104 protein-coding genes and 3 tRNA genes (2 of these 107 only partly in view) are annotated in these 115,343 nt (G+C 66.4%); 64 read left to right on the forward strand and 43 right to left on the reverse strand.

The features are described 5' to 3' along the window. From JW805_05910 to JW805_05925, 4 genes are all read left to right on the forward strand, one after another. A protein-coding gene (locus JW805_05910) for an ATP-binding cassette domain-containing protein (GenBank protein ID MBN2971550.1) crosses the window boundary here: on the forward strand, positions 1 to 290 show its 3' portion. The gene continues 1,846 nt to the left of window position 1, outside the view; 290 of the gene's 2,136 nt are visible here — the last part of the coding sequence; the start codon falls outside the window, past its left edge; it ends in the stop codon at positions 288 to 290. Positions 291 to 293: 3 nt separating this feature from the next. Further along, positions 294 to 1,457: an HlyD family type I secretion periplasmic adaptor subunit gene (locus JW805_05915; GenBank protein MBN2971551.1), complete on the forward strand. Its 1,164-nt coding sequence runs from the start codon at positions 294 to 296 to the stop codon at positions 1,455 to 1,457. 458 nt (positions 1,458 to 1,915) lie between these two features. Then, positions 1,916 to 4,186: a cadherin repeat domain-containing protein gene (locus tag JW805_05920; GenBank protein ID MBN2971552.1), complete on the forward strand. Its 2,271-nt coding sequence runs from the start codon at positions 1,916 to 1,918 to the stop codon at positions 4,184 to 4,186. A 51-nt stretch (positions 4,187 to 4,237) separates the two neighbouring features. After that, positions 4,238 to 9,604 (forward strand): hypothetical protein, encoded by a 5,367-nt coding sequence (locus JW805_05925; GenBank protein ID MBN2971553.1) that lies wholly within the window; start codon positions 4,238 to 4,240, stop codon positions 9,602 to 9,604. A gap of 1,388 nt (positions 9,605 to 10,992) precedes the next feature. Here the strand turns inward: JW805_05925 and JW805_05930 are convergent. The 3 genes from JW805_05930 to JW805_05940 form a co-directional block, all read right to left on the reverse strand. Next, the gene (locus JW805_05930; GenBank protein ID MBN2971554.1) at positions 10,993 to 11,265 is read right to left on the reverse strand and encodes a hypothetical protein; all 273 of its coding nucleotides are present in this window, start codon (positions 11,263 to 11,265) and stop codon (positions 10,993 to 10,995) included. A gap of 44 nt (positions 11,266 to 11,309) precedes the next feature. Continuing rightward, positions 11,310 to 11,516, reverse strand: a complete 207-nt coding sequence (locus tag JW805_05935) for a DUF2945 domain-containing protein (protein ID MBN2971555.1) — start codon at positions 11,514 to 11,516, stop codon at positions 11,310 to 11,312. 132 nt (positions 11,517 to 11,648) lie between these two features. Then, on the reverse strand, positions 11,649 to 14,240 hold the full coding sequence (locus tag JW805_05940; protein ID MBN2971556.1) for a TonB-dependent receptor: 2,592 nt from the start codon (positions 14,238 to 14,240) through the stop codon (positions 11,649 to 11,651). 218 nt (positions 14,241 to 14,458) lie between these two features. On the opposite strand from JW805_05940, the gene folE reads away from it, so the two are divergent. Both folE and JW805_05950 read left to right on the forward strand, forming a co-directional pair. Beyond that, positions 14,459 to 15,085, forward strand: a complete 627-nt coding sequence (gene folE, locus JW805_05945) for a GTP cyclohydrolase I FolE (protein ID MBN2971557.1) — start codon at positions 14,459 to 14,461, stop codon at positions 15,083 to 15,085. Then, on the forward strand, positions 15,082 to 15,948 hold the full coding sequence (locus tag JW805_05950) for an aminoglycoside phosphotransferase family protein (protein ID MBN2971558.1): 867 nt from the start codon (positions 15,082 to 15,084) through the stop codon (positions 15,946 to 15,948). Before folE ends, JW805_05950 begins: the two co-directional genes overlap by 4 nt. 37 nt (positions 15,949 to 15,985) lie before the next feature. Here JW805_05950 and leuA read toward each other — a convergent pair whose 3' ends face one another. Continuing rightward, positions 15,986 to 17,647 carry a 2-isopropylmalate synthase gene (leuA, locus tag JW805_05955; GenBank protein MBN2971559.1) on the reverse strand — a complete coding sequence of 554 codons (1,662 nt, stop codon included), beginning with the start codon at positions 17,645 to 17,647 and terminating at the stop codon, positions 15,986 to 15,988. 320 nt (positions 17,648 to 17,967) lie between these two features. Here leuA and JW805_05960 point away from each other — a divergent pair, with 320 nt between their 5' ends. Next, the gene (locus JW805_05960) at positions 17,968 to 18,366 is read left to right on the forward strand and encodes a BLUF domain-containing protein (protein ID MBN2971560.1); all 399 of its coding nucleotides are present in this window, start codon (positions 17,968 to 17,970) and stop codon (positions 18,364 to 18,366) included. Positions 18,367 to 18,390: 24 nt separating this feature from the next. Here JW805_05960 and JW805_05965 read toward each other — a convergent pair whose 3' ends face one another. From JW805_05965 to miaA, 6 genes are all read right to left on the reverse strand, one after another. Further along, positions 18,391 to 19,026 carry a YceI family protein gene (locus JW805_05965; protein MBN2971561.1) on the reverse strand — a complete coding sequence of 212 codons (636 nt, stop codon included), beginning with the start codon at positions 19,024 to 19,026 and terminating at the stop codon, positions 18,391 to 18,393. Between the two features lie 210 nt (positions 19,027 to 19,236). Then, positions 19,237 to 20,004: a hypothetical protein gene (locus JW805_05970; GenBank protein MBN2971562.1), complete on the reverse strand. Its 768-nt coding sequence runs from the start codon at positions 20,002 to 20,004 to the stop codon at positions 19,237 to 19,239. A gap of 198 nt (positions 20,005 to 20,202) precedes the next feature. Further along, positions 20,203 to 21,222 (reverse strand): ketol-acid reductoisomerase, encoded by a 1,020-nt coding sequence (gene ilvC / locus JW805_05975; GenBank protein ID MBN2971563.1) that lies wholly within the window; start codon positions 21,220 to 21,222, stop codon positions 20,203 to 20,205. Positions 21,223 to 21,395: 173 nt separating this feature from the next. Then, the gene (gene ilvN / locus JW805_05980; protein MBN2971564.1) at positions 21,396 to 21,911 is read right to left on the reverse strand and encodes an acetolactate synthase small subunit; all 516 of its coding nucleotides are present in this window, start codon (positions 21,909 to 21,911) and stop codon (positions 21,396 to 21,398) included. A gap of 137 nt (positions 21,912 to 22,048) precedes the next feature. After that, the gene (locus JW805_05985) at positions 22,049 to 23,803 is read right to left on the reverse strand and encodes an acetolactate synthase 3 large subunit (protein ID MBN2971565.1); all 1,755 of its coding nucleotides are present in this window, start codon (positions 23,801 to 23,803) and stop codon (positions 22,049 to 22,051) included. A gap of 79 nt (positions 23,804 to 23,882) precedes the next feature. Further along, positions 23,883 to 24,809, reverse strand: a complete 927-nt coding sequence (gene miaA, locus JW805_05990; GenBank protein ID MBN2971566.1) for a tRNA (adenosine(37)-N6)-dimethylallyltransferase MiaA — start codon at positions 24,807 to 24,809, stop codon at positions 23,883 to 23,885. A 123-nt stretch (positions 24,810 to 24,932) separates the two neighbouring features. Here miaA and serB point away from each other — a divergent pair, with 123 nt between their 5' ends. Continuing rightward, entirely contained in the window at positions 24,933 to 25,814 is an 882-nt protein-coding gene (gene serB, locus JW805_05995; protein ID MBN2971567.1) for a phosphoserine phosphatase SerB, read from the forward strand. Further along, complete coding sequence (locus tag JW805_06000) at positions 25,807 to 26,031, forward strand: hypothetical protein (GenBank protein ID MBN2971568.1); 225 nt, start codon at positions 25,807 to 25,809, stop codon at positions 26,029 to 26,031. The genes serB and JW805_06000 overlap by 8 nt, the downstream gene beginning before the upstream one ends. Here JW805_06000 and JW805_06005 read toward each other — a convergent pair. Then, positions 26,028 to 26,333 carry a hypothetical protein gene (locus JW805_06005; GenBank protein MBN2971569.1) on the reverse strand — a complete coding sequence of 102 codons (306 nt, stop codon included), beginning with the start codon at positions 26,331 to 26,333 and terminating at the stop codon, positions 26,028 to 26,030. The genes JW805_06000 and JW805_06005 overlap by 4 nt on opposite strands. Before the next feature lie 8 nt (positions 26,334 to 26,341). Then, positions 26,342 to 27,355 (reverse strand): SPOR domain-containing protein, encoded by a 1,014-nt coding sequence (locus JW805_06010; GenBank protein MBN2971570.1) that lies wholly within the window; start codon positions 27,353 to 27,355, stop codon positions 26,342 to 26,344. Positions 27,356 to 27,603: 248 nt separating this feature from the next. Between JW805_06010 and JW805_06015 the strand changes: the two genes are divergently transcribed. The 3 genes from JW805_06015 to JW805_06025 are packed head-to-tail and all read left to right on the forward strand — an operon-like array spanning position 27,604 to position 30,160. Continuing rightward, positions 27,604 to 28,314, forward strand: coding sequence for a ParA family protein (locus JW805_06015; protein MBN2971571.1), 711 nt, complete (start codon positions 27,604 to 27,606; stop codon positions 28,312 to 28,314). A gap of 11 nt (positions 28,315 to 28,325) precedes the next feature. After that, entirely contained in the window at positions 28,326 to 28,832 is a 507-nt protein-coding gene (locus JW805_06020; protein ID MBN2971572.1) for a hypothetical protein, read from the forward strand. Continuing rightward, positions 28,829 to 30,160, forward strand: a complete 1,332-nt coding sequence (locus tag JW805_06025; protein MBN2971573.1) for a tetratricopeptide repeat protein — start codon at positions 28,829 to 28,831, stop codon at positions 30,158 to 30,160. Before JW805_06020 ends, JW805_06025 begins: the two co-directional genes overlap by 4 nt. Before the next feature lie 128 nt (positions 30,161 to 30,288). Here the strand turns inward: JW805_06025 and JW805_06030 are convergent, their stop codons facing one another. Continuing rightward, a complete protein-coding gene (locus tag JW805_06030; protein ID MBN2971574.1) occupies positions 30,289 to 31,479 on the reverse strand; it encodes an amidohydrolase family protein in 1,191 nt (396 codons plus the stop codon). Then, a complete protein-coding gene (locus JW805_06035; GenBank protein ID MBN2971575.1) occupies positions 31,476 to 32,465 on the reverse strand; it encodes an aspartate carbamoyltransferase catalytic subunit in 990 nt (329 codons plus the stop codon). Before JW805_06035 ends, JW805_06030 begins: the two co-directional genes overlap by 4 nt. 147 nt (positions 32,466 to 32,612) lie before the next feature. On the opposite strand from JW805_06035, the gene JW805_06040 reads away from it, so the two are divergent. Continuing rightward, positions 32,613 to 32,912 carry a PilZ domain-containing protein gene (locus JW805_06040; GenBank protein ID MBN2971576.1) on the forward strand — a complete coding sequence of 100 codons (300 nt, stop codon included), beginning with the start codon at positions 32,613 to 32,615 and terminating at the stop codon, positions 32,910 to 32,912. Between the two features lie 48 nt (positions 32,913 to 32,960). Here JW805_06040 and ruvX read toward each other — a convergent pair whose 3' ends face one another. Together ruvX and JW805_06050 are read right to left on the reverse strand one after the other, a co-directional pair. Then, positions 32,961 to 33,422 (reverse strand): Holliday junction resolvase RuvX, encoded by a 462-nt coding sequence (gene ruvX, locus JW805_06045; GenBank protein ID MBN2971577.1) that lies wholly within the window; start codon positions 33,420 to 33,422, stop codon positions 32,961 to 32,963. Between the two features lie 3 nt (positions 33,423 to 33,425). Beyond that, a complete protein-coding gene (locus tag JW805_06050; protein MBN2971578.1) occupies positions 33,426 to 34,526 on the reverse strand; it encodes a DUF3089 domain-containing protein in 1,101 nt (366 codons plus the stop codon). A gap of 135 nt (positions 34,527 to 34,661) precedes the next feature. Here JW805_06050 and gatC point away from each other — a divergent pair, with 135 nt between their 5' ends. The 6 genes from gatC to JW805_06080 all read left to right on the forward strand — a co-directional run bounded on the left by gatC (position 34,662) and on the right by JW805_06080 (position 40,002). Further along, a complete protein-coding gene (gene gatC / locus JW805_06055) occupies positions 34,662 to 34,949 on the forward strand; it encodes an Asp-tRNA(Asn)/Glu-tRNA(Gln) amidotransferase subunit GatC (protein ID MBN2971579.1) in 288 nt (95 codons plus the stop codon). Next, on the forward strand, positions 34,949 to 36,433 hold the full coding sequence (gatA, locus tag JW805_06060) for an Asp-tRNA(Asn)/Glu-tRNA(Gln) amidotransferase subunit GatA (protein ID MBN2971580.1): 1,485 nt from the start codon (positions 34,949 to 34,951) through the stop codon (positions 36,431 to 36,433). The genes gatC and gatA overlap by 1 nt, the downstream gene beginning before the upstream one ends. Before the next feature lie 155 nt (positions 36,434 to 36,588). Next, complete coding sequence (gene gatB / locus JW805_06065; GenBank protein ID MBN2971581.1) at positions 36,589 to 38,049, forward strand: Asp-tRNA(Asn)/Glu-tRNA(Gln) amidotransferase subunit GatB; 1,461 nt, start codon at positions 36,589 to 36,591, stop codon at positions 38,047 to 38,049. Then, positions 38,039 to 38,443 carry a GFA family protein gene (locus JW805_06070; protein MBN2971582.1) on the forward strand — a complete coding sequence of 135 codons (405 nt, stop codon included), beginning with the start codon at positions 38,039 to 38,041 and terminating at the stop codon, positions 38,441 to 38,443. The genes gatB and JW805_06070 overlap by 11 nt, the downstream gene beginning before the upstream one ends. A gap of 87 nt (positions 38,444 to 38,530) precedes the next feature. Next, positions 38,531 to 39,157, forward strand: a complete 627-nt coding sequence (locus JW805_06075; protein MBN2971583.1) for a hypothetical protein — start codon at positions 38,531 to 38,533, stop codon at positions 39,155 to 39,157. Next, positions 39,154 to 40,002 (forward strand): hypothetical protein, encoded by an 849-nt coding sequence (locus tag JW805_06080; protein MBN2971584.1) that lies wholly within the window; start codon positions 39,154 to 39,156, stop codon positions 40,000 to 40,002. The genes JW805_06075 and JW805_06080 overlap by 4 nt, the downstream gene beginning before the upstream one ends. A gap of 49 nt (positions 40,003 to 40,051) precedes the next feature. Here the strand turns inward: JW805_06080 and JW805_06085 are convergent, their stop codons facing one another. Beyond that, a complete protein-coding gene (locus JW805_06085) occupies positions 40,052 to 40,225 on the reverse strand; it encodes a hypothetical protein (protein MBN2971585.1) in 174 nt (57 codons plus the stop codon). Between the two features lie 54 nt (positions 40,226 to 40,279). After that, positions 40,280 to 41,359: an ionic transporter y4hA gene (locus JW805_06090; GenBank protein MBN2971586.1), complete on the reverse strand. Its 1,080-nt coding sequence runs from the start codon at positions 41,357 to 41,359 to the stop codon at positions 40,280 to 40,282. Between the two features lie 206 nt (positions 41,360 to 41,565). Here JW805_06090 and JW805_06095 point away from each other — a divergent pair, with 206 nt between their 5' ends. Genes JW805_06095 through JW805_06105 form a run of 3 tightly spaced genes read left to right on the forward strand, consistent with a single transcriptional unit; the run spans position 41,566 to position 45,694 of the window. After that, positions 41,566 to 43,689, forward strand: a complete 2,124-nt coding sequence (locus JW805_06095; protein MBN2971587.1) for a TonB-dependent siderophore receptor — start codon at positions 41,566 to 41,568, stop codon at positions 43,687 to 43,689. After that, a complete protein-coding gene (locus JW805_06100; GenBank protein MBN2971588.1) occupies positions 43,689 to 44,234 on the forward strand; it encodes a hypothetical protein in 546 nt (181 codons plus the stop codon). The genes JW805_06095 and JW805_06100 overlap by 1 nt, the downstream gene beginning before the upstream one ends. Continuing rightward, on the forward strand, positions 44,231 to 45,694 hold the full coding sequence (locus JW805_06105) for a PepSY domain-containing protein (protein MBN2971589.1): 1,464 nt from the start codon (positions 44,231 to 44,233) through the stop codon (positions 45,692 to 45,694). The genes JW805_06100 and JW805_06105 overlap by 4 nt, the downstream gene beginning before the upstream one ends. A 271-nt stretch (positions 45,695 to 45,965) precedes the next feature. Here the strand turns inward: JW805_06105 and clpX are convergent, their stop codons facing one another. From clpX to JW805_06130, 5 genes are all read right to left on the reverse strand, one after another. Beyond that, a complete protein-coding gene (clpX, locus tag JW805_06110) occupies positions 45,966 to 47,237 on the reverse strand; it encodes an ATP-dependent Clp protease ATP-binding subunit ClpX (GenBank protein ID MBN2971590.1) in 1,272 nt (423 codons plus the stop codon). 109 nt (positions 47,238 to 47,346) lie between these two features. Then, on the reverse strand, positions 47,347 to 47,991 hold the full coding sequence (gene clpP, locus JW805_06115) for an ATP-dependent Clp endopeptidase proteolytic subunit ClpP (GenBank protein MBN2971591.1): 645 nt from the start codon (positions 47,989 to 47,991) through the stop codon (positions 47,347 to 47,349). A gap of 62 nt (positions 47,992 to 48,053) precedes the next feature. Continuing rightward, positions 48,054 to 48,974 (reverse strand): glycosyltransferase, encoded by a 921-nt coding sequence (locus JW805_06120; GenBank protein ID MBN2971592.1) that lies wholly within the window; start codon positions 48,972 to 48,974, stop codon positions 48,054 to 48,056. Positions 48,975 to 49,158: 184 nt separating this feature from the next. After that, positions 49,159 to 50,802, reverse strand: coding sequence for a trigger factor (locus JW805_06125; protein MBN2971593.1), 1,644 nt, complete (start codon positions 50,800 to 50,802; stop codon positions 49,159 to 49,161). An 85-nt stretch (positions 50,803 to 50,887) separates the two neighbouring features. Next, positions 50,888 to 50,972 (reverse strand) — tRNA-Leu (locus JW805_06130). A 106-nt stretch (positions 50,973 to 51,078) separates the two neighbouring features. Here JW805_06130 and JW805_06135 point away from each other — a divergent pair. Both JW805_06135 and JW805_06140 read left to right on the forward strand, forming a co-directional pair. Continuing rightward, positions 51,079 to 51,288, forward strand: coding sequence for a hypothetical protein (locus JW805_06135; GenBank protein MBN2971594.1), 210 nt, complete (start codon positions 51,079 to 51,081; stop codon positions 51,286 to 51,288). Between the two features lie 7 nt (positions 51,289 to 51,295). After that, positions 51,296 to 51,487, forward strand: coding sequence for a hypothetical protein (locus JW805_06140; protein MBN2971595.1), 192 nt, complete (start codon positions 51,296 to 51,298; stop codon positions 51,485 to 51,487). Between the two features lie 187 nt (positions 51,488 to 51,674). Here JW805_06140 and JW805_06145 read toward each other — a convergent pair whose 3' ends face one another. Beyond that, the gene (locus tag JW805_06145) at positions 51,675 to 53,378 is read right to left on the reverse strand and encodes a M1 family metallopeptidase (protein ID MBN2971596.1); all 1,704 of its coding nucleotides are present in this window, start codon (positions 53,376 to 53,378) and stop codon (positions 51,675 to 51,677) included. 136 nt (positions 53,379 to 53,514) lie between these two features. Between JW805_06145 and lon the strand changes: the two genes are divergently transcribed. From lon to JW805_06185, 8 genes are all read left to right on the forward strand, one after another. Next, positions 53,515 to 55,971, forward strand: a complete 2,457-nt coding sequence (gene lon, locus JW805_06150) for an endopeptidase La (GenBank protein ID MBN2971597.1) — start codon at positions 53,515 to 53,517, stop codon at positions 55,969 to 55,971. A 157-nt stretch (positions 55,972 to 56,128) separates the two neighbouring features. Next, the gene (locus JW805_06155; GenBank protein MBN2971598.1) at positions 56,129 to 56,401 is read left to right on the forward strand and encodes an HU family DNA-binding protein; all 273 of its coding nucleotides are present in this window, start codon (positions 56,129 to 56,131) and stop codon (positions 56,399 to 56,401) included. A gap of 63 nt (positions 56,402 to 56,464) precedes the next feature. Further along, positions 56,465 to 56,539: transfer RNA gene (locus tag JW805_06160), tRNA-Val, on the forward strand. A 197-nt stretch (positions 56,540 to 56,736) separates the two neighbouring features. Further along, positions 56,737 to 57,732 carry a serine acetyltransferase gene (locus JW805_06165; GenBank protein MBN2971599.1) on the forward strand — a complete coding sequence of 332 codons (996 nt, stop codon included), beginning with the start codon at positions 56,737 to 56,739 and terminating at the stop codon, positions 57,730 to 57,732. Next, complete coding sequence (locus tag JW805_06170) at positions 57,729 to 58,475, forward strand: gamma-glutamyl-gamma-aminobutyrate hydrolase family protein (GenBank protein ID MBN2971600.1); 747 nt, start codon at positions 57,729 to 57,731, stop codon at positions 58,473 to 58,475. The genes JW805_06165 and JW805_06170 overlap by 4 nt, the downstream gene beginning before the upstream one ends. Positions 58,476 to 58,659: 184 nt before the next feature. After that, entirely contained in the window at positions 58,660 to 60,249 is a 1,590-nt protein-coding gene (locus tag JW805_06175; protein MBN2971601.1) for a hypothetical protein, read from the forward strand. Between the two features lie 81 nt (positions 60,250 to 60,330). Next, positions 60,331 to 63,009 carry a TonB-dependent receptor gene (locus tag JW805_06180; GenBank protein ID MBN2971602.1) on the forward strand — a complete coding sequence of 893 codons (2,679 nt, stop codon included), beginning with the start codon at positions 60,331 to 60,333 and terminating at the stop codon, positions 63,007 to 63,009. A 63-nt stretch (positions 63,010 to 63,072) separates the two neighbouring features. Next, on the forward strand, positions 63,073 to 63,648 hold the full coding sequence (locus JW805_06185) for a hypothetical protein (GenBank protein ID MBN2971603.1): 576 nt from the start codon (positions 63,073 to 63,075) through the stop codon (positions 63,646 to 63,648). Positions 63,649 to 63,764: 116 nt separating this feature from the next. Here JW805_06185 and JW805_06190 read toward each other — a convergent pair whose 3' ends face one another. After that, positions 63,765 to 64,445 (reverse strand): 2OG-Fe(II) oxygenase, encoded by a 681-nt coding sequence (locus tag JW805_06190; GenBank protein ID MBN2971604.1) that lies wholly within the window; start codon positions 64,443 to 64,445, stop codon positions 63,765 to 63,767. Between the two features lie 84 nt (positions 64,446 to 64,529). Here JW805_06190 and JW805_06195 point away from each other — a divergent pair. Both JW805_06195 and JW805_06200 read left to right on the forward strand, forming a co-directional pair. Then, positions 64,530 to 64,606: transfer RNA gene (locus JW805_06195), tRNA-His, on the forward strand. 106 nt (positions 64,607 to 64,712) lie between these two features. Continuing rightward, complete coding sequence (locus JW805_06200) at positions 64,713 to 65,765, forward strand: amino acid dehydrogenase (GenBank protein ID MBN2971605.1); 1,053 nt, start codon at positions 64,713 to 64,715, stop codon at positions 65,763 to 65,765. 43 nt (positions 65,766 to 65,808) lie between these two features. Here JW805_06200 and JW805_06205 read toward each other — a convergent pair whose 3' ends face one another. Together JW805_06205 and JW805_06210 are read right to left on the reverse strand one after the other, a co-directional pair. Beyond that, positions 65,809 to 66,135 (reverse strand): hypothetical protein, encoded by a 327-nt coding sequence (locus tag JW805_06205; protein MBN2971606.1) that lies wholly within the window; start codon positions 66,133 to 66,135, stop codon positions 65,809 to 65,811. A 2-nt stretch (positions 66,136 to 66,137) separates the two neighbouring features. Further along, positions 66,138 to 66,788, reverse strand: coding sequence for an acyloxyacyl hydrolase (locus JW805_06210; protein ID MBN2971607.1), 651 nt, complete (start codon positions 66,786 to 66,788; stop codon positions 66,138 to 66,140). A gap of 80 nt (positions 66,789 to 66,868) precedes the next feature. On the opposite strand from JW805_06210, the gene JW805_06215 reads away from it, so the two are divergent. The 9 genes from JW805_06215 to JW805_06255 all read left to right on the forward strand — a co-directional run bounded on the left by JW805_06215 (position 66,869) and on the right by JW805_06255 (position 72,736). Continuing rightward, positions 66,869 to 67,495 carry a hypothetical protein gene (locus tag JW805_06215; protein ID MBN2971608.1) on the forward strand — a complete coding sequence of 209 codons (627 nt, stop codon included), beginning with the start codon at positions 66,869 to 66,871 and terminating at the stop codon, positions 67,493 to 67,495. Then, positions 67,495 to 67,725, forward strand: a complete 231-nt coding sequence (locus JW805_06220) for a helix-turn-helix transcriptional regulator (GenBank protein MBN2971609.1) — start codon at positions 67,495 to 67,497, stop codon at positions 67,723 to 67,725. The genes JW805_06215 and JW805_06220 overlap by 1 nt, the downstream gene beginning before the upstream one ends. A 122-nt stretch (positions 67,726 to 67,847) precedes the next feature. Further along, positions 67,848 to 68,576 carry a cytochrome c biogenesis protein CcsA gene (gene ccsA, locus JW805_06225; GenBank protein ID MBN2971610.1) on the forward strand — a complete coding sequence of 243 codons (729 nt, stop codon included), beginning with the start codon at positions 67,848 to 67,850 and terminating at the stop codon, positions 68,574 to 68,576. After that, on the forward strand, positions 68,573 to 68,701 hold the full coding sequence (ccmD, locus tag JW805_06230) for a heme exporter protein CcmD (GenBank protein ID MBN2971611.1): 129 nt from the start codon (positions 68,573 to 68,575) through the stop codon (positions 68,699 to 68,701). Before ccsA ends, ccmD begins: the two co-directional genes overlap by 4 nt. After that, positions 68,698 to 69,132, forward strand: coding sequence for a cytochrome c maturation protein CcmE (gene ccmE, locus JW805_06235; protein ID MBN2971612.1), 435 nt, complete (start codon positions 68,698 to 68,700; stop codon positions 69,130 to 69,132). The genes ccmD and ccmE overlap by 4 nt, the downstream gene beginning before the upstream one ends. 127 nt (positions 69,133 to 69,259) lie before the next feature. Further along, the gene (locus tag JW805_06240; GenBank protein ID MBN2971613.1) at positions 69,260 to 71,182 is read left to right on the forward strand and encodes a heme lyase CcmF/NrfE family subunit; all 1,923 of its coding nucleotides are present in this window, start codon (positions 69,260 to 69,262) and stop codon (positions 71,180 to 71,182) included. Then, positions 71,179 to 71,706, forward strand: coding sequence for a DsbE family thiol:disulfide interchange protein (locus JW805_06245; GenBank protein ID MBN2971614.1), 528 nt, complete (start codon positions 71,179 to 71,181; stop codon positions 71,704 to 71,706). Before JW805_06240 ends, JW805_06245 begins: the two co-directional genes overlap by 4 nt. Then, positions 71,703 to 72,098, forward strand: a complete 396-nt coding sequence (locus JW805_06250; GenBank protein ID MBN2971615.1) for a cytochrome c-type biogenesis protein CcmH — start codon at positions 71,703 to 71,705, stop codon at positions 72,096 to 72,098. The genes JW805_06245 and JW805_06250 overlap by 4 nt, the downstream gene beginning before the upstream one ends. After that, entirely contained in the window at positions 72,098 to 72,736 is a 639-nt protein-coding gene (locus tag JW805_06255) for a hypothetical protein (protein ID MBN2971616.1), read from the forward strand. The genes JW805_06250 and JW805_06255 overlap by 1 nt, the downstream gene beginning before the upstream one ends. A gap of 63 nt (positions 72,737 to 72,799) precedes the next feature. On the opposite strand, the gene trpE is transcribed toward JW805_06255, so the two are convergent. Next, a complete protein-coding gene (gene trpE, locus JW805_06260; protein MBN2971617.1) occupies positions 72,800 to 74,290 on the reverse strand; it encodes an anthranilate synthase component I in 1,491 nt (496 codons plus the stop codon). Further along, a complete protein-coding gene (locus tag JW805_06265) occupies positions 74,290 to 76,236 on the reverse strand; it encodes a SurA N-terminal domain-containing protein (GenBank protein ID MBN2971618.1) in 1,947 nt (648 codons plus the stop codon). The genes trpE and JW805_06265 overlap by 1 nt, the downstream gene beginning before the upstream one ends. Positions 76,237 to 76,355: 119 nt before the next feature. Between JW805_06265 and JW805_06270 the strand changes: the two genes are divergently transcribed. After that, complete coding sequence (locus tag JW805_06270; GenBank protein MBN2971619.1) at positions 76,356 to 77,093, forward strand: triose-phosphate isomerase; 738 nt, start codon at positions 76,356 to 76,358, stop codon at positions 77,091 to 77,093. A gap of 200 nt (positions 77,094 to 77,293) precedes the next feature. On the opposite strand, the gene JW805_06275 is transcribed toward JW805_06270, so the two are convergent. Continuing rightward, entirely contained in the window at positions 77,294 to 77,506 is a 213-nt protein-coding gene (locus JW805_06275) for a DUF3072 domain-containing protein (GenBank protein MBN2971620.1), read from the reverse strand. 40 nt (positions 77,507 to 77,546) lie between these two features. After that, positions 77,547 to 78,653, reverse strand: a complete 1,107-nt coding sequence (gene ald / locus JW805_06280; GenBank protein MBN2971621.1) for an alanine dehydrogenase — start codon at positions 78,651 to 78,653, stop codon at positions 77,547 to 77,549. A gap of 131 nt (positions 78,654 to 78,784) precedes the next feature. Here ald and JW805_06285 point away from each other — a divergent pair, with 131 nt between their 5' ends. The 4 genes from JW805_06285 to JW805_06300 all read left to right on the forward strand — a co-directional run bounded on the left by JW805_06285 (position 78,785) and on the right by JW805_06300 (position 84,186). After that, positions 78,785 to 79,255 carry an Lrp/AsnC family transcriptional regulator gene (locus JW805_06285; protein MBN2971622.1) on the forward strand — a complete coding sequence of 157 codons (471 nt, stop codon included), beginning with the start codon at positions 78,785 to 78,787 and terminating at the stop codon, positions 79,253 to 79,255. Between the two features lie 384 nt (positions 79,256 to 79,639). Continuing rightward, positions 79,640 to 81,490 carry a potassium transporter Kup gene (locus tag JW805_06290; GenBank protein ID MBN2971623.1) on the forward strand — a complete coding sequence of 617 codons (1,851 nt, stop codon included), beginning with the start codon at positions 79,640 to 79,642 and terminating at the stop codon, positions 81,488 to 81,490. A 94-nt stretch (positions 81,491 to 81,584) separates the two neighbouring features. Beyond that, on the forward strand, positions 81,585 to 82,721 hold the full coding sequence (locus JW805_06295; protein MBN2971624.1) for a glycosyltransferase family 4 protein: 1,137 nt from the start codon (positions 81,585 to 81,587) through the stop codon (positions 82,719 to 82,721). 61 nt (positions 82,722 to 82,782) lie between these two features. Beyond that, positions 82,783 to 84,186 carry a nitronate monooxygenase gene (locus JW805_06300; protein ID MBN2971625.1) on the forward strand — a complete coding sequence of 468 codons (1,404 nt, stop codon included), beginning with the start codon at positions 82,783 to 82,785 and terminating at the stop codon, positions 84,184 to 84,186. 24 nt (positions 84,187 to 84,210) lie between these two features. On the opposite strand, the gene JW805_06305 is transcribed toward JW805_06300, so the two are convergent. Further along, on the reverse strand, positions 84,211 to 84,702 hold the full coding sequence (locus tag JW805_06305) for a hypothetical protein (GenBank protein MBN2971626.1): 492 nt from the start codon (positions 84,700 to 84,702) through the stop codon (positions 84,211 to 84,213). Between the two features lie 121 nt (positions 84,703 to 84,823). Continuing rightward, a complete protein-coding gene (locus JW805_06310) occupies positions 84,824 to 85,819 on the reverse strand; it encodes a D-glycerate dehydrogenase (protein MBN2971627.1) in 996 nt (331 codons plus the stop codon). Positions 85,820 to 85,905: 86 nt separating this feature from the next. Between JW805_06310 and JW805_06315 the strand changes: the two genes are divergently transcribed. From JW805_06315 to JW805_06330, 4 genes are read left to right on the forward strand one after another with little or no spacing between them, the layout of a single operon-like run. Then, positions 85,906 to 86,391, forward strand: coding sequence for a hypothetical protein (locus JW805_06315; protein ID MBN2971628.1), 486 nt, complete (start codon positions 85,906 to 85,908; stop codon positions 86,389 to 86,391). After that, positions 86,388 to 86,843 (forward strand): GNAT family N-acetyltransferase, encoded by a 456-nt coding sequence (locus JW805_06320; protein ID MBN2971629.1) that lies wholly within the window; start codon positions 86,388 to 86,390, stop codon positions 86,841 to 86,843. Before JW805_06315 ends, JW805_06320 begins: the two co-directional genes overlap by 4 nt. Positions 86,844 to 86,896: 53 nt before the next feature. Next, positions 86,897 to 87,457, forward strand: a complete 561-nt coding sequence (locus JW805_06325) for a pseudouridine synthase (protein ID MBN2971630.1) — start codon at positions 86,897 to 86,899, stop codon at positions 87,455 to 87,457. 6 nt (positions 87,458 to 87,463) lie between these two features. Next, positions 87,464 to 88,294: a 23S rRNA (adenine(2030)-N(6))-methyltransferase RlmJ gene (locus JW805_06330; protein MBN2971631.1), complete on the forward strand. Its 831-nt coding sequence runs from the start codon at positions 87,464 to 87,466 to the stop codon at positions 88,292 to 88,294. Positions 88,295 to 88,443: 149 nt separating this feature from the next. On the opposite strand, the gene JW805_06335 is transcribed toward JW805_06330, so the two are convergent. The 4 genes from JW805_06335 to JW805_06350 form a co-directional block, all read right to left on the reverse strand. Next, entirely contained in the window at positions 88,444 to 89,631 is a 1,188-nt protein-coding gene (locus tag JW805_06335; GenBank protein ID MBN2971632.1) for an acetyl-CoA C-acyltransferase, read from the reverse strand. A 160-nt stretch (positions 89,632 to 89,791) separates the two neighbouring features. Then, complete coding sequence (locus tag JW805_06340) at positions 89,792 to 91,378, reverse strand: DHA2 family efflux MFS transporter permease subunit (protein MBN2971633.1); 1,587 nt, start codon at positions 91,376 to 91,378, stop codon at positions 89,792 to 89,794. 50 nt (positions 91,379 to 91,428) lie between these two features. Continuing rightward, the gene (locus JW805_06345) at positions 91,429 to 92,478 is read right to left on the reverse strand and encodes an HlyD family secretion protein (GenBank protein ID MBN2971634.1); all 1,050 of its coding nucleotides are present in this window, start codon (positions 92,476 to 92,478) and stop codon (positions 91,429 to 91,431) included. Then, positions 92,471 to 92,920: a MarR family transcriptional regulator gene (locus JW805_06350; protein MBN2971635.1), complete on the reverse strand. Its 450-nt coding sequence runs from the start codon at positions 92,918 to 92,920 to the stop codon at positions 92,471 to 92,473. Before JW805_06350 ends, JW805_06345 begins: the two co-directional genes overlap by 8 nt. A 73-nt stretch (positions 92,921 to 92,993) precedes the next feature. On the opposite strand from JW805_06350, the gene JW805_06355 reads away from it, so the two are divergent. Both JW805_06355 and JW805_06360 read left to right on the forward strand, forming a co-directional pair. Continuing rightward, positions 92,994 to 93,437 (forward strand): GFA family protein, encoded by a 444-nt coding sequence (locus tag JW805_06355; GenBank protein ID MBN2971636.1) that lies wholly within the window; start codon positions 92,994 to 92,996, stop codon positions 93,435 to 93,437. A 49-nt stretch (positions 93,438 to 93,486) separates the two neighbouring features. Beyond that, positions 93,487 to 94,179 (forward strand): alpha/beta fold hydrolase, encoded by a 693-nt coding sequence (locus JW805_06360; protein MBN2971637.1) that lies wholly within the window; start codon positions 93,487 to 93,489, stop codon positions 94,177 to 94,179. Between the two features lie 127 nt (positions 94,180 to 94,306). Here the strand turns inward: JW805_06360 and JW805_06365 are convergent, their stop codons facing one another. The 4 genes from JW805_06365 to JW805_06380 all read right to left on the reverse strand — a co-directional run bounded on the left by JW805_06365 (position 94,307) and on the right by JW805_06380 (position 97,330). Beyond that, complete coding sequence (locus tag JW805_06365) at positions 94,307 to 94,822, reverse strand: hypothetical protein (GenBank protein MBN2971638.1); 516 nt, start codon at positions 94,820 to 94,822, stop codon at positions 94,307 to 94,309. Between the two features lie 74 nt (positions 94,823 to 94,896). Beyond that, complete coding sequence (locus JW805_06370; GenBank protein ID MBN2971639.1) at positions 94,897 to 96,336, reverse strand: AMP nucleosidase; 1,440 nt, start codon at positions 96,334 to 96,336, stop codon at positions 94,897 to 94,899. Between the two features lie 97 nt (positions 96,337 to 96,433). Then, positions 96,434 to 96,733, reverse strand: coding sequence for a hypothetical protein (locus JW805_06375; GenBank protein MBN2971640.1), 300 nt, complete (start codon positions 96,731 to 96,733; stop codon positions 96,434 to 96,436). 114 nt (positions 96,734 to 96,847) lie between these two features. Continuing rightward, positions 96,848 to 97,330 carry a peroxiredoxin gene (locus tag JW805_06380; protein ID MBN2971641.1) on the reverse strand — a complete coding sequence of 161 codons (483 nt, stop codon included), beginning with the start codon at positions 97,328 to 97,330 and terminating at the stop codon, positions 96,848 to 96,850. 474 nt (positions 97,331 to 97,804) lie between these two features. On the opposite strand from JW805_06380, the gene JW805_06385 reads away from it, so the two are divergent. From JW805_06385 to JW805_06400, 4 genes are all read left to right on the forward strand, one after another. Beyond that, positions 97,805 to 98,365, forward strand: a complete 561-nt coding sequence (locus tag JW805_06385; GenBank protein ID MBN2971642.1) for a YqgE/AlgH family protein — start codon at positions 97,805 to 97,807, stop codon at positions 98,363 to 98,365. Between the two features lie 67 nt (positions 98,366 to 98,432). Then, complete coding sequence (locus JW805_06390) at positions 98,433 to 99,851, forward strand: DUF4139 domain-containing protein (protein MBN2971643.1); 1,419 nt, start codon at positions 98,433 to 98,435, stop codon at positions 99,849 to 99,851. Then, positions 99,851 to 101,386, forward strand: a complete 1,536-nt coding sequence (locus JW805_06395; protein ID MBN2971644.1) for a hypothetical protein — start codon at positions 99,851 to 99,853, stop codon at positions 101,384 to 101,386. The genes JW805_06390 and JW805_06395 overlap by 1 nt, the downstream gene beginning before the upstream one ends. Before the next feature lie 183 nt (positions 101,387 to 101,569). Further along, positions 101,570 to 102,991 carry an adenosylhomocysteinase gene (locus JW805_06400; protein ID MBN2971645.1) on the forward strand — a complete coding sequence of 474 codons (1,422 nt, stop codon included), beginning with the start codon at positions 101,570 to 101,572 and terminating at the stop codon, positions 102,989 to 102,991. 226 nt (positions 102,992 to 103,217) lie between these two features. On the opposite strand, the gene JW805_06405 is transcribed toward JW805_06400, so the two are convergent. Both JW805_06405 and JW805_06410 read right to left on the reverse strand, forming a co-directional pair. Continuing rightward, positions 103,218 to 103,694, reverse strand: a complete 477-nt coding sequence (locus tag JW805_06405) for a hypothetical protein (GenBank protein ID MBN2971646.1) — start codon at positions 103,692 to 103,694, stop codon at positions 103,218 to 103,220. Position 103,695: 1 nt separating this feature from the next. Then, a complete protein-coding gene (locus JW805_06410; protein MBN2971647.1) occupies positions 103,696 to 106,089 on the reverse strand; it encodes a M1 family metallopeptidase in 2,394 nt (797 codons plus the stop codon). A 103-nt stretch (positions 106,090 to 106,192) separates the two neighbouring features. Between JW805_06410 and JW805_06415 the strand changes: the two genes are divergently transcribed. The 6 genes from JW805_06415 to addA all read left to right on the forward strand — a co-directional run. Then, positions 106,193 to 108,535 (forward strand): PAS-domain containing protein, encoded by a 2,343-nt coding sequence (locus JW805_06415; protein MBN2971648.1) that lies wholly within the window; start codon positions 106,193 to 106,195, stop codon positions 108,533 to 108,535. A 146-nt stretch (positions 108,536 to 108,681) separates the two neighbouring features. Further along, positions 108,682 to 109,125, forward strand: a complete 444-nt coding sequence (tsaE, locus tag JW805_06420; GenBank protein MBN2971649.1) for a tRNA (adenosine(37)-N6)-threonylcarbamoyltransferase complex ATPase subunit type 1 TsaE — start codon at positions 108,682 to 108,684, stop codon at positions 109,123 to 109,125. After that, positions 109,110 to 110,087: a phosphotransferase gene (locus tag JW805_06425; protein ID MBN2971650.1), complete on the forward strand. Its 978-nt coding sequence runs from the start codon at positions 109,110 to 109,112 to the stop codon at positions 110,085 to 110,087. The genes tsaE and JW805_06425 overlap by 16 nt, the downstream gene beginning before the upstream one ends. After that, a complete protein-coding gene (locus JW805_06430; GenBank protein ID MBN2971651.1) occupies positions 110,084 to 110,839 on the forward strand; it encodes a nucleotidyltransferase family protein in 756 nt (251 codons plus the stop codon). The genes JW805_06425 and JW805_06430 overlap by 4 nt, the downstream gene beginning before the upstream one ends. Then, a complete protein-coding gene (locus tag JW805_06435; protein MBN2971652.1) occupies positions 110,832 to 113,756 on the forward strand; it encodes a PD-(D/E)XK nuclease family protein in 2,925 nt (974 codons plus the stop codon). The genes JW805_06430 and JW805_06435 overlap by 8 nt, the downstream gene beginning before the upstream one ends. 123 nt (positions 113,757 to 113,879) lie before the next feature. Next, positions 113,880 to 115,343, forward strand: partial view of a double-strand break repair helicase AddA gene (gene addA / locus JW805_06440; GenBank protein ID MBN2971653.1) — the start only. Its footprint extends 1,941 nt past the window's final position; only the first 1,464 of its 3,405 coding nucleotides appear in the window; it begins with the start codon at positions 113,880 to 113,882; its stop codon lies beyond the right edge, outside the window.

Genomic DNA, 115,343 nt, shown 5'->3' on the forward strand with positions numbered 1-115,343 from the left:
CGTCGAACCTCGACATGGGGACCGAGGCCGCGGTGATGAACGCGCTCACCCGACGCCTCGATGCCGAAAGCACGATGGTGCTCGTCACGCATAAGGTCGCGCTGCTGCAGATGTGCACGCGGACGATCGTGATGGCCAACGGGCGGATCACGCACGACGGACCGACCCAGGCGGTGCTCAACGACCTGCAGCGCCAGGGCGTGGCGCAGATGAAGACGGCGGCCCAGGCGGCGGCGGAAGAGGCTGCTGCGGCCAACGCGGCGGCGGCGAATATGAGCGGAGCGGCGTAAGCGATGTCCCTGTCCAAGCCCCGTCCCGCGGCGATCATCGTCGTTCTGACCAGTCTGTTCGTCTTCGGCTTCATCGCCTGGTCACTTTGGGCCAAATTGGACCAGATTACCCGAGCGCCGGGTGTCGTCATTCCCTCGGGGCGCGTGCAGCTGATCCAGTCGACCAACGGCGGCGAGATCGCCAAGATTCTCGTGCGCGAAGGTGACAAGGTTCGCCGTGGGCAGCTGTTGATGACGCTGAACCCGACTCAGGTGACCGCCGGAGTCGATGAAACCCGCGCCCGCGTTGCCGCGCTGAAGAGCACGCGTGCGCGGGTCGAGGCCGAGCTCTTCGGACGCGCGCTCAATTTTCCGTCCGATACCGCTGCTTTTCCTGCCTTTGTCGCAAATGAACGAGCGCTCTACGCCAAGCGTCGCAATGCTCTTGCCCAGCAGATGGCGGCGCTCGACCGGATGGAAGGTTTGTCGAAGCAGGAATTAGCGCTCAACTACCCGCTCGTGAAATCAGGCGACGTCAGCCGGTCCGAGGTCTTGCGCATGGAACGTGCGGTCAGCGACATCGGCGGCCAGCGGGTCAACATCCAGAATAAGTATATCCAGGACTTACAAGCCGAATATGCCAAGGTGAACGAGGAATTGGTCACCGCGGAACAGCAGCTGATCCAACGCGGCGAGGTCCTCAATGCGACCGAATTGCGCTCGCCGGTCGATGGGATCGTCAAGAACGTTCGGCTGACGACCGTGGGCGGCGTCCTGCGTCCTGGGGACGAGGCGATGCAGATCGTTCCGACCGGTGACGCCTTGCTCGTAGAAGCAAAGATTCCGCCGCAAGATATTGCTTTCATTCGGAACGGCCAGTCTGCGTCGGTACGGTTCGACGCCTATGACAGCTCGATCTACGGGGTCGGGGCGGGGCGCGTGACCTATATCAGCCCCGACACTCTCAGCGAGCCGGCATCGACGCCCGGCGGCCCGAGCCAGGTCTATTATCGCGTGCACCTGTCGGTCGATACGCGCGGTATGCGGGTCCCCAACCCCGGTGACCGCATCGAGCTGCAGCCTGGCATGACCGCCACCGCCGAAATCAAGACCGGCGAGCATACCGTCTTCCGCTATCTGACGAAGCCGCTGCTGAAGACTGTCTCGGAATCGATGGGGGAGCGGTAACGCGCCGTTCGGCTGACACACCGTGCGAGGGGGGCGAATCAGTCCGGGCGACGCCTCCCCCGACATTTGACTGCCTCTTTTCGGTCCGCGACCGCACCGGCCATGCCTAAGCGTTGAATCTCGGGCGCTTTTCCGTTGCGCAATGCAACGCGTCGCCCCGATCTCGGAAAGCTATTGGTAAGCAACTCTCCCTACCGGTGCCTCGTGCGGCGCAACCGGAAGTCGACGCGAATCCTCAAACCGATAATCGGCGCGCCGCGTAAGTTTCGACGATACCGTCATCGTGTGATTGCAATTGCGACGAATGGCCGATCGTAACCACAAGAATCCGCTGTTTTCCTGCCGATTTAGGGAACATTCGCCGCTTGCAATCACTTTGCATTTCGGCCAATCATGCGAGCCACATAGGGTTAGGGCGCGCTGCGCGTCCGTTTCTTTGCGTCCATAAGGGGGTGTCAATGACGAAGCGTATCTCTCAGGCGAACACCGTTGTGGTGCCCGCCGCAGCTCAGGCTGCCGGCGGCGTCGCTGCTGCGAACCCGGCGGTCGTGCCTGCTGAGGCCGAAGTCGCTGCGGTAAAGGTTGAAGTCGCCGACAAGGAAGCTGCCCCCGCCGTGGTGGCGGAGCCGGTCGCGGCGATGGTCGCTCCGGCGCCGATCGCGATGGTTGCCGAGCCCGTTGCGGCGGCTGAGCCTGCCGCGCAGTCGACGGCAGACAGCACGTCGTCGAGCGACAACGATACCGACTATACGCCGTATATCGTCGGTGGCGTCCTGCTCGCTGGTGGCATCCTGGCGGTTGCTCTCTCGTCGGGTGACAATGGCGGCTCGACCGCATCGCCGACTCCGACGCCGACCAACTCGGTGACGATCTCGTCGGCTGCCACGGCGACTATCGCTGAGAACTCGGCAATCACCACGACCGTCATCGACGTCAACGCGGCGGCATCGGCCACCACGTCGGGTGCGATCACCTACACGCTCGGCGGCACGGACGCAGCGTCGTTCAACATCGATGCGACGACCGGTATCGTGACCTTCAAGGCGCAGCCGGACTTCGAGACGAAGTCTTCGTACAGCATCACGGTCACGGCCAATGCGGCTGCCAACGGCACCACGCCGGCGGCGACCGCTTCGCAGACGATTGCAATCACCGTCACCAACGTGAACGAAGCGCCGCGCATCACCTCGGCGACGTCGGCGTCGGTTGCGGAAAATGCCGCGATCACCACCCCGGTCTACACCACGGTGGCGACCGATCCGGATGCGAACACGACCCTGACCTACACGCTTGGTGGTACGGACGCTGGGGCGTTCACCATCAACGCGACGACGGGTGCAGTATCGCTGCGTGCGCCGGCCGATTTCGAAACCAAGCCGAGCTACAGCTTCACCGTCACCGCGTCGGACGGCTCGCTCACCACGACCCAGACGGTCACGCTGAACGTCACCAACGTCAACGAAGCGCCGGCGTTCGCGGCGACGACCCGGACGACCACGGTTGCCGAGAATGTCGCGGCTGGCACGGCGCTGTTCACGGCCGGCGGTGCGGTTGACCCGGACGCCGGTGCGACTGTTACGTATTCGTTGACGGGTACGGATGCCTCCGCGTTCAGTGTCAACGCCACGACCGGCGCTGTTTCCTTCGTCGCGTCGCCGAATTTCGAGGCGAAGTCGACGTATACGTTCAACCTGGTTGCAACCGATCAGGCCGGACTCAGCACGTCGCAGGCGAATGCCGTAACGATCACCAACGTCAATGAAGCGCCGAGCTTCGCGGCGGCGACTCGGACGGCTGCGATTGATGAGAATGTTGCGGCCGGTACCGTTGTTCTGGCGTCTTCGACGGCGACGGATCCGGATGCTGGTGCGGTCTTGACCTATTCGCTGTCGGGTGCTGACGCTGCGCGCTTCACGATCAACTCGACCACGGGCGCCGTCTCGATCGTCGCATCGCCGGACTTTGAAACGAAGGCGGTCTACAACTTCAACGTCGTCGCAACCGATCAGGGTGGTCTGACCGCTTCGCAGGCGGTGACGCTGAACGTCAACGATCTGCCGGAAGGTGTCCGTATCGACGGCGGCAATATTCCGGCCGGTACGAATGCGAACTACGACGCCGCCAACGGCAACGTGACGTTCCTGGAAAGCGGTGCGGTCGGAAACATTTCGACGATCAACAACTTCACCAGCGGTGACATCATCCAGACCGACGTTGCGACGAGCAACTACTCGTTCAGCAGTGTTGGTACGACGCTAGTCATCAGCTTCAACAATAACGGTATCAGCTCGCAGATTTCGTTGCCCGGGGCGGCCGGCAACAACTTCATCTTCAATGAAGCGTCGGCTGAACAGGCTCTCGGTTTCGACTTCTTCCGCAGCACGGCTGCTGCGCCGCCCGCGGCGAGCAACACGCTCACGGGTACGGCCAGCTACAATGCCGCGAATGCTGCGGTCACCTATACCGACGACGCTGCCACCCCGAACGTATCGACGATCACCAACTTCACTTCGGACGATCGTATTGTCGCTACGGGCGTGAATGGCGCTACCGACGGGACGCGTTACAGCTTCAGCTCGGTTGGCTCGGATCTGGTGATCTCGTTCAACAACGGCAATGGGACGTCGTCGCAGATCACGCTGGTCGGCGCCGCGAACCCGAATGTGTTCGTCTTCAACGAGGCGACGGCGGAGCAGGCGGTCGGTTTCGACTTCTTCCGTTACGGCTGATCTTTCAAAACTATCTGATCAAAAAGCTTCTCTTTTAGGGGTAGAGATACAATGGCGCAAATTACTTTGACGTCGGGTGAGTCGTTCACCGTTTCCGGTGGTACGAACACCATTTCGGGTACAACGGGCGGTGCCGAGACGATCACCATCAACGGTGGCGTGAACACGTTCACGGCCGACTTCAACGCGGGTGGCGACCGCATCATCCTGGCGGGTTCTGCCAGCCAGTACACTGTCGAGCGTTCGGGCTCGTCGGTCATCCTGCGCGGTCCGAACGGCACCGTGGTGACGTTCCCGGCGCCGAACCCGAACCTGGCGGATGCGCTCAACCCGGTGATCTCGTTCGCGGGGTCGAACCAGAGTCTCGTCCTCGACAGCACGACGGCGGGTGTCTTCACCCTTGGCTCGCAGACCATCACGACGTCCGCGACTGCGGTCGGCGGCGGCGGTTCGACGCCGACTGGCACGACGCTGAACGTTGCCGCCACGAATGTGGTCGAAGGCGGCACGATCACCTACACGTTCACGCTGTCGCAGGCGTCGACCTCGCCGGTGACGATCAATGTCGCGACCGTTGGTGGTACGGCGACGCCGGGTTCGGACTTTACGCCGGTTTCGACCGCGGTAACGTTCGCGGCAGGCCAGACCACCCAGTTCCTGACTGTCGCGACGACGGACGACACACAGATCGAGTCGGCAGAAACCGTTTCGCTGCAGATCAGCCTGCCCTCGGGCCTGACGCTGGCCGGCGCGGCGAACCTGACCGCGATCATTTCGGACAACGACGGTGAGCGTCCGCAGCAGTTCCTGCTGACCACCGGCAACGACACGTTCGCTGGCGGCAGCGCGGACGATCGTTTCGTCGGCGCTCAGATCACGACTGAGCCGGGCAAGCTGCTTTCGGCCAACGACGTTCTGAACGGCGGCGCAGGCGTCGACTCGCTCGAGCTGACCAATGCTCCGGGCGGTGTTGCCAACGTTCTCGCTGACATCGACTTCACCAACGTCACGAACATCGAGGCTCTGGTCACCAACTACGCGACGGTTCAGCTTGGCGCGCAGGCGGACAAGGCCGGCATCGTCACTGTCGACACGGCGACGCGGACTGACGCCCAGAATGTCGGCAACGCATTCGTCGCGGTCGGCACGACTCTCGACCTGACGTCGGACGCCAATGCCGACGGTGTCGCGGACTTCAACAACGTATTGAATGTCACGATGGCAAATAGCGCGACGGACACCATCCGTTTGACGCTTGCTACCGCGGCGGGCTCGTCGATCAATACCGGCGGGACGTTCACGCCGACTGCCACCACGGCCAATCCGAACCCGGTGGCATTGGGCGGCATCGATAACGTAATCATCACGAACCAGGTTAACCCGGTTCGCCTGACGTTCACCAGCACTGCAGTTGGCAACGGTTCGGCGTTCAACGCTGACGGCACCACTCTTGCGGTCGCCGCGCAGTCTGAAGATGCGAGCGACAATCTGGTCGGTGGTGTTGTCGGTTTCGACGATGAAGGCATTCGCTTCGCTGGCGGTCAGTTCGACGTCCGGGACGTCTCCGGTGTCGCACGCGGTACCTTCAACGAAGCGGTGCTTGGCACCTCGCTCGCTGAAACCATCACTGCAAACCTTCCTGCAGGCTCGACTCTCGGCAGCTACATCAATGCCGGCGGCGGCAACGACATCGTCAATGGTAGCGCGAACGCAGATTTCCTGGTTGGCGGCGCAGGCGATGACACGCTGAACGGCGGCGCCGGTGCGGACAGCCTCCTCGGTGGCGCCGGCAACGACGTCATCAACGGCGGTGCCGGCGTTGACGTTCTGCTCGACGGTGGCGAAGGCAGCGACACCTATGTGTTCGCTGATGGCGAATTCGTAGCCAACGAAGCGATCACCGATAGCGGTGTGACGGCGGGCAACATCGATTATCTGGCGATCACGAGCTCGACCCCGCTGGTCGACGCTCAGTTCGCCGGTCGCACCGGTATCGAAGGTCTTGCGACCAACGTCGCCAACAGCGGTGCCGTCGAAGTTACCATCGGCGCTAACGCGCAGACCATCGGCGTTCGTACCGTCTACGCGGGCGATGACGATCTGACGGCAAGCGCATACACGGCAGATCTGACCGTCTTCGGTACCGGAGCGACGGTCGCCGGCTCGGGCAACGACACGATCGTGCTGCAGAACCAGACCGCGCAGCAGGCCACGCTGGTGAACTTCGGTCACACCACGTCGTCGGCGGCGAACTTCGGTTTCGCCGGCTCGGTCGATGGTGGCTCGGGCAACGACACGGTCGTTGCGGGTTTTGCGCTGCAGAACAACAACACCACGCTGACCGGCGGTGCCGGGACGGACACGCTGGTCCTGGGCGGTGCCGTGAACCAGCAGGGCGGGGTGCTGCCTGCGAATTCAAACTTCACCTACGGTTTGAATTTCGGCAGCGGTTTCACCGGCTTCGAGACGATCCAGATCAATGCTACGCCGTCCGACTCGATCGTCGCATACAACCTTTCGTTCGTTGATGCGAACGTCGCTACGGGCACCACGCTGACGGTCAATGGCAGCGCCCTTCGCGGCGCGACGACGCTGGCAGGCGGTGTCACGGGCATCGAAAATCTGACTGTCAATGCTTCGGCTCTGACGGGCACTCGCGCTGTCGCGGTGACGGGTGGCGCGGGTAACGATACGCTGACGGGCGGCGCAGGGGCCGATACGCTGAACGGCGGTGCGGGCAATGATACGCTTACCGGCGGTGCAGGGGCCGATACGCTGAACGGCGGTGAAGGCAACGATACCTACGTGTACAACGATGCCGAACTCGTCGCGGCAGAGGTCATTGCGGACACTGGCGCAGCCGGTACCGATACGATCACGGTGACGAGCTCGACGGTGCTGACGGACGCTCTCTTCGCCAACAAGTCGGGCGTCGAGGTTCTGCGCACGAACGTGACGGTCGGCGCCGCCGGCGATTTGGACGCCGCTGGTGCCAACGCAGAAGTCACCCTGGGTGCCGCCGCGCAGGCTGCCGGCATCTCCACCGTGTTCAACGGCGATGACGACCTTAACGCGGCGGGTTACACGGCCGGTCTGACGGTCAACACGGCCACCGGTTCGGTCACGACCGGATCGGGCAACGACACGGTCAACCTAACCACCAACACCACGTCGGCGTTCCGCCTGGGTGCCGGTGACGATACCCTGAATGCGCGTTACTACGTCAACGGTGGCAACATTGCCGACGGCGGCGCGGGCACTGACACTGTAACGCTCGGCGGTTCGGCGGCCGGTATCTTCGCTCCGGGCGTTTATTTCCTGCCGATCACGCTGACCGCGGCGTTCGTGAACTTCGAGCGTGCTGTCATCCTCAATCCGGAAAACGCTTCGGCGGTTGCCGGTGCGAACAATGACGTTCCCGGCACGTCGATCGATTTCCGCATCACCACGAACGATGCGAATGTCGCAGCTGGCGTGAACTTCCTGGTCGATGCCTCGGCACTGACGTCGACGACGACCGGGCTGGGTGCTGATGGTGAAATCGGTGGAACCGGCGCGAATGCCGACACGGCGACGTTCAGCACGCTCACGTTTGATGGTTCCGCGGAGACCAATGGCTCGTTCACGGTCCTCGGCGGTGGTGGTGACGACATCATCACCGGTGGCGCGCTGGGCGATACGCTGACCGGCAACGGCGGTGCCGATACGCTCAACGGCGGTGCTGGAGCTGACACGCTGAACGGCGGCGACGGCAACGACACGCTGAATGGTGGTGATGGCGCCGACGTTCTCGATGGCGGTGCAGGCAACGACCTTCTCCGTGGTGGCGCGGGCTTCGACACCATTCGTGGCGGCGAAGGCAACGACATCGTTGAACTGTCGGTTACCGAGTTCAACTCGGACGCTGACACGGTCGATGGTGGCGCAGGGACCGACACGCTGCGTATCGTCGGAACGGCTGCGGCACAGGAAATTGCCGACGTTGGCTTCAACGGTCGCTTCACCAGCATCGAGCAGATCGAACTGCAGGGCCAGGCTGGCGGGACGGCATTCACCTATACGGCCGGGTTCTACTCGCAGTCGGCGGGCGTGAACACGATCAGCCTCGGGGCAAACGCTTCGGGTTCGCGGGTGTCGATCGAGAATTACACGACGGGTGGGGCAGGCAACTTCCCGACTCCGACGGTGACGCTCAACGACATCATTGCCGTGAACAACGCGACGTTCATCGGTTCGTCGTTCAACGACACGTTCAACCTTGGTGTCACGAACTCGACGGCCGGTGGCGGCGATGACCGTGTGTTCGCCGGTGCTGGCGACGACACGATCACCTTCGGTAACCAGCTAACCGCGACCGACGTCGTCTTTGGCGGCACGGGCACGGACACGCTGAACATCTCTGGCGGTGGTACGGTCACGATGACCGCAACCAATGTCGGTGATCAGGCAACGGCAACCGGCATCTACGGTGTCGAGCGTGTGGTTCTTGCCACCGCAGCCAACACCACTGCCGGTTCGAACTACACGATCACTGTCGACAACTCGACGTTCCAGGGGACGGCGCTGGAGATCGACGGCTCGGCTCTGCGTGCTGCAGGTGTCACGAATGGTGTTGGTGTGACCTCGGCGGAATCGCTGACGGTCAACGTCAACGGCAACGTGACGGCCAACACCCTGACTGTCCGTGGTGGTGCTGCCAACGATACCCTGAATGGTGGTGGCGGTGCCGACACGCTGTTCGGCAACGGTGGCGATGACACGATCAATGGCGGTGCTGGTAACGACATCATCGATGGTGGTGCAGGCGTTGACACGCTCAATGGTGGTGCGGGCAATGACCGTATCATTGGTGGCGCCGGCGGTGACGTGATCACTGCGGGTGTGGGCGTCGACACGATCTTCCTTGGCGTGAGCGATACCAACAACGCTTCGGACGGTGCTCGTGACCGTGTGGTCCTCGCGCTCAACGATGCGGGCCGCGCTCCTGCCGACGGCTCGATCGAGACGATCTTCGGTTTCGCCGCTGATACCGACGCGACTGCCGGCTTCTCGGCCACTGCAGACGTGATCAACTTCGGCGGTGCGGGGATCAACAACACGACCTCGGCCTCGATCCGTAACGGCTTCGTTACGCAGGGTTCGGTGCTTGGCGTTGCTGTCGAGAACGCGACGAGCCTGCTCGCCGCAATTCAGCTCATCGAGCAGGAGTTCAACGGCGAGACGGGTGACCAGCTCGGCGTGGTGGCGTTCCAGTACAAGGGCAACACCTACATCGGTAACGTCATTGACCAAACGCCGGCAGTTGCGAACTCGGGCGAAGCATTCAGCGACGTCGTGCAGCTGAGCGGCACCTTCTCGGGCGTGAACGGTCTGTTCAACGTCGGTGGCGGTGACATCGGCCTGGCGATCCAGCCGTAACAGCTTTCGAGCTTTAGCCTTCAAGCGCCCCGTGACGTGTTCACGGGGCGCTTTTTTTATGGGATCGTGACTGGTGAATGAAGTTGAAGGGAGAGATCTCGCTCCGTCGGTCTGACGATCGCGCCCAACTTGGTTTGTGGCGCGCGAACATTTTCGCCGGATCCCAGTGTCTTTTAGTGACCCTTACGACCCACGAGCGGCCGATGCGCACAGGTATCCCGCAGTCTCGAAGTGTAACGCGTCGAGAGTCAGGACGATCGGACGGCTCGCACCTTCCGACGAGCGGCGTGTCAGCCGCGTGTCAGCGACGTGGAGAACGTGTTTCGATTGGCGCAGGCTGCCTGATGGGTTTGTGACCGTGGGGTCAGGAAGATGCGCGGTCCCGTCGGTACAGACGCTATTTGCCACGGCCGCGTCTGCCTGTCTTCGTTGGCAACCCGAGGATCATGTCGCCGCTCAAGAGCGTAGAGTTAGAAATTGCCTAGCAGGAACCGCGAGGATTTCGGTTTTATCAGGTGTTTGGCAGATTGGCGCGACCACGCCTGATACCGAAACGAGGTCAGAGCGGTTGAAGGACGCGATTGGGTGCGAAGCGCAGTAGTGCCGGTGCCACGAGCGTGCTTGGCTCGCGGTCGTTTTCTTTTAGGTGTGGTCCGGCTTCGCCGATGGGGATGAGGCGCGAGGGCTGGGTCGAACTATAACATTTTCGCCATGCGGCCCAACGTCTGGCAAGTGCAGACCGATAGGCCCCCAGGTGGCCGGCAGCTATGTGGCTCCAGATTCATGCTGCGCGCTCAACCCGCATAGTGACGCTTCGCGTGTTGTTAGGCTACATTCATTGCCTCCGCGATCAGCGTTTTGGGCTACGTGCCGGTCGCCGACCAAGGGTTTCGTCGGCCTCTACAATTGACGGTCGGCGATCTAGTTTTCGTCCGCTCACGCGATCTGTCACGACCCCGCCCGATTTTCGGCTTGGCTGCGGGATAGCTGATCTGCCCAGGACCCCAAAGCTTTCGGACGCGCGTACCGCGGGTATCAAAGGGTCGCCATCGCTGCGGGGGGCGGGAGGTGGTGCTATGATGTGCCCGGAACCAAACTTGACGGCAAAGGTCTCGAACCAGGAAGGCGTCGTTGGAGCGATCATACTCCGCAGCCGTCTCGGTATCACGTGCTTCGCAGCTATGTCCTGATAGCGAACTGGCGCGGGGTTATCGCAGATCTTCAAGCCTGTCAGCGGCCAGCTTCGAGGATATCGGACGCGTGCCTGATCACATTTTGTGCGGCGTCGATACTTTCCATTGACAGATCGACACATACAATAAACGCCGGCAGGGCAGGAGCCCGGCCGGCGTTTGCAATTTGACGGTATCGAACGTCGAGAGGCTGGATCAGCCCTTCACGTGACCGCTGATGTGCTTGTTCATTTCGAACATCGTGACCTTGTCCTTGCCGAAGACCTTCTTCAGCTTGTCGTCGGCCAGGATCTCGCGCTTGTTTTCCGGGTTCTGCAGATTGTTCTTCTTGATGTGTTCCCACATCTTGCTGACGATCTCGCTGCGCGGCAGCGGGCCGTTGCCGACGACTGCGGCGAGCTCGGGCGAGGGGGTCACCGGCTTCGAGATGCCGCCGCGCGCCGCACCTGCCTTCTTCGCTTCTGCCATTGTCTTCTCCTGTCGTTGCAGCCGCCCCGCGGGGCGCTGACTGGTTATTCCTTGGTAAGCGCCGACGGCTTGTGCGCCGCTTTGCCCCCGTTGTCGCTCTTGACGATGTATTGCGGATTATCCGGCGTGGCGTTCACCTTGTGGCCCTTGATCGAGGTGCTCGACGTCACCTTCTTCTCGACCTTACCGTGCGCCGTTCCGCCGGGCGAACTCCACTTTACCTCGTCGCCCTTCTTCAACTGCTTCGCCACCAGACCATCTCCTCATCGGGAATCGATAGGAGGATAATCTCGTCACGTGCTGATGGTTGCATGGCCGAAAGGACCGGCGCTGTCGAGAGGGGGAGGGGGCGCCCCGCCGAAACGGGCCCCTCCCGCCCGTCGTCAGAAGCCGAACCGGCCGGTGATGCCGTAGAAGCGCGGCTGGCTGGGATAGCCGGCAAACGTGCCGGTCTGTTCCGGCACGGCAAAGCCGGTCACGTTGTAATATTGGTTCGTCAAATTCTCGACCCACAGTTCCAGCCGCTTGGTGCGGTCCTCGCTCTGCACGCCGATCCGAGCGTTGATGATCGGATAGCCTGGATTGAAGATCGGCGTACGCCCGGTGATCGGGTTCGGTGAGGCCGACGGGATATTCACCTCCGAATTGTAGCGCATGTCGGCATGGACGAGGGCGCGCCAGTCGCCCGTTAGACGCGGCGTCCACGTCGTGGCGATGGTGACGACGTTTTCCGGCTGATTGTTGATCCGCTGGCCTTCGGAGCCAGCGAACAGCGTACCGGCGAAGTTGTTCGACGCGTCATATCGGGCGTCGAGCCAGGTGTAGCCCAGACGGACGTTGAAATCGCGGATCGGCTGAATGACGGCTTCGGCTTCGACGCCCTTGCTGGTGGTGCGCGGGATGTTGAAGACGACGAAGCTGTTGCCGCTGAACAGCAGGTTCTGCAGGTTCTGGAACTTCTGGTAGAAGACCGCCGCGTTGAACGTGAAGGCGCGCGACGGGCTCATCTTGACGCCGAGTTCATAGGCATCGACCGTCTCCGCGCCGAAGCGCAGGTCGCTCGCCTGTGGGCCATTGCCGCCCAGGACGACCGAGTCGAAGCTCGCCTGGTCCATGTTGTAGCCGCCAGATTTATACCCGCGATCGTAGCTGACATAGCTCAGGACATCGTCGGACAGCTTGTACGACAGCTTGGCCGTGCCGGTCAGCTTGTCCTCGGTCCGCTTGTCGGCGTAGCTGCCGTTGAATTCGGTCGACACCGCCGGGTTGCACGACAGCAGGAACAGGTTGTTGAACAACGCCTGGTTCGCCGCACGGATCGCGGTGCGATAGGTCACGGCGCGCGGGTCGGTGCTCGAGAAGAAGCCGCACGCCGCCGTGTCGTTGCGGATCGTGGCGGTGAAATCCTTCGTCTCGTGATTCCAGCGCGCGCCCAACGTCAGCGACAGACGGTCGGTAATGTTGATGATGTTGTGCGTGAAGGCGGCGAATGCGTTGGTCTTCGTCCGGTAGTTGTTCGTATTGCCCTGTCCCGGCGCGTTGCCGGTGAGCGGCGTGTTCAGATACGCGAACAGCGCCGGACTGGCGGCGGCGGCTGCCTGCAACTGCGGGCTTTGGGCGAGCAGGACCTGGCTGAAGAGGGGCACGCCACCTGCCTGACCGGCAGCCGGGAACGACCCGAAGAACTGCGCACCGGTCGGCAGCGCAGCGCTGGCCGTGGCGCCGCGCAGCAGGAAATCGACGTAACGGTTGGCATCGTTGCCCAGCCGCACCGTGTCGAACAGACGGTTGTCTTCATTCAGATAGAAGCCGCCGACGAGGAAATCGAGCTTGCCGTCGAACAGCGAGCCCTGCAGGCGGAGCTCCTGCGTGAAATCCTTGATGCCGACGGTGTAATTGTCGCGGTAGGCGCGATCGATGCCCGAGAAATCGATGTCCTGGTCGCGCAGCACGCTCCAGTCGCGGTAGGCCGTGATCGACGTCAGCTTCAGGTCGCCAATGTCGGCATTCAGCTCGCCTGAAACACCCCAGTCGCGGACCTTCTCGGCGTAGTTGCGGTTGGGCGAGATCGCCATCGTGCGGTCGCGTGCCAGGCCGTCATAGATTCCGTCACGACCCTGCAGGCCTGCGACCGCGTCGATCGCGGTCGCGGTCGGGCCGCGTACGACGGTGACCGCGCCGCAGCACTGCTCGTCTGTCTTGTAGTAATCGCCGATCAGGCGGAAGCTGAAGGTCGAGGTGTCGTACAGCGCCTGGCCGCGGACGTACCAGCGGTCGAGATCATTGATGGCACGGCCCGGCGTATTTGCATCCTTGATGTAGCCATCGCGCTGGCGCCAACCGCCATCGACGCGCAGGGCCAACTGCTCGGTCACAGGGCCGGTGATGCCGCCCTTGACCGAATAGGCGTCGTAATTGCCGTAGGTCCCTTCGATATAGCCGCCGAAATTGAACTTCGGCTGCGCGGTGAAGATGCTGAGCGCACCGGCCGAAGTGTTGCGGCCGAACAACGTGCCCTGCGGTCCGCGCAGGATTTCGACGCGGTCGACCTCGGGCAGTTCGGCGACCGCGATGCCCGCGCGGCTGCGGAACACGCCGTCGATGAAGATGCCGACGGCCGGCTCGAAGCCGGGATTGTCGCCGGAGGTGCCGATGCCGCGGATCGAGATGTTGGTGTTGTTCGCGTTCGACTGACCGGTCACCGTCTGTAGCGAAGGTGCCAGCTGTTCCAGCCCGCGCACGTCGGTGACGTTGGCGTTCTGGAGGAGGTCACCGGCGACCGCGGTGATCGCGATCGGCACGTCCTGCACCGTTTCGTCGCGGCGCGTCGCGGTGACGACGATGTCATTGGCCGATTGGTAATCCTGCTCGCTGGCAGGCGCGCCACCTGTGCCGCTGGTCGGCGCGGTCTGCGCATAGGTCGGTGTCGCGGCGATCATCGCCAGGACGGAGGCGGTGAACAGACTGGTCTTCATGGCAGGCATCCCCTCTTCGGCACCGGCCGCGCTTGGCGTACCGGCTGCGAAAACTAATACGCTCAAGTAACGAAACGGGTTTCGACGCGTCAACAAAAGCAGGGGTTGGAATCGGCAGATTCGCCCCGATGTTGCTTTGATGGAACGATCGACCGTAGGTGACGGGCGTTCGACGGGCATGCCGTGGCGAACGGCGGATCGCAAGGCGAAGGGATAGAATGACCGATCATCACGCAATCGACGCCGCCGACGGCGACCTGGTCGCCCCGGCGCCCAAGATCCCCGTGCCGGATGAGGTCGCGGCTGCGGTCGCTACCCTGATCCGCTGGGCGGGCGACGACCCCGGCCGTGAAGGTCTGCTCGACACGCCGAAACGTGTCGCGCGCGCATGGAAGGAATATTGCCAGGGCTATGCCGAGGACCCGAAGGTCCATCTGTCGCGCGTGTTCGAGGAGGTCGGCGGATATGACGAGATCGTCCTGCTGAAGGATATTCCGTTCCAGTCGCATTGCGAACATCACATGGCGCCGATTATCGGCCGGGCGCACATTGCCTATCTGCCGAAGGATCATGTCGTTGGCATTTCGAAGCTGGCACGCGTGCTTCATGGCTATGCGCGGCGGTTGCAGGTTCAGGAGCGGCTGACCGCGGAGGTCGCCGATTGCATCTGGGAGGGGCTGCGTCCGCGCGGTGTCGCGGTGGTGATCGAGGCGACCCACGCCTGCATGACCGCGCGCGGTGTTCGCACGCCTGGCGTCGGCATGGTCACCAGCCGGATGATGGGGACGTTTCGGGAGGACGAGCGCAGTCGCAAGGAAGTGTTGGCGCTGATGGGAATGCGATGATCCTGACCGATGCCGCCGCGATGCATCGGGCGGTGGTTGCGGCATTTCCGGATCTCGAAGGATTGCCGGTGACGGTGCATGATGGCGGCTGGGACAGCGTCGCCATCGAAATCGGGCCGTGGATCTGCAAATTTCCCCGGGAAGAGGATGGCGTCGACGCGCTGCGTCGAGAAGCGGCCGTCCTCGACATCCTTCGACCTCGACTGACGATGCCGGTGCCCGAAATGATCGTGGTCGATGGCCCGCCGCTGTTCACCCGCCATCGAATGCTGCCGGGCGGGGCGCTGACCGCCGATGACTATAGCGCGTTGTCGACCCATGGCCGCGCCACGCTCGCGGACGATGTCGCGCGCTTTCTCGCCGAACTGCACGCGATCGACGCCGACTGGCCCGCGATGGGTGTCGAGGCGGACGAAGAGGAGGACGAGGTCGAACTCGACGACGGCCTCGCGTTGCTGCCGCGCGACCTGTGCGGCGTCGCCGAGCGGACGATCATCGATCACGCGGCGCTCGGCGCCGATCCTCTGGGCGCGGGCCTGTGCTATCTCGACGCGCACGGCCGCAACTTCGCGTTCGATACGCAGGCCGGGCGACTGACCGGGGTCTACGACTTCGGCGACGTGGCGATTGCCGGGCGGCACGAGGAGTTCGTCGAGCCGGCCTATGTTTCGCGCGACTTCGCACGCGCTGTTATCGGCGCCTATGAGGCACACACCGCGCGAGCGCTCGACCGCGGGCGTGTCGAAACGCTGATCGGAATGCAGCGGCTGACCGAGCTGGCGACGGATGCGGATCATCCGGTGCATGGCGCGACGGTCCGAGCCTATGCGACAGATTGGTTTGCCCGCCCCACACTGGCCTGACCCGCGGTGCCCCCGACTGCACAGGGGCTTTCAAGCATCACCCCGTCCGGTTCGCCGCGCTGAGCACTGCGCGCACGCTCGCAGTCGCGACGTCGGCGTCGATCCCGACGCCCCACACCACGCCGCCGTCCGCCGTCCGGCATTCGACATAGGCCGCGGCCTGTGCATCGGCGCCGTGGCCGATCGCATGTTCCGAATAGTCCACGACGTCGAGGCTGGGGCCGGTCGTGTCCGCCAGAGCCGCGACGACGCCGGAGATCAGGCCGTTTCCCCGACCGGAGATGGAGCGTTCCTCACCGTCGACCGCGACCCGTCCGACAAAGATACGATCGCCGACCGCGCCGCTTTCCTCGTAATTCACCAGCGCGAAACGGTCGCTGGCTTTGGCGAGATACGTCGCCTCGAAGCAGGACCAGATATCGGCCGCCCCCAATTCGCGGCTGGTCGCGTCGGCCATCGCCTGGACGTGCCGGCTGAAATCGGCCTGCAGGCGCTTGGGAAGCTTCAGGCCCTTGTCCTGCTCCAATACCCAGGCGACGCCGCCCTTGCCCGACTGCGAATTGACGCGGATGACGGCTTCGTAATCCCGACCGACGTCCTTCGGGTCGATCGGCAGATAGGGGACTTCCCAATAATCGTCGTTGCGCGCGTCCTGAGCGGCGAACCCCTTCTTGATCGCATCCTGATGGCTGCCGGAAAAGGCGGTGAAGACCAGATCGCCGCCATAGGGATGACGCGGGTGGACCGGCAGCCGGGTGCAATATTCGACTGTTTTGATGACCCGGTCGATATCCGAGAAATCGAGGCCCGGATCGATCCCTTGCGTGTACATATTGAGCGCGACGGTCACCAGACAGACGTTGCCGGTGCGCTCGCCGTTGCCGAACAAACAGCCCTCGACCCGGTCGGCGCCGGCCATCAGCCCCAGTTCGGTCGCCGCGACTCCGGTGCCGCGGTCGTTGTGCGTGTGGAGCGATATCACGACCGAATCGCGGTTGCGGATATTGCGCCCGAACCATTCGACCTGATCGGCATAGACGTTGGGCGTCGCGCATTCGACCGTGGCGGGCAGGTTGAAGATGATCGGCTTGTCCGGCGTCGGCTGCAGCACGTCCATTACCGCTTCGCACACGTCGAGGCTGACCTCCAGCTCGGCAGTGGAGAAGGTCTCGGGCGAATATTCGAAGCGCCAGTCGGTGCCGGGATATCTGGCAGCCTGGTCGCGCAGCACCTTCGCCCCTTCGACCGCGACGTCCCGGACCTGCGCGGGCGTCATGCCAAACACGATGCGCCGCCACGCCGGGCTGACCGCATTGTACAGGTGGACGATCGCGGTCTTCGCGCCTTCCAGGCTGGCGAAGCTGGTTTCTATCAGGTCGCGGCGCGACTGGGTCAGCACCTGGACGGTGACGTCGTCGGGAATCCGGTCGTTGCGGACGAGGCCGGAGATGAAATCGAATTCGGTTGCGCCGGCGCTTGGAAAGCCGACCTCGATCTCCTTCAGCCCGACCGCGACGAGCAGGTCGAAGAAGCGGGCCTTCTTCTCCGCGTCCATCGGATCGATCAGCGCCTGGTTGCCGTCGCGCATGTCGGTCGACAGCCAGCGCGGGGCCTGGGTTATCGTCTGCGACGGCCATTGGCGATCGGGCAGGGCGATCGTCGGGAACGGGCGGTATTTGGTCGAAGGATTGCGCAACATAAGACTGTTCTCGCTCGCATCAGCGGTTCGTCGGTCAGGTCGGTGCTTGCCCTTAGGCGGACCGCCGCGCGTCGATCACGCGCAGCCGTCGGTCGCGCCTAAGGGCGCGTAAGTCGAAGCAGCGAGAGGCGAAGCATCGTCGTCATTGCCGGCCCCGCCTATCGCGCAATCGGATACGAAGTCCAGCGTAACAATTGCAACCAGTTTGGACCGGTAAAAGTCAGCGCGTGTTGTCCTTAGCCAGCTCGGCATTTTCAGAGATTTAAGGATTTCGCCGCATAGCTGGGTCGCGGGCGGGGGCTCGAACGGATTCGATGCACATGCGCCAGATACTTTACATCAGCACCGCTGCAGGAACGGCCGGTACGATCGATGCCAACGAGATCCTGGCGGTATCGCGGCGGAACAACACGTCGGACGGCGTGACCGGGCTGCTATACTTCGATGGAAAGCGCTTTCTTCAGGCGCTGGAGGGGGAGCCGGCAGCCGTGGCCCGCGCGCTGTCCCGAATCGAGGGCGATCGCCGCCATCGCGCGATCGTCATTCTGTCGGATCGTACTGTCGAGGAACGCGAATTCGGTAGCTGGTCGATGGCGTATCGTGCGGCCGACACGAATTCCGACGGCTTCATCGCGCGGGTGACCGACCTGGTGTCCGGCGCGTCCCCCAACGTGCGCGCCACCTTCACCAGCTTCGCCGAGGCGCGCCGCGCAGCTTGAGCGCGGGCGCCCCGGCGCGACCCGTTATTTTTCGAATGCTGCGGTGATGTCGAGCTTCACAGCGTCCGACACCATCGGGATGCCATAGGCGACGCCGAACTCGCTGCGCTTGATCGTCGTCGTGGCGTGGAAGCCGACGGTTTCCTTGCCGCCCATCTGCGCCGGCATCTTGCCCGCACCCGAGAAGGTCGCGTCCAGCGTGACCGGCTTCGTCACACCGTTCAACGTCAGGTTACCGGTGATCTTCGCACGCTGGCCCGTCGCCACGACATTGGTGGACACAAAGCGCGCGTCAGCCGGGCTGGCGCCGAAGAAATCGGGCTTGCCGCCGTCCTTGCCGGCACGCAGCAGATGCGCGGTCAGCCCGGCGCTGGCGGTGGTCACCTTGGACACCGGGATCGTCACGTCGACCTTGGCGGCATTAGGACGCTTCGGATCGAGCGTCAGCGTGCCCGTGACGCTGCCGAAGATGCCGAAATAGTCGTTGAAGCCGAGATGGTCGACCCGCCACCCGACCAACGTGTGGCCAGGGTCGACCGTGTAGGTGCCCCCGGTGATAGCGGCCGGGTTCTTCGACCCCGGTGCCTGCATCGCTTGCTGAGCGACGATCGGCGTGGCGATCGCGGCGGTCGCGGCGACGAGGATGAGCGGCAAACGCATGGAATTCTCCCTGTTGGCTGCGCGCGAGAGTGACGGAGTGCGGGTGGGTCCGTCAAACCCCGATTGCGAAACGCAGCGTTTGCGAAACGGTTCTGGCCGTGGGTTCCGACGCATCGTGATCCGGCTCAGTCGCGGGGGCGCGCCCGGCGGAGGGTGATCGGTCTCCATCGCGCCGACCTGTGCCGCAGCTGCGACCACGGTCCCGCTGACTTATTTCACCACGCCGCGGATGATGTCGTAGCGGATGCGCACCCACGCCCCGATCTGCGGCTTGCCGTCGATCGACGGCGGGATGACCAGGAACTGCCACGCCGCCTGTCGCATGCCGCGGGCGATGCCCGATCCGGGCGATTGACCGAGTTCGCGGCAGTTTTCGACGCGGTAGCGCTCCGCCGTCTGGCAGGCGATGATGCCCCAGCCTTCGGTCGCGGTCGCCGGCATGTAGGGCGCCATCTCCGCCCGGGTCGGCTCGCGATACCAGTCGGCAGCGTACATCGTCCGACCGCCCGGCGCCTCGCTCGGGCCGTAGACGGGCTTGCCGCCGCCCGCGCTGGCCGACGCCTGGCCCTCGCTGGCGGGCGCGGCTTTCGATTTGAGGCGACCGATATCGGATGCGGCGAAATCGTCGCGACTCAGCACGATCATGTCCGGCGGACGCGGAACGGGGACGGGCAGCGGCGGGGTCGGCGGCTGCGGCGTGCTCTTGGCGGGCGGGGGCGGGGTGGTTTCCGCCTTTGGCTGCTGCGGTCGCGGCTGCGCCTGTGCCTTGGTCGGGCTTTTGGGCGCGTCGGGGGCGTTCACATCGAACGTCGTCAGCGGATTGCCGCGGTCGCCCAAGTCGACGAACTGTGCAGTGGTCGCCCAAAGCAGCGCGAGGACCAGCGCAGCGATGATGCCGAGTGACAGGCCCGAAGCGGCGAGCCGTTCCCGGAGCGGCGGACGGGCGTCGTAGGCGGAGATACGGTACGACGCGGGCATTGTGGCGGCGGTTAGCGTAAGGGGCGGGGGACGGCAATTGGTTGCCTATGTCATCCGTTCGCCCTGAGCCTGCTGGGCACCCATCGAAGTGCTACCTCGATGGGACCCTGGCCGAAGGACCGTACTCCGATAGGCCCGCGATGCGCTCGCGGTACGACGTACGGTGCTTCGACAAGCTCAGCATGAACGGGATGAACGTCAGTTCTTCGCCTTGTCCACCAGCTGGTTGGCCGAGATCCACGGCATCATCGCGCGGAGTTCGGCGCCGGTCTTCTCGATCGGATGCGCCTCGGCCAGCTTGCGCGCAGCCTTGAGTTCCGGCTGGCCCGCGCGGTTGTCGAGCACGAAGTTTTTCACGAAGCGGCCCGACTGGATATCGGCCAGCACGCGCTTCATTTCCTTCTTCGTCTCATCGGTGATGATCCGCGGACCGGTGACGATGTCGCCATATTCGGCGGTGTTGCTGATCGAATAGCGCATGTTGGCGATGCCGCCCTCATACAGAAGGTCAACGATCAGCTTGGTTTCGTGAAGGCACTCGAAATAGGCCATTTCGGGCGCGTAGCCGGCCTCGACCAGCGTCTCGAACCCGGCCTGGATCAGGTGCGTGATGCCGCCGCAGAGAACCGCCTGCTCGCCGAACAGGTCGGTTTCGCATTCCTCGCGGAAGTTCGTCTCGATGATGCCCGATCGGCCGCCGCCGACGCCGCTGGCATAGGCGAGCGCGATGTCGTGGGCGTTGCCCGACTTGTCCTGATGGATCGCGACTAGGCAGGGCACGCCGCCGCCACGGACATATTCGCTGCGCACCGTGTGGCCCGGGCCCTTCGGCGCGATCATGATGACGTCGATGTCGTCGCGCGGCTCGATCAGGCCGAAATGGACGTTCAGGCCGTGGGCGAAGGCGATCGTGCTGCCCGGCTTCAGATTGGCGTGCAGATCCTCGGCGTAGATCGCGGCCTGATGTTCGTCGGGCGCCAGGATCATCAGAATGTCGGCCCAGGCGGCGGCGTCCTTGTTGTTCATGACCGTGAAGCCGGCGCCTTCGGCCTTCTTCGCGGTGGCCGAGCCGTCGCGCAGCGCGATCGCGACCTCCTTCACGCCCGAATCGCGCAGGTTCTGCGCGTGGGCATGGCCCTGGCTGCCGTAGCCCAGGATGGCGATCTTCTTGTTCGAGATCAGGTTCAGATCGGCGTCGCGATCATAATAGACACGCATTGGTTGGTCCCTTTTGCTCCCTCTCCCAGCGGGAGAGGATACGAAGGCTTGGCGGCTGTGCCGTCTAGCCGGAGTTGGTGAGGGTGGTGTGGGGCATGGCGGGCGGCTGCCCTCACCCTCCCACCGGCTATGCCGGCGGGCCCCTCCCTCTCCCACAGGGAGAGGGTTGAATTCTACGCCCCCTCGCGGCCCCGCGCGATGGCGACGATACCGGTGCGGGCGACTTCGACCAGGCCGACTTCGGCCATCAGCTCGACGAACTTGTCGATCTTCTCGCGTCCGCCGGTGACCTCGAAGACGAAGCTAGAGGTCGTCGCATCGACCACCCGCGCGCGGTACACGTCGGCCAGGCGCAGCGCCTCGATGCGGTGATCGCCCGAGCCTGCGACCTTCACCAGCGCCAGTTCGCGTTCGACATGCTGCCCCTCCGCGGTCAGATCGCGGACCTTGTGGACGGGGACGAGTCGGTCGAGCTGCGCCACGATCTGTTCGAGCACATGCGCGCTCGCCGAGGTCACGATGGTGATCCGGCTGACGGCCTTGTCCTCGGTCACTTCGGACACCGTCAGGCTCTCGATATTATAGCCGCGTGCGGTGAACAGCCCGGCGATCCGCGCGAGGATACCGGGTTCGTTGTCGACGATGACCGCCAGCGTGTGGCGTTCGGTGGTTTCGGATTTGATGTGCAACCTAATTCCTCCCCGGGACGGGGAGGGGGACCGCCAAGGCGGTGGCGGGGGAGCGCCACAAAGGGCTCCGCCTGCCGCACTCCCCCTCCACCATGCTCCGCATGGTTCCCCTCCCCGTGCCGGGGAGGAGCGTACATTCAAACCAAGGCCTTCGCCTCGTCGTCCATCTCGCCCGAGACCTCCGCTGCCTGAAGCATCATCTCGGTATGCGCCGCCCCCGACGGGATCATCGGGAAGCAGTTGGCGAGTTTCGCGACACGGCAGTCGACCATCACCGGGCCGTCATGGTCGAGCATCGCGGCAATGCCGTCGTCCAGCTCGTCGAGTTTTTCGATCCGGATGCCTTTCCAGCCGTACGCCTCGGCCAGCTTCACGAAATCGGGCAGCGCGTCCGAATAGCTTTCGGCATAGCGCGACTGGTACGTCAGCTCCTGCCATTGGCGGACCATGCCCATATATTCGTTGTTCAGGATGAAGATCTTGACCGGCAAGCGATACTGGGTCGCGGTCGCCAGCTCCTGGATGTTCATCTGGATCGACGCCTCACCGGCGATATCGATGCACAGCGCATCCGGATGCCCCAGCTGCGCGCCGATCGCGGCAGGCAGGCCGTAGCCCATCGTACCGAGACCGCCGCTGGTCAGCCACTTGTTCGGCCCTTCGAAGCCGAAATGCTGGGCGGCCCACATCTGGTGCTGGCCGACCTCGGTCGACACGATCGGAGCGCGATGCTTGGTCGCCTCGTACAGCGCCCGGATCGCCCGCTGCGGCATGATCTCCGTGCCGTCGCCTTCGGGGAAGTCGAGGCAGCGGGTCTGGCGCCAGCCCTCGATCCGGCTCCACCATTCGGTGAGGTCGGGCTTGGGATGCTCGCGCTTGACCCACACCTCCAGCATCGCGGCGAGCGCGGCGCGGGCGTCGGCGATGATTGGCAGGTCGATGCGCACCGTCTTGTTCACGCTCGACCGGTCGATATCGATGTGCACCTTCCGGCTGTTCGGGCTGAAAGCATCGAGCCGCCCCGTCACACGGTCGTCGAACCGCGCACCGACCGCGATGATCAGGTCGGCCTTGTTCATCGCATAATTGGCTTCGTAGGTGCCGTGCATGCCGAGCATGCCCAGCCACCTCGGGTCCGACGCCGGGAACGCGCCCAGGCCCATCAGCGTGGAGGTGACCGGCGCGCCGGTGATTGCAACCAGTTCGCGCAGCAGCCGCGACGCCTCTGGGCCCGCATTGATGACGCCGCCGCCGGTGTAGAACACCGGACGTTCGGCGGCGGCGAGCATATCGACCGCCTGCTCGATCGCGGCCATGTCGGGGGCGATCTGCGGGCGATACGTCTTGTGCTGGATCGGACCCGGCGCGTCGTATCGTGCGGTTGCGACCTGAACGTCCTTCGGAATGTCGATGACGACCGGCCCCGGACGCCCGGAGGTCGCGATATGGAACGCCTCATGGACGACCCCGCCCAGCTTTGCAGGGTCCTTCACCAGATAATTATGCTTGGTGCAGTGACGCGTAATGCCAACGGTGTCGGCCTCCTGGAACGCGTCGGTGCCGATCAGGCCGGTCGGGACCTGCCCGGTGATGACGACCATCGGAATCGAATCGAGCAGCGCGTCGGTGATACCGGTGACGGCATTGGTCGCGCCGGGGCCGGAGGTGACAAGCACGACGCCCGGCTTGCCGGTCGCGCGGGCATAGCCCTCCGCGGCGTGCGTCGCCGCCTGTTCGTGCCGGACCAGAATATGCCGGATCTTCGATTGCTGGAACAGCGCGTCGTAGATCGGAAGCACCGCGCCGCCGGGATAGCCGAACACGACCTCGACGCCGAGGTCGGTCAGCGCCTGGACGAGGATGGTCGCTCCACTCAGTTCGGTCACGGTCAAATTCCTGATTGCACGTTCGCAGTCGCAATATCATGCGGACGTCGCGGCTGCTACCGACACGAAAATGATGCGTCAAGCATTAACGGCGTAATCTTATTTCAAAACCACGGAAAAGATCGGCCGTTTCTGTCGCTTCGGTGCGTTGCCAGTCATCCGGCGGTTGGTTTCGAAACCAGGTGTATTGACGCTTCGCGTACTGACGGGTCGCTGCAGATGCCCGGGCAAGTGCCTCGTCGCGGGTCAGGTTTCCGCACAGCCAATCGGCGATGTCCGGTACGCCGATCGCCCGGCGGACGGGCGAGCCTGGCGCCACGTCGTCCCGCTCCAGCAGCGCGGCGACTTCCGCCACACCGCCGGTATCGAACATCGTCGCCAGTCGCGCATCGCACCGTGCCATCAACCAATCGCGCGGGGGGAGCAGGATGGTGGCCGTCAGGTCGATGCGTTCGCCGATCCCTCTGGAGCGCTGCGCCTGCCACCCAGCCAGTGGGCGGCCGGTCGACAGCACGACCTCCAGCGCGCGGGCGACGCGGGTCGTGTCGGCGGGGTTGAGGCGGGCGGCGGCTGCGGGGTCGTGCTCGACCAGGCGCGCATGATTGCTCGCCACCGATGCGTCACGCACCTCGGCGCGGACCAGGGGATCGATGTCCGGTACCGGCGCGATGCCGTCGATCAGCGTGCGCAGATAGAGCCCCGTTCCACCGACCAGGATCGGCAGGCCGCCGGTTGCATGCACGGCATCGATCGCCGCCGTCGCCTCGACTGCCCAGCGCGCGGCGGAATAGCCGGTATCGGCGCCGTCAACATGGCCGAACAGCCGGTGCGGGGCGCGGGCTTCCTCCGCGACGCTGGGGCGGGCTGAGAGGATGCGCAGGTCGGCATAGACCTGGCTGGCATCGGCGTTGATCACCGTGCCGCCGTGCGCTTCGGCGAGCGCGAGCGCCAGTGCGGACTTGCCGCTGGCCGTCGGCCCTGCGATGAGCGCGACCTTGGGTTTCACCGACATCCCAGCCGCCGTTCGTGCTGAGCCTGTCGAAGCACCGTTCTTCTTTTCATCTGCCTCGTAAAGAAGAAGAGCGGCCCTTCGACAAGATCAGGGCGAACGGGTTGGGCACTATTTGGAGTCGCGATGTTCACGGCCACGCTGATCGCTCCCGGCATTCTCGCCGCCGGCGACATTTCCGCCGCGCAGGATCGCCTCGATGCCGCCGGGTGCGCACCGGCCGCCTGGAGCTGGCTGGACGAAGGGGATGCGGCGGACATTGCCTTCGCCTTGGCGCCCGACGCGGCCCGTGCGGCGCTTGAAGGCGCCTTCCCTGGCACCGACGTCGCGGTCCAGCCGGGCGAGGGCCGTCGCAAGGCGCTGATCGTCGCCGATATGGATTCGACGATGATCACGGTCGAGTGCATCGATGAGCTCGCCGACTATGCCGGCATCAAGGCCGAGATCGCCGAGATCACCGAGCGCGCGATGCGGGGGGAACTCGACTTCGCCGGCGCGCTCGACGCACGCGTCGCGCTGCTCAAGGGTTTGGACGAAGGCGCGATCGACCGCTGTCTGGCGGAGCGGGTCACGCTGATGCCGGGCGCGAAGACGCTGGTACGCACGATGAAGGCGCTGGGCGCGTACAGCGTCCTCGTCTCGGGCGGCTTCACCCGCTTTGCCGAGCCTGTGGGCAAGGAGATCGGTTTCGACCGCGTGGTTGCCAATCAGCTGGTGGTCGCCGATGGGGCGCTCGACGGCACGGTGACCAAGCCGATCGTCGATTCCGGCACCAAACAGGCCGAACTCGAACGCGCGTTGGCCGACCGCGGCCTCACCGCGGCGCAGGCGTTGGCGGTGGGCGATGGCGCCAACGACCTGGCGATGATTCGCGTGGCCGGGCTGGGCATCGCCTTTCACGCCAAGCCGATCGTTGCGGCGGCGGCCGGCGTGCGGATCGACCACAACGACCTGACGGCGCTGCTGTGGGCGCAGGGCATCGCGCGGTCCGAGTGGGTCGGTGGGTGACGGCATGGCGCGGCGACCGACCGTCCGGCTGATCTACGCCATCCTGTTCGTCTCGTTCTGTGTGATGGTTGGGAAAGCCTGTCAGTACGCGGCGGTCGACGCGCTGGGTGACCGCCTTGGCTTCGAAGTCGCGTCCATCGCCGGACTCGCGCCGTTTTTCGGCGTGCTGGCTGTGCTGAAAGCACGCTACCCACGCTATTTCGCGTTTCGCGGCTAGCCCATCCGATACGGCGTCGGATCGCCGCGCTCAGCGATCAGTTGCTCGTGCGCTCGACGCAGACACTCCGAATAGGCGGTGACCATATCCGCTACCGGTCGCCCGGCCATCTCGGCGAGCAAGGCGGGGATCCTATTTTCGTCATGCATCGCGGCGATGCCGGAAACCGTGCTTTCGTCCAGGCCGAGGTCCCGCGCCAACATTCGCGCCGCCCGCGCCCGGCGGCGGAATTCGAAGTCGAGCAGTCGCGCGGATTCGAACTCCTCCTTCTTCCGCATCGCCTTGCCGAGGTCGAAGACCACCGGCGACGTTACCGGCTCGGCACGCAGGGCTTGACCGAGCCGCAGCCGCGCGTAGCCTCTGCCTGGCTGGCATAGGGGCCGACGAGCAAGCGGGTCAGGTCGCCCGCCCTGACGTAATAGGGCTGGCGGCCGGGGAAGCGGCTGGCAACCTGGCTCCACAAACGGCGCGCGCCATCTGGGTCGCGGAAGGCGCCGAGCTGGACGCGCCATGCGCCGCTCGCGACCGGCTTGGGTTCGGCGGAGGGGCGGGGGGCGACCGGGCGCGGGGCAGGTGGGGGCGGCGTGCGGGCCGGGCGCGTATCGATCACGTCGGGCGTCACCGGCTGCGACGGCGGGACATCCGTTGTCTCGATCTGGCGGCGTGCCGGCGGCGTGCGGGTGGGGCGCGGGGTATTGGCGGCGAGGCGCGTGGTCGTCGTCGGCAACGGATTGGTCGCTTCCGCCTCGTACCGGCGGGCAAGTTCGGTGCCCTTCTGGCGATCACTGGCCGAGATATAGCGGTCCATCTGTGCCAGCGTCGTCGCCGCCTGCGGCAGGCCGGCAGCATTGGCGCGGGTCATCAGCGCATAGGCCTTCACCCAGTCGCGCTGCACCACATCGGCGTTGAAGAACATCGTGCCGAGGACATATTGCGCGCGCGGCTCGCCCCGGGCGGCGGACTTTTCCAGCCACGGCAGCGCCTGGTCGCGGCGATTGTTCTGGAACAGCGCCAGACCATAATTGTCGGACGCCTGCGGATGCCCCTGCACCGCGGCCTTGCGATACCATTCCTCCGCCATGGCAAGATCGATCGGCACCCCGCGGCCGAGCTTATAGGCCTGGCCCAGGTTGAATTGCGCATCGGCATCGCCCGCGATCGCCAGCGGGCGCCATTCGTCGATGGCTTTCTTGTAATCGCCGCGTGCCCAGGCATCGACTCCGGCCTTCACATCGGCGGACGCGGGGCTGGGCAGCAGCACGACCGTTGCCAGCGCTGCCGCAACGCCCAGAACCATCGCCGTGCCAAACCGCTTCTTCGCCATCGCTACGCTCCACTTTGTCGCCATGTAACGCGCATTACGCGTGGAATCGCAAAGAAAAGGTGAGCGCGCTGTAAACCTTGTGCCGGAATTGGTGCCACGCCCGTCGGACGGAGCCGCTGCGCGGCACCGCCGCCCGACGTGGCCTCTCGCCGCCTTGCTCACGCAAGCCGGCGTGGTCCCGCGTCTTAACCCAATCTTGACGCCACCCGTGCCATCTCCGGCAGCGTAACAACACGCAAAGGGTGGCAATGCGCGTATTGGCGATGGCATCGCAGAAGGGCGGATCCGGCAAGACGACCTTGTCCGGGCACCTGGCCGTGCAGGCACAACTGGCGGGGGCCGGGCCGGTCGTGCTGATCGATATCGATCCGCAAGGCTCGCTGAGCGACTGGTGGAACGAGCGCGAGACGGAGTTTCCCGCTTTCGCCCAGACGACCGTCGCGCGGCTGGCAGCCGACCTTGAGGTACTGCGCCAGCAGGGCTTCAAGCTGGCCGTCATCGATACGCCGCCGGCGATCACCATGGCGATCCAGAGCGTGATCGCGGTGGCCGAGCTGATCGTCATCCCGACGCGCCCGAGCCCGCACGATCTGCGTGCGGTCGGCGCCACCGTCGACCTGTGCGACCGTGCCGGCAAGCCGTTGATCTTCGTGGTCAACGCCGCGACGCCCAAGGCACGCATCACCAGCGAGGCCGCGGTCGCGCTGTCGCAACACGGCACCGTGGCACCGGTGACGATCCATCACCGCACCGATTTCGCGGGATCGATGATCGATGGCCGCACCGTCATGGAGATCGACCCCCGCGGTAAATCGGCGGCCGAGGTCGCGGCGCTGTGGGGCTATATTTCCGACCGACTGGAAAAGAATTTCCGCCGCACGGTCTTCGCCGCGCCGAACACCGTGGGCTTCGCCGCCACACGCCCCGCTGCCGGCTTCGGCCGCCGCGTGGTCAGCTGATGGGGAGCGCGATGTTCGGATCGATCAAACCTGCTGCGTCGCTGTCCTCGGGCCTGCTGGCACGAAAGGGTCAGGCACGACCGGCGATGCGTCCCCAGGGCTTTCACGGCCCTGCAGCGACGCTCGACGACCTCGGCTGGAACGACATGGGCGGAGAGGCGGTCGAGCCGGCGCCCGTCGTGGTGATCACGCCGGCCGCAGCGCCTGTCGCGCCGCCGGTGACGACGGTGCCGCCGGTGCTCGTCGAACGTGAAAGCCTGCGCGAGGAAATCGAGACGCCGGCCGTCACTGTGCCGGCGCCGAAGGCCGCGGCAGTGCCGGCCAAGGGCAAAGCGGCGTTCACGCTGCGCCTCGATCCCGATCGCCACCTGCGCCTGCGTCTGGCCTCGGCCAGCCGCAACCGTTCGGCCCAGGCGCTCGTCGTCGAGGCGCTCGACGCCTTTCTCGCTACCCTGCCCGAGGTCGATGGCCTCGCGCAGCACCTGACCGTCGATACGGCTTCAAGGGGGAAGTCATGACCAAGCGTAACCTGATCGCTGCGGCGCTGCTGACGAGCGTGACGCTCGCCGGCGGCATCGCCGCCACTGCCTCGATCGACACGGGCAATCCTGCTCGCGCCGCATCCGAAGCGAAGACCGCCCGCAAGGCGCTCGACAAGCGCCATACCGACAAGGCGATCGCCAAGGCCGAGGCCGCAGTGGCGCTCGATCCGCGCAATGCCGGCTATCGCACCCTGCTGGGCCAAGCCTATCTGGCTGCTGGGCGGTTCCCGTCCGCAGTTTCGGCACTGACCGATGCGCTGGCGCTCAGCCCCGGCGATGGCACAGCCGCGCTGCATCTGGCACTGGCGCAGATCGCGACCGGCCAGTGGGATGCCGCGCGCGAGACGTTGACCACGCATGACGGCATTCCGGCCAAGGACCGCGGGCTCGCCTTCGCCCTGGCCGGCGATCCGGGCACGGCGGTCAGCGTTCTGACCCAGGCCGCGCGCGCGCCCGACGCCGATGCCAAGACGCGCCAGAACCTCGCCCTCAGCCTCGCGCTGGCGGGCCGCTGGAACGAGGCGAAGGCGGTGGCGTCCTTCGACATGTCGCCGGCGGACGTCGACCAGCGCATGGCCCAGTGGGCGGCCTTCGCAACGCCCAGCGGGGCGGCCGATCAGGTCGCTGCGCTGCTGGGCGTGGTGCCGGTCGAGGATGCCGGCCAGCCGACGCGCCTCGCGCTGACCACCACCTCGCCGAATATGGTCGCTGTCGCCCAGGCGGTGCCGGCAGCCGAAAGCCTGCCGCATTCGCAGGCTATGGAGGCCGCTCCGCAGGTCGCCGAGGTCGCACCGGTAGCGGCGCCCGCCGTGGGCAAGGCCGACGTCGCCAACATCGGCGCTGCACCGGTCACGTTCGCGCCGCGACGGGAAATCGTGCAGGCCCTGCCCGTCAAGGCGCCCTTGAAGGTGCCGACCACGCGAGTCGCTGTCGCTGCGATCACGGCGCCGCTTGCGCCGGCCGTGGCAACCAAGCCACTGGTCGCCTGGACTCCGGCGAAGGGCAATTTCTACGTCCAGCTCGGCGCCTTCGAGAATGCCGGCGTGGCCAAGGATGCGTGGGGTCGCCTGTCGCATCGCATTGCGGCACTGGGGGCGCACACGCCAACCGGCGCGAAGATCGCGAGCGGCGGGCAGACTTTCTACCGGCTCGCGGTGGGCGGCTTCGCTCGCGGCGATGCGGATGCGCTGTGCCGCAAGGTTCGTGCCGGTGGCGGTCGCTGCTTCGTACGCGCGGGCGCCGGGGACGCGGTTGCCGCGTGGGTGAAGCCGACGAAGGCGGGCGTCCAGCTGGCGATGCGCTGAGGGCTATTTCGCCCTTGTCTTCCGTCATTCCCGCGAAGGCGGGAATTGATTCTGGCTGGCCTTCATGAATCTCACGTCGGTCAGCCAGAATTGATCCCCGTCTTCGCGGGGTGACGTTTCTTGAAGGGTCAGGCGAGGATTTCCTTGCCACCCTTGAACAGCCGCAGCACCTTGCCCTGAACCGGCAGGCCGTCGAAGGGCGTATTGCCGTCCCGCGCTTCCGTAATCTGCCACGGCGCGTCGGGATCGATGAGGATCAGGTCGGCTGGCTTGCCCGGCTCCAGCGTCCCGCCGTCGAGCCCGAGTACCGTCGCTGGGTTCGCCGCGAGCAGGGCGAACAGCCGATCGTGCGGCACCTCCATCCTCAGCGCGAGCGCGAGCAGCGTTGTCGCACCCGCCGCACCCGACGCCGAATCGGCGAAGGGCAGCCGCTTTTCCTCGGGCCCGCGCGGGTCGTGGCCCGATCCGATCACGTCGATCGTGCCGTCGCGCACCGCCGCGACGCAGGCCTGCCGGTCGGTCTCGCACCGGAGCGGCGGGGAAAGGTGGGCGAAGGTACGGAAATCGTTCGCCGCGATATCGCTCAGCAACAGATGCGCCGGCGTGATGCCGCACGTCACGGCCACGCCCCGGCGCTTGGCCGCGCGGATCAGGTCGATCGCCGCTGCGGTCGTGACCTGGCGGATATGCAGTCGTGCCCCGGTGTCCTCCGCCAGCATCAGGTCGCGCGCGACGGCCAAAGCCTCGGCAACCGCCGGGGCGGAGGGCAGGCCCAGCAGCGTCGCGGTCAACCCGTCGGTCGCCACCGCATCGCCGGTCAGTCCGGCATCCTCGGCATGGGAAATGACCGTCAGCCCGCAGTCCCGTGCATAGGCCAGCAGCTTACGCATCAACCCCGAGTCGGCGATCCACCGCCGCCCCGTCGCGACCGCGCGCGCGCCGGCGCCGGCCATGATCGCCATTTCGGCGAGGTCCTTGCCCGCAAGCCCTTGGGTCGCAGCGGCGAGGGGGTGGATCCACAGCTCCGGCTTGCCCATCGTCGCGGCGCGACGGACGATGCCGGGGTCGTCGAGCACCGGCGACTGGTCGGGCATCAACGCGACCCGCGCGATGCCCCCGCGGCGACATGCGGTCTTGTCGGCCTTGAACGCGGCGACGTCGATGATCGCCGGCGCGAGCGTCTTGCCGCGGCAGTCGATCGTCTCCGCCTCGCCTGACAGCACGTCGACGATCTGCTCGCCATCGACCAGCAGCTCGCCCTCGCGAATGCCGCCGACCGGGCACACGATCCGCGCATTGATGAAGCGAAGCGCGCTCATGCCCAGCCCTCCACGCCGCGCGAGTGGCGGGTCAGCACGTCCAGGCACGCCATTCGGACGGCGACTCCCATTTCGACCTGTTCGGTGATCGCGGAGCGGGTGGGGTGGTCGGCCACGTCCGACGTGATCTCGACCCCGCGGTTCATCGGCCCCGGGTGCATGACCAGCGCATCGTCCTTCGCCCGCGCCAGCCGCTCGGCGGACAGGCCGTAGCGGAGGTGATATTCGCGGGTCGACGGGATGAAGCCGCCCGACATGCGTTCGTTCTGGACGCGCAACATCATGACGACGTCCGCACCCTCGATCGCGGCATCGAAATCGGTGAAGGCGGTCACGCCGAACTCCTCGATGGCCGGGGGCATCAACGTGGAGGGGGCGCACACGCGAACCTCCGCTGCGAGCGCGGTCAGCGCCAGGATGTTCGATCGCGCGACGCGGCTATGCAGCACGTCGCCGCAGATCACGACCCGCTGTCCCTCGACCGACCCGCGGCGGCGGCGAATGGTCAGCGCATCGAGCAGGGCCTGGGTCGGATGTTCGTGGCGGCCGTCACCGGCGTTCAGCACCGGACAATCGACCTTTTCCGCGATCAGCCGCACGGCGCCGCTCGACATATGCCGGATGACGATCACGTCGGCGCGCATCGCATTCAGCGTGACGGCTGTGTCGATCAGCGTCTCGCCCTTCTTCACGCTCGATTGTGCGGCATGCATGTTGACGACGTCGGCGCCCAGGCGCTTCCCCGCGATCTCGAAGCTCAGCAGCGTGCGCGTCGAATTCTCGAAGAAGGCGTTGATCTGGGTGATCCCCGCAAGCCTTCCGTCGCCCTTCGCGCGCGTCCGGTTCGCCTCGATCCAACCTTCGGCCTCATCGAGCAGGAACAGGATCTCGTGCGGCTGCAATCCGGCGATTCCGGTCAGGTCGCGGTGCGGAAAGGCGGCCCGCCCGTCGGGGTAGGCGTGGCGATGATGCAGCGGCTTCGACATTAAAGTGGCTGCCTAATGCGACCGCCGCCGGGGAGCAATCGCCAAAGAACACCGACTCGTCGCACGGGCGTTGTCTGGTCACTGCCGTCATGGAAACGCGAAAGGACAGGGGAAGGGCGAGTCGTGCGTTTTTAAGCGAGGGCGGGAATGGCAACGGCATATCGGCCGGTGACGGCTGAACGGGCAGTGGTACGACGGCGCACGGCGCAGGTCAGCACGGCCGACGCGGCATCGGTCGCGGGTGAATTGATGGAAATCTCCGCCTATGGCTGCCGCGTCGTGATGCCGGTCGATCCGTCGATCGGCGGTGCGATCGAGCTCAGCCTGGACGGCGCGGCGCCGGTCGGCGCGCAAGTCGTCTGGAACCGCGCGGGCGTGCTCGCCTGTCGCTTCGACGCGCCGATGTCGCGCGCTCAACTTCGCGCGCTGACCATCCAGGACAATTGATCTGGAGTCTTTGCTCGATCACGACCCCGTCCTGATCGCGTACAGACCCTAGGCGTTTACGAGAGCATCGATCGCCGCCTGCAAGATGTGGGCGGCGGCGAGCGAATCCACGCGTTCGGCGCGTTTGGCGCGGCTCAGGTCCTGTTCGATCATCACGCGTTCGACCGCAACGGTCGACCAGCGTTCGTCCCATAGCAGGATCGGCAGGTCCCAGTCGGCCAGGTTGCGCGCGAAGGCGCGGGTCGACTGGGTGCGCGGCGAATCGGTGCCGTCAAGGTTGAGCGGCAGCCCGACGACCACACCCTTGACCGACTGCGGCTTGAGCATCGCGGCGAGGACCACCTTGTCGGCGGTGAACTTCGTGCGGCGGACGAGCGGGGCGGGGGAGGCGAAGCTCCAGCCCGCGTCGCACAGCGCGGTGCCGATCGTCTTGGTGCCGACGTCGAGCCCCAGCAGGCGGCCGCCCGAGGGCAGGGCGGCACGAAAGTCGGCGGTGACGGTAGTGATCACGGCTCAGCGCTTTCGAAACGCCGCCAGGCGTCGGGCTGCGTCGGCGCGAACGTTCGCCCAGAACAGGCTGTAGTCGTACACGTGGTAATTGTTGCCCGGCAGGACATAGGGGCCGACGTCTGGCCCTTCGCCGATCATCAGCAGCCCGCGGCCTTCGCAGGCTGCCGGGGCCCGGCCAGGCTCCAGCGTCGCCGAACTCAGGTCGGCGTTGGGGAACAGACTGCCGAGGTTCGCACTCGCCGGCGCGGTGCCGTTGGACGTGCCGGTCAGCGGGTTGGTGCACACCATCGGCGTGCCGCGCCGCGACTGGCCGTTGAAGCCGGTCGTGGCATCGAAGGTATCAAAGATCAGCGAGGCATCGGCGGGTGCGGCAAAGGTCTGCCACGACAACAGGCACCCGGCCTGGTCGGCCTGCGCGCATTCGGGCAGGCCGAGCGCGGTAAGGTCTGTAGTGCGCGAGACGGGCCAGCCCACGACATAGGCCGCGACGACGCGCCGGACGAGCGACGTGCCCGCGACTCGCTCGCGCAACAGCCGCGTCAGATGAAGCCCACCCTGACTATGTCCCGCCAGAATGATCGGCCGGTCGGGATTGGCTGACAGGAACGCGTCGAACGCCTGGGCGACATCGCGATAGGCCAGGTCGAGCGCGCGTTCGGCATCGACCCGCGTCGTCAGAAACGCGCCGAACGCCGCCTGGCGATAGCGCGGCGCCCACACCTGCCCGCTCGCATTGAAGGCGCTCGCCTGGCCGCGCAGGAACAGGGCTGCGCGATCGTTCGCCTCGCCATTGTCGAGCGGCGCGTTCCAGTGATCGGTCGCGAGATAGCTGGTCGGGTGAATGAAGAAGACCGCCGCCCCACCATCGGCGACCTGCTGGCCGGCCGGCACCCAGAGCGCCGGGTTGCCCGCGATGTCTGGCCGCGCGAGCCACATGCCCTGCGCTGCATAGGCATCGGTCGACAGCCCCGGTTGACTCTCGAAAGCGACGCTCGGCGTCATATAGCGTCGGATCAGGTCGACGCCCCATACCCGGTAGATAAAGGCGGCGGCTATCGCGAGCACGACGAGGGCAGCGACGACATAGAGAAACTTCCGAACCACGCGAACGACCTTTGTGCAGTGCAGCATTGCCGCGAGCCGGGCAATCGCAAGGTCCGTGCATCAGGAATGCACACTGTGCAATCATGTGTGCCAGTGCCTTGCGCTGCGACAAGTCGCGGTGCTAGCCGCACGTTCATGTCCGTAGACGCCGCAACCGTAAAGAAGGTCGCCAGCCTGGCCCGTATCGCCATTACCGATGACGATGCGGAGCGGATGGTACCGGAGCTCAACAACATCCTCGGCTGGATCGAGCAGCTGGGCGAGGTCGATACCTCGTCCGCTGCGCCGATGACGGCCGTCATCCCCAACCATCTGCGCCTGCGCGACGACGTCGTCACCGACGGCGGCGTTCGTGACAAGGTGCTGGCGAATGCACCCGCGGCCGAACACGGCTTCTTCGGCGTGCCGAAGGTGATCGAATAATGGCCGACCTAACCGACCTTGGCGTCCGCGAGATCCGCGACGGCGTCCGCGATGGCAGCTTCTCGGCGGTAGACGTCGCCGAAGCCTTCACTGCGCGCGTCGCTGCGGCGAAGGAACTGAACGCCTTCATCGTCGAAACCCCCGAGCACGCTTTGGCCGCGGCCCGCGAGGCGGATCGCGCGAAGGCGGCGGGCGAGGAGCTTAAAGCCCTGGCCGGCGTGCCGATCGGCATGAAGGACTTGTTCTGCACGAAGGGCGTGCAGACGACCGCGGCCAGCCACATGCTCGAAGGCTTCGTGCCCGAGTATGAATCGACCGTCTCGCAGAAGCTGTGGGATGCGGGCGCGGGCATGCTCGGCAAGCTGAACCTCGACCAGTTCGCGATGGGATCGTCGAACGAGACGTCCTATTTCGGCAACGTGCTCTCGCCGTGGCGGCGCAACGACGGCGGCAACGCCCCGCTGGCACCGGGCGGATCGTCGGGCGGATCGTCGTCGGCGATCGCCGCGCGGCTGTGCCCGGCGGCGACCGGCACCGACACTGGCGGTTCGATCCGTCAGCCGGCCGCCTTCACCGGAATTTCGGGCATCAAGCCCACCTATGGCCGCTGCTCGCGCTGGGGCGTCGTCGCCTTTGCTTCGTCGCTGGATCAGGCCGGGCCGATGGCGCGAGACGTCACCGATTGCGCGATCATGCTGGAGGCGATGGCGGGCTTCGATGCGAAGGACGCGACCTCGCTGAAGCTCGACGTGCCGCAGTGGGAAAAGGGGCTGAACCCGAGCCTCGCCGGCAAGCGTATCGGTATTCCCAGGGAGTACCGCGTCGACGGCATGCCCGAGGAGATCGAGGCGCTGTGGGCGCAGGGCATCGAATGGGCCAAGGACGCCGGCGCCGAGGTTGTCGAAGTCTCGCTGCCGCACACCAAATATGCGCTGCCCGCCTATTACATCATCGCGCCGGCGGAAGCGTCATCCAACCTCGCGCGCTATGACGGCGTGCGCTACGGCCTGCGTGACCTGCCGGAAGGCGCGAACCTCCAGGCGATGTATGCGGCGACCCGCGCAGCGGGCTTCGGCGACGAAGTGAAGCGTCGTATCCTGATCGGCACCTATGTGCTGTCGGCGGGCTTCTACGACGCCTATTTCACGCAGGCCTCGAAGGTCCGCACCCTCATCGCGCGCGACTTCGAGAATGCGTGGGAGACGTGCGACCTGCTGCTCACGCCGACCGCGCCGTCGTCGGCGTTCGCGCTGGGCGAAAAGTCGGCCGATCCGCTGGCGATGTACCTCAACGACGTGTTCACCGTGCCGTCGAGCCTCGCGGGGCTTCCGGCGATGAGCGTGCCGGGTGGGCTCGACAAGGGCGGGCTGCCGCTCGGTCTGCAGATCATCGGCAAGCCGCTCGACGAGCAGGGCGTGCTCAACGCCGGTCTGGCGCTCGAACAGCGCGCGGGCTTCGTCGCCCGGGCGGAGCAATGGTGGTAGATGGGTGAATTTCTGGGGCGCTTGATCTTCGAAGTGATCGGAGAGGGCGTCGTGGAAATGATCCGCTCGATCTTCAAGCGGCGTGCCAAGGGGTTTGTTCCGACGAAACCTAAGCGCAAGCCACGACTAAAACGGCACAAGCGAGGCCGAACGAAATGACTGAGTCCACCTATCGCATCCAGGGCCAGACCGGCGAGTGGGAGGTCGTGATCGGCCTAGAGGTCCACGCCCAGGTCACGTCCAACGCCAAGCTGTTCTCGGGTGCGCCGACCGCGTTCGGGGCGGAGCCGAATACGCAGGTCAGCCTGGTCGATGCGGCGATGCCGGGGATGCTGCCGGTGCCGAACCGCGAGTGCATCCGCCAGGCGGTGCGCACCGGCATGGCGATCGATGCGCAGATTAATAAATGGTCGCGGTTCGACCGGAAGAACTACTTCTACGCCGATCTGCCGCAGGGCTACCAGATCAGCCAGCTGTACCACCCGCTGGTGGGCGAGGGGCATCTGGAGGTCGAGGTCGACGGCGCGACCAAGACGATCGGCGTCGAGCGCATCCACGTCGAGCAGGACGCGGGCAAGCTGATGCATGATCAGCATCCGACCATGTCCTATGTCGACCTCAACCGATCGGGCGTCGCGCTGATGGAGATCGTCAGCCGCCCGGACATGCGCTCGCCGGCCGAAGCAGGGGCGTATTTGTCCAAGCTGCGCTCGATCCTGCGCTATGTCGGCTCGTGCGACGGCAACATGGACCAGGGGTCGATGCGCGCCGACGTCAACGTCTCGGTCCGCAGGCCCGGCGACGAGTTCGGCACGCGGACGGAAACGAAGAACGTCAATTCGGTCCGTTTCGTCATGGCGGTCGTCGAGCAGGAAGCGTTGCGTCAGGTCGAGGTGCTGGAGAGCGGCGGAACGATCGTTCAGGAAACGCGCCTGTACGATCCCGACAAGAATACGACGCGGTCGATGCGGTCGAAGGAAGACGCGCATGATTACCGCTACTTCCCCGATCCCGATCTGCTGCCGCTCGAACTCGACGACGCGTTCCTCGAGGAATGCCGCGCAAGCCTGCCCGAGCTGCCCGACGCCAAGCGGGCGCGCTACGAAGCGCTGGGCGTCACGTCGTACAACGCGGGCGTGCTGACTGCCGAGGTCGAGACCGCCCGCTGGTTCGACGCGCTGCTGGAAGCCGGTGCCGATGGCAAGCAGGCCTCCAACTGGGTGGCGTCCGAGCTCTTCGGTGCGCTCAATCGGCTGGGCAAGGACATCACCCAGTCGCCGGTATCGCCGAAGCAGGCAGCCGAATTGCTCGCGCTGGTCGCGGACGGTACGCTGTCGGGCAGCCTCGCCAAGCAGGTTTTCGAGGTGATGCTGGAAACCGGCGACGACCCTGCAAAGATCGTCGAGGACCGCGGGCTGAAGCAGACCAGCGACACCGGCGCGATCGAGACGGTCATCGCCGAAGTGCTGGCCAAGAACCCCAATCAGCTCGAACAATATCGCGGCGGCAAGGAAGCCTTGTTCGGCTTCTTCGTCGGCCAGACGATGAAGGCGATGGGCGGCAAGGCCAATCCGGGCGTCGTCAACGAACTGCTGAGGAAGGCGCTTGCCGGCTGACGCGATCCGCATCGCCCGGTGTCGTTGCGGGCAACTGACCGCAACGTGCCGCGGCGATCCGGTACGCGTTTCCGTGTGCCATTGTCGCGACTGTCAGCGCCGTACCGGCGGACCGTTTTCGGCGCAGGCCCGGTTCCCGGCTTTTCTGGTGACGATCGACGGCGACTCACGCGTCTGGGAACGAATCGCCGATAGCGGTCGACGCGCCTGGTATCACTGGTGCCCCGACTGCGGCGCGACGGTCTATTATCGCAACGAGGGCAGGGGCGATGTCGTCGCCGTGCCGATCGGTGCCTTCGACGGCGACCTGCCGCGTCCGAACGCGTCGATCTTCGAACGGCACCGCCAGGATTGGGTGGCGATCGTGGGCGACGGGATCGAGCATGTCGACTGACGCCGCCCGAGTGTGAGCAGACCCGGCTTTGCTTGACGCAGGGGCCATGATACGCCCGGCCCGGGCAAAAGAATAAGAGTGCGGGTTATGCGTTCGAAAGCGGGTCGAGCCGCGCTGGCGGTCGTGCTGGCGTCGGTGGTTTCCGCGCCGGTGGTGGCGCAGCAGACGGCAGGCGGGGCAGGCGCGGCAGGCGCGGTGTCGCTCAGCGCATCGCCATTCGGGACGACAGAGGCGGGGGATCCCACACAGGTGCCCATGCCGGAGCTGGCGTTTACGTCGGACGGGACCGAAGCGGCGGACTTCGACAAATATTACGCCTTCCACCGCGCCGGCACCGATTACGCGACGGCGTTCGCCGATATCGTCGAATGCGATGGCTATGCGCGCGGGCTGCAGAGCGGGATGAGCTATATGCAGACGCCCTATCCCTATGCGGGAACGATGGCCGGGGCGCTGGGTGGTGCGGTCGGCAATGTGATGGCCGCCGCGATCTTCGGATCGGGCGAGAAGCGTCGCCTGCGCCGGGTCAACATGCGGACCTGCATGAACTTCAAGGGGTATGATCGCTACGGTCTGCCCAAGGGGGTGTGGGAAAAGTTCAATTTCGAGGAAGGACTGTCGGGCGTGAGCGAGGAAAAGCGGCTGGGGTATCTGCGCCATCAGGCCCTGGTCGCTTCGTCGGGCGCCCTCCCTGGCAAGGTGCTGGGCCTGTGAGGACGATCGCCCTCTGCGCCGCGCTGACGGCGGTCGCTCTGCCTGCGGCGGCGAAGGACAAGGACCCGGTCTTCGTCGAAAGTGCTGCGGTCAAGGACAAGCCGGCCGTCACGCTCGACCCGGTCAAGGCCTATGTCCTGATGCGCAGCGAAGCGCAGACGCCGCTGTACCTGATGAAGGTGCCGACCGCAGAGGACCAGGCGGCCTATGACAGAATGCGCGCCGACGCGCTGGCCAAGGCGCAGGAGAAATATCGCAAGAAGCTCGCCAGTTACGAGCGCGATCTGGCGGCGGCCAAGGCGGCGCGGACGTCGACCGCCTCGCTCGGCGACCGGCCGGTCGAGCCGACCGAGGCGAATTTTCTGTTTACGCCGTTCAATCAGCTGGCGGCAGTCGCCATCGGCCCGGTCAACCGCTTCGCCAAGGTCGGCGGATCGACGTACCTCCACGAACTGACCCCCGGCACCTACCGCGTCTATGGCTTTCTGGGTCTGATGGGCAATGCGATGGCCGGGTCGTGTTTCTGCATGGGCAGCGTCCAGTTTGATGTCGCGCCGGGCGTCATCACCGATCTGGGGCTGGTCGACACGACGACCTCGACCAAGCCGCCGAGCGGCGACAGCGCCTATCCCGCGACCTTGGCCGGACATCGCTATTTCGTCGCGCCGGACGCGGACATGCCGCTCGACCCGCGCCTCGCCGCGCAAAAGATCGTACGGGCGCGCTTCCGTCCGGCAGGCAAGCTGCCGAATTATTTCGGCGTGACCATCACGCGGATTCCGGAAATGCCGGGCGTCCTGCGCTATGACCGCGATCGGATCATCGATCTGACGCAGGGACCATAAAAGCGGAAAGACGGGCAGGGCGGGCGGAGGTGCCCGCCCTGCGGTAATCCTATTGGCCCAGGTCGCGGTCCTGGTTCTTGACTACGCCGTCGGCGCCGCCTTCGCCCATCTGCGCATCGGCCTCGGAGCCGCCTTCGCCGCGGGCCAACGCATCACGGCGGGCGTCGACCGCCTGCTCGATGTCGCTGCGGTCGTCGGTGTCGGTTCGATCGGTGTCGGTCATCATTCCATCTCCTTGGCCGCAAACAACGCGCCGCGTCGGCGATCGGGTTCCGCGTCAGGGAACGATGGTCGTGAAGAGATAGACCGCGAAGATCATCAGATGGACCACGCCGCCCGCGATCGTCGTGCGGCCGGTGCCGAGCGACAGGGTGATGGTGAAGAGCGAAAGGATCAGCAACGTGATCCCTTTCGATCCCAGGCCGAGCGCGAGCGGCAGGTCGAGCAGCAGCGAGACGATCGCGACCGACGGGATCGTCAGGCCGATCGTCGCCAATGCGGAGCCGAGCGCGAGGTTCAGGCTCGTCTGCAGCCGGTTGCGCCGTGCCGCACGGTAGGCAGCGAGGCTTTCGGGCGCGAGGACGAGAGCGGCGATGATGACACCGACGACCGCCAGCGGCAGGCCGGCGTCGAGCACGGCGCGCTCGACCGTCGCCGACAGGCCCTTCGCCAGCAGCACCACGCCGACGAGCGACACCAGCAACGCGGCGAATGCGGTCCATGCGGTCGCCCTCGATGGCGGTTCGGCGTGCGCGTCCTTCGGCATGTCCTGACCGGGCAGGAAATAGTCGCGGTGGCGGACGGTCTGGACGAGAACGAAGGTGAGGTACAGGACCAGCGACACGCCGGCGACGAACAGCAGTTGCGACGGGGCATAGGCGGGCCCCGGCGCGCTGGACGTGTAATTGGGCAGAACGAGCGTGAGCACCACCATGGCCGTCAACACGCACAGCGCCGTGCTGACGCCCCGCAGGGTGAACCGCTGTTCGCCGTGCCGCAGCCCACCGGCCAGCAGACAGACGCCGACGATGAAATTGAGGATGATCATGATCGCCGCGAAGACCGTGTCGCGCGCCAAGGCGGACGCGTCGCCGGCGTCGGACAGCATCAGGCTGACGATCAGCGAAACCTCGATCACGGTCACGGCGATGGCGAGCACCAGCGTGCCGAACGGCTCGCCCACGCGGTGTGCGACGACTTCGGCATGATGCACCGCTGCCAGCACCGCTCCGATCAGGATGAGTGCGGCAGCGATGGTGCCGACGGTTCCGAACGTCACCAGCCCGATCGCGATGGCGACGAGGCCCAACACGGGGAAGGCCAGCGTCCACAGCGGCAACAGGCCGCGCAGTAACAGGGCTCGCTTCGTCGACGGCGGTGGGATGGCGTCGATCTGGTCGGCGTCGTTCACGCGAATGTCTCCCTGTTTGACCAATGTCCCATCGACCGAACGGTTGCGAGATAGCAACGTTTCCGACCAATCACCACGCTATTGAGAATCCGTTGCATTAGCAGGCGAGCTCGGCTAGTCGGCCGTCGATACGGACGACACATGAGAATCACATGACCCCTGGTTTGCTTCTGCTCCTCGCACTGACGGGTGCCAACGACCCGGCGCCCGCCTCGGATACGGATCCGCAGCAGGGCCGCGGCGAGGTGGTCGTCACGGGATCACGTGATGAAGCAAGCGAGGGCACCGGCAGCTACGGCACCGCCGTCAGCCGAACAGCAACCCGACTGGGTCTGAGCCAGAAGGACACGCCGCAATCGGTCAGCGTCGTCACGCGCACCCAGATCGACGATTTTCGCCTGACCGACGTCAACACGCTGTTGCAGACGACGACGGGCGTGAACGTCCAGTCGGTCGAGAGCGACCGGACATATTATTCGGCCCGCGGATTCGAGATTACCAACTTCCAGCTCGATGGAATCGGTCTGCCATTCGCCTTCAACGTGCAGAACGGCGCGCTCGACACGGCAACCTATGACCGGGTGGAGGTGCTGCGCGGCGCCAACGGCCTGCTGTCGTCGACCGGCAACCCGTCGGCGACGATCAACTTCGTTCGCAAGCGCCCGGGTACCGAGTTCGCGGGCAGCCTGACGGCGCTTTACGGATCGTTCGACCAGAAGCGGATCGACGGCGACCTCACCGTTCCGCTGACCGCCAGCGGCAGTGTTCGTGCGCGGGTTGTCGGGGCGTATCTGGATACCGACAGCTATCTGGACCGCTATCAGGGTAAGCGTTCGATCCTGTACGGTATCACCGAAGCCGATATCGGACCCAACACGGTGATCGCGGTCGGCTACCAGCGGCAGGATCATCGTACTCGCGGCGGCCTCTGGGGCGCACTGCCACTATTCTATACCGATGGCTCGCCGACCAACTACGATCGATCGACCAGCACTTCGGCCGAATGGACGCGGTGGAACGTGCTTGACCAGCAGATCTTCGGCGATCTGACGCATAATCTTGGTGGCGGCTGGACTGCGAAGCTGAGCGTCATGCGGCGCGCGGTCGACGAGGACGATGAACTGTTCTACGTCTACGGCACGCCCGATCGCGCGACGGGGCTGGGCCTGTTCTCCTACGTCGGCGCCTTCAACGGCCCGACGCGCGAGCTGACGATCGACGCCTATGCCTCCGGCCCGGTCATGTTGTTCGGGCGCCAGCATGATGTGGTGTTCGGCGTGAACCGCGGTGTGTCGGCGCAGAAGCAGTTTTCCAGCTATCCGGCTGGCACCGGTATCTCGCTGCCCGGAAACACGGCCTTCGAAGGCCGTTTTCCCAAGCCGTCGTTCGGTCCGTTCGACCTGAGCGCGGACACCAATAACAAGCGGGAGAGCGTGTACGGGCTCGTCCGGCTGAACCCGGCCGACGCGCTGAAGATCATGCTGGGCGGCAACGTCACCCGCGCAACGGCGCAAGGGGACAGCTATGGCGTGCCCAACGTCTTCGCCCGCACGCGCGTCCTGCCCTATGCGGGCGTCACTTATGCGCTGAGCCCTAACGTCAACGCCTATGCCAGCTATGCGACGATCTTCAATCCGCAGCGCGAGATCGACGTGGCCGGCCGTACGCTCGACCCGATCGAGGGCGAGAATATCGAGGCGGGCGTCAAGGGCGAATGGTTCGGCGGTCGCCTGAACGCCAGCGGCGCGATCTTCAAGGCACGGCAGAACAACACGGCGGAAGCAACGGATTTCATTGCCGGACGTCAGCGCTATCGTGGCATCGATGCGACTGCAGAGGGTATCGAATTCGATGTCGGCGGGCAGCTCGCTCCGGGGCTCCAGCTGACCGCGGGCTACACCGCGTTGCGGGTCCGCAATCCGGCGGGCGATCCGGTGCGTACCTATGTGCCGCGCAACACCGGCCGGCTCAATGCCGTGTACAGTCCGGTCGCTTTGCCCGCGCTGAAGCTGGGTGCCGCGCTTCAGTACCAGAGCCGGATCGTGCGGGACCAGGAAGGAACGACGCTGGCGGGTACGCCGGTGGTCACGAAGACGACGCAGGGCGCCTACGCCCTGGTCGATGCGATGGCGCGCTATGACCTGACCGACACTGTCGCAGTGACGGCGAACGTGCGGAACATCACAAACGCCAAATATCTGACCAGCCTGTTCTGGGCGCAGGGCTTCTATGGCGCGCCGCGCACCGCGACCGTGACAGTGGGCCTGAAGTTCTGATGGTCCTGCTCGCCGCGCTAACGCTGGCGATCGCCGGCATCCTGCTGGTCCGTCACGGTTGGGGCGGGAAGCGGGTGGTCGCGCTGGCAGGCTGGGCGGCGGTCGTCGCGGCCATGCTGATCCTGGCGGTCGGCGACGGCGCCTGGGGCATCGCAGTCGGCATGACCGCCGCGATGCTTGCCGCGTTCGGTTTGTTGGCGCGCGAGGCATTGCGCACGTCCCCGACCCGCACGCCGCCACAGCGACAGCCGGCCAGCGTAACCCTGCCGCATCGCGCGCTGGGCGTGGGGCGGCGCTTGCTTGTGTTCCTCCTTGTGGTGCCGGTCGGTGTCGCGGCTGCCTATGTTTTCGCGATGGGGGCGGAAGGTGCCGCGGCGCGGCTCGGCTGGCATGCCGCGGATCGCACCGCCGTCGCCTTCGTCGCCGCGCCCGTTGCCTGGACGATCCTCGCGAGCGTGCAGTTGATCCAGCCTGGCCCGGCCCGGATGATCCTCCCGCCCGTGGCCTGTGCCGCGATCGGGTTGCTGCTATGGTGGCCGCTATGAAGCATGATCCGATCGTCGTGCCCGAACAGACGCTGGTCCAGCGCGCGCTGGGCGGGCACGCCGCGCTGGGCTTGCTGGCCGGCGGGCTGCTGTATCTGATCGCGCTGTCGGGCATGCTGGTCGTCATCCACGAACGCTGGCAGCGTTGGGAGCAGCCGACCGTCGTCGAAACGCCGGGGATCGCCCCCGCCGCTGTCCAGGCTGCGGTGGCGACCAAGGCGGGGATGGATGCCAGGGCGGGGAAGCCTGCGAGCACCCACCTCTATGTGAAGATGCCGACGGCAGGACTGCCGCGGACGGTCGTCACGAGCGATCACGGTGCGATCTACGTCGATTCGGACGGACGGGCGGCAGGGCCAGAGGCGCACGCCTGGACCGAGTTCCTGGTCAATCTACACACCTATCTCCACCTGCCGATGACGATCGGGATCATTCTGGTCGGCGCGCTGGGTGTCATGCTGGCAGCGCTGGCAATTACCGGCGTCGTCGCGCATCCGCGTATCCTCCGCGACGCCTTTCGCCTGCGCCCGCGCGGCAACCGCCAGCTTGCCCACGCCGACTGGCACAATCGGCTGGGCGTATGGACATTGCCGTTCGTGCTGGCGCTCGCCATGACGGGCGCGATCATCGGCCTGTCGTCGGTCGGCGCCGACCTGCTCGGCAAGCGCTACCACGGCGGCGATACGCTGGCGGCCTATGCCCCGATCTTCGGCGCCGAACACCCGGTCGACAAACGCCCCGCGCCGCTGCCGAACGTCGCCGCGCCGCTGGCGTATATGGCGGCGGCGTATCCGGACGTGACGCCGACATATGTCACGATCCACGATCCCGGCACGCGCGGGCAGAATATCCAGCTGCTCGCTGCGCACGACCGCCGGCTGATCTATGGCGAGGCCTATCATTTCAATGCCGCCGGCCAGTATCAGGACCGCCTGGGACTGTCCGATGGGCCACTTGGCCGACAGACGGCGGCATCGCTGTACAACCTGCATTTCGGCAACTTTGGCGGGTTGGCGGTCGAGCTCGCCTATATCGCCTTTGGCCTCGCGCTGTGCGTTGTCACCGCGACGGGCATGTCGCTGTGGCTTCAAAAGCGCCGTCGCCGCGGCCTGCCGAGCCCTCGGCTCGAGGGGTTCTGGACGATGGTCGTCTGGGGCACTCCGGTGCTGATCGTCGCGACGCTGTGGCTGCGCGGCGTCAGCGGAGCGGAAATGCCGCTGGTGCCGGTGTTCTGGTGCGGCCTCGCGGCGCTGATCGTTGCTGGCATGGTCGTGCCGAAGCTGGCGGATGCGCGGGCGCTACGGCTGGTACTGGCGGCGATGATTGCGGTGACGGCGCTGGTGCACTTCACGCTGACGCCGCTGGGGTTGCCGGCGGTCTGGGCGATCGACTTGGCGTTGCTGGGTGTCGCGGCGGTGCTGGCGGCAGTGGAATTGGGGCGGAAGCGGGCGACTGCCTAAGCTGTGCTCCGGCGAAGGCCGGGGCGTTGGACGGCGTAAGCTTGCGATCGCCACCGCTCCGGCCTTCGCCGGAGCACGAGCGACGCGCCATAAGCTGACCGTGCTCCCGCGCAGGCGGGAGCCGAGGGATACGTAGGACAGCACCCCGTGGCTCTGGGCTCCCGCCTGCGCGGGAGCACGCAAAAAGCGGACGTGAGTGCGAGGGCACACAAACAAAACGGGCGCCGATCACCCGATCGACGCCTGTTCTGTTTCGTTCGGAAAATCCGGATCAGGCGGCGTCGCCGGCCTTTTCCTTTTCCTTCTTGGCATAGACGCGCACCGGCTCCTTCGAGCCGCCGACGACGTCCTTGTCGATCATCACTTCGTCGACGCCGTCCATGCTGGGCAGGTCGAACATGGTATCGAGCAGAATGCCCTCCAGGATCGAGCGGAGGCCACGCGCGCCGGTCTTGCGGTCGATCGCCTTCTTGGCGATCGTCGTCAGCGCCTCGTCGTTGAAGCCGAGCTTCACGTCCTCCATCTCGAACAGCTTCTGATACTGTTTGACCAGAGCGTTCTTCGGCTCGGTCAGGATCTTGATCAGCGCCGCGGTGTCGAGGTCCTCCAGCGTTGCGATGACCGGCAGACGGCCGACGAATTCGGGGATCAGGCCGAACTTCAGCAGATCCTCGGGCTCGACCGACTTCAGCGCTTCGCCGGTCTTGCGCTCGTCGGGCCCGGCGACATGCGCACCGAAGCCGATCGACTTGCCCTGCAGGCGGTCGCCGATGATCTTTTCGAGCCCAGCGAACGCGCCGCCGCAGATGAAGAGGATGTTGGTCGTGTCCACCTGCAGGAATTCCTGCTGCGGATGCTTGCGCCCGCCCTGCGGCGGAACGCTGGCGACCGTGCCTTCCATCATCTTGAGCAGCGCCTGCTGCACGCCTTCGCCCGACACGTCGCGGGTGATCGACGGATTTTCCGCCTTGCGGCTGATCTTGTCGATCTCGTCGATGTAGACGATGCCGCGCTGCGCCCGCTCGACGTTGTAGTCGCTCGCCTGCAGCAGCTTCAGGATGATGTTCTCGACATCCTCGCCGACGTAGCCGGCTTCGGTCAGCGTCGTCGCATCGGCCATGGTGAATGGCACGTCGAGGATGCGCGCCAGCGTCTGGGCCAGCAACGTCTTGCCGCAGCCGGTCGGGCCGACGAGCAGGATGTTCGACTTGGCGAGTTCGACCTCGGCACCCTTCGCCCCGTGGTTGAGGCGCTTGTAATGGTTGTGCACCGCGACCGACAGCACGCGCTTCGCGCGGCGCTGGCCGATCACGTAATCGTCGAGCACGTCGCAGATTTCCTGCGGCGTGGGGACGCCGCCGTCCTTCTTGCTGACGAGCGCGCTCTTCGTCTCTTCGCGGATGATGTCATTGCACAGCTCGACGCATTCATCGCAGATGAACACGGTCGGGCCGGCGATCAGCTTGCGCACCTCGTGCTGCGACTTGCCGCAGAACGAGCAGTAGAGGGTGCTCTTGGAGTCGCCACCGCTCAATTTCGTCATTCAATCACCTCGTCGCGCGGCAGGGGACCCGCGCTTGAAAATGGCCTGCCATCCTACACGGCAGGCCGGGTCCGGCAAACCCAAATACCGGACCCTTACGCAAAACAGGTTAAGCCGAAGCCGAACCTTCGCCATCCGGCACGCCCGGACGCTTGTCGAATACCTCGTCGACCAGGCCGAACGCCTTGGCTTCGTCGGCTTCCAGGAACGTGTCGCGGTCCATCGCGCGCTCGATCTCTTCCAGGCTCTTGCCGGTGTACTTGACGTACAGGTCGTTCATCCGGCGCTTGATGCGCAGGATTTCCTTGGCCTGGATCTCGATGTCCGACGCCATGCCCTGCGCACCGCCCGAGGGCTGGTGGATCATGATGCGGGCATTGGTCAGCGCGACGCGCATCCCCGGCTCACCGGCGGCGAGCAGGAAGCTGCCCATCGACGCCGCCTGACCGATGCAGACGGTGCCGACCTTGGGTCGGATATACTGCATCGTGTCGTGGATCGCCATGCCGGCGGTCACCACGCCGCCCGGCGAATTGATGTACATCCAGATGTCCTTCTTCGGGTTCTCGGACTCGAGGAAGAGCAGCTGGGCGGTAATGAGCGAGGCCATGTGATCCTCGACCGGCCCCACGACGAAGATGATGCGTTCACGCAGCAGGCGCGAATAGATGTCGAAGCTGCGCTCGCCGCGGCTCGACTGTTCGATGACGATGGGGACGAGGGCGTTCTGAATGACGCTCATAGGGTCGTGCATGATGTTCCCGCTCTTGGATTGACCGCGCCTACATCGGCGTTCGGGCGGGAGGGCGCAAGGGGTCAGGCTTGCGGTCCCGGGATCGCCAGATACGCCAGCCGTTTCATCTCGCGTCGTCCGCGCACGACGGTGTCCAGGATAAGCCCTGCGAACAGGTTAAGCACCGCGACGATCATCAGCCCCGTTGCCAGAATGGCTGTCGGAAAGCGGGGGACGAGGCCGGTCTGGACGTAGGTGACGGCCAGCGGGATGGTCAGCAGGATCGCCGCCAGCGCCAGCACCCCGGCGATCGCGCTGAAGAACCACAGCGGGCGCTCGATGCGATACAGCGTCGCGATGGTGCGGGCGATGCGCGCGCCGTCGCGGTAGGTGTTGAGCTTCGACGCCGAGCCCTCGATCCGCGCGAGATACCGGGTTTCGACCTCGCCGACGGGCATCTTCAGTTCGAGAGCGTGGACCGATATTTCGGTCTCGATCTCGAACCCGCCCGACAAGGCGGGGAAACTCTTCACGAACCGGCGCGAGAAGACGCGGTAGCCCGAGAAGATGTCGGTGAAGCTGCGCCCGAACAGCGAGGCGAGCAGCCCGGTCATCGCGCGATTGCCGAGCACATGGCCGCGGCGATAGGCTTCGGCAGCCTCGTGCACGCGGGTGCCGACGATCATGTCGAGGCCGTCCTCGATCAGCCGCTCGACCATCGCGGGGGCGGAGGCGGGGTCATAGGTCAGGTCGCCATCGGCCATGACGTAGATGTCGGCATCGACATCGGCGAACATGCGGCGGACGACATGGCCCTTGCCCTGCATGCGTTCGGTCCGGACGACGGCACCAGCGGCGCGCGCAACATCGGCCGTCCGGTCACGGCTGTTGTTGTCGTAGACGTAGATGGTGGCGTCTGGAAGGACGTCGCGAAAGCCGGCGATCGTCTGCGCGATCGCGGCCTCTTCGTTGTAGCATGGCAGCAGGACGGCAATGCGTGGCATTCGGCCCCCAAAACCTTCTCCGGAGGGAGAAGGATAGCGTAGCTTACCAGCTCGCTGGTTAGCGAAGCTTGGATGAGGCCGATCGCGCTATTGAGAGCGGGACACCCTCACCCAGCTACGACTAGGGCCGGCTTTCGCCGACCCAAGTCTGCGCAACCCTCTTCCTCAGGGAGAGGGAAAAGGCTTACGCCTCGGCCTTCTTCTTCGCCGGCGCCTTCTTCGGCTTCACGGCCGCAGCGACGTCTTCGCCTTCCGCGGCCGGCTCGGCGGCGGCCTTCTTCGCCGGCGCCTTCTTGGTGGCGGCCTTCTTCACCGGTTCGGCTTCGACCAGCTCGTCGCCGGCAGCCGCAGGCGTTTCGGCCTCGGCCGCCTTCTTCTTGGCCGGCGCCTTCTTGGCAGCCGCCGGCTTGTCCCCGGTCGTGTCGGCCGCAGCCTTCTTCGACTTGCGGGCGACCGGCTTGTCGTGATCGTGGGTGTGCGTGCCGGTGTCGAAGCCGTCTTCGCTCTCGATCGCGGCTTCCAGCTCTTCGCGGGTCACTTCGCGATCGGTGATTTCGGCCTTGTCGAACAGGAAGTCGACGACCTTGTCCTCATAGAGGGGCGCGCGCAGCTGGGCAGCGGCCATCGGCTCCTGGCGGACGTACTGAACGAAGCGCTCGCGCTGATCGGGCGCATACTGCTGCGCAGCCGCCATGATCAGCTGGTTCATCTCGTTCTGGCTGACTTCCACGCCGTTCGCCTGGCCGATTTCGCTCAGCAGCAGGCCCAGGCGCACGCGACGCTCGGCGATCTTGCGGTAATCGTCCTTTTCGGCTTCCAGCTCGGCCTTGGCGGCGTCGACATCGGCCTCATGCTCGGCTTCGTGCTGCAGCTGGTGCCAGATCTGGTCGAATTCGGCCTCGACCATCGACGGCGGCACGGCGAAGTCGTGGCCGGCGGCGAGCTGGTCGAGCAGCTTGCGCTTCATGTGGGTGCGGGTCAGGCCGTTCAGCTCCTGCTCCGCCTGGCCCTTCAGGATACCGCGCAGCTGTTCCAGGCTCTCGAGACCCAGATTCTTGGCGAGGCTGTCGTCGATCTTGGTTTCGCCGGCAACGCGGACGTCCTTGATCGTCAGGTCGAAGGTCGCCGGCTGGCCCGCCAAATTGGCGGCGCCGTAGTCCTCGGGGAAGGTGACCGAGATCTGCTTCTCGTCGCCCTTCTTCACCCCGACCAGCTGGTCCTCGAAGCCCGGGATCAGGCGGCCCGAGCCGATTTCGACCGACATGTCGGTGCCGGTGCCGCCGTCGAAGGCGACGCCGTCGGCGGTCTTGCCGACGAAGTCCATCACGACCAGGTCGCCGGTCTGCGCGGCGTGGCCTTCGGCGGCGTCGTCATACGACTTCGCACCCTGCGCCAGTTCGGCGATGCGCGCGTCGAGCTGCGCTTCGTCCGGCTGTACGGTAAGACGCTCCAGCTTCAGGCCGTCGATCGAGGGGGCGGGGACGTCGGGAAGCACTTCCAGCTCGACCGTGACGACCGCATCCTTGCCCGGGGCATAATCGTCCTCCAGGCGGACCGACGGCTGCATCGCGGGGCGCAGCGCCTTTTCGGCCATCAGCTGCTGGATACCCGACTGGATCGCCGAATTCAGCGCATCGGCGGCAATCGCCTCGCCATGCATCTTGCGGATCAGGTTCGCCGGAACCTTGCCGGGGCGGAAGCCGGGCATGCGGATCTGCGGGGCCATACGCTTCACCTCGGCGTCGACCTTGCTGTCGATGTCCTTGGCGGTGATGGTAAGCGTAAAGGCGCGCTTGAGGCCTTCGTTCAGCGTCTCGACGGTCTGCATGGTTGCGGCTTGGCTTTCTGAACTAAAAAGAGGAATCCGTTAACGGCGACCCACCTCCCGCGCGTGTCGCGTGAGAATGGATAGCTGGTGCGGGCGAAGGGACTCGAACCCCCACATCTTGCGATACTGGTACCTAAAACCAGCGCGTCTACCAATTCCGCCACGCCCGCGCGGCGGTTGGAGCCGCCGGTTGCGGCGGGCTCTATAGCAAAGCGTCTGCCTGGCGCAACCGCCGCGATGTGCAGGCGTTGGAGGGCGGTAAAGGAGATCAAGTCGATGCCGGTCGAACCGCCTATTCCCTCACCCGACGCCCCCCCGCCCGAAGCCCCGCCGCCGCCGATGCCGGGTCAGCCGGGGCCGGGCACGCCGCAGCCGGAAACTCCGCCGATGCCGGGCACGCCCGCGCAGCCGACCACGCCTCCGCCAGAGGTGTCACCGCCGACCCCGGATATCGACGTGCCGTCGCCGGGAACGGTGGTCGGGTAGAAGAGGAATGGGTTCAGAGAAGGCGAAAGGCGCGAAGAAGAAAAGCCCAAAGACCGCGAAGCGGTCAAAAAAGGCATTTGGCCTTTATGTAAGCGCCTTGCAGTTGCTGGGATATCTTCTCTTTGCGCCTTCGCGCCTTCTCTGCAAAACCTACTTCTTCTTTGCCGATGCTGCCAAGGCCAACCCCATCGCTACCTGAAGCGCCCCGTAGAGCCGCCGATGTCCGGGCTTTCCACGAAACGGAGCGACGAGCATCTCTGTGCCGGCTGCGTTCTCCTCCCACAGTTCAACGTGCCGCTGCGGCTGCAGCAGTCCGAGCAGGCCGTCGCCGATCATAAACACGGCAGCCATTTCGACAGCGCGGCCGGTCCAGTTCGCCTCGCGACTCATCTCTTCCGCGCCGCGGACGCTTGGGCCTGCACCGCCTCGATCGCTGCAGAACGGCGCAGCACGCGGGCCATCGGGTCGATCACGACATGCGCCGTTTCCGGAACGGTCAGCGTATCGCGGCCGCCGGTCATCGCCAGGCGCGTGACCTTGCCGTCGACCTCGACCTCGATCGGCATGGGGAAGGGCTTGTTCTTCGGCGTCTTCCACTGGAGCGTCAGCCGGCTGCCCTCGCGCGTTTCGACCAGGTCGGGCAGGGCGGCCTCGTCGAGATAGACGTCGAAGAACCAGCCATAGTCGGCACCGGTCACCTGATTGACGATCTGGCGATATTCCTTCGCGGAACTGAACCGCGGCGCGAAATTGCCCGGGCGGGGATCGGGGCGGCCGTACACCGCGCGGCGTGTGATGTCGAAGAAGGCGGCGTCCCCGACCAGGCCGCGCAGCGTGTGGAGCATCCACGAGCCCTTGACGTAGATGTCGCCGCCCGGACCCTTGGCGTCATTGTAGACGTCGTCCGACACCATCGACTTGCCCGACACGATCGGCATGCGGTTCGCGATCGTTTCGCGCTGCTTCATCAGCATCGTCAGATAACGGGCATCGCCTTCGCGCCACTTGCCATAGAGCGGCTGCATGTAGGCGCCGTAGCTTTCGTGCATCCAGAAATCGTCCCAGTCGGCCGCGGTCAGCTGGTTTGCGAACCATTCGTGACTGAATTCATGCTGGAACAGCCAGTCGAACCCCTCGGGTGCCTTCTTGTAGCCATTGCCGTACGCGTTGATCGTCTGGTGCTCCATGCCCAGATGCGGCGTCTCGACCACGCCCACCTTCTCGTCGCCAAAGGGGAAGGGGCCGATCACGCTTTCGAAGAAGTCGAGCGTCGGGGCAAATTCGGCGAACAGCCCCTTTGCCTGAGCCTCCTCGCCCGGCAGATACCAATAGTACATCGGAATCGTGTTGCCGAAGCGGCTCTTGTAACTGCCCTTCATCTCTTCGTAGGGCCCGACGTTCAGCGCGATCGCATAGGTGTTCGGATTGCGCGTCGACCAGTGCCAGGTCGTGCGACCATCGGGCAAGGTATCGACCGATTTCAGCACCCCGTTGGACGGCGCCTTCAGCCCCTTGGGCACGGTGATGTGCAGGTCCATCCGCTTCGGTTCGAACGTCGGCGAATCGATGCATGGCCAGAACAGGTCGCAGCCGGTGCCCTGGATGGCGGTCGCGATCCACGGCCGGCCGTCCTTCGTCTTCGACCAAACGAAGCCGCCGTCCCATGGCGCGCGCACGGCGACATGCGGCGTGCCGCCGTAGGTGATGCGGACCGCGAAAGCGGTGCCGGTGGCGATGCGGCGCGGCGGCGTGACGATCAGGCGTCCATCGGGATTGTTCCACGCGGCCGGCGGCAGCGGTCGCCCGTCGAGGCTGATCGCGCTGACCGGCAGGTTCTTGTCGAGGTCGATCGGAATGCGGTCGACTGGCCCCTTGGCGACGAAACGCAGCGTGGCGATGCCCGCAATCTGCTCGCGGTCGGGAAACACCTCGATCGCCAGGTCGACGGTATCGAGCGTCAGCTTCGCCTGGTCGGGCGTTACCGGACCACCCGAGCGCGCGGTCTGTTCGGTGATCGGCGGCTTGCCCGCTTCCGGCGCGGCGGAGGCGACCGTCGCAAAACCGGCCAGGGCAGCGCCCGCCATCATCATCGACATTCTCGTCCGCATCCCATTACCCCTCGATTTCGTATACGATCATGGCTTAGCGCAGTGCACGATTGATGCAATCTTGAGACCACCCATATATTCGCCACGCCCGCCGGAATCTGGCGGCCCCGGAGATTACATGAAGACTAGCTACCCCGTTCTTCCGCTGCGCGACATCGTCGTGTTCCCGCACATGATCGTGCCGCTGTTCGTCGGCCGCGACAAGTCGGTGGCGGCACTTGAAGCCGCGATGGCGGACGACAAGGAAATTCTGCTGATCGCACAGCTCGACCCGAGCGAGGACGATCCCGGCCGCGACGACCTGTACGATCTAGGCGTCACTGCCGAAGTGATGCAGATGCTGAAGCTGCCCGACGGCACGGTGCGCGTTCTCGTCGCCGGGCGCGAGCGTGCGCGGCTGGAAACGCTGGAGGACGCCGGCACCCATCTGACCGCGACGGTCAGTGCGGTCGCGGTTGACGATGGCCAGCTCGATGCGACGCGCGACGCGGTGCAGGCGCAGGTCGAGAAGCTGACGCCCGAGGACCTCAGCCCCGAACTCAAGGCGCTGATGCGCTCGGTGATCGATCAGTTCGAGAATTACGCCAAACTCAACCGCAAGCTGCCGGCCGAAACCGCAGTGCAGTTGGGCGAGCTGGAAGATCCGTCGCGCCTGGCTGACGCTGTCGCGGGCAACCTGTCGCTCAAGGTATCCGACAAACAGTCCCTGCTGATCGAAACCGACCCGCGGAAGCGGCTGGAGATGGTCTTCGCCTTCATGGAGGGCGAGCTGGGCGTGCTGCAGGTCGAGAAGAAGATCCGCAGCCGCGTTAAGCGCCAGATGGAGAAGACCCAGCGCGAATATTACCTCAACGAACAGTTGAAGGCGATCCAGCGCGAACTCGGTAACGAGGGCGAGGATGGCGACGGCGACGAGGTTGCCGAGCTGACCCAGAAGATCGCGACGCTGAAGCTCTCGAAGGAAGCGCGGACCAAGGCGACCGCGGAGCTGAAGAAGCTCAAGACCATGGCGCCGATGAGCGCCGAGGCGACGGTCGTGCGCAACTATCTCGACGTGCTGCTCGGGCTGCCGTGGGGCAAGAAGAGCAAGGTCAAGAAGGATATCGCCGCGGCGCAGGCGATCCTCGACGAGGATCACTATGCGCTGGAGAAGGTGAAGGACCGGATTGTCGAATATCTTGCGGTCCAGGCGCGCACCAACAAGCTGAAGGGGCCGATCCTGTGCCTCGTCGGCCCGCCGGGCGTCGGCAAGACGAGCCTTGGCAAGTCGATCGCCAAGGCGACCGGGCGCGAATTCATCCGCCAGTCCCTGGGCGGTGTGCGCGATGAAGCCGAAATTCGCGGCCATCGCCGGACGTACATCGGCTCGCTGCCGGGCAAGGTCGTGACCAACCTCAAGAAGGCTGGCACGTCGAACCCGCTGTTCCTGCTCGACGAGATCGACAAGCTTGGTCAGGACTTCCGCGGCGATCCTGCCTCGGCGCTTCTCGAGGTGCTGGATCCGGAGCAGAACAGCAAGTTCAACGACCATTATCTCGAAATCGACATCGACCTGTCGGACGTGATGTTCGTGACCACGGCGAACTCGCTCAACTTGCCGCAGCCGCTGCTCGACCGCATGGAGATCATCCGGCTGGAGGGCTATACCGACGACGAGAAGGTCGAGATCGCCGAGCGGCATCTGATCGCCAAGCAGATCGAGGCGCATGGCCTGAAGGACGGCGAATTCACGCTGACCACCGAAGGGCTGCGCGCGTTGATCCAGAGGTACACGCGCGAAGCCGGTGTGCGTACGCTGGAGCGCGAGATCGCCAAGCTTGCCCGCAAGGCGCTGCGCCGCATCCTGGAGGGCAAGGCCGAGACGGTCACGATCACGCCCGAGAATCTTCACGAGTTCGCCGGCGTCCAGAAATACCGTCACGGCCTTGGCGAAGAGGAGCATCAGATCGGTGCGGTCACCGGCCTTGCCTGGACCGAAGTCGGCGGCGAACTGCTGACGATCGAAAGCGTGACCGTACCCGGCAAGGGCGCGATCAAGCTGACCGGCAAGCTGGGCGACGTGATGAAGGAATCGGCGGAAACGGCGATGAGCTTTGTCAAGGCACGCGCGCCGAGCTACGGGATCAAGCCCAGCCTGTTTGCGCGCAAGGACATCCACGTCCATTTGCCGGAAGGTGCGGTGCCCAAGGACGGGCCGTCGGCGGGGATCGGTCTCGTCACCTCGATCGTCTCGACGCTGACCGGCGTCGCGGTGCGGCGCGAAGTGGCGATGACCGGCGAAGTCACGCTGCGTGGCCGCGTGCTGCCGATCGGCGGCTTGAAGGAAAAGCTGCTCGCGGCGCTGCGTGGCGGCATCACCACCGTCCTCATCCCGCAGGAGAATGAGAAGGATCTGGCGGAAATCCCCCAGAACATCCGCGACGGGCTGGAAATCGTGCCGGTCAAGCATGTCGACGAGGTGCTGCGTTTGGCACTGGTCGACGAATTGCACGCGATCGACTGGACCGATGCCGACGAACTGGCCGCCATGCCGCCCCCCGGCGTGGCACCGGCGAGCGACACCGTCCACCACTGACAAGGGCGAGATTCCGGCGGAAATGCGCCGGGATCAAGCCGAATCCCTTTGACTCTGCACAGACGGCGCGGCTTACTGCCGTCCGTCTGGCGCGGGTCTCGGTCCGCGATTCCATCACGTCGATAACGTGCGCGTTTCAAACGGGGGTTTTCTACGCATGAACAAGCAGGAGCTGATCGGGCAGGTCGCCGAAGTGTCGGGGCTGGGCAAGGGCGACGCAAGCAAGGCCGTCGAGGCGGTGTTCGACAGCATTTCGAGCGCGCTCAAGAAGGGCGACGAAGTCCGTCTGGTCGGGTTCGGCACCTTTTCGGTCAGCAAGCGCAAGGCGTCGACCGGGCGTAACCCGCGCACCGGCGAGCCGATGACGATCAAGGCATCGAGCCAGCCGAAGTTCAAGGCCGGCAAGGTGCTGAAGGACTCGGTCAACTAAGGGGCATAAGCGGGCTGGACAGGGCCGCAAGAGCCCCGTAAAGGCCCGCTTCCCACGAAGGATGGGCGCGTAGCTCAGCGGTAGAGCACACCCTTCACACGGGTGGGGTCACAGGTTCAATCCCTGTCGCGCCCACCATCCTTTTCGAAAAGCCCGCAGGTCGCGTGACCGGCGGGCTTTTTCGTGCGCGCGGCGCGTGCGCCTTGCGGTACGCCGCATCCCCTCCGGCGGGTTGACGGGTACCGATGCTGACATGGGCGGCCGGCGCGGTCACGCTTAAGATAAGCTATTGCCCGGCCAACCAGAATTTCCAAATCCTATCCGACTAATGGGATATGGTGCGGTCGGAGGTCGCGAAATATGCCGACGACGAAATTGACGCGCGCGTGCGCACCGTGGGCGCGGTGACGGCCGTTCCCGACGTCGTTCAGGGGTTGCGGGTCAGTCGCGATGCCTGGCGCGCGAGGGCGGGCGACCGGCTGGAGACGGCCAGCTTTCCCTCGCAGGCAGCGGTCGGGGAGATCGTGCGGACGCTGGCTGCGGCGCTCTACCCGCGGCGGTTGGGCCGGTTCCGGGGCGATGTTGCACAGGAGGACGCTTTCGTGGCGGCGCAACTGATCGCCGCCCTGACCGATCTCGAACGCGAGATCGGCAACGAGCTTCGCTATTGGCAGGTCGAGGCGCCTGTCGATTTCCCGGCCGAACACGCTGCGACGATCACCCGGCTGTTCGCCGCGACGCTTCCCGATGTCCGCCGCCAGATCGACGACGACGTCGATGCCGCCTATCTGGGCGACCCGGCCGCGCGCAGCGTGGACGAGGTTCTGGTCTGCTATCCCGGGGCGATCGCCAGCCTGCATCACCGCATCGCGCACCAGCTGCATGCGTTGGGCGCGCCAATCGTTGCGCGACTGATTTCGGAGCTTGCCAACGAACGGACCGGGATCGACATTCATCCGGGTGCCACGATCGGCGACCATTTCTTCATCGACCATGGCACCGGCGTGGTGATCGGCGAAACGGCGATCATCGGTGACCGCGTCCGGTTGTACCAGCATGTGACGCTGGGCGCGCGCAGTGCCCCCGGGCCGGCGCGGCGTCCGCCGCGTGCCGGCGCGCCGCGACACCCGGTCGTCGGCGACGACGTCGTCATCTATGCCGGAGCGACGATCCTGGGGCACGTCACGATCGGCGACCGCGCGATCATCGGCGGTAACGTATGGCTGTTGTCGGACGTCGCGCCGGACAGCGTCGTTGTCCAGCCGGAGGCGGTCACCCTGCCAAATCGCGCCGCCGACGATGTGCGCGACGCCCTGGAGGCGGCGGCATGACGGCGACGCGGCGGCCCGTCGTCGGCATCATGTGCGGCAACGAAGTCGCCGGTCGCCCGATCCAGGCCGTCGCGAGCCGCTTCCTCGATCCGCTGGTCACAATCTGCGACGCGTCGGTCCTGTTGGTCCCGGCGTCGCGCGATGCGGTGGACGTGCCGCTGATGGGGCAGATGCTCGACGGCCTGTTGCTGACCGGCGGTCGGTCGCACGTCTCGCCGCAGGCCTATGGATCACTCGATCCCGAGCCGGAAACGGTCGATCCCGAACGCGATGCGGTCGCGCTTGCCCTGGCCGAGCGGATGATTGCCGCCGGCAAGCCGGTCTACGGCATCTGTCGCGGGCTGCAGGAGATCAACGTCCTCTTCGGCGGCACGCTCAGGACGCTTGATGCCGGTCCGCGGCATCATCGCGGGACGTGGGACGGCGACTATGACGCGCTGTTTGCGCATCGGCATGCGATCGAGCTCGTCGCCGGCGGTACGCTCGCCCGCCACACGCCGCGACGGCGGCTGGTCGTCAATTCGGTGCATCAACAGGGCGTCGCCCGTCTGGGCGCCGACCTGGCGGTGGAAGCGACGGCGACCGAGGACGGCGTGATCGAGGCCGTTCGGGCGACACACTGCGGCGCCGACGTCATGGCGGTGCAGTGGCATCCCGAATGGGACGTCGATCGCTGCGCGGGCTGCCGCGGCTTCTTTACCGAATTCGGCACCTCGCTGCGACGGACTGCGCTGCACCATTGAGGCCGTAGTCGTCACACATCCGTAACATCCTCGTCACGCAAGCGTCTCCGAACCTCAACGCCCACGTCACATCCCGGGCCTAGCGCGCCGATCGAAGGCCGACAGGGGGATCTGAGTCGGCCCGCGGGGGGCATCCGCTTCCCCGGACAGTCGCACACCAGCGAACCACGACACGGGAGACGTCATGCGCAAGTTCAACCGCCTCGGGCTCATGTTCCTTGGCTCCACCGCCGCCCTCGCGCTCGCCGGCTGCGACGGCGCGTCCAGCGTCGCGTCGCCGGGCGAAGGCACGATCGTGATCCCGGCCCCCACGCCGGCGCCGTCGCCCACGTCGTCGCCAACCCCGACCGCCGGGACGCCGGCCGCAGCGTGTCCGTCGGGCTTCAACGACGGCGGCATCGTCGGCACCTATCGCGCCTGCCGCCTGCCGAGCCTGATCACCGGCACCGTCAGCCTGGCGAAGGTCGCCGGCGTCGCTTATGAAATCAACGGTCGCGTCGACGTGGGCGTGGACGCAGGCGGGGCCGGCACCGGCACCCAGACCGGCCTGCTCAACATCGCCGCTGGCGTCGTGGTCTTCGCCAACACGACGAATTCGGACAACGACTTCCTGATCGTCAACCGCGGCAGCCGCATCAATGCGGAAGGCACCGAAACGCAGCCGATCATCTTCACCGCGCAGCAGAACCTGACCGGCGGCGTGACCGACGAGTCGCAGGGCCTGTGGGGCGGCGTCATCCTGGCGGGCCGTGCGCCGATCTCGAACTGCAACTCGACCGTCGCCGGCGGCAGCGTGAACTGCGAGAACGTCGTCGAAGGCACCGGCAACGCGCTGTACGGCGGCGCCACCGCCAACGACACCAGCGGCACCTTCCGCTATGTCCAGATCCGCTATTCGGGCACCGTCATCAGCCCGAACAACGAACTTCAGGGCCTGACGCTGGGCGGCGTCGGGTCGGGCACGACGATCGACCACGTCCAGGTCCATAATTCGTCGGACGACGGCATCGAAGTCTTCGGTGGCCGCGTGAACATGCGGTATCTGGTCCTGACCGGCGCCGATGACGATGGCCTCGACACCGATGTGGGTTGGCAGGGCCTGGTCCAGTTCGTGATCGCGGCGCAGAAGCCGAACAACACGCAGACCGACAACTATTCGACCGAGATCGATTCGAACGGCAACGAAGATGCGCTGCCGCGGCAGGATTATCGCCTGGCGAACTTCACCTTCATCGACACCTCGACCGCGACCAATGCGGCGATTCGCATCCGGGGTGGCGCGGACGTGACGATGGTGAACGGTATCGTCGTGTCGAACACGCCCTGCCTGAACATCGTCGCGGGCGAAACCTCGGCGACCGACAAGTCGACCGTCCGTGCCGCCAACGCGTCGCTGCAGGATCGTGGCCCGCCGGTCTTCAACTCGATCTTCTTCGCCTGCACCGGCAGCCTGTCGACGACGACGACCGTCAACGGCGTCACCGTGACGACGGCGGAGCAGGACGCCCTGGTCGCGGCCGGCAGCAACAACACCGCCAGCGGCACTGCGGCCAACGCGCTGCAGAACGGCTTCTACCCGACGGCGACGACGCTGGCCGTGCCGGCGTTCAATGCCGCCACGCTCAACCCCTCGGGCAGCGCGTTCCTGGTCCAGACCAGCTACATCGGCGCGGTCTCGGGCCCGAACGACACCTGGTTCCGCGGTTGGACCTGCAACTCGAACCGCGCGAACTTCGGCACGAGCAGCAGCGCCTGCACCGGCCTGCCGAGCTGAGGACCCGATCCGGGGGCGCAGCGGACCGCTCGCGCCCCCGGACACCCTCATCCCGCGACATCTGCCGAAAGCTGACACGACATGAAGATCATCGCCCTCTGCCTCGCGAGTTCCGCGCTGGTGGCACCCGCCGCCCTGGCGCAGACGACGACCCCGGCGACGCCGCCGGCCTCGACCCCGCCGGCCGCCCAGGACGACGCGCCTGCACAGCAGACGGTCGAGACCTCGACGCCCGGCGCGGAGGCGATGGAGGACATCGTCGTCGTCGGCCGTCACATCCCCGACACCGTTCGCGCGACGCCGCAGGTCGTGTCGGTGCTGTCGGCCGAGGACATCGCGCGCACAGGCGAAGGCGACATCGCCGGCGCGCTTCAGCGCGTGACCGGTCTGTCGGTCGTGGGCAACGGATTCGTCTATGTCCGCGGCTTGGGCGATCGCTATTCGAGCTCGCTGCTCAACGGCTCGCCGCTCCCGTCGCCGGAGCCGCTGCGTCGCGTCGTCCCGCTCGATATCTTCCCGACCAATGTCATCGCCTCCAGCCTCGTTCAGAAAAGCTATTCGGCGAATTATCCGGGCGAATTCGGCGGTGGCGTCATCAACCTGACGACGCGCGCGGTGCCCGAAAAGACGTTCCTGCAGATCGGCGGGTCGGTCAGCGCGGACACGGTGACCACCAGCGAATTGGGCGTCGTCTACGATGGCGGCCGCTATGACTGGACCGGCTTCGATTCGGGCGAGCGGACCGTGCCCGGCTTCATCAAGCAGGCTGGCGCTGCCGGCGCGTCGGTGACCAACGCCGCCGATCTGATTACCCTGTCGAACGCGCCGACCACGCTGCTGCTTCAGAACCCGCAGCTGCCGGCAAACCTGTCGGGCGAAACCAGCTTCGGCGGTTCGATCGACGTCGGCAGCGTGCGCCTGGGGCTCATCGGTGCGGCCGGCATCAACAACGGCTGGCGCACGCGCGAAGCGACGCAGCAGGTGACCGATGCCGCGTCGGGCGCGCTGGTGCGCGATTTCCGCACGATCCTGACCGACAACCGCGTGATCGTGAACGGCCTGTTGGGGCTCGGCGCCGAATTCGGCGACCAGAAGATCCGCTGGACCAACCTCTACATCCACGACACGCTGAAGCAGGGACGCCTGGCCAAGGGCAGCACCAGCAACATTGGCGTGCTGGCGGGCGGTATCCAGCCGTTCATCGAACAGAACACCAACTGGTTCGAACGCCAGCTGATCGACAGCCAGCTGGTCGGCGAATTCAAGATTTCGGACGTCAGCGTCGATGTTCGCGGCAGCTATGCCGAGACGCAGCGCAACTCGCCCTACGAGCGCGCCTTCACCTATCAGTACAACACCGCCGCGCGCGACTACGTCAACAACCTGTCGGGCCTGCAGAACGCCAGCGTCAACTTCTCGGAGTTGAACGAGACCTTGTGGTCGGGTCAGGCCGACGTGTCCTATCGCCTGCCGGTCGGGCGCCCGGTGACTGTGTCGGCGGGCTATTATTACGCCGATACCGACCGCGACTCGACGCGTTACACCTTCCGCTACCAGCTGCCGGGCGGCGTGGCGCTGAACCCGGTCGCGGCACAACAGCGGCCCGATTTCCTCCTGAGCGACTCGACCATTCAGCGCTTCGGGATCGTGCTCCAGAACACATCGACCGCGCTGGGCGCCGCCGCCTATGACGCCGAGCTGACCGTTCACGCCGGCTATGGCCAGGTCGAAGCCGAAGTGATCGACGGCCTGCGCGCGAACCTGGGTGTTCGCTATGAAAAGGCCGACGAGCGCGTGACCACCGTCAACGGCACGCGCAACACGCTGCTCGCCAACGACTATTGGCTTCCCGCCGCGACGCTGACCTGGAACTTCGCCAGCGACATGCAGCTGCGTCTGCACGGGTCGAAGACGATCGCCCGCCCGCAGTTCCGCGAACTCGCGCCGCAGATCTATCAGGACTTCGAAAGCGACCGTCAGTTCTTCGGCAACCCGCTGCTGGTCGATTCGCAGCTGTGGAATGCCGAAGCGCGCTACGAATGGTTCTTCGGCCGCGACCAGCGCTTCACGCTGGCGGGCTTCTTCAAGAAGATCAACAACCCGATCGAGGCGGTCGCCTTCTTCCCGGCGGGCACCGACAATCTCCAGACCGGGTTCGCCAACGCGCCGTCGGCCAAGCTGTACGGAGCCGAGGTCGAGGTACAGAAGAAGTTCGATCTCGCGCCGATCTTCTCCGCCGACTTCTTCTCGACCAAGCGCCTGCTGGCGATCGCCAACTACACCTACACGCACTCGACCGTGTCGGCCGGTACCGAGCAGGTCGCGAGCCCGCTGCAGCCCGCCAACGGTGCGGCGGTGTTCGTGCCCGCGAACCTCATCTTCCGCGACGGCGCGCCGATGGTCGGCCAGTCGGACCATCTGGTGAACGTCCAACTCGGGATCGAAGACACGGCATCGCTGTCGCAGTTCACCGTTCTGCTGAACTACGCGAGCGACCGCGTGACGAACCGCGGTCCGGTCGCAGCCGGCGGCGGCGTGCGCTTGCCCGATCTGGTCGAGCGCCCCGGCTTCCGCCTCGATCTCGTCGCTCGCCAGGGCTTCACCGTCCGCGGCGTCGATTTCGAAGTGAAGGCCGAGGGGCGCAATCTGACCGGCACCGGCTACCGCGAATTCCAGGACTTCGGGAACGGCGTGAAGGTCGACGTCAACCGCTACCGCCTGGGTCGCGTGTTCTCGCTGGGACTGAGCGCGAAGCTCTGAGCCCCCCTTGTCGACCCCGCGGCGGCGTGATCTGATCGCCGCCGTGGGAATGAGGGGGATGAGATGCGCTGGTGGTTTTTAGTGGCGGCAGCGGTCGCGCTATTCGGTTGCGCACACAGCGTTGCCCCGACCCAACGCGAAACCCGATCCTGCGCGTTGACCCTCCCGCAGAAGCTCGCAAACGCTAGCTTATCGTTCGGCGACTTCGACCAATCGAACGACCATCCTGCCACGGCGGCCTCTCTGTCGGCGCGTGGGTGCCATGCCGCCGCGGCGGAGGCGGGGCAGGACTATCTCGCCCGTCGCAACGACCTGCCCGAACGTCTGCGGACGAGCGTGCTGTTCCATGTCGCGCGCAATCTGGCGATGGCCGGCCGCAACGACGAGGCGGCGACTGCGGCGCTGGGCGCGGTCCGGGATGATGGTGGCAGCGATCCCGCCTTCGATTGGAACGCCTATGTATTGGGCACATGGGCGTTCCTGAAGCGGGATCGCGCATTGTTGGAGGCCAAGCTCGTTCGGCTGCGGTCGCTGCAAGGCCACGCCAACGTTACCAACGCCCGCGTCTTGGATGGCCTCGCGCGCTGCTTTAGCAAACCCTACGCCGAGGCTGCGACACCCGCCTGCCAGAGGCCATAAACCCTCCCCGGCACGGGGAGGGGGACTGCCGAGAAGTGGTGGTGGAGGGGGCTATCCGCGAGGTCATCATTTGCGGGCCCCCCTCCGCCAGCGTTGCGCGCTGACGGCTTACACTTTCACCGCGGCCAGTGGCGTTCCCTGAACCATTTGGTGATGACGTATTTCGTGCCCGCGCGAACCTTCATCCCGTGGTGGAGTGTCGACGGGTTGACCCGCCCATCCGGCCGCAAGTTGTTCCATGCAACCAGCTTGCCCGTCTCCGGCTGCACGATCTTGTCGATCGCCTTGAACCGCGTCGCGCCGCCCGCGTCGGGCTCGTTGAGGTAGATCATGACCGTCCACGTCCGCTGTCCGGACACGGTGCAATATTTGGCGAAGTCGACGCCCGAGGGCTCGAAATAATCGGTGTGCGCCTTGAACTCCTGGCCCACTGCGTAGCGCTGGCCCTGCATCGGTTCGCCGAACATGGCGTCCAGACCGGTCAGTTCGCCGATCCGCCGATCGATCTCAACAACGTCTGGATCGTCATAGGCGAGGTCGCAGGTTTCGCTGGTTCGGAACAGGTCGTCGCCATTATAGTCCGACACGGTCGAGGGGCGGCGGGTGGCGTCGATCTTGGCGACGATCGCGGCGCACAGCGCCGGCTCAAGGAAATCCTTGCGCAGGAACATCGCAAGCTTCGGGCTGGGCACGCGCTGCACCTTGGGGTCGGCGAGCAGCCGTTCGATCACGGGCTCGGACGGAAAACCCGATCCGACGGCGGGCTGGGCGTGGGGCTCGACGGTGACGGTGAACATGACCGCTCTTTTGCCAAAGCGCGCGCAGCGATGCCAGAGGCGCTTGATCGTTCGCGCGACTGCCGCTAAGCGCAGCCCGGCACGGCGGTTGTAGCTCAGTTGGTTAGAGCATCGGTTTGTGGTACCGAGGGTCGCGGGTTCAAGTCCCGTCATCCGCCCCATTTTTCAGACAGTGTAGGGTCCGCGGCCGAAAAGGCTGGCGTCACGCGCGTCGAAAGATTATTGCGCCGCCCAGACATTTCCTAACCTGCCGCGGAGCCGCCACCTATGAGCGCTGTCTGGGACCTTCCCGATTTCGACGAGCACGAGGGCGTGCACCTGATTCGCGAACCCAAGAGCGGGCTGACCGCGGTCATCGCGGTGCATTCGACCGCGCTCGGACCGGCGGCGGGTGGCGTGCGCTTCTGGCATTACGCCGATAACAATACCGCGATCACCGACGCGCTGCGCCTGTCGCGCGGCATGAGCTACAAGAACGCGATGGCCGACCTGCCGCTGGGCGGGGGCAAGGGCGTGGTGCTCGCACCGGCGCCGGGAGCGACGATCACCGAGGATCAGCTGCTCGCCTTCGGTGACGCGGTCGAGTCGCTCGGCGGCAAATATGTCACGGCCGAAGACGTCGGCATGTCGGAAGAGCGGATGAAGGTCATCGCGACCCGCACCCGTCATGTCTCCGGCCTGCCGGTCGCGGCCGGTGGGGCGGGGGGCGATCCGGGCCCCTTCACTGCGATGGGCGTCTATCTGGGCGTCAATGCCGCCGCCAAGCGCGCGCTGGGCGTCGATTCGATGCGCGGCGTCCGCGTCGCCATTCAGGGTATCGGCAGCGTCGGCGGCGGGCTCGCCCGGCTGCTGGCAGCCGACGGCGCCGTACTGACGATCGCCGACGTCAACACCGACCGCGCGCACGCCTTGGGTGCGGAACTGGGTGCCGAGGTCGTATCGACCGATGCGGTGCTCGCGACCGAGTGCGATATCGTCAGCCCGAACGCGCTCGGCGCCATACTCGACGAAGCGTCGATCGCCGCGTTGAAGTGCAAGGCGGTCGCAGGTGGCGCGAACAATCAGCTGCGCCAGGCTGCGCATGGCAAGCTGCTCGCCGATCGCGGCATCCTCTACGCGCCCGATTACGTCATCAACGCCGGCGGTATCATCAACGTCGGCCTGGAATATCTGGGGCAGGGCGACCGCGCCGAGGTCGAAGCGCGCATCGCCCGCATTCCCGACCGCCTGGTTCAGGTGTGGGACGAAGCCGACCGCACCGGCCAGCCGTCGAGCGACGTCGCCGATTCGATCGCGCGTCGCCTGATCGGCCGCGGCTGACCTGACAACGCGGGGCCGGCACGTCCGGCCCCCCGCCGGGACGTCAGAGCCCGCGCGTCCGCCGGCCGACCCATTTATGGCCCGGCAACAGGGCCGCAATCGCCGGCGCCATGCACGGCTGAATGTCGGCTTCCCTCTGGATCTTCGGCGCGCAGGCCAGCATCGCCTCGCAAACGCCCTTGTCGAGTGCCGGGTCGCCGCTCGCGCGCTTGACGATGCAGCGCATTTGCCCGGTCGCCTTGTCCTTGCGCATGATCGCGCGGAAGCGTTTTAGGCGTTGTGCGGCGATCGTAATCTCCTCAGGCGCCGGCTCCACGACGGTCGAGGTGGGGGCGGTCGATTGGGCGAGCAGCAGTGCGACGACGAACATCGTTATTTCCGCCCCAGCGCGTGGATCACGCGGACGCCCAGATGGTCGATGCCCGGATTGACCTCGTTGAAGATCCGTCGGTGGCTATGGTGTTCCCACGACACCTCGGCGGCCCAGCGCGGGCTCAACCGGACGCCGATCGACGCGTTGGGGTTGAACAGGACCCGCGAACCGAAGCCGACCCGCGTCGTCGCGATGTCGTAGCGTCGCATGGCCTCCGCATTCGAAATGCCGGGTGCGAACGGGTCGGGCAGGAAGCGATAGCCATCATGGATCGTCACGCCGATGCCGATCTGGCCGTAGAGCCGGTCCTTCAGGACATGCTGCCGCCATTCCGCGCCGATGCTGGCGAAGCTGGTCCGTCCGGCCGTGCTGATCTGCGCCTTCGCCGTCAATCGCGGCTTGAGCAGAAACGAGAGCGGCGCCGTGCGGTAAAGCAGCTGGAGGTCGACCGTCCCATCCTCGCCGCTGTCGAGATAGAAGACACCCGGCGGCGGGGCATCGATAGTGAGCTCGGCGCCGATCGGATGGAAGTTCGCGCCGTGCCGATATACGCCGAGGCCGACTTCCGCAGAAGGACCCAAGTCCTGCGCGAGGGCTGGCATCGAGACGAGCGCCATCGTGGCGCCAAGCGCGCGTTTGAACCCCATCATCTCGGCAATCTCCCACCCGGCTGTCATCGCCAGCGGATTTGATGTAAATTGGCAACGAATTGCTGTCAAACAGAAAGAATATGATGTCCGCCGCATATTATCTGCCAGCACGCAAAGCCCGTTTATGTCGGATCGCGGGGGGTATCTTCATTCTGTTCGCCGTATCGAACCTGCTGACGCTCGGGCTGTGGCTGATCGGCCCTGCGCCCCACACCTACTGCGTGCCCGTGACATGCTGGATACAGTCGGAGCCGCTGACGCTGCTCGACGAAAACGACCGGACGATCTTGGCCGCTACACCCGGTCGCGCGCAGGCGTTTGCGGCGTATGTCGCGCAGCCCAAGGTGCGGGTCGGGATCATGGCGATCCGCGCGATCAAGGCGTTGCCGTTCTCGCTGATGGTCATGGGGATCGGCATCGCGCTGCTGCGCCTGGGCGGGCGCTCGGGAGACCCGCTCGCACGGGCATTGCCATGGATGCGTCGGGCATCGATCGCGGCGATCGCATGGGCGCTGGCCAAGGTCGTCGTCGATAGCCTGACGGCAACCGTCCTGTCCGCCGGACTGCCGGAAGGCTTTACCTATTATTTCGCGTCGGAGTGGAATGAGGTCGGGACGGCCTTGATGCTGGCGCTTGCGGCCTATGCAATGGCCTGGGCGATGGAAGCCGGCGTCACGGCGCAGCGCGACCTGGACGAATTCGTCTGATGCCGGTCATCGTCAATCTCGACGTGATGCTGGCCCAGCGCAAAGTCCGCTCGAAGGAGTTGGCCGAGGCGATCGGCATCACCGAATCGAACCTGTCGCTGCTGAAGTCGGGGAAGGTAAAGGGCGTGCGCTTCGGCACGCTCGCTGCGATCTGCCGCTATCTCGACTGCAAACCCGGCGATATCCTGGATTACGTTAGATCCGACGACGATCTCGCGGGCGACGAATAGGGAAGCGGGCGCGATGGCCCCGGCCTTCGCCGAGGCCGGCGACGTTTCGGGTCGACGATCGATGCGTCACACTGCGCGTTCCTAGGTGACGGGCGTCGCATTCTCGCCTAGAGGCTCCAGCGATCGTGCCCAGCATCCACGCCCTCGCCAATCCTGCCCGCTTCCTGAAGATCGCGCGTCCGCTGACGCCGGTGCTGTTCTGGCTGGGCATCGTGGCGATCGTGGTGGGCGCCTGGGCGGGGCTGACCCAGACGCCGCCCGACTATCTGCAGGGCGAGAGCGTCCGTATCCTCTACATCCATGTCCCGACCGCCTGGCTCGGTACCGGCGGCTGGACCGGCATCGCCGTGTCGAGCATCGTCTATCTCGTCTGGCGGCATCCGCTGGCGAACATCGCCGCGCGCGCGATCGCGGTTCCCGGTGCGCTGTTCGCGGCGCTGTGCCTGGCGACCGGTTCCATCTGGGGGCGGCCGACCTGGGGGACATGGTGGCAGTGGGATGGGCGGCTGACGTCGATGCTGCTGCTGTTCTTCGTCTACCTCGCGTACCTCGCCCTCGCGCGCGCGGATGCCGATCGCGGCGGGGACGGGCGAATACCGGCGCTGTTCGGGATCGCCGGCACCGTGTTGCTGCCGATCATCCGCTATTCGGTGGTCTGGTGGAACACGCTGCACCAGGGGCCCAGCATCACTGTGTCGGGGTCGACGATCTCGAACGAACTGCTGTGGCCGCTCGCATTGACCGTGCCGGGCTTCACGCTGTTCTTCGGGGCGATCGTGTTGATGCGGATGCGGGCGATGCTGGCCAAGGGCCGCGTTGAGGCGCGGATGCGGCGGATGGCGGCGACATGACCGCGTGGCCATTCATCATCGCCGCCTACGGCCTGACCGGCGCCGCCAGCGCGGGTGTCGCGCTGTGGTCGTTTCGTGCCATGCGCCGGGCGGAATCCGATGCCGAGAAGCTGACGCGGCGATGAAGGCGAAGCATCAGCGTCTCACGCTTGTCCTGCTCGCGGTCGCGGCGGTCGTCGGAGCGGCCCTTCTCGCCATGTCGGCGCTCAAGGACCAGGCGGCGTTCTTCTACGCCCCAGCGGATCTGCGCGCGGCAAACGTCGCGGCGGGCACGCCGATCCGGCTGGGTGGAATGGTGCAGACGGGCAGCGTCAGGAAGCTGCCCGACGGCGTGACGACGGCGTTCGTCGTCACCGACAATCGCGATACCGTGCCGGTCACCTATCGCGGCATCCTGCCGGACCTGTTCCGCGAAGGATCGGGTGTCGTAGCGGAGGGACGGGTGAGCGCGGACGGCGGCTTCGTTGCCGACACGATCCTCGCCAAACACGACGAGCGCTACATGCCGCCGCAGGTGGCGGGCGCGATGCATAAGACCGAGACGTTGGAGAAGTGATGGGTTTTCCAACCTCTCCATCGTCATCCCCGCGAAGGCGGGGATCAATAGGCGCCGAATGCCGTGAGTCTCGCGAGAGCCGGCCAGAATCTATCCCCGCCTGCGCGGGGACGACGTGGGTGTGTGCATGACTGCCGAGGCCGGCCTCGCCGCGCTGTGGCTCGCCGCGGCGCTGTCGCTCCTCCAGCTCGCGATGGCCGCCATCGGCCTGCGGACGGCCCGCGAGGACGTGTCCGCCGCCGTTCGCCCGGTTGCGATCGTCGGGGGCGTCCTGAGCGCGATCGCCTTCGTTCTGCTGATCGCGCTGTTCGTTCAATCGGACATGAGCGTGAAGCTGGTCGCGGAGAACAGCCATTCGGATAAGCCGCTGATCTACAAGATCGCCGGTGCGTGGGGGAACCACGAAGGATCGATGCTGCTGTGGGTCACCGTGCTCGGGCTGGCCGGCGCGGCGATCGCGATTTTCGAACGACGTCTGCCTGCCAATACGCTGACAGCGACGCTGGGCGGACAGGCGACGATCGCGCTGGGTTTCTTCGCCTTCCTGCTGTTTGCGTCCAACCCCTTCGCGCGGCTCGACATCGCGCCGCCGAACGGCATGGGGCTCAATCCGCTGCTTCAGGACCCCGGTCTCGCCTTCCACCCGCCGACGCTGTATTTCGGCTATGTCGGCTTGTCGGTCGCGTTCAGCTTCGCGATCGGCGCGCTCGTTACCCGTGATGTCGGTCCGACCTTTGCCCGCGCGATGCGGCCGTGGGTGCTGGCGGCCTGGATTTTCCTGACGATCGGCATCACCGCGGGGTCGTACTGGGCCTATTATGAACTCGGCTGGGGCGGCTGGTGGTTCTGGGATCCGGTCGAGAATGCTTCGCTGATGCCGTGGCTGGCGGCGACGGCGCTGCTCCATTCGGTGACGGTACTGGCGACGCGCGACGGCCTGCGCGCCTGGACGATCATGCTGGCGGTCGTGGCCTTCAGCATGTCGATGATCGGGACGTTCCTGGTGCGCTCCGGTATCCTGACGAGCGTCCATGCCTTCGCCGTCGATCCGACGCGGGGAAGCTTCATCCTGGCGCTGCTGGCCATCTACATCGGCGGCGCGCTGGCGCTGTTCGCGCTGCGAATCGGAACGGTGCGCGCGGGCACGACGTTCGAGCCGCTCAGCCGCGAAGGCGCGCTGGTCGCGAACAATCTGCTGCTGACGGTCATTCTGGGCGTCGTGCTGATCGGCACGCTCTACCCGATCGTCGCCGCATCGCTCGGCACCCAGCTGTCGGTCGGTCCGCCTTTCTTCAATGCCGCCGCCGGCCCGATCGCGCTGCTGCTGGTCGTCGTGCTTGCCGCCGGACCGCTGCTGCGCTGGCGCAAGGACGGGTGGGGGGCACTGATCGAGCGGCTGACGTGGCCGATCGGCGCGACCGCGCTCGCGCTGTCGCTGTTCGCGCTGTTCGCGCCGTGGAAGGGCCTGTTGACGCTGCTCGGCCTGGGACTGGCGATCGGGCTCGCGGTCGCCAGTGTCGCACCTTTGTGGAAACGGAACCTGCGTCGCACGCCGCTGTTCACCTGGGGCATGGTCGTGTCGCATCTGGGCGTCGCGGTCGCGCTGTTCGGGATGGCGGCGGATAGCGCCTTCACCAGGGAAGCCCTGGTCGCCGCGCGGCCCGATCAAGTGACGCAGGTCGGCCCGTTCGAGGTTCGGTTCGTTGGCGTCAAACCGGCGATCGGCCCCAACTGGTCGGCGATCGAGGCCCGGCTGGAGGTTACCCGCGGCGAAGGGACGACGCAGGTCATGCGTCCGCAGCAGCGCTTCTTCGCCAATCCGGCAACGACGACCAACGAAGCGGCGATCTCGACGCGGATCGACGGCCAGCTCTACACCGTGCTCGGCCAGCCCGACGGGGCGGGGCGGTGGCAGCTGCGGCTGTGGTGGAAGCCCTTCGTGACGTTCATCTGGTTCGGCGGCGCGTTGATTGCGCTCGGTGGGGCGCTGTCGCTCCTCGGCCGCGTTCGTCGCGAACGCCGCACCGATGCGCGGGAGATGTGGGCGTGAAGCGCTGGCTGATCTGGCTGCCGTTCATCGTCTTCGCCGGCCTGCTCTGGTTGGTCGCGAGTGAATTATTGTCGCCGAGCGAGCGGCTGGTGCGCTCGAAGCTGGTCGACAAACCGGTGCCGGCCTTCGCGCTGGATGGTATCGTCGCCGACAAGCCCGGTCTGTCGTCGGCGGACTTCGGCAAGGGGGAGCCGCGGCTGCTCAACGTCTTCGCCAGCTGGTGCGTGCCCTGTATCGCGGAGGCGCCGCAATTGCTGGCGCTGAAGCGCGCGGGCGTTCGCATCGATGCGATCGCAATCCGCGATCGGCCGGATGCGGTGCAACGGTTCCTCGCGCGCAACGGCGACCCCTATGCGACGATCGGCGACGATCGCACGAGCCGCGTCCAGCTCGCGCTCGGCTCGTCGGGGGTGCCCGAAACCTTCCTGATCGACGGTCGCGGACGGATCGTGCGCCAGCATATCGGCGACATTCGCGCGGACGAGGTCGCGGATCTGATCGCGGCGGTGAGGGCGGCACGATGAAGCGGAGCCTCCTACCGGCGCTCGCCTTTGCGCTCGTCGCTGCGGCGCCGCCGGCGGCACGCTGGTCGAACACCCAGCTGCCCGACGCCGCACAGGAAGCGAAGGCCAAGGCGTTGATGGAGACGCTGCGGTGCCTGGTTTGTCAGGGCCAGTCGATTGCCGACAGCGACGCAGACATGGCGGCCGACATGCGCGCGCTGGTTCGCGAACGCATCCAACGGGGCGAGCAGCCGGGCCAGATCCGTGCGTGGCTGATCGAACGCTACGGCGATTACGTCACCTATGATCCGCCCTTCTCGGCGGTGACCGCACCACTGTGGCTGGCACCGATCCTGTTGCTGGTGCTGGGCGTCGTGATTGCGCGACTGTCCTTTCGCGGACGCCGCCGCTGATGGGCTGGCTCGCGCTCTTTGGCCTGATGGCGCTCGCCTTCGTCGCTCTCCTGCGGCTGGGCGTCTCCCGATCGCTGGCGTCGTTCCTGGGGGCGGCGCTGATGCTGGGCGCGGCCGGCTATGCGCTCCAGGGGCGGCCGGGGCTGGCAGGGGCGCCGGTCGCTACGCGCGCGCGCGGCGTGACGATCGACCCGGCGGTCAACGAGCTGCGGCTCGACATGTTCGGCCGCTATACGCAGGCCGCGCCCTATTTCGCGGCCGGCACGGCGTTTCAACGGATGGGCGACCAGCGGACCGCGGTGAATTTCTATCTGGGCGGCGTCAACGCCCGGCCGGACGATGCCGGGCTGTGGACGGCGCTGGGCGATGCCTATGCGCTGCATGATGGCGACACGGTGTCGCCGCCGGCGCGACTGGCGTTCGACCGGGCGATCAAACTGGCCCCGGACCATCCCGGTCCGCCATTCTTCCTGGGGCTGGCCTATGTCCGCGCCGGTCAGTTCCGTGCCGGCGCGCGCTGGTGGCGGCGGGCCTATGCGCTGGCGCCCAAGGGGATGGAGTACCGTGCCGAGATCGGCAAGCGGCTGGCGCTGCTCGAGATGTTCCTGGCAAGCCCGGCGGGCCAGGACGCGCCCTAAGGCGGAACCGGTCGGGCGGGTCCGCTGCCTTGGCGCGCGAACGACGCCAGCTACGCCATCAGGCTACTGCCCGAACCCGGCCTCACCCGCCCGCGCCACCGCCTCCCGCGCGGCGGCGATCAGGGCGCCGGCCTTGGCCTCGCATTCGCGCTGCTCATATTCGGGGACGCTGTCGGCGACGATGCCGGCGCCGGCCTGAACGTGCATGACGCCGTCCTTCACCACCGCGGTGCGCAGCACGATGCAGCTGTCCATCGACCCGTCGGGCGAGAAATAGCCGACGCCGCCGGCATAGGCGCCACGCGCTTCGGGCTCCAGCTCGGCGATGATCTGGCACGCGCGGACCTTCGGCGCGCCGCTGACGGTGCCGGCGGGAAAGCCGGCGAACAGCGCGTCGAGCGCATCGGCATCCTCACGCACGCGGCCGACGACGTTCGAGACGATGTGCATGACGTGGCTGTAGAATTCGATTCCGTAGCTGTCGGTGACGCGGACCGTACCCGCCTGCGCGACACGGCCGACGTCGTTGCGACCGAGGTCGAGCAGCATGAGGTGCTCGGCGCGTTCCTTGGGGTCGGCGAGCAGCGAGGTGCGGTTCGCCTCGTCCTCCGCTGCGGTCTTGCCGCGCGGCCGGGTGCCGGCAATCGGGCGAATGGTGACGTCGCCGTCGCGCACACGGACCAGGATTTCGGGGCTCGAACCCGTCAGCGCGAAGCCGGGCAGGTCGAGGTGGTAGAGGAAGGGTGAGGGGTTCACCCGCCGCAGTGACCGATAAAGTTCGATCGGCGGCAGCGTGAACGGCGTCGAGAAACGCTGAGCCAGCACGACCTGAAAGATGTCGCCGGCGACGATATAGTCCTTCGCTGCCGCCACCATCTCGGCGTAGCGACCGGGGGCGAGCGCGGGGGTCGGCTCGATCGCGACATGCGCTGCGCGGTGCGGCGGGGGCAGGGCGGCGGTGGCAAGGCGGGCGGCGGTCGCATCCAGCCGCGCCCCCGCGGCCTCGATCGACTGGCCCGGCCACACCGGCGCGACGAGGAACAGCGTGTCGGCCAGCCGGTCGAACACCAGCAGCACGGTCGGCCGTACGAAGATCATGTCCGGCAGGTCGAGCGGGCTGGGCGCGGCGCGCGGCAGGCGTTCGACAAGACCGATCGTCTCATAGCCGAAATAGCCGACCAGGCACGGCATCGCCCGCGGCAATGCGTCGGGCACGTCCATCCGGCACGATTCGACAAGCGCGCGCAGGGCGTCGAGCGTCGGGTTGCCGGCCGGGACAAAGGCATCGCGGTCGGTCAGCCAAGCCGCGTTGACCTCCGCGTAATTCCCGCGCGCGCGAAAGATCAGATCGGGGGCGAGGCCGATCAGGCTGTGCCGCCCGCGCACCGATCCCCCCTCGACCGATTCGAGCAGGAAGTCGCCGCGCCCCGGCTCGATCAGTTTCAGTGCGGCGGCGACCGGCGTTTCCGTATCCGCCACCTGACGCCGCCACAGCAGCGCGGGGCGGCCGGCCGCCAAGGCAGCGCGTGCCGCGTCCAGCCCCTCGGTCGTCATCAGTTGCCGGCGGGGGCGCCGGTGCCGGCCAGGTCGCCACGGACGCGCGACAGCACCGCTTCGTTGCGCTTCACGTCGACCGCCTTGCGCACGGCAGCGGCGAACTGTTCGCTCAATTCGCGCCCGCTGACCCCGCCCAGGCCCTGGCGGGTCGACGCGATCAGCGCGGCGTTGCCGGTCGCGTTCCCGGGCTGGATGGCGTCCAGATAGACGACGAAATAGCCGCCGCGGTTCGGCGCCTCGAGCATCTTCGCGCGCTTGGCCGCCATCGAGAACATCAGCGCGACCGGCGGAGGCAGTTGGCCGCCCTGGCGCGCAAGCTCGGCGCGGGTGGCGTTGAGCTGCTGGAGCGGCGGCAGCTTGACGCCGGTGCCCTGAAGCGCGGCGGGGAGCGGCGTGCCGCCGTTGATCTTGGCGACCGCAGCCGATGCCAGGGCACGGGCCGCACGCAGGTTGCGATCGATCACGAAGTCGCGCGCGACTTGCTCCTTGATCTGGGCGAGCGGCGGCGGTGCGGCGGCGACGACATTGCCGATACCGACAACGGCGAAGCTGCCGTCCGCATCGGTGGGCACGAGCTGCGGCGAATCGCCCGGCTCGGCTGCGAAGGCCGCCTGTGCGAGACGCTGGAGCATCGGGTCGGGCTGCGCGGTCGGCGCGGTCGGATCGACGCCGGCGGCGGTCAGCGGCTTCGTCGCCTGGGCGGCCAGCTTGCCGTCCGCGACGACCTCATCGAACGTCGCATTGCCGCCGATCGCGTCGTCTAGCTTGTCGTGGATCGCAGCCAGCGCCTCTTGCGCCTTCACCTTGCCGAGCTCGGCGGTGAGTTCGGGCGTCGCTTCGGCGAGCGACTTGCCCGCGACCGGCTGGATCGAATCGACACGGACGACGTGCCAGCCGAGCGGTGAGCGCAACGGGCCCAGCACCGCCCCCTGCGCTGCGCCGAACGCTGCGTCGGCGATGGCGGCGCTGGTCGCGGTGGTGATGGCGGCCTTGTCTCCTGCCGGAATCGTGCTCGGCTCCAACCCGGCGGCACGCGCCGCAGCGGCGATCACGGTGCCGCCCTTGATCTTGGCAGCAAGCGCGTTGGCCGCGGCCTGATCGGCCACGACGACCTGCGTCAGCGAGCGCTTCTCGCTGGCCGCGAACCGCGCGCGGTTCTGGTTATACGCCTGCGCGATCTCGGCTGCGGTCGGCTGCGCGGTTGCTGCGACATCGGCTGCCTTCACGACGGCGTAGCGGACGACGCGACGTTCCGGGATGGTGTAGCGGGCTCGCTGGCGGGTGTAATAGGTCTGCAGTTCGGCGTCCGTCGGCGCCGCGCCACCGTCGATGGCCGACACCGGGATATAGGCGACCGTGCCCTGGCGACGCTCGAGCAACAGCGAGGCATAGGGCAGTGCCAACTGCGCCGGCACCTGGCTCGCACCGGCGGTGGGGGCGAGCAGCTGGCGCGACAACATGCCGCGTTCGATATCTTCGCGAATGCCCTTGTCGGTCAGGCCCTGCTGCTTGAGCAGGTTTTCATAGGCCGTCTGACTGAACTTGCCGTCGAAGCCCTGGAACGCCGGGATGCCCGCAATCTCGCCATCGACCGCTCGCTTGCTGGCGGCCATGCCGATCTTTTCGGCGAATTTCTGAAGGGCCAGATCGTTGACGACGCGTTCGACGATCGATTCGAACCCACCCTGCGCGACGAAGGCCTCCATCGTCAGGGCCGGATTTTGTTGGCGGATATTGTCGTAAGCGGTGCGCACACGCTGGCGCAGGTCCGCCTCGCCGATTGCCGCGTTGCCGACCGTTACCGCCGAACCCGTGCTGGTGCCGCCGTTGCGAACATTGTTGATGTCGCCCGCCGCAAACGCCAGCGCGATCACCGCGAGGATGCCGAGTGTGATCGGAATCCCGAGCTTTGACTTGGTGATGCGGCGGAAGAAGCTGAGCATTGACGGGCCGTTCGATAGGATGTGACGCGCCGCTTTAGGGGGGCGGGCGCCGCCCATCAAGCTTGTGCCGCGCGCATGTGCCGCTATCGCAGGTGCCGACGAGACTTGAGGGGAACGACATGACGCGGCGCAAGCTGGTGGCAGGGAATTGGAAGATGAACGGCGATCGTTCGGCGCTGGCTGAACTGGATGCGATCGCGGTGGCAGCGGCAGCGCACCCGGAAGTCGATGTCGCGCTGGCGGTGCCCTTCACCTTGATCGAGCGGGCGGCCGAACGGGCATCGGGTATTGCGATCGGCGCGCAGGACGTTCACGCGCAGGACAAGGGCGCCCACACCGGCTGCGTATCGGCGGCGCAGGTCAAGGAAGCGGGGGCGAGCTTCGTCATCGTCGGCCACAGCGAGCGTCGCGGCGATCAGGGCGAGACGAGCCACGACGCCTGGGCGAAGGCCGCCGCGGCGCACCGCCACGGCCTGAACGTCATTCTGTGCTGCGGCGAGACCGAGGCCGAACGCGACGCCGGCCGCGCCGAGCGCGTGGTCCAGGCGCAGGTCGAAAAGTCGCTGCCCGACGACGCCGATGGATCGTGGCTGACGCTCGCCTACGAACCGCGCTGGGCGATCGGCACGGGCCGCACGCCGACGCTGGACGAGATCGCCGGCATCCATGCGATCGCCCGGGCGAAGATGCGGCAGATGATCGGCGAAAGGGCCGACGGCGTGCGCATCCTGTACGGGGGTTCGGTGACGGGCGAGAATGCCGCGACGATCCTCAACGTGGAGAATGTCGACGGCGCGCTGGTCGGTGGGGCAAGCCTGACCGCCGCGAAGTTCGTGCCGATTATCGACGCTGCGTGAGAGAGTAGCGAAGCTAATCGCGAACGGACCCGCGGCGTCGACGGCCGGCGGCGCTGCGAGCGCCGACCGACGGCATGGGCAGTGCCCATGCCGCCTGCTGGCCTACGCCGCGCGACAGTTTAGCGACGTCTAGCTTATCCTAACGGTCTGACCGGCGCGGAGACGCGGGCATCCCGAACGTCCCCAGAAGCGACGGTCCCTCACGCTCCCCGCCCGGTCTCCGCCTGCAGGGCGTCGATCCGCTTGGACGCATCCGCCTTCGTCAGCGTATCGTCGAATTCCGCCCCGGCTTCCTCAGACAATGTCTTGAGATAGCTTGCCTGCGCGCCGGTCATCGGCTCGTCGCCGGTGGTCCAGTCGTCGGGGTCCTTCTCGGCGTTTCCTGTCGGGTGGTCCTTTGGGTTGTCGGTCATGGCGAGCGTTTCCTTTCGCCATGACCAACGCCGATGTTCTTTATCCGTTCCACGCCTCGTAGGCGAGGTCGAGGTCGTCGGCGACCGCCTTGTATGCGATCTTGCCCTTGTACACGTTCAACCCCGCGGCAAGGTGCGGATCGGCCTTCATCGCGGCCTCGGCGCCCATGTTCGCGAGCTTCAGCGCGAAGGGGAGGGTCGCGTTGTTCAGTGCGAAGGCCGACGTGCGGGCGACCGCGCCCGGCATGTTGGCGACGCAATAATGAATGACGCCATCGACTTCGAACACCGGATCCTGATGAGTCGTGGCATGGCTGGTTTCGAAACAGCCGCCCTGGTCGATCGCGATGTCGACCAGCACCGCGCCGCGCTTCATCGTCTTCACCATCTCGCGGGTGACGAGCTTGGGCGCCGCCGCACCCGGCACCAGTACCGCGCCGATCACGAGATGCGCGTTCTTCACCGCCGCGGCGATCGCCGCCTTCGATGCATAGGCCGTCTTGATCTGCGAGCTGAAGAACATGTCCAGCTCAGCCAGGCGGTCGTTGTTGATGTCATAGATGGTGACGTCCGCGCGCATGCCGACGGCCATCTGCGCGGCGTTCACGCCCGATACGCCGCCGCCCAGGATCGCAACCTTGGCCGGCGCCACGCCGGGAACGCCGCCCAGCAGAACGCCGCGACCGCCCTGTTCCTTCTCCAGGTAATGCGCACCGACCTGGACCGACATGCGGCCGGCGACCTCGGACATCGGCTTCAGCAGCGGCAGGCCGCCGCGCGGGGAGGTGACCGTTTCATAGGCGATGCAGGTCGCGCCCGACTTCATCAGCCCTTCGGCCTGCGGCTTGTCGGCGGCGAGGTGGAGGTAGGTGAAGAGCACGTGGCGCGGCTCGAGCAGCGCGATCTCGCTCGCCTGCGGCTCCTTGACCTTCACGATCATGTCGCTCTGCGCGAAGACGTCCGCCGGCGTACCGACGATGCGCGCGCCGACGTCGACATAATCCTGGTCGGCGAAGTCGATGCCCGCGCCGGCGTTCGTCTCGACAATGACTTCGTGACCTGCGGCGACCAGTTCGGCCACCGACGGCGGGGTGAGCCCCACGCGATATTCGTGGTTCTTGATTTCCTTGGGCACGCCGACGCGCATGATCTCTCTCCGTATAAAGTGCGTTGCCGCACTTGTAGCGTCTTTCCTTCCGAAAATCCGTGCAAAGTCCTCGGGAATTCTGCGACTGCACGCATGGATTTATCGTGCCTCTGCGGTAGAGCGGAAGAACCATGCAACTCGACCGTATCGACTCGACCATCCTGCGCATCGTCGCCGAGGATGCCCGCCTGTCCGTCAGCCAGATCGCAGCCCGCGTCGGCCTGTCGCAATCGGCCTGCACGCGCCGGATGCAGGCACTCGAGTCGTCGGGGCGGATCCTGGGCTACGGCGCCCGGCTCGGCCGTCGCGCGCTGGGGTTCAAGGTGCGTGCGCTGGTCGACATTACGCTGTCGACCCAGGTCGAGGAGGATCTGGCGCGGTTCGAGGCGGAGGTCGGGGCGATCCCCGGGGTCGTCGCCTGCGCGCTCGTGTCCGGCAACCAGGACTATCGCCTGACGATCGTCTGCCGCGACCTGGACGATTACGAACGGTTGCACCGCGAGCATCTGGGCCGGCTGCCCGGCGTGCTGACGATCAGCAGCAGCTTCGTCCTGCGCGAGGTTCCGACCCGGGGGGAGGCCGATGCGATCTTCGGGGAGTAGGCGCGTCTCAGCACGAAGGGGGAGGGCGGGATCGCCCGTATGCGAAACCATTTTCCTACATGGCCGAAATCTGCTTCACCCTGTCGGATGAGATCGACGTCACTCTGTCCGACCGAACGCCAGCTTCGAAAGCGGCAAAGGTGACAAAGGTGACAAAGGCTGACGAATGCACTGCGGTATCGCAACTTTTGGCACCCCGTTGCGGGGCGTTGCGCACAGTGCTAGGCGCCGCCGCGCTATGCCAATGGAAGGCGCCCAGGTCGTGACCATGACCGTTTCTGTCGGCGACACCGCCGGAAGGTTCCCCCGGTGAGCGCCGCGCTCCCGGCCGACTCACTCCATCCCGACAGCGATGCCGATGGCCACTCCCATGCCAAGCAGGGACTGGCCCGGCTCGCGTTGGGGGCGATCGGCGTCGTTTACGGCGATATCGGCACGAGTCCGCTCTATGCGATGAAGGAAGTGTTCGTCGGTCATCACCCCCTGACCGTCGATCAGCTTCACATCTTCGGCGTCATCAGCCTGATGTTCTGGTCGCTGATGCTGATCGTGACGTTGAAATACGTCCTGCTCATCCTGCGTGCCGACAACAATGGCGAGGGCGGCAGCCTCGCGCTGCTCGCGCTGATCCAGCGCCAGAGCGGTCACGGCAAGCGCTGGGGCCCGAGCCTGGTGATCCTGGGCGTTCTGGCGACCGCATTGTTCTTCGGCGACTGCATGATCACCCCGGCGATTTCGGTGCTGTCGGCGGTCGAGGGGCTGTCGACCGTCCAGGCCGGGTTCGACGGCTGGGTGCTGCCGATCGCCATCGGGATCATCGTCGCGCTGTTCTATCTGCAGTCGATCGGCACGGCGCGGGTCGGCAAGGTCTTCGGACCGATCATGCTCCTCTATTTCGTCACGCTCGCGGTGCTGGGGTTGATCAACATCTTCCACCGCCCCGACGTGCTGATGGCGCTCAATCCGATCTGGGCGGTGCGCTTCGCGATGAACGACGGGACGTTGGCGTTCCTGGCGCTCGGCTCGGTCGTACTGTGCGTGACGGGGGCCGAGGCGCTCTACGCCGACATGGGCCATTTCGGCCGCCGCCCGATTCAGTTCGCCTGGGCGATGCCGGTGCTGCCGGCGCTGATGCTCAACTATCTGGGGCAGGGCGCACTGCTGCTCGACAATCCGGCGGCGGCGGAAAATCCGTTCTTCTTCATGGCAAGTGAAGACTTCCGCCTGCCGCTCGTCATCCTGGCGACGATGGCGACCGTCATCGCCAGCCAGGCGGTCATCACCGGTGCCTATTCGGTCGTCCAGCAGGCCGTGCAGCTGGGGCTGATGCCGCGGATTCGCATCGATCACACCAGCGCGTCGGAGGCCGGGCAGATTTATATCCCGGTCATCAACTGGGCGTTGCTGGCGATGGTGCTGCTGCTGATCCTCGGCTTCCAGGAATCGTCCAACCTCGCCGCCGCTTATGGCATCGCGGTCACGGGGACGATGTTCATCACCACCTGCATGATGGGCGTGCTGTTCCGTCGCGTGTGGGGCTGGCCGGTCCCGATCGTGGCGTTGTTCATCGGCGTCTTCGTGCTGATCGATGGCCTTTATTTTGCGTCCAACCTGACGAAGGTGCCCGATGGGGGCTGGTTCCCGCTCCTCGTCGGGATCATCATCTTCGTTCTGCTAACGACTTGGGCCCGGGGCCGCGCGTTGATGATCGAGCGGCTGGCGGAAGCGGCGATGCCGGTGAAGATCTTCATCCAGTCCGCGGCCAGTTCGGCGACGCGGGTGCCCGGGACGGCGGTCTTCATGACGTCGACCGCGGACGGCGTGCCGCACGCGCTGCTCCACAATCTGAAGCATAACAAGGTCATCCACGAGCGTGTCATTCTGCTGACCGTCAAGATCGCCGACGTTCCGTTCGTGCCGGAGACGAAGCGGGTGACCCAGGATGACCTCGGCAAGGGCTTTCACCGTATGGTCCTGAAGTTCGGCTTCATGCAGGAACCCGACGTCCCGAGCGCGCTGAAGCTGGTCGGCAAGGACAAGTGCGGCGAATTCCGGATGATGGACACCAGCTTCTTCCTGGCCCGCCAGACTTTGCTGCCGTCGGAAAAGCCGGCGATGGCACTGTGGCGCGAGCATCTCTTCGCCTGGATGCTGCGCAACGCGGAAAGCGCGATGGAATTCTTCCGCCTGCCGACCAATCGGGTGGTGGAGCTGGGGAGCCAGGTGGAGATCTGAGCCGCGTGCCTTGCCGTTCGTGTTGAGCCTGTCGGGGCACCGGTCCCGAACACGCCCTTCGACAAGCTCGGGGCGAACGGAGTAAGCGCCTGCCATGTCCCAGCCCCTCAACATCCTCCACCTCCATTCCAGCTTCTCGCTGGGCGGCAAGGAAGCGCGCGCGGTTCGGCTGATGAACGCGTTCGGGGACCGGGCGCGTCACACGATCGTCTCGGGCGTACCCGACCAGCTCGGCGCCCGCGATGCCATCGCCAGGGGGATCAAATACGAGATCGCGCAGAACCCGCCGCCGTTGACGGGAAGCCCCTCGGTCGCGCGGTTCGAAGCCATTGCCAAGTTCATGGCGCGGTTCGACCTCGTCCTGACCTACAATTGGGGCGCGATCGATGGCGTGATGGCCAGGCGTGTCTTTTCCAAAGGCATGCCGCCGCTGATCCATCACGAGGATGGGTTCAACGCCGACGAGGCGCTGCGCCTGAACCGCAAGCGCAACTATTATCGCCGCTTCGCACTGCCGGCTACCCATGCGCTGGTCGTCCCGAGTCATCAGCTGGAACGGATCGCGCTGGATATCTGGAAGCAACCGAAGGGGCGGGTGCTCCGCATCTCGAACGGCATTCCCACCGGGCTCTATGCGGCCAAACCCGATCCGAAGGCGATCCCCGGTCTCGTCAAGCGCAACGGTGATTTCGTCGTCGGAACCGTGGCGGGGCTGCGCGAGGTGAAGGACATCCCCGCCCTTGTCCGCGCATTCGGCGGCCTGCCGGGCAAGGCGAAGCTGGTCGTCGTCGGTGAGGGGCCGGAGGAAGGCGCGATTCGCGATGCGGCCGACGCCATGTTCCTCGGCGACCAGCTGATCATGCCCGGTTTCCTGCGCGACCCGTACCGCTACATCGGCCTGTTCGATGTCTTCGCGCTATCGTCGCGGTCCGAACAACAGCCGATCGTGGTGATGGAGGCGATGGCCGCCGGATTACCGATCGTGGCGCCGCCGGTCGGAGACGTGGCCGAAATGGTCGCGCCCGAGAACCACCATTATCTCGCCCCCGACCGGCGCGAGGTCGTGCTGCGCGACCGCATCCAGATGCTGCAGAGCCGGCCGGACGAACGCGCCCGAGTCGGGCACGCGAACCAAGCGCGGGCACGCCAATTGTTCGACGAGTCGGCGATGATTGCCGCCTATGCCAGGCTTTACGCCGATGCCGCCGGTCGATCGGGCGCACTTGGCTGATTATTCTCGCCATTTTCGTGCGTTGGGCGTAGGGGCGAGCCAGATTTGACGTGGAGGCGATGTGTTCAAGGGCTTGACGCCGATTAACTATGGCGGTCGCGAGGTTTGGCCGCTGGTCGAAGGCGGAAAAGGCGTCGCCGCGACGAACCATATGTCGGCGGGCGCCTGGGCGGCGGCCGGCGGGATCGGCACGGTGTCGGCGGTGAACGCCGACAGCTACGATCCCGAAGGCAAGATCATCCCCCAGATCTATCATGCGCTGACGCGTCGCGCCCGGCACGAGGAGCTGATCGAATACGCGATCGAAGGTGCCGTCCAGCAGGTGAAGCGCGCCTGGGACATCGCCGGCGGTAAGGGTGCGATCAACATCAACGTTCTGTGGGAGATGGGCGGGGCGCAGCGCGTGCTGCACGGCGTCCTCGAACGCACCCGCGGGCTTGTCGCCGGCGTGACCTGTGGCGCGGGCATGCCGTACAAGCTGAGCGAGATCGCCGCTTCCTACAATGTCAGCTATCTGCCGATCGTCAGCTCCGGCCGCGCGTTCCGCGCGCTATGGAAACGCGCCTATTCTAAGGCGGCGAACTGGCTGGCGGCCGTGGTCTATGAGGATCCCTGGCTCGCCGGCGGGCACAATGGTCTGTCGAATGCCGAAGACCCGCTGAAGCCGCAGGACCCCTATCCGCGCGTCAAGGAATTGCGTGACGTGATGCGCGAAGGCGGGATCAGCGACGATGTGCCGATCGTGATGGCCGGTGGCGTCTGGTATCTGCGCGACTGGAGCGACTGGATCGACAATCCCGAACTTGGCAAGATCGCCTTTCAGTTCGGCACCCGCCCGCTGCTGACGCAGGAAAGCCCCATTCCGCCGGAATGGAAGGCCAAGCTGATGGAGATCGAACCCGGCGAGGTTTTGCTCCATCGCTTCTCGCCGACCGGCTTCTATTCATCTGCGGTCCGCAACCCGTTCCTGCGCAACCTCGAAGCGCGTTCCGAACGCCAGATCGCCTTTTCGTCGCAGCAGGCGGGCGACCATACCCATCAGCTCGACGTCGGCGTGAAGGGAAAGAATTTCTGGGTGACGCTGGGCGACCTGATGCGCGCTCGCGAATGGTATGGCCATGGCTTCACGGACGCACTGAAGACCCCGGACAATACGCTCGTCTTCGTGACGCCCGAGGAAAAGGCGACGATCCGCAAGGACCAGGCTGACTGCATGGGCTGCCTCAGCCAGTGCGCGTTTTCGTCCTGGGCCGATACCGAGACGAATTCGACGGGGCGCCTCGCCGATCCGCGCAGCTTCTGCATTCAAAAGACGCTGCAGGACATCGCGCACGGTGGCCCGACCGATCAGAACCTGATGTTCGCCGGCCACGCCGCCTATAACTTCAAGAAGGACCCCTTCTATTCGAACGGGTTCGTACCGACGGTGAAGCAACTGGTCGATCGTATCCTGACCGGCGACTGATCGACCGGGCAGCGATTCTCGGCCTTACGGGGCCGTGCTGCCCTCCAGGGCGTGGGTGATCGTCCGCATGGGGTTGGTCAGCACCTGCGTGACCGTTACCGCCGCATAGCCGGCGCCGGCCATTATGGCGGCGCCGAAGGCGACGTAGCGAAGCTTCTGCGCGATATTGTCTGCGCGGCGGGCCGATTCGTCCGGACGCGGCAGTCGCCGGCGTTCGCTGCGGATCTCGCCCAGCATCGCCTCGGCCTTGGTGGCGTTGGGGTTCACCAGTGCGGGAATATCGATCGCATCCTGGGTGCGGACGCCGAATTCATTGCCCTGTACCCACATCGTTCGGGCGACGATGACCTGGGTTGCGCGGCGGACTTCGATATAGGCGCCGCGCTGGGGCGGACGGGCAACCGAGATCCGCATGCCATGGACGGACACGTTGCGGATGGCGATATCCTGCCACCCGTCTGCGGACTTCATCCGGGCGGTGACCGCAATCGTCTGCCTGGCTTCACGCGGTTTCACTATTCATGCCCTGTTGTGGCGACGCACGTCACCCGCTTCCCCGGACATCACTTTAGCCGTAACCGATTACCAGATGATTGATCGGCCTCTACGGCGCGGCATCAAATCGGCTTGCGCCGGATCAGGCCCAGCCCTCGAGCACCTGGTCGGGCGGACGGTGGCCATCGGACCATGCCTTGATATTGGCGATCACGCGCTCGCCCATCGCCAGGCGTCCTTCATAGGTCGCCGAACCCATGTGCGGCAGCATCACGACGTTCGGCAACGCAAGGAGCCGCGGGTCGATCGCCGGTTCGTGCTTCCAGACGTCCAGCCCGGCGCCGGCCAGCCGACCACCCTCCAGCGCATCGACCAACGCGTCTTCGTCCAGGATGCCGCCGCGGCTGGTGTTGATCAGATAGGCGGCTGGCTTCATCAGCGCGATGCGGTGGGCGTCGATCAGGTTTTCACTGTCCGGGTTGCGCGGCGTGTGCAAGGTCACGATGTCGGCCATAGCCAGCATCTCGTCGAGGTTGGGATGCCACTCCGCCTGCAGTTCCGCTTCCACGACCTTGGGCAGCCGATGGCGATTGTGATAATGGATCGTCAGACCGAAGGCGCGGGCGCGGCGGGCGACGGCCTGGCCGATGCGCCCCATGCCGACGATCGCCAGCGCCTTGCCGCCGATGCGGTGCCCGAGCATGCCCCCGGGCGACCAGCCGCTCCAGGCGCCCGAACGGACCAGCTTTTCCCCTTCCGCCAGCCGACGCGGCACCGACAGGATCAGCGCCATCGTCATGTCGGCGGTATCCTCCGTCAGCACGCCTGGCGTGTTGGTGACGAGGATACGCCGTGCGCGCGCCGCTTTCAGGTCGATGTGGTTCACGCCAGCGCCGTAATTGGCGATTAGCTTGAGGCGCGGCCCGGCCGCTGCGATCAGATCGGCGTCGATCGCGTCGGTGACGGTAGGAACCAGCACGTCGCAATCCGCCATCGCCGCGGCCAGGCTGACACGGTCCATCGGTGCGTCGGTGAGGTTCAACTCGGCATCGAACAGCGCAGACAGTCGCGACAGCACCGCATCGGGCAGGTCACGGGTGACGATCACCCGGGGGCGGGCGGGGCGCGGTTCGGCCATATGTCCCGATTGGCGTGATGCCGGGCGCCAGTCAACGGTTGAACCGGGCGGAGCCGGCGCGGTAGACGGGACTCTGGAGGACGACGATGCGCAAGCTCATGATTTTGGCCGCGGCAACGGCAGTGACGCTGACGGTGCCGCATGCGCCTGTCGACGCGCAGAAACGCAAGACGCCCTATTATGCGTCGATCTCCGCCGGGCAGGCGCGGATGCGCACCGGGCCAGGGCGCAACTACCCTGCGAGCTGGCTCTACCAGCGCGCGGGCCTGCCGGTGAAAGTCGTCGACGTCTACAAGGAATGGCGCAAGGTCGAGGATCCGGGCGGCACGCAGGGGTGGATGCTGGCCAATTTGCTGACCGACACCCGGCACGCGATCGTCACCGATACCATCGTCGTGCTGCGCGACCGGCCGAGCGGGTCGGGTCGGATGCAATACCGCGCCCAGCCCGGCGTCGTCGGCAAGATTAGCAAATGCGCCGGCGGCTGGTGCCATTTCGACGTGAAGGGCCGTGGCGGCTTCGTCGAGGCGATCCACCTGTGGGGCGTCGATCCGGGTGAAGAGGTCGAATGAGATTCGCTCGCGCAGACCTCGACCACCACGCCGTCGTCGCGCTGCTGGAGCATCATGTCCGCGAGGCGCACCGTAATTCGCCGCCGGGCAGTGTCTTCGCGCTCGACCTGTCGGCACTGCGCCTGCCCGAAATCCGTCTGTGGAGCGTCTGGGACGACGAAACGCTGCTGGGGCTTGGCGCCTGGAAGGCCCTGGGCGGCGGGGATGGGGAACTCAAGTCGATGCGGACCGCGCCGGGACATGAGCGCAAGGGCGTCGGCAAGACCATGCTGGCGCATCTTGTCGCCGATGCTCGCGCCGCGGGGGTGACGCGCCTGCTCCTCGAAACCGGCACGAACGAGGCCTTTGCTCCGGCGCGGGCAATGTATGAAGCGGCGGGGTTTCAGCCGACGGGCGCGTTCGGGGACTATGTGCTGACCGACTTCAATCGCTGCTACGAGCTGGCGATCTGATCGGGCGGCTGGCGGAAGAAGACATCGTCGTAACCGAACGATATGAGCGCGGGATGGCCCGGCTACTGCTGTTCAACAAACCCTTCGACGTCCTGTCGCAATTCACCGATCGCGGATCGCCGACGGTGCGGTCGACCCTGTCGGACTTCATCGCGGTGAAGGGTGTCTATCCCGCCGGCAGGCTCGACCGCGACAGTGAGGGGCTGCTGCTGCTGTGCGATGACGGTCGGTTGCAGGCCCGGATCGCCGATCCGCGTTTCAAGATGCCTAAGACCTATCTCGTTCAGGTCGAAGGCGATCCGCAGGAGCCGGCGCTGGACCGCCTTCGGCAGGGCGTGCAGTTGAAGGATGGCATGACCCTGCCCGCGGAAGTCGCGCGGATCGACCCGCCGGACCTATGGCCGCGCGATCCACCGATCCGCCAGCGCAAACACATTCCCGACAGCTGGCTGGAAATTACCATTCGCGAGGGGCGCAACCGGCAAGTGCGGCGCATGACGGCCGCGGTCGGGTTGCCCACGTTGCGGCTCGTGCGCTGGTCGATCGGCGACTGGACCGTCGCCGGAATCGCGCCGGGCCGGTTCGAGATCCTATCCCCTTCGGCAGAGATGTAGCGCCCTGTGAACTACCGTCATTCTTACCATGCCGGCAACAGCGCCGATGTCGTGAAGCACAGCCTGCTGATCGCGCTTGTCCGGGCCTTACAGCAGAAGCCGGGCGCGCTGACGCTGATTGATACCCATGCCGGTTGTGGGCTCTACGACCTCGGCGGCGAACAGGCGCAGCGCACGGGGGAGGCGGCTCACGGCGTGCTGCGGGCTTTTGCCGATCCGACCCCCCTGCTCGACGACTATCGCGCCGCCGTGCGCGCGGTAAACGTCGGAGCAGACCCTGACCGCTACCCCGGCTCCCCGCAGTTTCTGGTGCAGCTTTTGCGCCCGCAGGATGTGCTAATACTGAACGAAAAGCATCCGGAAGACGCCGCCTCTCTGCGCGCTGCGATGCGCGGGACGCCCGCTGCCGTCCATGAACGCGACGCCTATGAACTGTGGCTGGCGATGGTTCCGACCCGGACGCCGCGTGGCGTGGTGGTGGTCGACCCGCCGTACGAGCAGACCGACGAGCGCGAGCGTATCACCACAACGCTCGCCGCGGCACATCGCAAATGGGCGCATGGGGTGACGGTCGTCTGGTATCCGCTGAAAGACCGCGCCACGCATCTTCAGTGGAAGGGGAAACTGCGGCGGCTCGGCATTCCGAAGTTCCTGTCGGTCGAGCATTGGCTGTACGATGCCGACCAGCCCGGCGCCTACAACGGTGCGGGTCTGTTCATCGTCAACCCGCCCTATGCCTTCACCCAGGCGCTGCCGCCCCTACTCGAAGCGCTACGCGCCGCGCTGGCGCCCGACGGTCATCGCGGTGAGATTTCCGCCTATTGGCTGAAAGAATAGCCACTTGGCCATCTTCGTTCCCCGGCTAAGGCCGGGGCCCGGGTCGCGAGCGCCATCCGTGATCACCGAAGTCGCCCCAACCGGGCCCCGGCCTTCGCCGGGGCACAGTCTCTGAGCGCCGCAATATCACTCGATACCGCTGCGGTAGGTCAGTCCATCAACTCCACCGCCATCGCGGTCGCTTCGCCGCCACCGATGCAGAGCGACGCCATGCCGCGCTTCTGACCTGTCGTCTCGAGCGCCGAGAGCAGCGTCGCCAGAACCCGGGCGCCGCTGGCACCGATCGGGTGGCCGAGCGCACAGGCGCCGCCGTGGATGTTGAGGACGTCGTGGGCGATCCCCAGGTCGTGCATCGCGATCATGGCGACGACGGCGAAGGCTTCGTTGACTTCGAACAGGTCGACGTCGCCGATCTGCCAGCCGGCGCGCTCCAGCGCCTTGTTCGTCGCGAACACGGGGGCGGTGGTGAACAGGGCGGGCTTGTGGGCGTGGGCGGCGTGGGCGACGACGCGCGCGACCGGGGTCAAACCGAGTTTTTCGGCGATACTCGCACGGGTCATCACCAACGCGGCGGCGCCGTCGCTGATCGACGAGGCGTTGGCGGCGGTGATCGTGCCGTCCTTCGAGAAGGCGGGCTTCAGCGTCGGGATCTTGGCGACGTCGCCCCTGGCGGGCTGTTCGTCCAAGGTGATCGTGGTCGGGCCCTTTCGACCCGAAATCTCCACGGGCACAATCTCGCGGTCGAATGCACCGGAGCCTTGTGCCTTCTGCGCGCGCTGGAGGGACTGGATTGCAAAGTCGTCCATCGCCGCCCGCGTGAACTGATATTCGCGCGCGGTGTCCTCGGCGAAGCTGCCCATCAGCTTGCCGGGGTCGTACGCGTCCTCGAGCCCGTCGAGGTACATATGGTCCTTCATGACGTCGTGGCCGATGCGGGCGCCGCCGCGGTGGCGCATCGACAGGTAGGGCGCGTTCGTCATGCTCTCCATGCCGCCCGCGACGATGACGTCGGCGGAACCGGCCGCCAGCGCATCGGCGGCCATGATCGCCGCCTGCATGCCGCTGCCGCACATCTTGTTGACGGTCGTCGCCTCGATATGGTCGGGCAGGCCCGCCTTCAATGCCGCCTGGCGCGCGGGCGCCTGGCCGAGGCCGGCGGGCAGGACGCAGCCCATGTAGATCTTTTCGATCGCATTGCCCTTGAGGCCGGCGCGCTCGACCGCCGCGCCGACCGCGGTCGCACCGAGTTCGGTCGCGGTCGCGCCGGTCAGACAGCCTTGGAAACTGCCCATCGGGGTGCGGGCATAGCTGGCGATGACGACGGGATCGGTGGTCATGGACATCCTCTCGAAACTTTGTGCAGGCGGTTCAAAATCGAATTGGGCTCCGGCGAAGGCCGGAGCGCTGGAGATTGTGCGCTCTCGACCGCCAACACCCCCGTCTTCGCCGGGGCACGAGTCAGTCGAGGGCCGTATGTCGTGGCTCCTAGCGCGCCGATCAATGCAGGTCGACCGGGGCCGCCTTCTCCCCCGACGTCGGTCGCGGCGGCTTCTGGAGGAAAACGACCAGCGGCACCGAAAGCGCCGTAACGATCGCCATCGCCCAGAAATCGTCGAGGTAGGCGATCATCGCGGCCTGACGGTTCACCTCGGCATCGATCATCGAGAGCGCAGCGTCGGCCGCCATGCCGAAGCGTTGCAGACTGGACAGGTCATAGCTCGACAGCGCGTCCGAGGTGATGTTCGCGGCAAGGTCGGCGTGGCTGGTCTGGACGTTGCGCGCGAGCAGCGCGGTCACGGCCGAAATCCCGACCGACGCACCGATATTGCGCATGAGGTTCATCAGCGACGACGCTTCGGTGCGATACTGCGGCGGCAGCGTCGCGAATGCCATCTGATTGAGGGGCATGAAGACGAGGCCGAGGCCGAGCCCCTGGATCAGCCCCGAGACGACGAACGGCTGCGATCCCATGACGATCGTCCACGTCGTCATTTCGTAAAGCGACCCCGCTGCGACCGCAAAGCCGAAACCGACCAGAATGCGCGGATCGAAGCCGCGCTGGGTCAGCTGAGCGGCGACGAACATGCTGAACACGATGCCGAAGCCGCGTGGCATCAGCAACAGGCCGGTATCGACGACCGGATAGCCGTAGATGCGCTGAAGCATCGGTGGGAGCAGCGCCATCGTCGCCATCATCACGACGCCGACGACCAGCATGAAGGCCAGACCGGTGACGAGGTTGCGGTTCTTGAACAGATCGCGGTCGAACATCGGTCGCTTGCCGGTCGCAAGGTGGACGACGAACATCCATAGCGCGATGAAGGCGACCAGCGCCTCGACGACGACTTCACCCGATGAGAACCAGTCCTCGGTCTGGCCGCGATCGAGCATCAGCTGCAGTGCGGCGATGCCGATCGCGAGTAGGCTGAAGCCCAGGACGTCGAACGGCCGCACCTTGACCGGGCGCGACGGGAGCAGCCACCACAGCACCGCGAAACAGAAGATGCCGAGCGGCAGGTTGACGTAAAACACCCAGCGCCAGCTGTAGCTCTCGGTCAGCCAGCCGCCGATGACCGGCCCCAGGATCGGACCGACCATGATGCCCATGCCCCAGACGGCCATCGCCTTGCCCTGGCGTTCGGGCGGGTTGATGTCGAGCATCACCGTCTGGCTGAGCGGGTTCATGAAGGCCGCGCTGATCCCCTGCAGGATGCGGAAGGCGACCATCTCCTCCAGGTTCTGCGCCATGCCGCAGAGCGCCGAGGCAATGACGAAGCCGACGACCGACCAAAGGAACAGGTTGCGGCTGCCGACGCGGTCCGACAGCCAGCCGGTGATCGGAATCGCGATGGCCGAAGCGACAATATAGCTCGTCAGCACCCAGGTCACGGTATCCGCCGTCGCGCCCAGCGCAGGCTGCATATGCGGGAGTGCGACGTTGGCGATGGTGGAGTCGAGAATCTGCATGATCGTGGCGAGCATGACGCCGACGGTCAGCAGGGGGCGGTTGCTGGTCTGGAGTGCGGCAGTCCCGGGCCCGGGCGCAGCGGGGCGTGCGGCGGGGGAGGGGGCGGTGGTGGCCATGTCTCACGCCCCTCCCTGGACAAGGAAGGGGGCGGGACGGGCGGCCTGGGTCACTTGCGCACGTCCACACGCACGTCGGCACTGAGGCCGGCGATCAGCTGACGCGGGCTCTTCTCGTCGATCGCGATGCGCACCGGCACGCGCTGCGTAACCTTCACCCAGTTGCCGTTCGCGTTCTGCGCAGGGAGCACGGAGAATTCGCTGCCCGTGCCCGCGCCGATCGAGGCGACGTGACCGCGCAGCTTGACGCCAGGATAGGCATCGAACGTCACTTCCGCGGCCTGCCCGACCCGCATGTGGGCGAGATCGGTTTCCTTGAAATTGGCATCGACCCACGACCTGGCGTCGGCGACGATGGTGACCGCGGGCAGCCCGGTGACCATCATCTGGCCGACCTGCAACCGGTCGGCCTGGCTGACCTGACCCGACACCGGCGCGCGGACGGCGGTGCGTGACAGGTCGAGCAGCGCCTTTTCGCGCGCGACACGGCCGGCGGCGACCTGCGGATTCTGGCCCGGGACTGCGGCACCCGATGCGAGCTTCGCGCGCGCCTCGTTGGCGTCCGCAACCGCTGACTGATACGACGCGCGGGCCTGTTCGAGCGAGTGCTGGGCCTGCTCGAACCGGGCCCGGGTCGTGAAGCCGCGCTGCATCAGCGAATCCTGTCGCGCGAAATCCTCCTGCGCAGCCGCAATGCGGTCCTTGGCGGCCTGAATGTCGGCGCCGGTGCCGACATAGCTCGCCTGCAGCGTCTGGACGTTGACCTGCGCGCCGGCGATCTGGGCATCGGCCTGCTCGACCGCGATACGGTACGGCTGGGGATCGATGCGGAACAGCAGATCACCCGCCTTCACATGCTGGTTCTCCCGCACGTCGACGGACACGATGCGCCCGGCGACGTCGGACGCCACCGATACCTTGTCCTGGCCGACATAGGCGTTGTCGGTCGATACATAGCGGCCCGAGGTCGCATAGAAATAGCCGGCGATCGCCACCACGATCAGCGGCACGCCGAACATCAGGATCGCGCGGATCCATCGGCGCTTCGCCTTGACGGGAGTGGCGGTATCCGTGGCGATCTTGGGGTCTGCATCAGCCATGGGCGGCGTCCTTCGGCATATCGGTCAGGTTGGTGCGAACGCGTTCCAGCGCCGCGGTCAAGTTCGTGCGATCGGTGTCGTCCAGTCCAGCGAAAGCGGCGCCGAACATCTCGTCGGCATGAGCGCGGAGCTGTTCGAGCACCGGCTTGGCCGCATCGGTCAGAAAGATCTGCCAGGCGCGACGATCGGCGGGCTCGCGGCGGCGCTCGACCATGCCGGATTCCTCCAACCGGTCCACCATCCGGCATAGTGTGATCGGCTCGACTTCCAGCAGATCGGCGAGGCCGCCCTGATTGATCCCTTCATTCCGCGAAAGGGTGACGAGAGTTTTCCACTGTGCGCGGGTCGCGCCCACCAGGCGTGCCCGCTCGTCGAAACGGCGGCGCATCAGGCGCGAGACATCACTGATGAGAAAGCCTAGGCTGTCGGATATACGGCGCATATAATAAGCATGCTTATTAAAAGCCAGCGAGCATTACGTGCGTTGCGTGCAATCGCATGTGCAGGAGATGACGATGCGGAGACAGATGACGGGCGGGTGCCTGTGCGGTTCGAAGCGCTATGTCGCGACCGTGGCGGACGACGACGCCTATCTGTGTCACTGCCGAATGTGTCAGCGTTGGTCGGGCAGTGTGTCGATCGCGCTCAAGGGGATGAAGAAGGCCGACGTGCGCTGGGATACGCCGCCCGATTTCTTCACGTCCTCGCCGATCGCGCGCCGCGGCTTTTGCGCGACGTGCGGCACGTCGCTGACCTTCGAGTTTCCCGACAGCGAGACGATGGACCTGACCGTCGCCAGCTTCGACGACCCGTCACGGTTTCGGCCTAGGCATAATTACGCGGTCGAAAGCTGGCACACGGCATGGCTGGACGTACGCGACCTGCCCGCTATGCGCAGCGAGGATAACCCCAATGTCGTCGAGAGATGGATGAAGGCCTGTGGCAAGCTCCCCGACTGAAACGCGCTTCTTCACCAGCTTCGACGGCGAGCGGATCGCCTATCGCGAAATGGGCGAGGGGCGCGCGGTCGTCCTGATTCACGGCTATTTCAGCGACGCGCAGACGAACTGGATCAAGTTCGGCCATGCCGAAAAGATCGCGGCGCGTGGCTGTCGGGTCATCATGCCCGACCTGCGAGGCCATGGCGAAAGCGCGACGCCGCACGATCTGTCGGCCTATCCGAACGATGCCCTGACGAAGGACGGCCATGCCCTGGTCGCACATCTGGGTCTCACGGAATATGACCTGGGCGGCTATTCCCTCGGCGCGCGGACGACGGGGCGGATGCTGGCAACGGGGGCAACGCCGCGGCGGGTGATGTTCACCGGCATGGGGCTGGAGGGGTTGACCGATGCCAGTGGGCGGTCGGACCATTTCCGCAATGTGCTGACGAACCTCGGCAAGCATCCGCGCGGGTCGCCGGCGTTCATGGCGGAGGCGTTTCTAAAGACCACTGGCGGCGATGCACAGGCATTGCTGGGCGTGCTGAACACGTTCGCCGATACGCCGCGCGAGGTGCTGGAAAGGGCGTCGCAACCGGCGCTGGTGGTCATGGGGCGCGAGGATGACGAGGTCGGATCGGGCGCGGCCTTGGCCGATGTGCTACCGAACGCGCGATATGTTGAGGTCGGTGGCGGTCACATGGGAGCGGTGACCAAGCCGGAGTTGGGCCAGGCGATGGCGGATTTCCTGGCGGGGTAACCCGGAGCGAATCTGTTCCCCGGCAAAAGGCCGGGGCTCAGTTACCAGGCGCCAGATGGTCGACCGACTACGCGCCTCAGGGTTGGCTGAAACTGGACCCCGGCTTTTCGCCGGGGAAAAGTTACGGTTAGGCGTCTGTCTTGTCTTTTGCCGAAACCGGCTTGCCGTCTCGCACCGCGTACAGGATCCCGCCGACCGTGGCGGCGATCGCTGCCGCGCCGCCGATCAGCGCCGCGAAAAAATTGCGGTCGCCCATCTTGTCGCGCGTCTCCGAGACTTTCTGGGCTGGCGCGGATTGCGCAACCGAGCGACGGGCGCTGCTCGCTGCGTCGGATACCGTTTCGGCCGCCTTGGTCGCCTGACGAGACACCTTGGTCGCCGCCGACTTGGCTGCTGTCGTCGCACTCGTCGCGGCGGTGGGCTTTGCCGCTGCGGTGGTCCGACGCGACGACCCGGTCGAAGCGCGTTTGGCCGGCGCCTTGCGTGCGGGCTTCGGCGCCGCGGTCGCCGCCGTTTCGCCTTCGTCCTTCGCAGCCGCGGGCGTCTTGGTCGCGCGCGGGGTCGCCGTGCGGGTCGTCTTTCGGGTTCCCGTGGCGGCCTTGCGGCGGGGCGGCGGTGCGGGGGTCTTGGGCGTATCGGCCATGGCGGTCGCTCCGATGAAGATCGTTTCGCCGCCAACGCCTAACAAGCCAAGGGTATCCCCGCAATCTCGTTACATCAGCGGAACGGCGGCTCGCTGAACGCGCGCAGCTTGCGGCTGTGGAGCTTTGGACCCTCGCGGCGCAGCTCCTCGCAGGTTTCGATGCCGATGCGCATATGTTCGTTGATCGCGCGTTCGTAGAAGCGGTTGGCCTGACCCGGCAGCTTCAGTTCGCCGTGGAGCGGCTTGTCCGAGACGCACAGCAGCGTCCCGTAGGGCACGCGGAAGCGATAGCCCTGCGCGGCGATCGTCGCGGATTCCATATCGATCCCGACCGCGCGGCTGAGCGAGAATCGCAGTGCGGACTGCGAGTAGCGCAGCTCCCAGTTACGGTCGTCGGTCGTGACGATGGTGCCGGTGCGCAGACGACGCTTCAGTTCCTCGCCCGACTGGCCCGACACGGTCGCCGCGGCACGCGCGAGCGCCTGCTGCACTTCGGCGATCGCCGGCACCGGAATTTCCGGCGGAAGCACGTCGTCGAGCACATGGTCATCGCGCAGATAGGCGTGAGCAAGCACATAGTCGCCGATCCTCTGCGAGGGGCGCAGGCCGCCGCAGTGGCCGATCATCAGCCACGCTTCGGGGCGCATCACCGCCAGGTGATCGCAGATCGTCTTCGCGTTCGACGGGCCGACGCCGATGTTGACCAGGGTAATGCCGGTGCCGTCGGCGGCCATCAGGTGATAGGCCGGCATCTGGTGCCGCCGCCACGCGCTGCTGTCGCCGGCGATCTTGTCGACCTCATCCGGCGCGGTGATGACGATCCCGCCGGCGCCCGACAGACCGGTGAAACGTGAATCCGGCCCCAGCTGCGAGGCGCCCCAGCGGACGAATTCGTCGACGTAGCGGTGATAATTGGTGAACAGCACATAGCGCTGGACATGCTCCGGCGGCGTGCCGGTGTAGTGGCGCAGGCGAGCCAGGCTGAAGTCGGTGCGTAACCCATCGAACAGCGCCAACGGGCGGACGCCATCGACCGATTCCCACATGCCGTCGGCGATCTCGTCGCCGATGTGCGCGAGTTCGGTCGCCGGAAAATGGCGGGCAAGCTCGAGCGCCGAAACCTCGTCCAGCGCCAGCGCATGGCCGGGATCGAGGACATAGGGGAAGGGGATTTCCTGCCGCCCTTCGGCGGCCGAAACCTCGACGTCGTAATCCTCGATCAGCAGAGTCAGCTGTTCGATCAGATAATCGGCGAAGATCGCAGGCTTGGTGACGCTGATCGCATAGTCGCCGGGAGTCACCAGCCGACCGAACGAGCGGAACGGGGCGGGACGGTCGGCGCCCGGACGGAATGTCAGGCGGATCTCGGGATAGGCGAAGGATCCGTCGAGCCGCGCTTCGGGCGGGGGCGGGGTGCCATCGGTAAGGTAACGGGTCAGTGCCGATTTCAGACGGTCGACCGAGGCGGAATAGAGGCGGTCGAGTTCGGCGATAATGTCAGATGCTTGAGTCATCGAGAAGCGTTACGCCGCACGCGTTACGCTGGCAAGACTCGCGAAACCGGGCGACCCGTATCGGCCCGCGAGGGACCGATACGGGCCGCAATCCGGATCAGTTTTTGGCGGCCGACGACTTGGCCGGGGTCCGCTTGGCCGGCGCTGGCTTCTTCGTCGCCGTATCGTTCGACGACTTCGACGCCGACAGCTTAGTCGCGCCATAAGCCGCACCGGCAACGGCGGCAGTCGCCCCGGCGGCGATCGCGGCGGCCGTTTTCGGATTCGCCTTCACGGCGTCGACGGCAGTCTGCACCGCGTCGGTCACCGCGTCCTTCGCGTTGGCGAACAACGCCTGACGGCCCTCGGTCGTCGTCACCGAGCTCTTGCTGGCGTTTTCGGTCGTGGTCGTGGCCATGAGATACTCCATTTCGTTACGCGGAGGGATCAACCCCATGGCTGGCGCTCGGTTCCCGAAGGAGGGGGCGAGACGCCCCTCGTGGATGGCCTGCGCAACCCACGAGCGACGGCATTACATAGTGTCCAGCAGATGCTCGGCCGAGCTCACCTTGAACTCGCCCGGTGCCTCCACATGCAGCTGCTCGACCACGCCGTCGTTGACGATCATCGAGAAACGCTGGCCGCGGGTGCCCATGCCGAACTTAGACCCGTCCATCTCCAGGCCGGTGGCCTTGACGAAATCGGCGTTTCCGTCCGCAAGCATCGTCACGGTGTCGCCGGCCTGGTTCGAGGCGTTCCACGCACCCAGCACGAACGCGTCATTGACTGCGGTGCAGGCGATTTCGTCGATCCCCTTCGCCTTCAGCGCGTCGGCCTTTTCGATGAAACCCGGCAGGTGCTTGGCCGAACAGGTCGGGGTGAAGGCACCGGGTACCGAGAACAGCGCGACCTTGCGCCCGGCAAAGAACTCGTCGGACGTCACGCCTTCCGGCCCGTTCTCGGTCGCCTTGGCGAAGGTCACGCTGGGAATACGGTCGCCAACCTTGATCGTCATGTCGTGATCTCCTGTCCTGCCGGCACCGTCGTCCGGCCATTGTCGGTCGGGCGCACCTGTGGACGACGCGCAAAATTTTTCAAGCGGTGGCGGCACCGCCAGCGGCGGGCTGGCGACTGTCCTGTGGAGATAGAAGCGTCGTGACGGAGCCGATTTTGGTTCGGGGCAAGATGTGAGGAGTGGAGCGATGCTGATGCATCGTGACCGACGAGCGACGCCGCCGGGGTCCCCACGAAGTGATACTTTGTGGGGTGGCCCCGCCCTGGGGCAAGATCGGTCCGCCGCTTCGCGGTTGCCCTGTCGCGCCCGCCGGCTGCGTCGGGGTTCCCCGCAAAATATTACTTTGCGGGGGCCCGGCCGCGAGCCTTGCAGGTAGCGCCGCTACCTGCCGCGACACGCTCCTTGCCGGACAAACACAACGGGGCAATCACGATGCTTCTATCTCCGCAGGACAGACCCTATGTTCAGACACTGATGCAGACCGCTACCTTCCTGACCGGCCAGTTCCTGCTTGCGATGCCCGGCATCGGCGACCCGCGATTCGAACGCGCGGTCATCGCCATGTGCACCCATGACGAGAGCGGGGCGCTGGGCATCGGCATCGGCACCATCGTCGACGGGCTCAGCTTTCACGACATGTTGAAGCAACTCGATATCGCGCCGGGCGACACGCCCGACGTGCCGGTCCATCTGGGCGGCCCGTGCGAGACGCGGCGTGGCTTCGTGCTGCACTCGCGCGACTGGAGCGGCGCGGATACGGTCGATGTCGCGGGGCGCTGGTCGATGTCGGGCACGATCGACGTCCTGCGCGCGATCGCCGATGGCACGGGGCCGCGGCGATGGCTGCCGGCGCTCGGCTATGCCGGGTGGGACGAAGGGCAGCTGGACGAGGAGATGCGGCGCCACGGTTGGTTCAACGTCGCCGGCGACGACACGCTGTTGTTCGATACGCCGGCCGGCGACCGCTGGACGGCCGGTTTCGCGCGCGAGGGCATCGACCCGCGTATGCTCGCCGCAACGACGGGCACGGCCTGACAAGCCATTGCCGGGCGCGGTCCGCTGCGTCATGCTCCACGGCATCGTATTGCGCGGAGTCTTGTCGATGTCGAAAGCGATCCTGGCCAGTGGCCTGTTGATGCTGGCTGGTCCGGTTGCGGCGCAGGAGGACGTTCCCGCCGCGGCATCGCCCGCGACCGCGCAGGGCGATCTGTCGGTCACCATCTACAACAACGACGTGGCGCTGGTGCAGGACATCCGCCGCATCGACCTGCCCACGGGCCGCACGCGCCAGGCCTTTCCCGATGTCAGCGCGCAGATCCGGCCCGAGACAGTGTCGCTGAGCGCACCCGACGCAGGCGTCGTCGAGCAGAATTTCGACTATGATCTGCTGAGTCCCACCAGCCTGATGGAAGCCGCGGTCGGCGAGACGCTGACACTGGTCCGTACCAACCCGGCGACCGGGGCGGAGACGCGTGAGCGGGCGAAGGTGCTGGCGGTGAACGGCGGCGTCGTGCTGCAGATCGGCGACCGGATCGAGGTGTTGCGCGACGACGGCCTGCCGGTGCGTGTCGTGTTCGACAAGATTCCGCCCAACCTGCGCGCGCGGCCGACGCTGTCGGTGACGCTGGCGAGCGAGCGAGCGGGCGTCCGGCCAGCGACCTTGTCCTATCTCACCCGCGGCCTCGGCTGGCAGGCCGATTATGTCGCACTGTTCGATGACAAGGCGGGAACGATCGACGTCCAGGGCTGGGTGACGCTGCGGAACACGACCGGCACGACCTTTCAGTCCGCCCGGACCTTGCTGGTGGCGGGCGACGTTGCCTCGGCTACGGACATGCAGAATTCCCGCCCGCGCACGGTGCGGCAGCGGCCGCTGCGTCAGGCGGGGACCGAGACGGCCGCGCGCGAGCAACTGGGCGACTTCTACCTCTATCCGCTCGCCGAGCGGACGACCATCGCCGACAAGCAGACCAAGCAGGTCAGCTTCCTGGACGTAAAGGGGGCGGCGGCGACGTCGGGCTATGAGTTCGTCAACGGCTGGCTGAACTCGACGCGCGAGCCGGTGAGTGCGGGCTCGATGCTGCGCTTCGCCAATTCGCGCGGCGGGGGCTTGGGCGACGCGTTGCCGGCGGGGACGGTGCGGGTCTATGTCCGCGATGCGCGGGGCCAGGCGCAATTCACGGGCGAGAATGCCATCGGTCATACACCGCAGGGCTCGCGGATTGCGCTGCGCACCGGCGACGCCTTCGATGTGAAGGTGCAGCCGGTGGTCGAGGAGCGGACGCAGCTCGGCTCGGATCGCTGGCGCACGCGGATGCGCTATACGGTGACCAACGCGCGGCCGCGGCCCGTGACGGTCGATGTGGTGCAGGGCGGGCTCGACTGGGGCTTCGCCGACACGCGGATAACCCAGGAAAGCCAGAAGAGCGTGCGCCGCGATGCCGATGCGACGATCTGGTCGGTGGCGGTGCCGGCGAACGGCACGACCGTGGTTACGGCGACGTTCGAAACCCGCTACTGATGTTCTGGCTGGCCGCCCTGCTGTTCGGTGCGGCGCACGTCGCAGCTGAACCGCCGACCGTGAAGGCATCTGCCCCGACCGACATCGCGGTGACGGTCTATCGCGATCCCTATCGTGGACGTGACGGCACGATCGACCGGCGTAACCCGAACGGCTTTGCGCTGATTTCCGAAACGCGCACGGTGAGCTTGCCCGCGGGCGAGTCGACGGTGCGGTTCGAAGGCGTGGCCGACGGGATGATCCCGGTCAGCGCGGTGATCGACGGCCTGCCCGGGGGCACGGTCGAGAAGAATCGCGACGCGCGGTTGCTCTCGCCCGCCGCGCTGATCGACGGGACGCTGGGCCGTCGCGTGACGCTGCGCCGGACCAACCGCGCGACCGGCGCGATGCGCGAGGAAGAGGCGACCATCGTCGGGGGGCCGCAGCCGGGCGTCGTGCTGCGGACGGCGAGTGGGATCGAGACGCTGAAGTGTAGCGGGCTGCCCGAGACGCTGGTCTACGACCGCGTGCCCGGCGGCCTGTCGACCGATCCCGTGCTCAGCGTTACGACGCGCAGTCCGCGGGCGGTGACGGCGAAGGTGACGCTGTCCTATCTTGCGACCGATTTCGATTGGGGGGCGAGCTATGTCGCCACGCTGAAGCCCGATGGATCGCGGCTCGACCTGTTCGCATGGATGACGCTGGCCAATGCCAACGCGCAGCGTTTTCCGGCGGCGACGGTCAACGCCGTCGCCGGACGGCTGGAGCGGCGGTTCTTCCGGCAATATCGCTATCCGACGCCGTCCCTTTTTCTCCAATGCTATCCGCTGGGCACGACGACGTCCGATCTGCCTGAGTATGGACGCGAGGCGGCCGAAGACATTGTCGTCACCGGCAGCCGGATGATGCGTGCCTTTGCCGATGGGCCACCGCCGCCGCCACCACCCCCGCCGCCAGCGCCCGCAGCGCCACCACCGCCGGAGGATCTCGGCGACCTGAAACTCTATCGTGTGCCAGAGCGGGTGGAGGTCGCGGCGAACCAGCAGAAGCAGGTGGCGCTGTTGAGGCGGGACGGCGTCCGCTTCGAACGCGTCTACGCCGGGCAGGTGTTGTCGGGCGCGACCGGAAGCTGGCCGATGGCGATCGAGCTGCGGATGAGGAATGATGCGGCGGGCGGCCTCGGCGTGCCGCTGCCGGCTGGAAGTACCGCGCTGTACGGCGATCGCGATGGTGAGCGGGTGCTGCTCGGGCTGGGACGGCTCGACGATACTGCGGTGGGTGGCAAGGTTCGGCTGAGCGCTGGCGTAAGTTCGCAGGTCATGCTGGCGCAGGCCTTCGTCGGTGGCGCGGGGGCGCTGACGGTGACGAACGCCAATCCGGCGCCGGTCACGGTCGAGGTTCGCGTCGGCGGGGCGGGGGATACGGCGATCGGGGGCTTCTCGGCCAACGTCGCAAAGGTCGATGGGGTCTGGACCTGGATGGCAGCGGTCCCCGCGAACGGGCAGGCGACGTTGTCGTATCGCGTGGAGGATCGGCGGAGTCGGGCACGGAAGTAAATTCCGTGCCCTTTCGTCGGGCGGCGCTACGGAGCCGCCGGCCGGCCGCCGGAGCAGCGCATCGCGTCGCTTGCGCTGGCGCCCTTCGGCTCTCCGGTGGCATATAAAGAATCCTTTATATTTGCCTTTGCGCGCCTTTCCGGCTAACGGCGCCCGCATCAATCCAGTTTCGGAGACATCCAAGTGGCCACCGCCCCCGCGACCCGCGCGAACGATTACGTCATTGCCGACATCAGCCTCGCCGAATTCGGCCGTCGCGAAATCGAGATCGCCGAAACCGAAATGCCGGGCCTGATGGCGCTGCGCGAGGAATTTGGGAGCTCGCAGCCGCTGAAGGGCGCGCGCATCACTGGCTCGCTGCACATGACGATCCAGACCGCGGTGCTGATCGAGACGCTGACCGCGCTCGGCGCGCAGGTCCGTTGGGCGACCTGCAACATCTATTCGACGCAAGACCATGCCGCCGCCGCCATCGCCGCGACGGGCGTGCCGGTGTTCGCGGTCAAGGGCGAGAGCCTGGCCGAGTATTGGGACTACGTCGGCGACATCTTCAACTGGGGTGCGGACGGCGATGGCACCACCGCCAACATCATCCTGGACGACGGCGGCGACGCGACGATGTTCGCGCTGTGGGGCGCCAAGCTCGAAGCCGGCCAGACGATGGGCGAGCCGGAGAACGACGAGGAAGTCGAATTCCAGCGCGCGCTGAAGGCGTTCATCGCCAAGTACCCGGGTTACCTGACCGAGACGGTGAAGAACCTGAAGGGCGTGTCGGAAGAGACGACGACCGGCGTGCACCGCCTGTACGAGATCGCGAAGAAGGGCGAGCTGCCGTTCCCCGCGATCAACGTGAACGATTCGGTCACCAAGTCGAAGTTCGACAACCTCTACGGCTGCAAGGAATCGCTAGTCGACGCGATCCGTCGCGCCACCGACGTCATGCTGGCCGGTAAGGTCGCCTGCGTCGCCGGCTTCGGTGACGTCGGCAAGGGCTCGGCCCAGAGCCTGCGCAACGGTGGCGCTCGCGTGCTCGTGACCGAAATCGACCCGATCTGCGCACTGCAGGCGGCGATGGAAGGCTTCGAGGTCGTGACGATGGACGAAGCCGTCGAGCGTGCCGACATCTTCTGCACCGCGACCGGCAACGCCGACGTCATCACCGCCGAGCACATGGCGAAGATGAAGCCGATGTCGATCGTCTGCAACATCGGCCACTTCGACAGCGAGATCCAGATCGCCGCGCTGTCGAACTACGAGTGGACCGAAGTGAAGCCGGGCACCGACCTGGTGAAGTTCCCGGACGGCAAGCAGATCATCGTGCTCGCCAAGGGGCGCCTGGTGAACCTGGGCTGCGCGACCGGTCACCCGTCGTTCGTCATGTCGTCGTCGTTCACCAACCAGACGCTCGCGCAGATCGAGCTGTGGACGGCGGGCGAGAAGTACGAGAACAAGGTCTACGTCCTGCCGAAGCACCTCGACGAAAAGGTCGCAGCGCTGCACCTGGAAAAGCTGGGCGTGAAGCTGTCGAAGCTGACCCCGAAGCAGGCCGGCTACATCGGCGTGCCGGTGGAAGGCCCGTTCAAGCCGGATCATTATCGCTACTAAGCTGGCGATCCGACCGAAACAGTGCGGGGCGGGGGAGCGATGGCTTTCCCGCCCTGTTTCGTTTGTGGCTGAATCTAAGCCGCTCCCCTTCAGGAGTTGCAGGTCGGTCAGGCCCCCTGACCTAAACGATGCGGGGCATCGTTTACCTGCAACTAAGTTGGGGTAGGGCGGTGCCGCACCCGGTACGCTCGTGGATAGGCCCCTCCCCTGAAGGGGAGGCGAGAAATTACGGCAGCGTCACCCGGTGCGCCGCCCCGTCGCTGACCACCAGCGTTCGTACCGTCCGGCCGCGGCGAACCTCGACCTGGTTGGTCTGGCGCGGATAGACGTCGCGCAGCACCGACGATCGCACCGTCAGCGCTTTGGTCCCCGGTTGAACTTTGCCAGTGAAGGCCACGCGGACTTCCTGCGCGTCGATGTCGACCTTACCCGGCGTCAACGCGACCGCGCCCTTCGCATCGCTCAGCACGAAGCGCCGCCCGAGATACGCAACCAGCGCCCGCACGGCGTCGGGGTCGTCCAGGCTCGCCTGCGCGTTCGGCGCGATCGAGGACAGCGCAGGTTCGATGTCGTGCGCCTCGAACCGGTGCGACACGGTAACCGTATTCGCCGCGCCCAAAGTCACGACGGTCAACGCATCGTGACCGCGGTGCGCAGCCGCGGGGGCGGCGAGAAGGGCGAGGGCGAGAAGCCAGCGACGCATTTCAGTTCCCCGCATTCGGCAATGTGCGGAGCGACCCCGGCAACACCTTCACGTCCGAATCCTTCATCCGGTTCGGGATGCTGGTCGGCTCGTCGATGCTCAGCGTCTTCGTCTCGATCCGCCCGTCGAAGATGTTGTTCGACCGGTCGGCGTCGGCCGTTTCCCACAGCGGATCGAGCTCGGCGCGGGTGACGGTCTTCGGCGTCACCAGCTGCCACGTCACGCGGCGGCTGTCGTGGCGCCAGATTTCGGCGGGGATACGCTTCGTTTCGGTCGTGCCGTCCGCGTAATCGACCTTCAGGATGACCGGCATCACCAGCCCGCCGCGGTTGGAGAAGGTGAAGCGATAGAAATTGTCCGTCGTCGCACGCGCCGCGCGCTCTTCCGGCGTCAGGTCCGCGGCCGCTTCCGCCGCCTGCCGGCGCTGCTTCGGCGTCACGGTGAACTCGTCGGTTTCGTTGTAGAAGTCGCGGGTCGCCGGATCGCGCTCGACGACCGTTCGCTCGGTGTTGCGCGAGGCGGTCAGCGACTTGGGCTCACTTTGGCGGATACGGCGGCGCTCGGCGCTTTCGGCCACCGGGTCACCCCCGTCGATCCGCGCCCGTACGACTGAATCGAGCGAGATGTCGACATGGTCGGTCGTGTAGAACCACCCGCGCCAGAACCAGTCGAGATCGACGCCTGAGCTTTCCTCCATCGTCCGGAAGAAGTCGTACGGTGTCGGATGCTTGAAGCGCCAGCGGTTGGCATATTCGCGGAAGGCGCGGTCGAACAGCTCACGCCCCAGGATCGTCTCGCGCAGGATGACCAGCGCCACCGCTGGTTTCCAATAGCCGTTCGCGCCGAACTGCAGCACCGAATCCGACTGGGTCATCAGCGGGACCTGGTTCTGCGAGAGCATGTACTCGGCAATTCCGCGCGGTTCGCCGCGGCGGGAGGGGAAGTCCTTGTCCCACAGCTTTTCGGCCTGGAACTGCAGGAAGCTGTTCAGCCCCTCGTCCATCCACGTCCACTGGCGCTCGTCCGAATTGACGATCATCGGGAAGAAATTGTGTCCGACTTCGTGGATGACGACCCCGATCAGCCCGTATTTCGCGCGCTCGGTATAGGTGAGTGCACCGGTTTTCTTGTCCTTCACCGGTCGTGGGCCGTTGAAGGAAATCATCGGATATTCCATCCCCCCGACCGGCCCGTTGACCGACTGCGCGACCGGATAAGGATAGGGGAAGGAGAAGCGCGAATAGACGTCGATCGTGTGGGCGATCGACTTGGTCGAATAGGCGTCCCACAGCGGGCGCGCTTCCTTGGGGAAGAAGGACATCGCCATGACGAGCGGCTGTTCTGCGCTGTCCTGTTTCACGCCCATCGCGTCCCAGGCGAACTTGCGGCTGGAGGCCCAGCCGAAGTCGCGGACGTTCTGCGCGGCGAAGCGCCACGTCTTTTCACCTGCTGCCTTGCCGCGCTCGGCGGCTTCGGCTTCCTCGGGCGTAACGACATAGACGGGGGCAGTGGCGGTCTTCGCCTGCTCCAGGCGCTGGCGCTGAGCGGGGCTCAGGATCGTGTCCGGATTCTGCAGCACGCCGGTGGCCGAGACGACATGGTCGGACGGCACGGTCAGATCGACGCGATAGTCGCCGAATTCCAGGGTGAACTCGCCGTTGCCTAGGAACGCCTTGTTGTGCCAGCCTTCATAGTCCGAATAGACCGCCAGCCGCGGGAACCACTGCGCGCCTTCGAAGATGCAGTTTCCGTCCTCGCCCTGTGCCGTGAAGCATTCATAGCCGGAGCGCCCGCCGACGACCTTGTTTTCGACCATCGGGAACGACCAGTCGATGGTGAAGGTCACTTCGCCGCCATTGGCCGCGACCGCCTGGGGTAGCTCGATCCGCATCAGCGTATCGGTGAACGAGAATTTGAGCGGGTTGCCGGCCGCATCGCGGACCGCAGCGATGGTGAAGCCGCCCTCCCATTCCTGCATTCGCTTCACGCGGCGGATTTCGCCGAGCGTGATGCTGTCGCCACCGGTCGTCTCGGTCATCGCCGCGATCGACGAGCGCTTGTAATCATTCTGGTCGAGCAGCAGCCAAAGATAGGGCAGCGCGTCGGGCGAGTTGTTGCGATATTTGATAGTCTGGCGACCGGACACCGTGCGCTTGGCTTCGTCCAGACGAGCGGTGATGTCGTAGTCAACTTTCTGCTGCCAATAGCGATAGCCCGGCGCCCCGCTGGCGTTGCGATAGTCGGTCGGGGTCGGCCAGTCCTCGCCCTCCAGCTGGCGGAACTTGTCTTCGAAATTGCCCTTGGTCTGGCGGAGCGCTTGCGCGGCGGCGGGGGCGGACAGCACCAGCGTGGCGGCAAGGGCGGCGAGCCCCGCGCCGTGAAACTTTCCGGTCAACTGCAATCTCCCTCTGCGCCTTTGACCCAAGCCTAACAGAGACAGTGTAACATCCGCAATCGCGCCATTGGCGGGGCGGTCTTTCGTGCTTAAGAGCCGTGCGATGATCGCGATGACGACCACCACGGCGGTATTGGCGGGGGCTGTCCTCGCGCTGTTGATCGCCGGCGCGGCGTGGGCGCTCTACACCGGCCTGTCGGCGCGGGTCGAAGCGCGGTTGCTGACCGACGAGAGCAGCCGCAGCAACGCGCTGCTCGGTACCGGCCCCGCGCAGGCGGCGATCGTGCGCGGCGACGGGCGTGTCGAGCTGCCGCAACGCGTGGCCGACTGGCTGGGGCTGACGAGCGCGCCGCGCTATCTGACCGATCTCGGCTCGACGAGCGAAGGCCTGCCCCAGGATGATCTGGATGCGCTATCGGCCGCCGTGCTGGCGGCGCAGCGGGCCGGCAAGCCGTTCCGCATGAGCGTCGTCGCGCGGGGCGCGTCGCGGCGGTTGTCGGTCGTCGGCGTGCGCGCGCCCGAGGCAGCATTGGCGCCGGGCGGCGTCGTCCTGTGGTTCTCCGACCAGACCGAGAGCGAGGAGGAGATCGGTCGTCTCGCTGCCGAGGCGCAGGACCTGCACGAGGCGTTCGAGGCGCTGGCGGGCCTGATCGAGGCCGCGCCGATGCCCATGTGGTATCGCGACCGCGACCTGGCGCTGGCGATGGTCAATTCCGCCTATGTCGAGGCGGTCGAGGCCCCCGACGCGCGGACTGCGATCGATCGCGGACTGGAACTGGTCGAAGGGTCGGGCATGGGCGGCCCGCTCGCCAACGCGGCCATCGCGCGCGACACCGGCAGGCCGCAGATGGCCGCGGTGCCGGCGACGATCGGCGGGGCGCGCCGGATGCTGCGCGTCCATGACGTGCCGCTGGCAACCGGCGGCGTCGCGGGCTTCGCGGTCGACGTCGACGAGCTCGAACAGGCGCGCGGCGGCATGAAGCGTTTCGGCGAGGCGCAGCGGGCGATGCTCGACCGTCTGTCCGCAGGCGTCGCGCAGTTCGCGCCCGATCGCAGCCTCATCTTCTGCAACCAGCCGTTTCGTCGGATTTTCGGCCTGCGCGAGGAGTGGCTGCGCGATCGCCCGGAGTTCGACCGCGTGCTCGAGCGCATGCGCGAGGCGAAGCGCCTGCCCGAGGTCCGCGACTTTCCGGCGTGGAAGACCGAGCGCCGCGGCTGGTTCCTGTCGCCCGAGGCGGGGCAGGAGGAAAATTGGCACCTGCCGAGCGGGACCCACCTGCGCGTCGTGCCGCAACCGTTGCCCGATGGCGGGCTGGTCGTGGTGTTCGAGGATCGCACCGAGCAGGTCCAGCTGGCGAGTGCGCGCGACACGCTGCTGCGCGTGCGGACCGCGACATTCGACAACCTCTACGAAGCGCTGGGCGTGTTCGCCGCGGACGGGCGGTTGCAGATCTGGAATCAGAAGTTTCGATCGCTCTGGGGGTTCGAGGAGGAATTGCTCGCCAGCCATCCGCGGGTCGATGCGCTGGCCAAGGCAGCCGCGCCCAAGTTGGAGAATCCGCGCAGTGCCGAGGTCATCGGCGACCTCGTCCGGTCGGCGACGGTCGATCGATTGAATCGCGCCGGGCGCTTCGCCTTTGCCGATGGACGACAATTCGAATTTGCCGCTGTGCCGCTGCCCGATGGCAATGCGCTGTTCACGATGCTCGACGTCACCGCCAGCCGCCGGGTCGAGCGGGCCTTGACCGACCGTAACGAGGCGCTGGAGGCGGCGGACCGGGTGAAGACGCAGTTCGTCGCCAACATGAGCTATGAGCTTCGCACGCCGCTCACCTCGATCAAGGGCTTCGCCGAGATGCTGCACGGCGGCTATGCGGGTGCGATGACCGAGGCGGGGACCGGTTACGCCGAGGCCATCCTGCAATCGGTCGATCGCCTGTCCGCGCTGGTCGACGATGTGCTCGACCTGACGCAGGAGGATGCGGCCGGCAAGCGGGGGCAGGTCGACCTGGAACTGCTGGCGCGCGAGGCGGTCGAGAGCATCGCCGCCGAGGCGCAGGCCAAGCGGATCGCGCTGGCGGTCGACGTGCTCGGGTCGGCGGGCCGCGTGACGGGCGATCCGGTGCGGCTGCGCCAGTCGGTCGAGCATCTGTTGCGCCATGCGATCGCGGGAACGCGGGTCGAGGGGCGGGTGCTGCTGCATATCGATGGGACGGACGGCAGGGCGCGGATCGTCGTGTCGGACGATGGCCCCGGCATGAGCAAGGAGCAGGCAGCGAAGGCGTTCGACCGGTTCGCCCATCATGGCATCGCGCGGGACGGGGAGCGGGCGCTGGGGCTGGGGCTGCCGCTCGCCAAGCGGTTCGTCGAGGCGCACGGGGGCACGATCGCGCTGGTCAGCGAGCCCGGGCAGGGTACGCTGGTGACAATCGAGTTGCCGCGGTGACCGTGTCTTCACATCCTCCTCGGCACGGGGAGGGGGACCGCGCACAAAGTGCGTGGTGGAGGGGGGGCGCCGCGAGTGCACCGCCTGCCGCACGCCCCCTCCACCGGCTTCGCCGGTCCCCCTCCCCGTGCCGGGGAGGATTTTAGGTGCTGCTCCCCGACGCCGAGTCTACCGACACATTCGGCCGCCGCCTCGCGCCCTTGGTGCAGGTCGGCGACGTCATCACGCTGTCGGGCCCACTCGGCGCCGGCAAGACCAGCATTGCCCGCGGGCTGCTGTCCGCGCTTGGGCTGCCGGGCGAGGCGCCATCGCCGAGCTTCGCGATCGTCCAGCCCTATGACCCGCCCGAAGTGCGGCTGCCGGTGCTGCACGTCGATCTCTATCGCATCGACGATCCGGCCGACCTCGACGAACTGGGCCTCGACGACGCGCGCTGGACGTCGCTGCTGCTGGTCGAATGGGCCGAGCATGCCGGGCCGGACGCCTGGCCGGACGCCCTGCATTTGACGCTGTCGGTCGCGGACGACGGCGGGCGTGTCTTGACAGCCGCGGTGCCGCCGGGCTGGGAGGATCGATGGTCCCGGATATGAACCCGCCCGCGATGGCGGCCGAATTCTTGAAGTCTTTGGGGTGGGAGGATGCCGACGTCGTGCCGCTGGCCGGCGACGCGTCGTTCCGCCGCTATTTCCGTGCGGTCGGGCATGAACGCTCGGCCATTTTGATGGACGCGCCGCCGCCGCACGAGGACCCGCGCCCCTTCATCGCAATCGCCGAGTGGTTGGGCGGACACGGCTTCGGCGCGCCGCAGATCCTGGGCAGCGATCTGACCCACGGGCTGGTGCTGCTCGAGGACTTCGGCGACGCGCGCTTCCGCGAGACGGTCGACGCCGCGCCGGAAAGCGAGCTGCGGCTGTACGAGGAAGCGGTCGACGTCCTCATCCGCCTGCGCGACGTACCCGCCGCCGATATCCCGCCGTACGACGCCGGCCAGCTGCACCGCGAAGCCGCGCTGCTGACGGAGTGGTATTGCCCGGCGGTCGCCGCAGACGTCGATGTCGACGGCTATCGCGCGGCGTGGGACGCCGTGTTCGCGACGGCGATCGCCGACACGCCGGTGACCGTGCTGCGCGACTATCACGCCGAGAACCTGATGCTGATCGAGCGGGGGCTTGGCCTGCTCGATTTCCAGGACGCGCTGGCTGGTCATCCGGCTTACGACCTCGTCTCGCTGCTTCAGGATGCGCGGCGCGATGTGCATCCTGATCTGGAGGCAGCGATGCTGGACCGGTATCTGCGCATCACGGGTGCGGGCGAGGCGTTCTCGACCGCCTACCACGTCCTCGGGGCGCAGCGGAACGCGAAGATCGTCGGCATCTTCACCCGTCTGTGGCAGCGCGACGGCAAGCCGCGCTATCCGGGACTGTGCCCGCGGGTGTGGGAATATCTGAACCGCGATCTGGAGCATCCCGCGCTCGCCCCGGTGAAGGCGTGGTTCGATGCCAATCTGCCGCTCGAGCTGCGCGGCGACCCGATGGTGATCGCTCAGCGATGACCCGTACGCTCGCGATCCGCCCCGATCCCGGCGCGCAGGTGCCGCAGACCGCGATGGTGATGGCCGCGGGCCTCGGCAAGCGGATGCGTCCATTGACCGCGACGCGTCCCAAACCCCTGGTCGAGGTCGCCGGCAAGCCGCTGATCGACCATGTCTTCGACCGGCTGCGGTCGGCCGGCGTGCCGCGCGCGGTCGTCAACGTCCATTACATGGCTGACGCGCTGGAGGCGCATCTGCGCGCGCGGGTGAAGGATATCGACGTCGTCGTGTCCGACGAGCGCAAGCAGCTGATGGAGACGGGCGGCGGCCTGATCCAGGCGCGCGACATGCTGGGGGATGCGCCGTTCCTGTGCATCAACAGCGACAACCTGTGGATCGACGGCCCGACCGATGCGATCCGCGCACTCGCAGCGGCGTGGGACGATGCGCGGATGGACGCGCTGCTGTTGATGGTGCCGCTGGCGCGCGCGCACAGCCATCGCGGCAAGGGCGACTTCCACCTCGACCCGTTCGGGCGGATCATCGGCCGTCGCGAGGCGGGCAAGCTGGCGCCGTTCGTCTACACCGGCGTTCAGATCCTCCACCCGCGCGTCCTGGTCGATGCGCCGGAGGGGCCGTTCTCGACGATGCTGTTCTGGGAGCGCGCGATCGAGGCCGGTCGGGCGTGGGGGCTGGTCCATCAGGGGCTATGGTTCGACGTCGGCTCGCCGCCCGCGATCCCTGCGGCGGAGGCGATCCTTGCCGATGGCTGATCGGCGTCGGCCGGGGCTCTACACCATCCCCCGGCACCGGGCGTTCGCCGACGCGCTCGCCGCCGGGCTGATCGCGCGCTATTCGGACGCCGGTATGGGGCTGGCGCGCGGCGTCGTCATAGTGCCGACCAACCGCGCGCGCCGGGCGATCAACGACGCGTTCGTGCGGGCGAGCGGCGGGGCGTTGCTGCTGCCGCGGATCGTCGCGGTCGGAGACGTCGATCTGGAAGAAGCGGTCGGCGCGCTGTTCGACCTGGATGCCGCGGAGCCCGTGCCGGCTGCAGTCGAGCCGTTGCAGCGCCGGCTGATCCTGGCGCGATTGGTGCAGGAAGCCGATCCCGCGCTCGACGCCGCGGAGGCGGTACGGCTCGCGGGCGATCTCGGGCGGACGCTCGACCAGCTGCTGATCGAAGAAGTGTCGCCGGCCGGCCTGCGCGACATTGCGCTGGCCGAGGGGCTGTCCGAACATTGGGCACGGGCGCTGTCGAGCTTCACGCTGGTGCTCGACCGCTGGCCGGCGGAACTGGCAGGGCATGGCCGCATCGAGCTGGCGGAGCGTCGTAGCCGGCTGCTCGATCGAACCGCTGCGGCCTGGCGCGCTCGCCCGCCCGAGGGCTTCGTCTGCGCGGCGGGTGTGACTTCGGTCGCCCCGGCCGTCGCTCGATTGCTGCGGACCATCAGCGAACTGCCCAATGGATCGGTCGTGCTGCCGGGTGTCGACCTGGCGATGGGCGACGAGGAATGGGACGCGCTCGGCCCGTTCGAGCGCGACGAGGTAACAGGTCGCCAGCCGCGCGGCGAGGAAACGCACCCTCAATATCACCTGAAGATCTTGCTGCGCCGCATGGGTGTCGCGCGCGGCGAAGTGCGGACGTGGCGTGCGGGGTCGGAGGTCGATGCGCCGCCGGCACGCGGGCGGATGATCGCGACGGCGCTGTCGCCGGCCGAGTTCACGCACGAATGGTCGGCGCTGAAGCCCGGCCAGCGCAACCTGAGCGGTGTCCGCGCTCTGGAAGCCGCCACGCCCGCCGAGGAAGCGCAGGCGATCGCGCTGGCGCTGCGCGAGGTTTTGGAGACGCCCGGGCGGACCGGCGCGCTGGTGACGCCCGATCGAGCGCTGGCCGGGCGCGTCGTCGCCCACCTGGCGCGCTGGGGTGTGGCGATCGACGACTCCGCCGGGCGGCCGCTGTCGCAGACGCCGCCGGGCGCGCTGCTGCTGGCGCTGGCCGAGGCTGCGACCGGCGATTTCGCGCCGCTGCCGTTGTTGGCGCTGCTAAAACATCCGCTGATCGCGGCAGGTGACGAGCGGCCGGTGTGGCTGGAAGGCGTGCGGGCGCTCGACATGGCGCTTCGCGGCCCTCGGCCGCCAGCGGGGTTGGACGGGCTGACGCAGCATTTCGCCGAAGCCGGCGGCATCGCCGCCGAACGCTGGCCGACGATCTGCGGGCGATTGGCGCCGGTCGGGCGGGTGCTGGCGGATAGCCCGACACTTGGCGATGCGCTGGCGTGTCTGCGGGAGGCAGCGACGCGACTGTGCGGCGACACGCTCTGGTCGCGCGTCGACGGGCGCGCGGCGGCGGAATTGCTGGCGGAACTGGAAGAGCGCGCGCAATCCGGGCCGACGACCGTCACACCAGGCACGCTGCCCGCGCTGCTACGGACGCTGATGGACGAGGTTGCGATCCGGCCGGTGCGCGGCAGCCATCCGCGCCTCGCGATCTATGGCCTGGTCGAGGCGCAATTGCAGTCGGCCGATTTGATGGTGCTCGCTGGCCTCAACGAGGGCGTCTGGCCGGGCCTGCCGTCGCCCGACCCGTGGCTCGCGCCGCGCATCCGGGCGGAGCTCGGCCTGCCGGGGCTCGACTGGCGGATCGGTCTGGCGGCGCATGATCTGGCGGGCGGGCTCGGTGCGCCCGAAGTGTTGCTGACCCGCGCGCGGCGTGATGCACGCTCGCCGACGATCGCCTCGCGCTTCTGGCTGCGGCTGCAGGCGTTGGCGGGCGAGGGCTGGGCACGCGCCGACCATCTGCTCGACTGGGCGCGGGGGCTCGATCACCCGCACGCGCATCGCCCCGCTGATCGGCCGCAGCCGTCGCCGCCGCTCGACCGCCGGCCGACCCGCATCGCGGTGACCGACGTCGATCGGCTGAAGGCCGACCCCTATGCCTTCTACGCCAAGCAGATCCTGAAGCTGCGTCCGCTTGATGCGGTCGATGCCGATCCCAGCGCCGCGTGGCGCGGGACCGAAGTGCACGCGATCCTTCGCCAGGCGTGGGAGGAAGACGGCCTGGACGCCGTGCGCCTGCGGGCGCGGGCGCAAGGGTGGCTGGCCGACGCGCATCCGATGCTGCGGGCATTGTGGCAGCCGCGGCTGATGGAAGCGATCGACTGGATCGGCGCGCAGATGACGGCGATGCGGGACGAGGGCCGGGACGTATTGGCAGTGGAGAAGAAGGGCGAGATTCCGCTCGCGGGTGTCACGCTCTACGGCATCTTCGACCGGATCGACCGGTTGGCCGGCGGCGGGATCGGGATCATCGATTACAAGACGGGAAAACCGCCCTCGACCGCGGCGGTGCGTGCGGGGTTCAGCCTCCAGCTCGGACTACTCGGGCTGATAGCCGAGCGCGGTGGGTTCGAGGGTGTGCGGGGGGCGGCGCAGGCGTTCGAATATTGGTCGCTGGGCAAGGGCAAGGACGGCTTTGGCTATGTCGCGACGCCGGTCGACGCAGCAGGCAAGTACGGGCGGATCGTGACCGAAGAGTTCGTGCCGCTGGCCGAACGCAGCTTCGCCGAAGCGGCGGGAAAGTGGCTGACCGGCGTCGAGCCGTTCACCGCCAAGCTGGTGCCCGAATTCGCGCCTTATGCGGAATATGACCAGCTGATGCGGCGGGACGAGTGGTATGGGCGTGATTGAACTCTCTATCCCCGTCACCCCCGCGAAGGCGGGGGTAAATTCTGGCTGTGCTCGGTATGGAATCGATAGGGTAGCCAGAATTGATCCCCGCCTTCGCGGGGATGACGGCATTGGAGGCTGGGGATGAGCGCGCGTTCTGCCGCTTTCCTCCCCCCGCTGAAGGACCAGCAGGGTGCGGCGAGCGATCCGCTGCGCAGCGTCTGGCTGTCCGCCTCTGCCGGCACCGGCAAGACGCAAGTGCTCGCCGCGCGCGTCTATCGCCTGTTGCTGCGCGGCGTCGAGCCCGGCTGCATCCTCTGCCTGACGTTCACCAAGGCGGGGGCCGCGGAAATGGCCGGGCGCGTCAATGCGACGCTCGCGCGCTGGGTCCGTGCCGACGATGCCGCGCTGTCGGCTGATCTGCGCGCTCTCGGGGAGGACTTCGGCCCCGAACAGCGCCGCCGCGCGCGGACGCTGTTCGCCAAGGTGCTCGATGCGCCGGGCGGCGGCCTGCGCATCCAGACGATCCACAGCTTCTGCCAGAGTTTGCTCGCCGGCTTTCCCGTAGAGGCGGGGCTGGTCCCCGGCTTCCGCCCGCTCGATGCGCGCGAGGAGGCAGGGCTGGCGCGCGAGGCGCTGGCCGATCTGCTGGTCGAGGAGGAAGCCGCCGGTCGCCGCACGCTGGTCGATGCGATCGGCGCGCTCAGCCTGCGGCTAGGCGAGGGCGGGGCGGAGGCGTTCCTGCTTGCCTGTGCCCGCGCGCCGGACGCGATGGACGCGCTGCCGACAGGCATCGCGCCGTGGCTGCGCCGCGCGCTCGACCTGCCCAGCGAGGACATCGCCACGCATGTCGCCGAGCGGTGTTCAGACGGCCTCTTCGACTGTGCCGGGCTTCGCGCGCTGATCGACGCCAATCGCCAGTGGGGCACGGCGACGGGTAACGATCATGCCGGGATTGGCGAGACTTGGTTGGCGGCTTCCCCTGCCGACCGTGCGGCGCGATTGGGGGCGCTGTCGGGTATCTTCCTCACTGGCAAGGGCGAGCCGCGAAAGGCATCAGCCAAGTTGGTCGCCATCCTGCCGGACTATGCGGAGCGCGCCGCCGAGGTGGCGGCGGAATGCACCGAACTGCTCGGCCTGCTCGCACGGGCGGGCTATGCCGACCTGCTGGCCGGCGCGTTCGACGCGGGCCGGGCCTATGCCCGCAGCTATCGTGCGGCCAAGCGCCGGCTGGGCGCCGTCGATTTCGACGACCTGATCCGCGCGACGGTCGATCTGCTGGCCCAGCCCGGCATGGGCGACTGGGTACGTTACAAGCTCGACCAGGCGACCGACCATATTCTGATCGACGAGGCGCAGGACACCAACCCGAAGCAATGGGCGATCGTCCGCGCGATCGCCGATGAATTCTTTGCCGGCGAAGGCGCGCACGCCGGCATCACGCGCACCCTGTTCACGGTCGGCGATTACAAGCAGGCGATCTTCGGCTTTCAGGGTACGAGCCCGGTCTATTTCCAGGCAGCCCATCAGCATTTTACCCGGCAGAGCGCTGCTGAGGATGCGTATGGCGACGTGGCGCCGCGGCTCGGCACGCTGGCGCTGACGGCC

The organism is Roseomonas aeriglobus (assembly GCA_016937575.1).
In the GTDB taxonomy this organism is placed as follows: Bacteria; Pseudomonadota; Alphaproteobacteria; order Sphingomonadales; family Sphingomonadaceae; genus Sphingomonas; species Sphingomonas aerigloba.

Coding starts and splice junctions, on each gene's coding strand:
- JW805_05915 (MBN2971551.1), top strand. CDS start 294: ATGTCCCTGTCCAAGCCCCGTCCCGCGGCGATCATCGTCGTTCTGACC.
- JW805_05920 (MBN2971552.1), top strand. CDS start 1,916: ATGACGAAGCGTATCTCTCAGGCGAACACCGTTGTGGTGCCCGCCGCA.
- JW805_05925 (MBN2971553.1), top strand. CDS start 4,238: ATGGCGCAAATTACTTTGACGTCGGGTGAGTCGTTCACCGTTTCCGGT.
- JW805_05930 (MBN2971554.1), bottom strand. CDS start 11,265: ATGGCAGAAGCGAAGAAGGCAGGTGCGGCGCGCGGCGGCATCTCGAAG.
- JW805_05940 (MBN2971556.1), bottom strand. CDS start 14,240: ATGAAGACCAGTCTGTTCACCGCCTCCGTCCTGGCGATGATCGCCGCG.
- folE (MBN2971557.1), top strand. CDS start 14,459: ATGACCGATCATCACGCAATCGACGCCGCCGACGGCGACCTGGTCGCC.
- JW805_05950 (MBN2971558.1), top strand. CDS start 15,082: ATGATCCTGACCGATGCCGCCGCGATGCATCGGGCGGTGGTTGCGGCA.
- leuA (MBN2971559.1), bottom strand. CDS start 17,647: ATGTTGCGCAATCCTTCGACCAAATACCGCCCGTTCCCGACGATCGCC.
- JW805_05960 (MBN2971560.1), top strand. CDS start 17,968: ATGCGCCAGATACTTTACATCAGCACCGCTGCAGGAACGGCCGGTACG.
- JW805_05965 (MBN2971561.1), bottom strand. CDS start 19,026: ATGCGTTTGCCGCTCATCCTCGTCGCCGCGACCGCCGCGATCGCCACG.
- JW805_05970 (MBN2971562.1), bottom strand. CDS start 20,004: ATGCCCGCGTCGTACCGTATCTCCGCCTACGACGCCCGTCCGCCGCTC.
- ilvC (MBN2971563.1), bottom strand. CDS start 21,222: ATGCGTGTCTATTATGATCGCGACGCCGATCTGAACCTGATCTCGAAC.
- miaA (MBN2971566.1), bottom strand. CDS start 24,809: ATGTCGGTGAAACCCAAGGTCGCGCTCATCGCAGGGCCGACGGCCAGC.
- serB (MBN2971567.1), top strand. CDS start 24,933: ATGTTCACGGCCACGCTGATCGCTCCCGGCATTCTCGCCGCCGGCGAC.
- JW805_06010 (MBN2971570.1), bottom strand. CDS start 27,355: ATGGCGAAGAAGCGGTTTGGCACGGCGATGGTTCTGGGCGTTGCGGCA.
- JW805_06015 (MBN2971571.1), top strand. CDS start 27,604: ATGCGCGTATTGGCGATGGCATCGCAGAAGGGCGGATCCGGCAAGACG.
- JW805_06020 (MBN2971572.1), top strand. CDS start 28,326: ATGTTCGGATCGATCAAACCTGCTGCGTCGCTGTCCTCGGGCCTGCTG.
- JW805_06025 (MBN2971573.1), top strand. CDS start 28,829: ATGACCAAGCGTAACCTGATCGCTGCGGCGCTGCTGACGAGCGTGACG.
- JW805_06030 (MBN2971574.1), bottom strand. CDS start 31,479: ATGAGCGCGCTTCGCTTCATCAATGCGCGGATCGTGTGCCCGGTCGGC.
- JW805_06035 (MBN2971575.1), bottom strand. CDS start 32,465: ATGTCGAAGCCGCTGCATCATCGCCACGCCTACCCCGACGGGCGGGCC.
- JW805_06040 (MBN2971576.1), top strand. CDS start 32,613: ATGGCAACGGCATATCGGCCGGTGACGGCTGAACGGGCAGTGGTACGA.
- gatC (MBN2971579.1), top strand. CDS start 34,662: ATGTCCGTAGACGCCGCAACCGTAAAGAAGGTCGCCAGCCTGGCCCGT.
- gatA (MBN2971580.1), top strand. CDS start 34,949: ATGGCCGACCTAACCGACCTTGGCGTCCGCGAGATCCGCGACGGCGTC.
- gatB (MBN2971581.1), top strand. CDS start 36,589: ATGACTGAGTCCACCTATCGCATCCAGGGCCAGACCGGCGAGTGGGAG.
- JW805_06075 (MBN2971583.1), top strand. CDS start 38,531: ATGCGTTCGAAAGCGGGTCGAGCCGCGCTGGCGGTCGTGCTGGCGTCG.
- JW805_06085 (MBN2971585.1), bottom strand. CDS start 40,225: ATGACCGACACCGATCGAACCGACACCGACGACCGCAGCGACATCGAG.
- JW805_06095 (MBN2971587.1), top strand. CDS start 41,566: ATGACCCCTGGTTTGCTTCTGCTCCTCGCACTGACGGGTGCCAACGAC.
- JW805_06100 (MBN2971588.1), top strand. CDS start 43,689: ATGGTCCTGCTCGCCGCGCTAACGCTGGCGATCGCCGGCATCCTGCTG.
- JW805_06105 (MBN2971589.1), top strand. CDS start 44,231: ATGAAGCATGATCCGATCGTCGTGCCCGAACAGACGCTGGTCCAGCGC.
- clpX (MBN2971590.1), bottom strand. CDS start 47,237: ATGACGAAATTGAGCGGTGGCGACTCCAAGAGCACCCTCTACTGCTCG.
- clpP (MBN2971591.1), bottom strand. CDS start 47,991: ATGCACGACCCTATGAGCGTCATTCAGAACGCCCTCGTCCCCATCGTC.
- JW805_06120 (MBN2971592.1), bottom strand. CDS start 48,974: ATGCCACGCATTGCCGTCCTGCTGCCATGCTACAACGAAGAGGCCGCG.
- JW805_06125 (MBN2971593.1), bottom strand. CDS start 50,802: ATGCAGACCGTCGAGACGCTGAACGAAGGCCTCAAGCGCGCCTTTACG.
- JW805_06135 (MBN2971594.1), top strand. CDS start 51,079: ATGCCGGTCGAACCGCCTATTCCCTCACCCGACGCCCCCCCGCCCGAA.
- JW805_06140 (MBN2971595.1), top strand. CDS start 51,296: ATGGGTTCAGAGAAGGCGAAAGGCGCGAAGAAGAAAAGCCCAAAGACC.
- JW805_06145 (MBN2971596.1), bottom strand. CDS start 53,378: ATGATGATGGCGGGCGCTGCCCTGGCCGGTTTTGCGACGGTCGCCTCC.
- lon (MBN2971597.1), top strand. CDS start 53,515: ATGAAGACTAGCTACCCCGTTCTTCCGCTGCGCGACATCGTCGTGTTC.
- JW805_06155 (MBN2971598.1), top strand. CDS start 56,129: ATGAACAAGCAGGAGCTGATCGGGCAGGTCGCCGAAGTGTCGGGGCTG.
- JW805_06165 (MBN2971599.1), top strand. CDS start 56,737: ATGGTGCGGTCGGAGGTCGCGAAATATGCCGACGACGAAATTGACGCG.
- JW805_06170 (MBN2971600.1), top strand. CDS start 57,729: ATGACGGCGACGCGGCGGCCCGTCGTCGGCATCATGTGCGGCAACGAA.
- JW805_06175 (MBN2971601.1), top strand. CDS start 58,660: ATGCGCAAGTTCAACCGCCTCGGGCTCATGTTCCTTGGCTCCACCGCC.
- JW805_06180 (MBN2971602.1), top strand. CDS start 60,331: ATGAAGATCATCGCCCTCTGCCTCGCGAGTTCCGCGCTGGTGGCACCC.
- JW805_06185 (MBN2971603.1), top strand. CDS start 63,073: ATGCGCTGGTGGTTTTTAGTGGCGGCAGCGGTCGCGCTATTCGGTTGC.
- JW805_06190 (MBN2971604.1), bottom strand. CDS start 64,445: ATGTTCACCGTCACCGTCGAGCCCCACGCCCAGCCCGCCGTCGGATCG.
- JW805_06200 (MBN2971605.1), top strand. CDS start 64,713: ATGAGCGCTGTCTGGGACCTTCCCGATTTCGACGAGCACGAGGGCGTG.
- JW805_06205 (MBN2971606.1), bottom strand. CDS start 66,135: ATGTTCGTCGTCGCACTGCTGCTCGCCCAATCGACCGCCCCCACCTCG.
- JW805_06210 (MBN2971607.1), bottom strand. CDS start 66,788: ATGATGGGGTTCAAACGCGCGCTTGGCGCCACGATGGCGCTCGTCTCG.
- JW805_06215 (MBN2971608.1), top strand. CDS start 66,869: ATGATGTCCGCCGCATATTATCTGCCAGCACGCAAAGCCCGTTTATGT.
- JW805_06220 (MBN2971609.1), top strand. CDS start 67,495: ATGCCGGTCATCGTCAATCTCGACGTGATGCTGGCCCAGCGCAAAGTC.
- ccmD (MBN2971611.1), top strand. CDS start 68,573: ATGACCGCGTGGCCATTCATCATCGCCGCCTACGGCCTGACCGGCGCC.
- ccmE (MBN2971612.1), top strand. CDS start 68,698: ATGAAGGCGAAGCATCAGCGTCTCACGCTTGTCCTGCTCGCGGTCGCG.
- JW805_06240 (MBN2971613.1), top strand. CDS start 69,260: ATGACTGCCGAGGCCGGCCTCGCCGCGCTGTGGCTCGCCGCGGCGCTG.
- JW805_06250 (MBN2971615.1), top strand. CDS start 71,703: ATGAAGCGGAGCCTCCTACCGGCGCTCGCCTTTGCGCTCGTCGCTGCG.
- JW805_06255 (MBN2971616.1), top strand. CDS start 72,098: ATGGGCTGGCTCGCGCTCTTTGGCCTGATGGCGCTCGCCTTCGTCGCT.
- trpE (MBN2971617.1), bottom strand. CDS start 74,290: ATGACGACCGAGGGGCTGGACGCGGCACGCGCTGCCTTGGCGGCCGGC.
- JW805_06265 (MBN2971618.1), bottom strand. CDS start 76,236: ATGCTCAGCTTCTTCCGCCGCATCACCAAGTCAAAGCTCGGGATTCCG.
- JW805_06270 (MBN2971619.1), top strand. CDS start 76,356: ATGACGCGGCGCAAGCTGGTGGCAGGGAATTGGAAGATGAACGGCGAT.
- JW805_06275 (MBN2971620.1), bottom strand. CDS start 77,506: ATGACCGACAACCCAAAGGACCACCCGACAGGAAACGCCGAGAAGGAC.
- ald (MBN2971621.1), bottom strand. CDS start 78,653: ATGCGCGTCGGCGTGCCCAAGGAAATCAAGAACCACGAATATCGCGTG.
- JW805_06285 (MBN2971622.1), top strand. CDS start 78,785: ATGCAACTCGACCGTATCGACTCGACCATCCTGCGCATCGTCGCCGAG.
- JW805_06295 (MBN2971624.1), top strand. CDS start 81,585: ATGTCCCAGCCCCTCAACATCCTCCACCTCCATTCCAGCTTCTCGCTG.
- JW805_06310 (MBN2971627.1), bottom strand. CDS start 85,819: ATGGCCGAACCGCGCCCCGCCCGCCCCCGGGTGATCGTCACCCGTGAC.
- JW805_06315 (MBN2971628.1), top strand. CDS start 85,906: ATGCGCAAGCTCATGATTTTGGCCGCGGCAACGGCAGTGACGCTGACG.
- JW805_06320 (MBN2971629.1), top strand. CDS start 86,388: ATGAGATTCGCTCGCGCAGACCTCGACCACCACGCCGTCGTCGCGCTG.
- JW805_06325 (MBN2971630.1), top strand. CDS start 86,897: ATGGCCCGGCTACTGCTGTTCAACAAACCCTTCGACGTCCTGTCGCAA.
- JW805_06335 (MBN2971632.1), bottom strand. CDS start 89,631: ATGACCACCGATCCCGTCGTCATCGCCAGCTATGCCCGCACCCCGATG.
- JW805_06340 (MBN2971633.1), bottom strand. CDS start 91,378: ATGGCCACCACCGCCCCCTCCCCCGCCGCACGCCCCGCTGCGCCCGGG.
- JW805_06345 (MBN2971634.1), bottom strand. CDS start 92,478: ATGGCTGATGCAGACCCCAAGATCGCCACGGATACCGCCACTCCCGTC.
- JW805_06350 (MBN2971635.1), bottom strand. CDS start 92,920: ATGCGCCGTATATCCGACAGCCTAGGCTTTCTCATCAGTGATGTCTCG.
- JW805_06355 (MBN2971636.1), top strand. CDS start 92,994: ATGCGGAGACAGATGACGGGCGGGTGCCTGTGCGGTTCGAAGCGCTAT.
- JW805_06360 (MBN2971637.1), top strand. CDS start 93,487: ATGGGCGAGGGGCGCGCGGTCGTCCTGATTCACGGCTATTTCAGCGAC.
- JW805_06365 (MBN2971638.1), bottom strand. CDS start 94,822: ATGGCCGATACGCCCAAGACCCCCGCACCGCCGCCCCGCCGCAAGGCC.
- JW805_06370 (MBN2971639.1), bottom strand. CDS start 96,336: ATGACTCAAGCATCTGACATTATCGCCGAACTCGACCGCCTCTATTCC.
- JW805_06375 (MBN2971640.1), bottom strand. CDS start 96,733: ATGGCCACGACCACGACCGAAAACGCCAGCAAGAGCTCGGTGACGACG.
- JW805_06380 (MBN2971641.1), bottom strand. CDS start 97,330: ATGACGATCAAGGTTGGCGACCGTATTCCCAGCGTGACCTTCGCCAAG.
- JW805_06385 (MBN2971642.1), top strand. CDS start 97,805: ATGCAGACCGCTACCTTCCTGACCGGCCAGTTCCTGCTTGCGATGCCC.
- JW805_06390 (MBN2971643.1), top strand. CDS start 98,433: ATGTCGAAAGCGATCCTGGCCAGTGGCCTGTTGATGCTGGCTGGTCCG.
- JW805_06395 (MBN2971644.1), top strand. CDS start 99,851: ATGTTCTGGCTGGCCGCCCTGCTGTTCGGTGCGGCGCACGTCGCAGCT.
- JW805_06405 (MBN2971646.1), bottom strand. CDS start 103,694: ATGCGTCGCTGGCTTCTCGCCCTCGCCCTTCTCGCCGCCCCCGCGGCT.
- JW805_06415 (MBN2971648.1), top strand. CDS start 106,193: ATGATCGCGATGACGACCACCACGGCGGTATTGGCGGGGGCTGTCCTC.
- JW805_06425 (MBN2971650.1), top strand. CDS start 109,110: ATGGTCCCGGATATGAACCCGCCCGCGATGGCGGCCGAATTCTTGAAG.
- JW805_06430 (MBN2971651.1), top strand. CDS start 110,084: ATGACCCGTACGCTCGCGATCCGCCCCGATCCCGGCGCGCAGGTGCCG.
- JW805_06435 (MBN2971652.1), top strand. CDS start 110,832: ATGGCTGATCGGCGTCGGCCGGGGCTCTACACCATCCCCCGGCACCGG.